Genomic DNA, 114447 nt, shown 5'->3' with positions numbered 1-114447 from the left:
CTGCGCGGCGAGGCCGGTGCGCGCCAGGTGCAGGGCGCGCGCCATGCGATCCAGGAAAACGGCGGCGGCCTGCAGGGCATCGAGGAAGCGGCGCTGGCGATTCACATTCTCAGCCGGGATTGACGGAGGCGGACATGGGCGACGCATATGGTGTGACGATGGCCGGACACACAGGACCGGCGGAACGGCAGGCGGCGGAGCGCGCCGCGGGCGGCGTCGGCGCGGCCGCGTCGATGCAGGCGGCCGGGATGGAGGCGGCCGGCCCGCTCGCGCGCTGGGGCGAGGCAATCCGCGCGGACGCCGCGTTGCAGAAGTATCGTCCGATCGGTGGCTGGATCGAAGCGCCGGATCACGCGCAGCCGCCGCTCGAAGGCGACGTGCACGCGGACGTGATCGTAGTCGGCGCCGGCTTCGCCGGCCTGTCGACGGCGCTGGAGCTGGCCTCGCGCGGCGCGAGCGTCGTCGTGCTCGAGCGCGAGTTCGCGGGCTTCGGCGCGAGCGGGCGCAACGCCGGCTATCTCGCGGGCGGCCAGGGGCTCGAGTACGAACTGTTCGTCAAGCGCGTCGGGCACGAGCAGGCGAAGCGGATCGTCGGCTTCTACGACGAAGGCGTCGCCTATGTCGAACGCAAGCTCGCCGACTACGCGATCGATTGCGACTACCGCGCGTCGGGCATCATCCGCGCGGGCGTGCATCCGTCGCAGGAGAAGCGCTTGCGCGAGAGCATGGCAACCGGCATCGCGCTCGGCTCGCCCGCGCAGTTCCTCGACGGCGCAGCGATGCGCGCGCGCGGCATTCCGCCGGCTTTCCTGTTCGGTGCGTACGTGCCGGGCGGCGGCACGCTCGATCCCGGCAAGTACGTGACGGGGTTGCGGCGCGCGGCGCTCGCGGCCGGCGTGAAGCTGTATGAGAACACCGCGCTGCTCGGCTTCGACGAAGGCGAGACGGTGCGCGTGCGCACCGCGCGCGGCAGCGCGAGCGCGCCGGTTCTGGTGCTCGCGACCAACGCGTACACGCCGCAACTCGGGCTGCTCGGCGACAAGGTGATGCCGTTGCGCGTGTCGGCGCTCGAAACCGAGCCGCTGTCCGATGCGCAGCTCGATGCGCTGGGCTGGCCGAACCGCGAGGGCATCGTGACGCCGCACCTGACGATGGAAAGCCATCGCCTCACCGCGCGCAACACGCTGCTGCTGACGACCAAGCGGCTGCACTACGTGTACGGTTCGCAGACGCCGAACGTGGCGGACGACGACGCGTATCGCTCGCTCGCGAAGACGCTGCACGCACGCTTTCCGCAACTGGGCAACGTGCCGGTGCGTGCCTGCTGGAGCGGCTACATCTCGTTCGCCGGCGACGCGTTGCCGGTGGTCGGCGCGGCCGGCGCGCACCGCAACGTGTTCTACACGGCCGGCTGCTCGGGGCACGGTGTCGGCACGCAGTCGCTGATCGGGCGCGTGCTGGCAGAGCGCATACACGACGGGCAATCGCCGCTGCTCGACACGCTGACCCACAAGACGCCGTCGGTGCCGCCGGAGCCGCTGCGCTGGTGTGCGGTCAACGCGATGCTCGGCGTCGCGAACCTGCTCGACGAGCGCGTGAACCGCAAGGTGCGCCCGATGTAGCCCCGCACACGCTCGTTGCGACGCGGGAACGCGGATCCGGCCGGACCGCCCGGCGAAGGGGCGGCTCGATGGAAAATGAGGCTCGCATCGGGTATAGTCGTTTGCGCTCCGTAAGGTACGGAGCGTCCATTCGACGAAGCCGAACGCCATCTTCACGACGAACACGATGACAGTGTCCAACGAGCAGCGCAGCACCCGAAAGCGGCGCACTTCGACTGCTACCGCAGCAGCGGGCAACCCCGACGGTTTGCGGGCGCAAGGCCTGCGCACGCGCAACACGATCATTCGCGTTGCGCGCAAGCTGCTGCTGGAAGGCGGCCCGCTGGAATTCTCGCAGCGCGCGGTCGCCGCTGCGGCCGGGATCAGCGTCAGCAATCTGCAGTACTACTTCCCGACCCGGATCGCCGTGTTGCGGGCCGTCATCGAGCCGGTCATCGATACCTATCTCGAAGACATGAAGCGCGCGATCAGCAGCGACGCGTCGCCACGCGACGTGTTCGAAGAGATCATCCTGCGCTCGATCTCCGATGCGAAGGATGCCAAGTACAACGCACTGTTCCGGCATTTCCTGTCGTTCGCGGCCACCGACGACGAGTGCTTCAAGCTCTATGACGAGTGGTACGCGACGCTGACGCGCGACCTCGCGCAACTGCTGCGCGCGGTCAATCCGGCGTTCAGCGCGGCCGACAGCCGGCACGCGGCGACGATGCTGATCGCGCTTGCGGACGGCTTTGCGATGCAGTATGGCACCGGGCGGCATACGCAGGCGCTCGATGCATATTTCACCGCGACGTCGCGCGCGATCGCCTACGGCACGCTGACGGCGCCCGCGGGCAAATAGCCGCGCGAACCGCACAGCGGTGAATCAGGAAGAGACAGGGGAATACCCTGTCTTTTTTTTGCTTCCTGCGTTTGTCATTATGACCTATGTTTGGTATTTGTTACTAAATTTGGGATGGCCGGGTGCAGCTGCTGCCTGGTCGACATGACTGGAGTCCAGGAGGAGAACGGAGATGATTCGTCTGAACAAGTCTGCGGCGCTGCCGCTGGTCGGCTTGACCGGCTTCGAGACGCCGCTGAGCGAAGAGGAAAACGCGATCCAGCACACGGTTCACCGCTTTGCGCGCGACGTGCTGCGGCCGATCGGCCGCGAGCTCGACCGGATGACGCCGGAGGAAGTGATCGCCCCCGGCTCGCCGTACTGGGCCGCGATCGTCGAGAGCGCGAAGCTCGGGCTCGATCCGCAACTGATCGCGCAGTTTCCGCCTGAAACGGCGGTGCGCATCGAGTCGCTGATCGGCGAGGAGCTCGGCTGGGGCGATTCGGGCCTGGCCGTGTCGATCGGCGCCGCGACGATGCCGCTGATGATGGCGCATTCGGTCGGCAGCCCGGAGCTGGTCGAGATGTGCGCGGGCAAGGTCGGCTGCTGGATGAACACCCAGCCCGATCGCGGCTCCGACGCGGCGATCCTGTATCGGCAGGAACTCGGCGCGAACGGCCGGCAGCCGGTCGGCAACGTGACCGCGAAGGTCGGCGCCGACGAGATCGTGATCAACGGGCAGAGCTCCGCGTGGATCTCGAACGGATCGGTCGCGCAGGTCGCGCTCGCATACATGGCGGCCGACTACGGCGACGGGTTCTATGGCGAAGGCGAGCGCAGCATGTTCACCAACGGCATCGCGATGATCCTGCCGCTCGATCTGCCGGGCGTGTCGCGCGGCAAGCCGCTCGACAAGATCGGCCAGCGCTCGCTGCCGCAGGGCGAGATCTATTTCGACAACGTGAAGGTGCCGAAGCGCTTCGCGATCGCGTTGAAGGACGACTACCTCGGCAACCTCGCGTCGACGTGGTCATACGCGGGCACGCACATGTGCCAGGTGTTCGTCGGCGTCGCGCGTGCGGCGTTCGAGCTTGCGCTTGCGTATTGCCACGAGCGCAAGCAGGGCGGCGTGCTGCTGATGGATCACCAGATGACGCACCTGCGCATCGGCGAGATGCTGCGCCGGCTGGAGATGGCGCGCGCGATCGCGCGGCGCAGCCTCGCGTTCTCGCGGATGTCGCCGCAGAGCCATCCGTACGCGACCGCGCAGGCCAAGGTGAGCGTGACCGAGGAAGCGATGAAGGTGACGCACGAGGCGTTTCAGCTGTTCGGCGGCAACGGCACCACGCGCGAGTTTCCGATCGAGAAGCTGTTCCGCGACGTGCGCTCGGCGCTGATCGAGGACGGCGAGAACTACATCCTCGCGTCGCGTCTCGGCGTGCTGGCCGGCGAGCTCTATCAGAACGGGTGGACGCGGGAGTAAGCGGCGCAGTGCCGACCTGCGGCACGCCGCGCCCCGGCAGAACGCCTGCCGGGGCGCGGCGTGCGCGACGTCAGTTCCCCACTTCCTTCAGCAGTGCGGCGGCCGCGAGCTTGCCGATGCCGTTGGACGCGAGCGGACTGTCGCCCGTGATCAGCTTGCGGTCCTGATGGCAGCGGCCGGTCATGTCCTTGTTCAGCACGCGCGCGCCGAGCTTTTCAAGGCTCTGCGCGACGAGCCACGGCAGCGGGCCCGGCATGTAGCCGATGTCGAGGTTCGGCCCGGTGTCGAGCGCGTCGGGAAATACGCACATCTCGTAGTCCTTGAACGGGTAGTCCTGCGGCGCCTCGCCGACCGCCGCGGACAACAGGCACGCGGGCCCGTGACACAGCGTGATGATGTGCCGGTCGTTGTCGAGCGCCCACTGGAGGGTTCGCTTGACTTCCTTGCTGTGCGGGATGGCGGCGAGGACGCCGTGGCCACCGGGAATGAACACCGCGATATACGGCGAATCGGCGCCGAGATCCTGCTCGAGCACGTCGGACAGCTTGAGCGGCGTCTTGAGCTTCGACAGGTATTTCTGGTACGTGCCCTGCACGGCTTCGTCGTCCTGCGGCATCGCCCACAGTTCGAGCTTGGCCGGGTTGCCCGACAGCGTCGCGACATCGATCTCGAAGCCCGCCTTGTCCATGTGATGCATCGGCAGCAGCATCTCGACCGGATGGTTGCCGGTCGAGAACATCTTGCCGTTCGTCATCAGGATGTAGCGCTCGTCGGTCGCGATCATCAGGACTTTCCATTTGCCGCCCGTGTACGGATTCGGGTAATCCGCGCCGTCGAAATCGGTCTTCGACGACGTGTACTGCGACAGCGAATACGGCGACGGAAAGTACGCGTTGTTCTCCGCGTGATCGGGCGCGGGTGCCCGGTCCATCTGCGTCGTTTCGGAAGTCATGGCTGCTCCTTGCTCGGGGATGGGTTCAGGGGGGCATGGGCCAGCCGGCGTGCGGTCCCGATACGCAATCCGGAACCGGCGGCGCCGGCCCTCCGTTCGTGCCGGGTCGTGCGGACGGGTACCCCACAGGGAGGCTACGCACTGCGATGAATCCTACAACGCCGTCTTGCGGCGCAGGCCCCCCCGAACAGGTGGGTGGCGCGCCGCGGCCGTCGTGCCGCCAGTACCAGGGATCGACAGCCCGGCCGTTCCCCCGGCAGCCCTCCCCCTGACAGGGGGGGGCGCGAAACCCGACCCGTCCGGTATCGTGGCCGCAATCGCGACGACCGGCCCGGTCGCTTATGGAGACAGTCATGAATTCGTCATACCCCTGCCCGGACGACGGCGCGGCCCCGGCCGCGCATGCGTACCCGCTGCTGATCAAGCAACTGCTTCATGCGCCGCTGGCGACGCGGCCCGAGCAGGAGATCGTGTACGGCGACCGGGTCAGGCACGACTACTGGACGTTCCGGCACCGCATCGGCCAGCTCGCGAGCGGACTGTCGTCGATCGGTGTCGGCGCGGGCGATGTCGTTGCCGTGATGGACTGGGACAGCCATCGCTACCTGGAGTGCTACCACGCGATTCCGATGATGGGCGCGGTGCTGATGACGGCCAATGTCCGGTTGTCGCCCGACCAGCTGCTGTACACGCTCAACCATTCGGGCGCGCGCGTCGTGCTGGTTCACCGCGACTTCCTGCCGCTGCTGGCGGGCCTGCGCGACCGGCTGGAGACGGCGCGGCACTTCGTGCTGATCGCCGACGGCGACGCAGGCGGCCTGCCGGACGGTTTCGCCGACGAATACGAGCGGCTCGTCGCGGCCGGCTCGCCCGACTTCGCGTTTCCCGATTTCGACGAGCAGACCCGCGCGACGACGTTCTATACGACCGGCACCACCGGGTTGCCGAAGGCCGTCGCGTTCACCCATCGCCAGCTCGTGCTGCACACGCTCGCCGGCATGGCCGCGTTGTCGAGCCCGCGCGAGCGCGGGCGCGTGCATCGCGACGACGTGTACATGCCGATCACGCCGATGTTCCACGTGCACGCGTGGGGCATGCCTTACATTGCGACCGCGCTCGGACTCAAGCAGGTGTATCCGGGGCGCTACGCACCGGACGGCTTGCTGGCGCTGATCGCGCGCGAGTCTGTGACGTTCTCGCACTGCGTGCCGACGCTGCTCGGCATGATCCTCGACAGCCCGGCGTCGGCCGCGGCCGATCTGTCGTCGTGGAAGGTCATCGTCGGCGGCTCGCCGCTGCCCGAAGGGCTGGCGCGGGCGGCGCTTGCGCGCGGCATCGAGGTGTACACCGGTTACGGGATGTCGGAAACGTGCCCGCTGATGACGATCGCGCAGGTCGATGCGCCGCTCGCGGCCGGCGACGCGCCGGACGACGATATCGCGCGCCGGACCAAGGCGGGGGTGCCGCTGCCGCTCGTCGACCTGCGCATCGTCGACGCGCAGTTTCGCGACGTGCCGCACGACGGCCGGTCGGCGGGCGAAGTCGTCGTGCGGATGCCGTGGGCGACGCAAGGCTACCTCGGCGACGCGTCGGCGTCGGCGGCGCTGTGGGCCGGCGGCTACCTGCACACGAACGACATCGGCGTCATCGATCCCGATGGCCGGCTGCAGATCACCGACCGGATCAAGGACGTGATCAAGACGGGCGGCGAATGGGTGTCGTCGCTCGAGCTCGAGGACATCCTGTCGCGCCATCCGGCCGTGCGGGAATCGGCCGTGATCGGCGTGAAGGACGCGCGCTGGGGCGAGCGGCCGCTCGCGCTCGTCGTGCTGGCCGACGACCATGTCGGGCGCGTCGAACCGGCGGAGCTGCAAGCCCATGTGAAACAGGTGGCCGACCGCGGGCTGATCTCGCGATATGCGGTGCCGGAACGCCTGCTGATCGTCGACGCCATCGAGAAGACGAGCGTCGGGAAGATCAACAAGCGCGCGCTGCGCGAGCGCTACCAGCCCGACTGAGCGGCGCGCCGGCCGCCGCGTCCATTCATCGCCAGGCCTTGCGGGAAGCCGCGGCGTCGCCGGCGGCGCGGGCCGCCCGCTGCCGTCCAGTCAGGATGAAGCCACTTTTCCGCCCGAGGTAGCCCCCCGAATGGGGGGCTGAACATCGCGCGTCCGTTCAAGAACAATGCGGGTCCTTTGCCGTCGACCGTGACGCGCCGCCGCGAGCGCGCGCGCCGGTGCGGACATCACCTATTTTGACGGCCGGCGCCGAATCGCTATGCTGTTTCGGCGCGCGGCGCAACCCGGCCCGGGCATCCGGCCGGGCCGCCGGCTGCGCTTTCCGGGCGGGCGGACACGCGCACAGCGCGAGGAGAACGGGAACAGCATGACGCCGAGGGACAGCAGACAGCCGGCCGGCCCGGCGGACGCCGACACGATCGAAGTGCTGGTGCGCACCAAGCTCGCGCCGGCGTCGACCCGCGGGATCGTGTCGCGCATGGCCCGGCTCGGGCGGCTCAGGCGCGGCCTCGACCGCCGGCTGACGCTCGTCTGCGCGCCGGCCGGTTACGGCAAGACGACGCTGCTGGCGGAGTGGCGCAACGCGCTGGTCGAGTCGGACGTGAAGGTCGCATGGGTGAGCCTCGACCAGGACGACGACAACGCGTCGATTTTTGCGTCCTACGTGGTCGCGGCGATCGTCGCGGCGACCGGCGGGGTCGGCACGCGCGCGCAGCAGCTGCTGCGCGACCGCGCGTTGATTCCGCTGCAGATCGTGTTCGACGAACTGCTCAACGAGCTGGAGAGTTCGGGCGTCGAACTGTTCCTGATGCTCGACGACTTCGATCGCCTCGCGTCGCCGGTCATCCACGGCGCGATGTTCGAGCTGCTGCGCTATGCGCCGTCGAACCTGCATGTCGTGCTGTCGTGCCGTTCGGTACCGGCATTGCCGCTCAGCTACTTCGAGTCGCGCGACCAGCTCGTGCGGGTGGACGAGAACGACTTGCGCTTCGACGACGCGGAGACGCACATGTTCTTCGAGCGGGTCGCCGGCAAGCCGCTCAATCCGGACAGCGTCGGGCGCCTGCGCACGGCGACCGAAGGCTGGGTGTCGGGCCTGCAACTGGCGGCCCTTGCGCTGCACGACGACAGCGACGCGGCGCGCGTCGCCGAACAGGTCAGTCACGCCCGCGCCGGCATCGCGGCGTACCTGAACGAGAACGTGATGACGCAGGTGCCGGACCCGATCCGTCAGTTCCTGCTGCACACGGCGGTGCTGGACCGGATGACCCCGGCGCTGTGCGACGCGCTGACCGGCCGGGACGATGCGCTCGACTGCCTCGAGTGGCTGAGCGCGCACAACCTGTTCATCCGGTCGATCGACGGAGACCGCCGGCGCTATCGTTACCACGCACTGTTTCTGCAATACCTGCGCGAGGAACTGGCACTGCGCGAGCCCGGTGTGGTCGCCGGGCTGCAGCGCCGCGCGAGCGAATGGTATGCGGCCGAGCGGCAATGGCCGGACGCCGTCCGGCACGCGCTCGCGGCCGGCGATTTCGACGCGGCCGCCGGCTGGGTCGAGGCGTGTGCGATGAAGCTGATCGCGTCGAGCGACGTGCGCACCGTGCTCGACTGGGTATCGCGCCTGCCCGGGCAGGCGCTGGCCGGCCGCCTGCGGCTGCGCATCGCGCATGCGTGGGCGCTGGCGCTGTCGATGCAGATGGTCGACGCGCGCCGCGCGCTGGAGGCGCTCGAAGCCGACATCGAGGCCGGCTGGCTCGACACCGATGCCGTCACGGCGACCGAACTGCTGGCCGTCCGCTCGCTGATCGCCGCGCTGTCGGATCGCAGCATCGAGTCCCTGCACCTCGGCGAGCGCGTGCTCGCGGCCGGGCCGCCCGCCGGTTCGTGGATCGAGCAGATCGGGCAGACGACGCTGAGTTTCGGGCTCGGCTACGCGGGCCGCCTCGACGACGCGCGGGATCTCCGGGCGCGGGCGGAGCGCGCGGCGTCCGGCCACGAACCGCTGTTCGCGCACGTGTACCGCCAGAACATGTCCGGCCTCGCGGAGTTCGTCGCAGGGCGCCTGCACGACGCGTCGAAGACCTTCGAGACGGCGCTGCGCGGCGCCGAGCGGGCGGCGGGGCGCCTGTCGGCGGCAACGGCGCTGTCGGCCGGCTACCTGTCGGCGATCTACTACGAATGGAACGACTGGCCGAAGGTGCGCGACGCGCAGGCCGACCGCTTCGACATCGCGATGCAGGCGTGCTCGCTCGGGCCGCTGCTGAGGTTCGTGCAGACCGCCGCGCAGCTGCAGTTCCAGTCGGGGAACGACGCGCGTGCGCACGAACTGCTCGACGAGGCCGACCACGTCGCGTGCAGCCGGCAATGGCTGCGGCTGCGCGTCGCGTGCATGGCGACCGGCATCCGGTTTCACCTGACTGCCGGACAGCCGACGCAGGCGCATCGCGTGGGGCGGGCGCTCGCGTCGCTGGTGACGGCCGCACCGCCGGAGCAAACCTCGAGCGAGGTCGAGACGTGGCAGATGGCGCAATCCGCGCATGCGCGGCTCCTGCTCGCCGACGCGCGCGCGGACGAGGCCGCGCAGGTCATGGCGACCGTGCACGAGGTGCTTGCCGCGCGCGGGTTCGACTGGCTCGCCGCGCAGGCGGCCGTGTTGCGCGCGGTGGCGTGCGAACAGGCGGGCGACGAGGATGCGGCGCTCGAGGTGCTCGCCCGCGCGCTCGAATACGGCCAGGGCAACGGGCTCGTGCGCACCTTCGTCGACGAGGGGGCGGTGGTCGAGCGGATGCTGGCGCGCGTGCAGAAGCAGGTCGAGCGGTTTCCTGCACTCGGCGGCGCATGGTATCCGCGCGAGCTGGTGCGCGCGTTCGACGCGCAGCGGGCCGCGAGCGCGACGCCGGCCGCGCGGCCCGGCGTGGCCGGCAACCTGAGCGCGCGGGAAGTCGAAATCCTCGACTACGTCGCGCGCGGGCTATCGAACAAGGAGATCGCCCGTGCGCTGCGCGTCGCGCCGGAGACGATCAAGTGGCATCTGAAGAATATCTTCGAGAAACTCAATGTCACGTCGCGCATCCAGGCGGTGCGCAGCGGCCTGGCGCTCGATGCGTCGCGCACGCGACCCGGTGACGAATGAACGGCGGCCGTCCGCCGGCGATCGGCGTCACCGATGCGCGGCAAACGCAGCCGTGATCTCGTCGATCATCGCGCGAATCCGCGCGGTGTGCCGCAGGTCACGGTGCGTCACGAGCCACACTTCGTACGGCGACTCACGGACGCGTTCCGGCCACACCCGCGCGAGTCCGTCGCGCTCGCCCATGTGGACGGGAATCTCGCCGATCCCGAGGCCCGCGCGTAGCGCGGCACGCATCATCAGGTTCGAGTTCGTGCGCGTGACGATGCGGCCGTCGCCGATCGGCTCGCCGGCGAGCGTCGGCGTACGGCTCGCGTCGATGTACGGCTGGTAGACGACCAGGTCGTGTCCCGCGAACGCGTGGCCGCGCTCGGGCTCGCCGTGCCGGTGCAGGTAGTCGTGCGATGCGAACAGGCCCGCGTCCCAGCGCGCAAGACGGCGTGCGACGAGATCGGGATTGTCGGGCCGCACCGTGCGGACCGCGATATCGGCTTCGCGCTTCGCGAGACTCAGGATTTGCGTCGACGTGTTCAAGGCGACCGAGACGTCGGGATGCTTGGCATGCAGCCGCGCGATCGACGGCATCACGAATTCGAGCGCGAGCGCATCGGTCGTCGTGATCTTCACCTCACCGGCGAGCCGCCGGTCGACCCCTTGCGTCAGCCGCACCAGCTCGTGTGCGTGCTGCTCCATCGCCTCGGCGGCGCGGAGCGCCAGTTCGCCGACCGGCGTCGGCAGATAGCCTTTCGACGAACGCAGGAACAGCGTGGCGCCGAGCATGTGCTCGAGCGTCGCGAGCCGGCGCCCGACCGTTGCCTGATCGACGCCGAGCGTCTGTGCCGCGCGGCGCAGCGTGCGCTCGCGATGAATCGCAAGGAAGACACGTGCGTCGTCCCAGTTCATCGTTGGTCCGGACTGATGCATTTTTGCATTCCCCGATCGGCAATTCGCTGCGTGCCTGCAAGCGGCATCGCCCCTAGACTGGCTTCACACACATTGCGATGCCGCGATTCCGGGATGGCCCGCGAATCGGCTGCACAGCGACGAACGTTGAGGATCATATCGTGAATGATGACGTGAAACCCCTTCCTGCCGACATGACCGCGATCGAGATCGTGCATCCCGGCGGCCCCGAAGTGCTCGTGCCGACCACGCGTGCGGTGCCGTCGCCGGGCCCCGGCGAAGTGCTGATCCGCATTCACGCGGCCGGCGTCAACGGCCCCGACGTGTTCCAGCGCAAGGGGCTGTACGATCCGCCTCCCGGCGCGTCCGATATTCCCGGTCTCGAGGTCGCGGGTGAAGTCGTCGCGATCGGGCATGACGTCACGCGGTTCGTGATCGGCGATCGTGTCTGCGCGCTGATTCCGGGCGGTGGATACGCGGAATACGCGGTCGCGAACGAGAGCAATACGCTCGCGATTCCGGACGGCCTCGGCATGGCGGAGGCGGCGGCAATGCCGGAAACCTTCATGACGGTCTGGCTGAACCTGTTCCAGCGCGGCCGGCTCGCGGCCGGCGAAAGCGTGCTGATCCACGGCGGCGCGTCCGGTATCGGCACGACGGCGACGATGCTGGCGAAGGCGTTCGGCGCGTCGAAGATCATCACGACGGTCGGCTCGGACGCGCAGCGCGATGCGAGCGTGCGTCTCGGCGCCGATCATGCGATCGACTACCGCAACGAGGACTTCGTCGACGCGGTCGCGCGCTTCACGGACGGCAAGGGCGTCGACGTGATCGTCGACATCATCGCCGGCGACTACGTCGCGCGCAATTTCGCGGCGGCCGGGATGAACGGCCGCATCGTGCAGATCGGCGTGATCAACGGGCCGGCCAAGGAACTCGATTTGTTCCCGATGCTGACGAAACGCCTGACGCATATCGGCTCGACGCTGCGCTCGCGCACCTACGCGGAGAAGGCGCAGATCATTCGCGAGCTGGAGGAGGCCGTGTGGCCGCTGATCCGGCAAGGGAGCGTCAAGCCGCAGGTGTACCGGATGTTCGAGCTTCGCGATGCACGCGCCGCGCACGAGCTGATGGATTCCGGTCGTCATATCGGCAAGATCGTGCTGGTGACGCCGGCGGCGGATCGATCGCTGCAGGCCGCCGTCGACGCAAACGCCAAGCATTCCACATGAACGGTCGGCATTTCAGCCCCCCGGTCGGGGGGCTGAAGCTGCGTCGGCGAATGCCGGACAATCGGTAGCACTGAACGCATCGCCGTGCCCGGCCGGCGCGCGGCGCGGATGCCGCGATGGACGAAGAGTCGAAATGGACATGCTCGAGAACATGCAGACGTTCGTGCGCGTCGTGCAGGCCGGCAGCTTCACCGCCGTCGCGAAACAGACCGACGTCGCCACCGCGCAGGTGTCGAGAGCCGTCGCGAGCCTGGAAGCGTATGCGCAGATTCGCCTGCTGGACCGGACCACCCGGAAGATCGCGCTGACCGACAACGGGCGTCGCTACTTCGAACGCCTGCTGTCGATCCTCGGCGACGTCGATCAGGCCAATGCCGAGGCCAGGAACGCACTGGTGCGCCCGTACGGGCGCTTGCGCGTGCACACCATGCCCGGACTCGGGCAGAGTCACGTGACCGCGTCAGCGGTCGCCTATCAGGCGAGTTTCCCCGACGTCGCCATCGAGATGACCTATTCGCAGCGGATGCCGAATCTCGTCGAAGAGGGCTACGACGTGTCGATCGTCACCGCGTCGAGCCTGCCCGATTCCGGTTACATCGCGCATTCGTGCGGCAGGTCCTACAGCGTGCTGGTCGCGTCGCGCGCCTATCTCGATCGCTGCGGCGTGCCGTCGACGCCCGCCGATCTCGCGAACCATACCTGCCTGCGCCTCGATACGCCCGCGGAAGCGAGCGGCGAATGGCTGCTGCACGGCGCCGGCGGCGAAACCGTGTCGCACGCCGTGCTGGCCGCGCCGTTCCAGGCGAATGCGCCGGAAGCGCTGTCGATCGCGCTGCGCGCCGGGCTGGGCATCGGTTCGCTCGCGATCTATTCGGTCGTCGACGACCTGCGCAGCGGACGGCTCGTCCGCGTGCTGCCAGACTACCGGCTGACGATGCTCGAGGTGTACGCGATGTACGCGTCGCGCCGCTTCCTGGATGCCAAGGTCCGTACCTTCGTCGACCACTTGCGCGCCACGCTGGCCCCCGCGCTGAAAGCCGACGAGCACGCACTCGCCGCGCTCGCGGTGCCGTGCGGCCGCGAGCGCACACGCACGTGGTCCGTCGCCGCGGCCTGATGGTCGGCGATGCGCCGTTGCCCCGTTTCCCGTTCAGGGCGCGTACCGAGCCTCTCCCCCTCCTGGAAGTGTTCGACACACCGTGGCTGCTCCTGCAATTCTTGTGCCGCTGCGTGCGGGGGCCGGCGAACGCACCCCGTCCAGATACCCGAAATTCATGAAATGAATACCGACTGATTCAGAAAATAAATTTCAAAAATGCAGGCCCGGTCGCTATGCTGGGCCTTCGGTATCACACTGACTCTGGCGGGCATGCAATGGCTGAACTCTTTCTGGTACGGCACGGGCAGGCGTCGTTCGGCACGGACGACTACGACCGGCTGTCCGCGGCAGGCGAGCAGCAGGGCGTCTGGCTCGGCGAGTACTTCGCCGCGCAGGGCCTGACATTCGACCGCGTGATCTGCGGCACGATGAACCGGCATGCGCAGACGGTCGACGCGATCCTGCGCGGGATGAATCGCGAGGGCGTGCCGGTCGACCGCCATCCGGGCCTGAACGAATACGACTTCCACGGGCTGTTCGCGGCGGCGGCCGGCGACTATCCGGAGATCGCGCGACTCGCGGCCGGTTCGATGAAGGAGTACTTTCGCGCTCTGCGGCAGGTGCTGCACCTGTGGGCCGACGACCAGCTCGGCGACACGGCGCCCGAGACCTGGACGCATTTCCAGCAGCGCGTCGCCGACGCCCGCGCCGCGATCCGGCACGGCGGCAACCAGCGCGTGCTCGCGGTGAGTTCCGGTGGCCCGATCGCGGTGACCGTTCAGCAGGTGCTCGCCGCGCCGCCGTCGAGCGCGATCGCGCTGAACCTGCAGATCCGCAACAGCAGCCTTTCGCAGTTTTTCTTCAACGCCGAAGCGTTCCACCTGGCGTCGTTCAACGGCATCCCGCATCTCGAGGATCCCGCACGGCGCACGTGGCGCACCTACGGCTGACCCTACGAACGATCGCGACGATGACGAATCCTTCCCAGCCCCTCGACGTAGCCCGCCTCACGCGCTATCTGGAAGCGCACGTGCCGGGTTTCGAAGGCCCGCTCGACCTCGAGAAGTTTGCCGGCGGCCAGTCGAACCCGACCTTCCTGCTGCACGCGAAGAGCGGCCGCTACGTGCTGCGCCGCCAGCCGCCCGGCGAACTGCTGAAATCCGCGCATGCGGTCGATCGCGAATTCCGCGTGCTGAGCGCGCTGTCGGGCACCGCGGTGCCGGTCGCGCATCCGTATCACCTCTGCGAAGACCGCGACGTGATCGGCAGCATGTTCTACGTGATGAGCTTCGAGGACGGCCGGATCTTCTGGGATCCGGCGCTGCCGGAACTGCCGAAAGACGAACGCGCGACTTGCTACGACGCGCTGCTGCGCACGATGGCCGCGCTGCACGACGTGGACGTCGACGCGGTGGGCCTCGCCGACTACGGCCGCCCCGGCAACTACTTCGAGCGCCAGATCGGCGTGTGGACGAAGCAGTATCGCGCGGCGGAAACGGAGCGCCTCGACGCGATGGAGACGCTGATCGACTGGCTGCCGAAGGCGTGTCCGGAAGACACGGGCCGGCCCGCGCTGGTGCACGGCGATTTCCGGATCGACAACCTGATGTTCGCGCGCGACGGCTTTCGCGTGCAGGCCGTGCTCGACTGGGAACTGTCGACGCTCGGCAACCCGCTCGCCGATCTCGCGTATTTCTGCATGTGCCTGCGGCTGCCGTCGGGCGGCCAGGTACGCGGGCTCGCGGGCCAGGATCGTGCCGAACTTGGCATTCCTGACGAAGCCGCGATCGTCGCGCGCTATTGCGAACTGCGCGGGATCGAGCCGATCCGCGACTGGCATTTCTATCTCGCGTTCAGTTTCTTCCGGCTCGCCGCGATCGCGCAAGGCGTGAAGGCGCGCGCGCTGCAAGGCAATGCGTCGAGCGAGCAGGCGCTGCGCGTCGGCGAAATGGCCGGCCGGCTGGCCGAGCTGGCGGTCGGCGTGATCGACGCACACCGCTGAGCCGCGACACGACAACACATCAATGGAGGAGCACAGCAACATGGCAACGAATCTGTTCGACCTGACGGGCAAGATCGCCCTGGTGACGGGCGCGAGCCGCGGCATCGGCGAGGAAATCGCGAAGCTGCTCGCGGAGCAGGGCGCGCACGTGATCGTGTCGAGCCGCAAGCTCGATGACTGCCAGGCGGTCGCGGACGCGATCGTCGCGGCGGGCGGCAGCGCCGAAGCGCTGGCCTGCCACGTCGGCCGGCTGGAAGACATCGCCGCGACGTTCGAGACCATCCGCGGCAAGCACGGCCGGCTCGACATCCTCGTGAACAACGCGGCCGCGAACCCGTATTTCGGGCACATCCTCGATACCGATCTCGCCGCGTACGACAAGACCGTCGACGTGAACATCCGCGGCTACTTCTTCATGTCGGTCGAGGCCGGCAAGCTGATGAAGGCGAACGGCGGCGGCGCGATCGTCAACACGGCGTCGGTGAACGCGCTGCAGCCGGGCGACCGGCAGGGCATCTACTCGATCACGAAGGCTGCGGTCGTCAACATGACGAAGGCGTTCGCGAAGGAGTGCGGGCCGTTCGGCATTCGCGTGAACGCGCTGCTGCCGGGCCTGACGAAGACGAAGTTCGCGGGCGCGCTGTTCGCCGACAAGGACATCTACGAAACCTGGACGGCGAAGATCCCGCTGCGCCGCCACGCGGAGCCGCGCGAGATGGCCGGCACGGTGCTGTACCTCGTGTCGGATGCGTCGAGCTACACGAACGGCGAATGTATCGTCGTCGACGGCGGCCTGACCATCTGAGCGCGCGATGAAAATCGACAGCTACGCCGGGCAGGCCGTGATGATCACCGGCGCCGCGAGCGGCTTCGGTGCGCTGCTGGCGAGCGAGCTGGCCGCGATGGGCGCGCGGCTCGCGCTCGGCGACCTGAACGACGCGGCGCTCGAACGCGTGGCCGCGCCGCTGCGTGCAGCCGGCGCCGACGTGATCGTGCAGCGCTGCGACGTGCGCATCGAAGCGGACGTCGCGGCGCTGGTCCATGCGGCGGTCGCGCGCTTCGGACGGCTCGACCTCGGCATCAACAACGCGGGCATCGCGCCGCCGCTGAAGGCGCTGGTCGATACCGACGAAGCCGATCTCGACCTGAGCTTCGCGGTGAACACGAAGGGCGTGTTCTTCGGGATGAAGCACCAGATCCGCCAGATGCTCGCGCAGCGCGAAGGCGTGATCCTGAACGTCGCGTCGATGGCCGGGCTCGGCGGCGCGCCGAAGCTGGCCGCCTATGCGGCGTCGAAGCACGCGGTGGTCGGGCTCACCAAGACGGCCGCGCTCGAATATGCGCGCCACGGCATCCGCGTGAACGCGGTGTGCCCGTTCTACAGCATGACGCCGATGGTCACCGACAGCGACATCGGCGAGCGCCAGGACTTTCTCGCCCAGGGCTCGCCGATGAAGCGGCTCGGCCGCCCCGACGAGATCGTTGCGACGATGCTCACGCTGTGCGCGAAGGAAAACACCTATCTGACCGGGCAGGCCGTCGCCGTCGACGGCGGTATCTCGGCCTTCTGAACGAACGGAAAACGGAATCTCGAGGAGTCGATCATGGATTTTGGCTACACCCCGAAAGTGGAAGAACTGTGCGAACGCGTGCGCGCGTTCATGGACGCGCACATCGTGCCGCGCATTCGTCAGTGGAACGAGGAAGTGCATGCGGGGCAGTATCCCGTGTCGTTCATGGAGGAACTGAAGGCGCGCGCGAAGGACGAGGGCCTGTGGAACCTGTTCCTGCCGCACCTGAAGGACGACGAGCCCGGCATGGGCCTGACGAACCTCGAATACGCGCCGCTCGCGGAGATCATGGGGCGCGTGAGCTGGGCGTCGGAAGTGTTCAACTGCAACGCGCCGGACACCGGCAACATGGAGCTGCTGCACCTGTTCGCGACGCCCGAGCAGCGCGAACAGTGGCTGCTGCCGCTGCTGCGCGGCGAGATCCGCTCGGCGTTCGCGATGACGGAGCCCGACGTCGCGTCGTCGGACGCGACCAACATCACGACGCGCATCGAGCGCGTGGGCGACGAGTACGTGATCAACGGCCGCAAGTGGTTCATCACGAACGCCGCGCACCCGAACTGCAAGATCTTCATCGTGATGGGCAAGACCGATCCCGATGCGGAATCGCACCAGCAGCAGAGCATGATCCTCGTGCCGCGCGACACGCCGGGCCTGACGATCCTGCGCAACATCACGGTGGTCAATCACTACGCGCCGGAAGGGCACTGCGAGATCACGTTCGACAACGTGCGCGTGCCGGCGCGCAACCTGCTCGGCGAGGAAGGCAGCGGCTTCGCGCTCGCGCAGGCCCGCCTCGGGCCGGGCCGCATCCATCACTGCATGCGTTCGATCGGCGCGGCCGAGCTCGCGCTGGAACTGATGATCGACCGCGCGCAGTCGCGCGAAGCGTTCGGCAAGCCGCTGAACCGGCACGGCACGATCGGCGAATGGATCGCGCGCTCGCGCATCGAGATCGACCAGGCGCGCCTGCTGGTGCTGAAGGCCGCGTGGATGATCGACAAGGTCGGCGCGAAGGCCGCCCGCAAGGAAATCTCGATGATCAAGGCGCTCGTGCCGACCGTGTACACGAACGTGTGCGACCGCGCGATGCAGGTGTTCGGCGCGGCGGGCCTGAGCCCCGACACGCCGCTCGCCGACCTGTGGACCTGGGGCCGTGCGCTGCGCTTCGCCGACGGTCCGGACGAGGTGCACCTGCAGGCGATCGCGCGGATGGAGATCAAGGACGCCGTGCGCGGTTCGACCGAACCGTACCTGACGCGGCCGCCGCGCGGTTGAGCCGCGCGCCGCGCGAGGGAGCGTCATGGACGAACGGGAGGCGCGCGCCGTAAGATGCCGGCAAGGAGATCCGGCGATGCGCCTTTCGAAGATTGATCTGAACCTGTTCGTCGTATTCGAGGCGATCTACAACAAGCGCAACCTGACGCGCGCGGCCGAGGTGCTGAACCTCACCCAGCCGGCCGTCAGCAACGCGCTGGCGCGGCTGCGCAAGACGCTGAACGACCCGCTGTTCGTCAGTACGCCGGCCGGGATGATGCCGACCCCGATGGCCGAGAACATCGTCGGCCGCGTGCGCGAGGCGCTGCAACTGCTCGATTCGAGCGCACATGAAGGCGACGTGTTCGATCCGGCTTCGTCCGAGCGCGTGTTCCGGCTCAGCATGAGCGACCTGACCGAGGCGCTGCTGCTGCCCGCGCTCGGCGAATTGCTGCAGACGCATGCGCCCGGTATGCACGTGCGCAGCTATACGATGGACCGCCGCGAAGTGGCGACCGCGCTCGCGAACGGCTCCGTCGACATCGCGATCGATGCGCCGCTGATCGGCGATCCGCACCTGCACCAGACGCTGCTCGTTCGCGACCGCTACGCATGCATGATCCGCGACGATCACCCGTTCAAGGGCGATACGCTGACCATGGACGACTACCTGTCGATGGGGCACATCCACGTGTCGAGCCGCCGCAAGGGCAGCGGGCACGTCGATGCGGAACTGACGCGGCTCGGGCTGCGCCGCAACATCCAGATGCGCGTGCAGCACTACATGGTCGCGCCGCTGATCGCGATGCGCGGCGATCTCGCGCTGACGGCGCCGCTCCGGCTGCTGCAACGCTATCCGGCGCGGATTCTCGAACTGCCGTTCGAGATGCCGGGCCTCGAATACTTCTGCTACTGGCATCGCAGCGCCGATCAGGATCAGGGGAGTCGGTGGCTGCGGGAGCAGTTGATGATGATGATGGGCGGGATGGGCGAGCCGCAGTGACGCGCGCAGGCCGTGCCCATTACGCGTTCGCGGCCAGTGTCGTCGTGGCCTGAAACGCCGGTCGGGCGGGGAGCGCCCGCGCGCGCTCAGAACGAATCGTCGTCGAAGCGGGAAGATGCCGGCCGGCGCTTCATATCCTTCAGCCAGTCCCTGACCTTTGCCGGATCGTCGAACTCGCGCAGCGCGACCGTCAGGTCCTGGTTGCTGCGCTGCATGCCGGCAATGTCGCGCGTGAGCATGCGGACGACGGTATCGGGCGCAAGCTTGGTGGACGACGCGATGCCGTAAGTCCGCCGGAAATCGCCCTCGACGTGCACGATCTCCTGATCCAGCTCGCGGATCTGCTCCTCCAGGATGCCGTTGTAGCGCGTCAGCCGCGCTTCGCTCAGCCCGTCGATCGCACGCCGGTCGATCTGTTCGATCTCCAGTTGCAGTTCCAGCAACTGCAGGAGATTACCCTTCGCATAGGCATGGTTGACCCGCTGCATCAGCACGGTCTTGCGTTCCTGTTCGCCGGGATCGGTTTCGCGATCGGGATGCAGCGCGCTGGCGAGCTTGCGATAGATCTCGCGAATCGACTTGCTCGATTCGGCCTGTTCGGCTTCGCGCCTGGCCTGCTCGGCCGATTGCTTCGGTGCTTTCTTGCGCTTCGCGCGCTGGGCCTCGCGGGCCGCGTGAGCGGCCATGTCGCGCTCGAACTGTGCGTCCAGTTCGGCCTGCATCCGCTCGGCGAGTTCGTCGGGCGACAGCGAGTCGAGATCGTCTGCCGGCCCCGTGTCGGGCGCCGGCTCCGGTTCCCGCTTCATCGGTGCGGGAGCGGCAGCGGCGTTGCCGACATCGCTGGCTGCGTGATGCCGGCTGTAGATGACCTTCAGCGCTGCGTCGTCGCTGACGTTCAGCAGGTCGCGCGCCATACCGGCGATCAGGTCGGAAAGCGTGCGTTGTTCGGCCTTGCTCAGGCCCTTCTGCAGGAACGCGTCGTCGAGCAGATGGATCAACCTGATCCGCAGCGCCGTCGATTCCTGTTCGAGCGGCAACAGCCCGTCGACGAATTTCTTGTGGAAGACCGGCATGACGGCTTCCCACGCACCGAGACGTTCGCGCCGCTTTTCGATGTGCTTGACGAGCGTATTGAAGGTTTTCTGGGCTTTCGACAGGCTGGCTGTCTCGTGGCCGGGCGCGATGGCGACCGCGGCACCGCGTCGTGCGGTCATGATGAATGTCCTCCGGCCGCGGCAGGAGGCGCGGCAGGGCGGTATTTTAGCCGGACCGGCGCGTGCGCGTGCCGGCCTGCGGCGTGCCGACGGCGAAGCCCGTGCGTTACAGCACGGCCATCGATTCCGTCATGTTCTGCTTCATGTAGTCGAGGAAGCGCTTCTGGAACAGCATCGTATGCTCGTGCGCGGCACGCTCGGCCGCATCGGCATCGCGCCGCACGATCGCGTCGATCAGTTCGTCGTGGTCGCGGCCGAGCTTGGCCGCCGTCGGCGAACTCACGGTGAAGTCGAAATGCAGATGGAGCAGGCGCTGCCCTTCGCCGAGCAGCCGCTCGTAGTAGCCGACGAAGTACGGGTTGTTCGCGGCGTGCGCGATCGCCATGTGGAGCGCCTTGTTGGTCTCCGACATCGCCTGGAAGTCGCCGCTCGCGACGGCCGCCATGTAGACGTCGTCGGCCTTGCGGATTTTCGCGAGGTCGGCTTCGGAGCGCTGCGTGGCCGCGAGCCGCGTGACCGCGCGCTGGATCAGGTCGAGCGCCGAGATGTATTTCGGGAATTCCTCGATCTCGAACGGCGTGACGAGCGTCGTGCGGTTCGGCAGGATCGTGACGAGCCCCTCGCTGCTCAGCCGGGCAATGGCGTCGCGCACCGGCGAGCGCGACAGCCCGAACTGCGCGGGCCGGCCGCCGCCCGTCACGAGCCGCACGCGACCGTGGTCAGACCCTTGTCGTACTGCCCGCGGCTGACCGGCGCGCCGACGTCCGCGCCGCGGCCCGTCACGACGTTCAGTACGCCGGCCGGCAGCCCGGCAGCGGCGGCGATGCCTGCCGGCGCCAGCGCGGTGAGCGGCGTGAGTTCGGACGGCTTGAGCACCATCGTGCAGCCGGCCGCGAGCGTGGGCGCGACCTTCCACGCGCCCATCAGCAGCGGAAAATTCCACCGGACGATCGCGCCGGCCACACCGATCGGCTCCTTCCGGACGACCGTGCCGAGGCGTTCGTCCGCGAGCGGCACTGGCGTTTCAGCGCCGTCCTCGGGCCGGCCACCGACGGCATCGCAGTGTCGGGCGGCGAGAGTCCGGCTCGGGAAGCCGTCCTCGCCGCGCCGAGCGGCGGCGTGTTACTGCTTCACTGCCGCAGCCACGGGCGCGCCCGAGAACGTGCCCGGCGCGCCGGTCGAGCCGTATGCGGCTTCGCTGCTCTTGTGTTCGGCGAGCCGCTTCGCGGCCAGGCGCTCCTGCGCGGCGACGATATCGTCCGGATAGTTGTCGCCGTCGCCGGTCGACGGGTTGTAGCCGACCGATTCGAGGTCGAGCAGTTCCTGGCGAACCTGCGCACGCGTGAGCGTCGAGTGCGACGACTGCGCGTAAGACACGGTCGGTGCGGCGAGGAGAACGGTGGCGGTAGCGGCGACGGTGGCGATGGTAACGATGATGGATTTCACAATTTCCTCAGACGGTTTCGTTGGGGTTGGGCGCGAATGCGATGCGCTGAACCGATGCGACAAGTTTAGGAACCCGGATCGAGCGGATATACGGCGAATCCTGGCGAGCTGTGTTCCAGAATCAGTGAGAGTGGCGGTGCACGACGACGCGCTTCACGCATCGGCAGCCGCCGCGACGGCGACCCGCGGGTTGATCGCGCTGACCGCGCGCGGTTGGGTGATCGACGGCAGCCTGAACCGGTCGGCGGCGAGATCGACGAACGCGCGCACCTTGCCGGGCAGGAATTCGCGGCCCGGGTACACGAGCGACACGGCCACGCCGTCGTTCACGATCCGGTAGTCGCCGAGCACGCGCGTCAGCGTGCCGATGCGCAGGTCGTTCGCGACCGCGTATTCGGGCAGCAGCGCGATGCCGCTGCCGGCCAGCGCGAGCTGACGCTGCATCAGTGCGCTGTTCACCGTGACCGGCGCATCGAGCGGGATCGCGTCGAGCGTGCCGCTCGGGCCGGCCCACCGGTAGGTTTTCGCCCCTGCCGCCAAGCCGACGATCCGGTGGCCGTCGAGGTCGGCCGGCCGCCGCGGCGGCGCCGCTTCGAGCAGGTAGCCGGGCGATGCGACCGCGACGAGCGGCGCATGCACCAGCGTGCGCGAGACGACGGACACCGACGTGATCATCGTGTCGGCGACGATGCCGGCATCGAACCCGCCGCCGAGCAGGTCGACTTCCGATTCGCTCAGCGTGATGTGCAGCGACACGTCCGGATGGCGCGACTGGTAGTCGGCGAACAGCCCGGCCAGTTCCGTCGACATCAGGCTGTGCAGCACGACGACGTTCAGGTCGCCGCAGATCCGGCTCGACTCCTGCGTCGCGCGCGATTCGATCTCGGCGAGATCCATCAGCAGCGCGCGGCACCCGTCCGCATAGCGGACGCCGACTTCGGTCAGCACCGTCTTGCGCGTCGAGCGTTGCAGCAGCTTCACGCCCAGGTGCGATTCGAGATCGCCGACGTAGCGTGTGACCAGCGACGGCGATAGATTCAGCTGGTTGGCGGCATGGGAGAAATGATGCGTGTCTGCAACCTTGAGAAAGACCCGCATCGCACTGAACAGATGGTTCACGACGGTTCCTGTAGCAGGGGTGTTGGAGACGGCGCTATCAGCTGCCGAAGTAGACGTTGCAGAAGCTCACCGGGCCGACGCAGTCGGCGTCCGGGGTGGCCGGCGCGGTCGGGGTGAGGGCCGGCGTTTGGCGAAGCGGCACGACGAGCTTCGGCGCGGCGGCGCGCACGCCGCTGTCGTCGTTCGAGCGTGCGGCGAGTTGCGTGGTGCCGGCCTGATCGGCAGCGTGCGATCGCTGCTGGACGGCGGGCACTGCCGGCTGTTGTTGTGCGTATGCGCTTGCGGTTGCGGTGACGCTGGAGAACGCGATGAGGGCGACTGCGACAGGGGCAAGGATCGACTTTGACATTTAGGATTCCGATCAGATGAATGTGGATTTTTACCAATTCGATTCGGTATCTCGGCGTGGTCGAGTCGTCTTGTCGATGGCCGGGGGGCGTGTCGGATTCTTCTTGTCGAGTCTGGTCGGCGTGCTGCGGAAGGATCGTGCGACATGGGCACCGGGGCCCTCGACGCCGGGATTCGGCGCGACCGATTCACCTGGAATCGATGACGAAAGGATGAAGGAAAACCCTGATCGTGTCCAAGGCGTATTTCCGATCCGGTCGATAAGGCAAATCGATCGTTAACCGGTCAATCAAGCGCGCATGCGATAACCGGTTGATTATGGAATCCGAAATGAAATGTGCGACATGTGCGCGGCTAAACGCACAAGCGCCGCATCCGTCGCGCGGATGCGGCATTGGCTCGACACGACGGGTTGTGCGACGCGCGCCGCCGGTCGGGCGGCGGCGCAGGTGTCACGGCTGATCGCGCACCGTGAGCGTGCGCAGCGACGACAGGCTGCCGTGTTCGAGCATCTCGCGCACCATCTCCGCGAACGCCGTCGCCGCGACGGTCCGATAGGCGCCCTTGCGGCGCAGCAGCGCGACCGTGCGCACGGGAAACGGCGGATCGAGCGGCACGTACTGCAGGTCGCGATGCTCGAACTCGATCGTGCCGGGCAGGATCGTCGCGATCTTGCCGCGGCTCACGATCTTCAGCACTGCGCTGATCGAATTCGCTTGCAACGCGACGTCGGGCTGCATGGCGTACGTCTGGAAATAGCTGTCGACATAGAAGCGCGACACGAAGCTCGTCGTCAGCAGCGCGAGCGGCGTCTCGGCAAGCTGGGTCGGCGTGACGGGCTCATGCTGCGCAGTCAGCGGATGCGTGCGGCCGACCACCAGCATCAGTTGCTCGGGAAACAGCGCCTCGGCCTCGATTTCGTCGGAGCGCACGTCGACGAAGCCGAACGCGAGGTCGACCTGGTCGTCGCCGAGCGCGGTCTCCACCGCATCGAGCGACATCTCGGTGATCTCGACGACGATGCCCGGATAGCGTTCGTGAAACTGCTCGATCACGGGCGCGACGAGGTATTCGGTGAAGGTCGGCGTGAAGCCGACCCGCAGTTGCCCGCGCGACAGGTCGTGCACGTCGTGCAACGCGCGTTGCGCGGTGAGCAGGTCGTTGTACGCGCGGCGCGCATAGTCGAGGTAGACGCTGCCGAAATCGGTGAGCTGGACCATGCGGCCGCTGCGGTCGAACAGTTGCGCGCCGAGCTCGTCTTCGAGCTGGCGAACCTTCTGCGACAGAGCGGATTGCGACACGCTGAGCGCTTCGGCGGCCCGCGTGAAATTGCGGTGCTCGTCGATCGCCAGCAGATAGCTGATGTTGCGAAGCAGGGGGCTGCGTTGGGTGAACTTCATCTTCCGCGGAATGAGTCGCTGGTCGCGTGGGTCGGGCATCGCGCCATTATGCGCCGGTTGCGTCGTGGCGGTTCGGGGTCGTGCATGGCGCGGCGTGGTGCGCTCGCGCACCACGATGCCGGGGCCGGGCGCGCCGGCCGCGATCGGCGCGCCTGCTGCGTCGTCGTGCAGCAGGCTGGCGGCGGCACCGGCGTGCCGGCCCGCATCGGTGGGCGCCGCGGGTTCGATCGCGATGTCGTCGGGCGTGCTCATTGCCAGCCGCCTCCCAGTGCCAGGAACGTCGCGATCTGGTCGTTGTTCACATCCTGACGCGCGGCCGCGACGGCCGTTTCCGCGGCGACCCACGTGCGCTCGGCGTCGAGCGCCGCGAGCCCGCCGACCCGGCCGCCGCGCCGCAGTTCCGCGGTCCGGTCCATCACGTCGCGTGCGGCGTCGCGCGACGCCTCGAGGTGCTGCAGCCGGTCGAGCGCACCCGCATAGGTGTCGAGCGACGTCTCGGTTTCGCGCAGCGCGGTGAGCACCGTCGAGTCGAAGTGAGCGAGGCTCGCGCGGCTGTCGGCCCGGGCGGCTTCGATGCGGTCGCGGATTGCGCTGCGATGCAGGTCCCACGTCACCATCGGGCCGACCGCGAAGCGGTTCGTCAGCGGCGTGAAGAACGCGGCGGCGCCGCCGGTCGAGCCGATGCTCGCGCCGAGCTTGATGTCCGGATACAACGCGGCGGTTTCGACGCCGATGCGCGCCGTCGACGCGGCGAGCCGGCGCTCGGCCGCGCGCACGTCAGGGCGGCGCTTCAGCAGCGCGCGCCCGTCGCCGCTTGGAATCGGCTTCGACAGCGCGAGCGGCGTGCGGCACGCGAGCAGCGCGCGATCGTAGTTTTCCGGCGGCTGCCCGGTCAGCGTCGCGAGTCGGAATGCCGAGTTGAGCCGGCGCGCTTGCAGTGGCGCGAGCTGCGCGCGGCTGCTGTCGATGCCGCCCTGGTCGCGCTGCTGCTCGAACGTCGGCGTGCGGCCGTTCGCGATCAGCTGGCGGGTGAGCGCGAGCCGCTGCTGCTGAATCGTGATCGCGCGCTGCAGTACGTCGATCTGGTTGCCGGCATTGCACAGGTCCGAATACGCGCGCGTGACCTCCGCGGCGACGTTCACGCGCACGAGGTCGCGCGCCGCGGTGACGGCCTCGTTGTCGGCGGACGCCGCCTCGATCCCGCGCCGGATCCCGCCGAACAGGTCGAGGTCGTAGCTCATCGTGAGCCCGATGTTGTAGATCTCGTGCCGCGGCGGTTCGACATGCGACAGCACCGCGGCCGCGGACTGCTGCGTGTAGTTGGTCGACGCGTCGACGCCAATGCTCGGCTCGCGCGCCGTACGCGTCGCCGCCAGCAGCGCATGACTGCGTTCGAGGTTCGCCTGCGCGGCGCGCAGGTCGACGTTGCTGGCCAGCGCCTTTGCGACGAGACCGTCGAGCACCGGATCGTTGTAGAGGCGCCACCAGTGATCGGGCAGCGGATCGGTCGACGCGACCGATGCGCCCGCAACGAAAGCGCCGTTGGCGGCCGGTGCGTTCACGAGCGCATTCGACGGCACGCGGTAGTCGGGGCCCACCTCCGCACAGGCGGCGAGCGCGATGCACAGCACGGCGATGGCGGTCCTGCGCAGGCTCACCATGGCAGGCTCCTGCGCACCGTGACGTCGCCGGCGCGCGCATGGATCTGGACCGACGCGGTCTGCCCCGGTACGAGCCGCACGCCGGGCGGCGCCGAATCGATCACGACCCGCACCGGGATGCGCTGCGCGAGCCGCACCCACGTGAACGCGGGGTTCACGTTCGCGAGCTGCGCGTCGCCGCCCGCACGTTCGCGGTCCTCGACGCCGCCGGCGATGCTCTGCACATGGCCGCGAATCTCGCTCGCGACGCCCATCAGGTAGATGCTGGCCGGATCGCCGACATGAATCGCCGGCAGCTTGGTTTCCTCGAAATAGCCCTCGACGCGCAGCGACGTGTCGTTCACCAGCGCCATCGCGCCCTTGCCGGCGTTCAGGTAGACGCCGGGCAGCAGCCCGACGTTGGTCACCGTGCCGTCGATCGGCGCGCGCACGAGCGTGCGCTCGAGGTTCAGCGCGGCGAGGTTGCGCGCGGAGCGGGCCTGTGCGAGCGCGGCACGCAGCTTCTCGACGCGCGTCGTGCCCTGCTGGGTCGACTCCTCGGCGACCACGTCCGGCATCGCGCGGTTGCGGCGGTCCTCGCGAATCGCTTCGTCGAGTTCGGCCTGCTCGCTCGCGATGTTCGCGTCGGCCTGCTCGAGCGCGATCCGGTAGCGCGACGGGTCGATCACGAGCAGCACCTGGCCCTTCGTCACCTTCTGGTTGTCGTGGACGCGCACGTCGGTGACGAGGCCGCTGACGTCGGGTGCGATCGGCACCACGTCGGCGCGGACCTTGCCATCGCGCGTGAGCGGCTCGATCTGGTAGCGGACCCACAGTCCGTAGATCGCGCCGAGGATGCCGAGGATGATGGCGGCCGTCAGCACCGTACGCAACAAGGGGATGATTCGTTTCATGATCAGGAGAGCAGGCGATACGGGAAATAGGCGTCGGCGAGACGGGCGATGCCCCACCACAGCAGGAAGAAGGCCGCCAGTTCGAGCAGCGCGGGTTGCCACAGCAGCACGCGCAGCGGCAGGCGCAGCAGCACGCCGCGCAACAGGAACGTGACGGCCAGCGCCACGACGGCCCATGCGAGCGCGGACGGCATGTAGATGCCGAAAATATGGATCTCTTCGATCATCGCGTCGTTCCTTCGACGAGTTGCACATGCGGGAACAGGTTGCAGCGCATGCCGACCAGCGCGAGCAGCGTGGCATCGTCGCGGCCGGTGGAATTGCGCGCGGCCGCGCCGATCGCGCGAGTAAGCGCGCGCATCAGCGGCGCCGTGGCCGGAATCGGGTGGTGCGCGTCGGCGCGGGCGCGATACAGGTTCGACACCTCCTCGAGCGCGGCCTCGATTGCGTCGCGCGTGTGCGCGTCGCCCTTGTCGAGCCTCTCGCGCACCTGGATGATGTTGCGGCCGATGCGCAGGTCGCTCAGGCCGTCGACTGCATGCAGCGCATCGTCCGGATTCGCGAATGCCATGCGCGCGGCCACCTGGCCGAGCCGATCGACCGCGCGCGCGGTCCATGCGGGCGCATCGAGCGGCCGGTGCGGATCGGCCATCTGCGCGAGATCGGCCCAGTTCTGGCGCACGATCCGGTAGGCCGTCCAGCGCGTGCTGGCCGAGCGGAACAGTCTGGTCACGACGAGCGTCGTGACGATGCCGCCGACCTGTGCGAGCCCCGTGTTGAGGAACAGCGCGAAGTCGGCCTGGAAACGATCGAGAAAGCCCATGGCGACGATGAAGCAGGAGAACATCGGGAGTGCGCGTGCGGTGCGCGCGGGATCGGCCTGGATGTAGCCCATCCAGATGAAGGCCGGTGCGAGCGTCAGGATCAGCATCCCGGCGCCGTCGACACGCGGCAGGATCACGAATAGGTACAGCGCGGCGAGCGGGAAGGTGACGAGCGTCGCTACGAGGTAGCGGCCGATCACGGGCGCGGGATCGTCCTGCGCCGCGAACGAGCAGGTGACGAGCGCGGCGAATGCGGCGGTCGCCGAGCCGTTCGGCCAGGCGAGCAGGATCCACACCGCGCAGTAGATGATGATCGCGGTGGTCGTCGCGGCGCCGGCGAGTAGCGCAAGACCGTGATCGCGCGCGAGCTTGAAGCGGCGCGCGCCGTCGACGGGCGGCAGGTGGCGCGCGAGCTCGGCGTCGCTTTCCGCGAAGGTGCGCACCAGCCCACGCGCCGCGTGCAGCGTGTCGATGAAATCGGCGGTGCGGTCGAACAGGTTCGCGGCAAGCAGCGACGTCCAGGTCGGATCGAGCAGGCGCTCGGCCGCCAGCGCGCGGCAACGCGCGGCGAGCCCGACGTCGAGCGCTTCGCCGACTTCCTGCGACGCGTGCAGGTCGTCGATGACTGCGTCGACCAGCGCGGTGGTTTCCGCATCGACTGCGTTCAGCGAGCGCAACTGGTCGAGCCGGTTCGCGGCGGCCGACGCGATCGACAGCAGCGCGGCGAGACGGTGCTGCAGCGCGGTGACTGTGTCGCGCGTCGCGAGCGCGAAGCGCTGGTCGAACGGCAGCGTCGTCGCGATCATCCCGAGTTCGGTGACGTCGGCCGCGAGCTTGCGGCGATGCTCGTGTTCGAGCCGCGTGTGATGCGTGCCGAATGCCTCGGCTGTCCAGCGGCACGCATCGCCGAGAAACGACAGCGCGCGCTCGTGAATCACGGGCCGGCTGTTCGCGGGCTTCAGCAGCATGTGTGTGATCGTCACGCACAGGATCGCCACCGTCATTTCCTCGACGCGCGACACCGCGGTGATGAAGATGTTGGTCGGATCGTCGAGATACGGGAAGCAGATCACGGCCGAACTGAACGCGGCCATCTGGAACAGGAACGCACGCGGCGTGCGGTCGAGCACTGCGAGATAGATGCAGAGGCCGATCCACAGCGCGAGGCACAGCACCAGCAGCACCGGCGAATTCTGCAGATTGGGAGCGACCACCACCGAGACGACCGCGCCCGCGGCGATGCCTGCGAGCCGATAGATCGTCTTGGGCCGGAAGGCGCCGGCCATCGGCTGCGCGGTCACGTAGACCGTCAGCAGCGCCCACCACGGACGCGGAAAGCTGACGGCAAACGAGATCAGCAGCACGAGCGCGGCGGCGATAAAAGTGCTGATCGAGAAAAGGAGCTTTCTCGGATCGATGGAGAATGGATCGCGCAACCGTAGCGGCGCGACGGTGGCTTTCGACACGTCGGTTTCCTTGGGCGAGACAGGCGGAGTGTGTTGCTGCGGCTGCGCTACGGCGTCGGAGGCGGCGTGCCGCACGTCATGTCGTGCAGCGCCGGTTTGCGGCATGCGCCGCGGCGGAGGGAGGCGGGGTGTGCGGGACCAGGAGACCGCACGGAAAGGAGGTTTGTTGCAGGCATTTCAAGCACGGCGTGCACGCCTTTTCCTTGTTGTTCAAGCGCATGGCGACACACATCGGTGACGGCGGATGCCACGAAAACTCGGGGACGAAGGATCAGGGTTTCGTTCGATTGCGATGGACGAAATTGTGCGCTGCGGCGCGCGCGGCGTCCAAGTCGGATTTCCGACCGGGTCGATCGGTTTTACTTATCGCTCGACGTGCAGGCCCGCCTGAATGCCGATCGGTGCGGGTGGGTGGTCTGAAGAGAACGGGGCGCGAAGCGGTTGCGTGTGCAACCGTGTGACCGGATGGGCGAACGCGGTGTCGCCGCTCCGTCAGTCGCCGAACAATTGCCCCTGCCCCGAAATCACGCGTTCGAAATCGTCCCGCAGAAACGGCAGGATCGCATCGGCGACCGGCTGCAGCTGGCGGCTCACGTAGAACGCGTAGTCGATCGGCGAGCGCATCGTCTCGAGCGGCTCCGGGCCGGCCGTCGTCATCACGTAGCTGATCCAGCCGCCGCGCTGGTACTGCAGCGGCCGGCCGCGCGCGTGGTTGAATTCGTCGGCGATCCGCGCGGCGCGCACGTGCGGCGGCACGTTGCGTTGATATTCGCTCAACGGCCGGCGCACGCGCTTGCGATAGATCAGTTGCGCGTCGTATTCGCCGGCGAGCGTGCGGCGCACGTAATCGCGAATGAAGTCCTGGTACGGCTCGCGCTTGAACACGCGCCGGTAGAGTTCGCGCTGGAACGCCTGCGCGAGCGGCGTCCAGTCCGTGCGCACCGTTTCGAGCCCCTTGAACACGAGGTCTTCGCCGCCGTCCGCCGCCCGTGCGAGACCCGCGTAGCGCTTCTTGCTGCCTTCCTCCGCACCGCGAATGGTCGGCATCAGGAAGCGCCGGTAATGGCGCTCGTACTGCAGTTCGAGTGCGCTTTCCAGCCCGAAGCGATCGCGCAGGTGCGCCTGCCACCAGCGGTTCACGTGGTCGACGAGCGCGCGGCCCTTGGCGGCGGCTTGCTCGTCGTCGTGCTCGCGCCCGAGCCAGACGAACGTCGAATCGGTATCGCCGTAGATGACTTCGTAGCCTTGTGCTTCGATCAGCTCGCGCGTGCGATGCATGATCTCGTGGCCGCGCATCGTGATCGACGACGCGAGGCGCGGATCGAAGAACCGGCAGCCGGTCGAGCCGAGCACGCCGTAAAACGAATTCATGATGATCTTCAGCGCCTGCGACAGCGGCGCGTTGCGCTGGCGTTTCGCTTCGTCGCGACCTTCCGACACGCGCCGCACGATGTCGGGCAGGCAATGCGCGGTACGCGAGAAGCGCGCGCCGAGGAAGCCGGGCACCGACGTGTCGTCGCCCGGATGCGCGAGCCCTTCGATCAGCCCGGCCGGGTCGATCAGGAAGGTGCGGATGATCGACGGATAGAGGCTCTTGTAGTCGAACACGAGCACCGAGTCGTACAGGCCGGGCCGCGAGTCCATCACGAAGCCGCCGGGGCTGTTCTGTCCCGTCACGTCGCCGAGGTTCGGCGCGACGTAGCCGAGCCGGTGCATGCGCGGCAGGTACAGGTGCGTGAACGCGGCGACCGAGCCGCCGGTGCGATCGGCCGCGAGGCCCGTGACGGTCGCGCGTTCGAGCGCGAAGGACAGCAGGTCGGCCTTGTCGAAGATGCGCGTGACGAGCTCGCAGTCCTTCAGGTTGTAGCGCGCGAGCGCCGGCTTGTCGTGATCGAAGCGGCGCTGGATCTCGTCCATCCGCTGGTACGGATTGTCGATCGATTTGCCTTCGCCGAGCAGCGACTGCGACACGTATTCGAGGCTGAACGACGGGAACGTCCACGTCGCCGATTTCAGCATGTCGATGCCGTCGAGGATCAGGCGGCCGGCCGCGCCCGCAAAGAAGTGGTCGGGCTGCTGGCCGTGCGCGCGCCAGTCGAGCACGCTGCCGCCGCGGCCGAGCTTCAGCGGCACGCCGTATTGTTCCGCGTGCGCGTGCAGGATGCGCAGGTCGAACTGCACGAGGTTCCAGCCGATCACCGCATCGGGATCGTGCGCGGCGAACCAGTCGTTGAGCCGCGCGAGCATCTCGGCCCGGCTGTCGCAGTAGTCGAGGCGGAAGTCGACGGCCGGCGCGTCGCCGTTCGGCGGGCCGAGCATGTAGACCTGCCGCTGCCCGCAGCCTTCGAGCGCGATCGAATACAGCTCGCCGTGGACGCTGGTCTCGATGTCGAGCGACACGCAGCGCAGCGCCGGTCGGTAGCCGGTCGCCGGTTTCAGTTCGCCGTCGGTCAGCGTGCCGTCGCGGCCGGCCGTGCCGCGAAACAGCACGGGCGCGGTGATGAAGCGCTCCATCGTGTAGCGGTCGGGCGGCTGCACGTCGGCTTCGTAGACGTCGACGCCGGCCGCGGCAAGGCGTTTCTGCAGCGCGGAAAGATGGCGGTAGCGCCGGCAGTAGAGCCCGGCTACGGTGCGCTGGCGGAAATCGCGCAGCGCAAGCGGGCGCAGTTCGGTATCGCGTTCGCCGGCCAGTGCGCGTTCGGCGAGCGGCTGCTGCTCGGCCGGCACGAACGCGACGGCTTCCTGCGGACGCAGCCGCACGCGGCGCGGACCGTGTTCGGTTGCCAGCCAGAACTCGATCTCGATGCCGGTCGCGGTGTCCCGCCAGTGGCGGGTGAGGATGAAGCCCTGCTCGAACGCCGTCAAAACGCTTGCTCGTCGTGGATGCTCAGGCGGCGGATTTTAGCGCCTGCGCGCGGTTCCCGCGCGTCGATCGATGCGACACGGGGGCGGAGCGACGCGCGCACGCACGCGCTCGGTATCGCGCTGCGGGGGCGTCGAACGTCCGGTGCCGGCCGCGGCCTACGCCGGCATCGCTGCGAATTCCTGCTTCAGCTGTTCCGGTCGCTGCGGCCGCTGGTACAGGTAGCCTTGCGCATACTGAATCCCGACCGCGTGCAGCGCGCGATGCTGTTCTTCGGTTTCCACGCCCTCGGCAATGATCTTCAGGTCGTAGTGGCGCGCGACGGCCGCGATCCCCTCGATCAGTTTCGCGTTGCCCGTCGTCAGCTGCGAGATGAACTGCCGATCGATCTTCACATAGTCGAACGGAAAGCGCGACAGCAGGTCGAGATTGCTGTGATGCGTGCCGAAATCGTCGATTGCGAACTTCGCGCCTTTCGAGCGCAGCGCGGCAAACATCGCGGTGGTGCGCGCGTTCTTTTCGAGCAGGATCCGCTCGGTCACTTCGAGCACCAGCGTGAAGCCCGGCGGAAGCCGGCGGATCGTGTCTTCGATGACGGCCACGAAACGCGCGCGTTCGAGATCCTTCGGTGCGACGTTGATCGCGATGTGCAGCGGCATCGACGGCGCGAGTTCGGTCAGTTCCGACGCAGCCGTTCGAAGCACGAATTCAGTCACCTTCGGCAGAAGCGTGCTCGATTCCACTTGCGGCACGAACACGGCCGGGCTGATCGCCCCCCATTTCGGATGGTGCCAGCGCAGCAGCGCCTCGACGCCTACGGTCCTGCGCGTTTCGATGTCGACGATCGGCTGGTACACGACGTGGAACTCGTCGCGCTTCAGTGCATTGCGAACCGCCTTCAGCAACAGCCGCCGCGGCGCCATCGCGAGCAGGTACGCGGCCCCGATGAGCCCGTTCAGCAGCAGCGCGATCGTGATGGAGATCAGTTGATAGTGCCGCTGCACCCGCGAAACGTAGGAGCCGGACGCGGTGACGGATACCGTGAACGGCCAGCGGGACGATGCAATCGTGCTGCCGGGCGCCGGCGCCGCGCCGGATTCCGGCACGAAGATGCCACGCTGATCGAGGCTGCCCGCGCCCTTGATCGACAGCATCGCGGTTTCCACGCCGTAGCGGGCGCCGTGAGCCAGCATGTCGGCGACGTAGTCACCCTCGACCAGGTACAGGATGCCCGAACCGTGCACGGTCGAGCGAAACACCGCCAGCACCGGCACGCGATGCTGAAACGGCGTCTGCGGCAGCAGGGTGGTGACCGTGGCGCCCGGTTCCGGCGTGCGCACGTACGCGTCGAGCGGGACGTCGATCGCGCCCAGCGCCGACGAGCAGGTGAGGCGACCGTCGTTGACCAGCGCGACCGCGCGCAGGTAGCGCAGGTGAGTGCCCACTTCGGCCAGCGTCCTGAAGACCGCCGCGCACGGCCGCCCGACCAGTGCAAGCAGCTCGTCCGTGTGGCGCGAGTGAACGCCGTCCAGGATGCGGTCGACCGAACTCACGATGTCGTTCGCGACGACACGCTCGTGCCGGGCAACCGATTCGCGCACGAGACGCTCGGCCACGATGAGCGCCACGACGAGCACGAGCATGCAGACGATCGCGGTAATGGAGAAGACGATGTGCGGCCACGCCCCGCTGCGCTGGAATACGGGCTTCGGGCCCGGCATGGGCGTGGTGGTTCCTCGGGTCGCGTTTGTTGTTGTGCGCATGGGAATGCAGGTCGAACCGGTCGAAGGACAGACGCAGAGCATTCGCCATGCCTGGACCGGAGCACGGCGGCTCGTGCCGATATCGGGACGCTGATCGATTCTACGCTCGCGACCGCTTGAAGCGGCAAGGCGGCGGAATCGCCGGTGTCGGCGCGCTTCTCGGTAACCAATAACATACATCGGGTTTGAATGTATGTTGGCTTGGCGCATCGAAAAAAACCCCGGCCGCATCGGAGTGCGGCCGGGATGGAAGACACCGTCTCTTGGCACGAGGTTGGTGCGCCGCAAGTATAAGATGCAGCGCACGATTAAGAAATATCGGTATTCAACAAATGGTTAATATTTCCGATTGATGCTTAAAAGGAAATATTTGCGTAACGCGTCACCTTGGGCGGGGCGGCCGCGTTTCAGAAATCGTCGCGCATCTTGTGGAGCAGGTCGCGCGGCGACTGATGCGTGTCCACCGCGGTGAGTACGTCGGTCAGAAACCAGGGCAGGTTCAGTTGCGTGTCGGAGTCGCCGACGCATACGCGGATCGGCGGGGCCTTTGTCGTCGAGCGGGAACCTGGCTGGGTGCCGGATGACGTGGAGGACGGCACGCAATTCTTCGCTTGCTGCGGAATCGGTGCGGCGGCACCGGCCGGCACGCTGGCAGCGAGAAGCAGGATCAGGATGGCGACAGGCGCGGCGCGTTTCATGTGAGTCTCCGGCGATGCTCGTTCGACACCGTTCGCGAACGCGAGTTCGGTGGCGCGAGGGTGGCGGCGGTCGCGATCCGCGCCAGACTGGCGCGCCAATCATCAAGAATCGTTCGGCTCACCGGTTGGACGCATTGCGATGCCGAATGCACTCATCTATTGTGCCGCCACGACGACGCCGGCATCGGGCGTCGACACCGAAGCGCAAGGAGCACCCGTCATTACCGCATTCAATCGTCGCACGCATGGTCGTGCGTTTCTCGTGGCGTCGGTCGCCTATTTCAATCTGTCGAATCCTGCATCGGCGGCATACACGGAGGCGTGGATGAGCGATCACGACGTCAACGCGTACGCGCAGCAGGCCAAGCATCCGCGGGTGGCGGCCAACACGCCGACGGCCGTCAAGCAGGCACCGAAAGCCGCGCGTCCGCCATCGAAGGCACCGGCCGCAGCGCACCCCGGCGCGACCCATGCAGCGAAGCCGCATGCGGCTCCCGCGCAGGCCCGCACATCTCACCACGTGGGTAGCGCGGATTCGAAGTTGCAGGTCGCGGCGCATCCGAAGGGTCCGCGGGCGGCACACACGGGCACGGCGACGCTGCATTGACGAAGCACGCAATCCACGACGCGCGCCGTACGCGTCACGGATACCCGTCACAGCGCTTCAACCCCGCGTGGTCGTAGAAGCGACTCCCCGGCGCGATCTTCGTCTTGCCGTCGCCCTTCCGCGTATTGGTGAACTTGCTGTCCGACGACGTGAACGCGCAGGTTCCCGCGTTCGCGAACGTATAGCCGTCCGTGCCGAGCCTCGCGATGAACGCCGGTGACACGAGCGCGGCCGAGAAGCAGGTCGAACTGTCGACCGCGCGGTCCTGCCTCGAGTTGACGACGACGATCTGCCGGCTACCCGACGCGAACGGCGTCGGCAGCCGCTGCGCGAGACGCGTGGCGAGCTGCTGGTGTTCGCGGATGCCGGTTTGCGTGAGATGTCAGGTTTCGGTCGGGCAATCGTCGGCATGCCGCCGGATCGCGACCGGCCGGCGAGTGCCGGCCCGTGTGCAGGCGCTCAGTTCAGTGCACGCCTGCCGATGCGATCGATCGCACCGTGTCGGTGATGCGCACGCAACGCGACAGGCCGAACGTCTCGGCTTCGCGGCGTTCCGGTTCGCTGCTCGCGACGGCCACCGCGCGCTCGGGCGGCACGCCGAGTGCCTGCAGCGCGACGTCGAACGGATGCTGGTTTGATACGGAATCCTGCTGATTGGCGTCGGTCACGACGACCGAGAAGCGGTCGAGGTTCGCGCGGCCGAACTGGCCTTCGAACATGTCGCTGAGCCGGGCGGCCGGCAGCGTCGTGACGAGACCGAGTCGATATCCTTGCTCCGACGCGCTGTCGAGCCACTGGATGATCGCATCGCGCTGGTTGCGCGACTCGTGCGAGTCCGGCGTTGCTTCGATCTGCGCGAATGCTGCGTCGAGACGGGTGACGATGGCTTCGATGACCACGGTGTTTCCTCTCCAGTGACGTAACGATCCGTTCGCGGACGGGAATGCCACACACCTTAGCGTCGATCCGGAATATGCGACCAATTAATATTTATATCCGACTCATAGGATTAGACTAATGAATCGGGTCGCCAGCCAGAGCTGGCGCGGGAGGCGCGCAGCACGGCGTTTTCGCATGATTTGCATTGCATCGACGGCCTTCGATGTGATGCACCAAACGTGCACACGATGCGAATGCACCGGATGGGTGCAGACAAGCAAACGGCGTATCGGGCGATGCACGCCCGATACGCCGTCTTGCGATGCCGCGTGCGGGCCGGCGATCAGTGCAGCTTGATCGACGGCTGGTTGCGGCCTTGCAGCCAGTGGCTCAGCGACTGGAACAGCGCGCGCTTCAGTCCGACCACGCTGAACAGGTGCTTGCGGTACAGGAACTTGTACAGGCCGATCGCGGCGAGCCCGTCGACGATCAGCGAGCGCGAGCGCACGCCGAGGTCGCCCTGGTACACGGCGCCGGCCGAACCAAGCGACACGACGGTGCCTGCGTCGCGGAACGTGAAGCCCGCCACCGGCTTGCCGGCGAGGCGCCGCGCGAGCGCCTCGCCCAGGTACACGGCCTGCTGGTGCGCGACCTGCGCGCGCGGCGGCAGGATGCCGCTCGCATCGGCCGACGGGCACGCGGCGCAGTCGCCGAACGCATACACGTGCGGATCGTCGGGCGTCTGCAGCGTATCGGTCACGATCACCTGGTTCGACCGGTTCAGCGCGATGTCGCCGAGTTCCCGCAGGATCGCGGGGCCCGCGACGCCCGCGGCCCAGATCGTGATGTCGCTCGCGAGCGGCTCGCCGGTCGCCGTCGTGACCGCGTCCGCACCGACTTCCGCGACGCGCGTATCCGTCAGCACGTCGACGTTCAGCGTGCGCAGTTGCGCGTGCATCTTGGTGGACAGCCTTTCATCGAGTGCCGGCAGGATGCGCGGGCCGCCTTCGATCAGCCGGATGTGCACGTCGCGCGCCGACACCAACGCCTTGAAGCGATACGTCGTCAGCTGCTGGATCGCGTGCCGCAGGGCGGCGGCCAGCTCGACGCCCGTCGCGCCTGCGCCGATCACGTTGATGCAGATCGGCGCAGCGCGCCGTGCGGGCTGCTGCTCGGCCTGATGGTTCGCCTTCGTGCACGCCGCAAGGAACTTGCGGCGGAAGTCCTCCGCCTGGTCGAGGTTTTCGAGCGGCAAAGCGTGGCGCGCGGCGCCCGGCACGTTGAAGAAGTTCGTCACGCTGCCCACGGCCAGCACGAGATCGTCGTAGTCGAGCGCGCGCTGCGGCAGGATTTCCGTGCCGTCCGCGTCCTGCACGGCGGCGATCGTCGCCGTGCGTGCCGCGCGGTCGACCCGTTGCAGCGCGCCCTGCACGAAGCGGAAGCCGTGGCGCTTCGCTTGCGCCGCGTATTCGATCGTGTGCGATGCCGGATCGCGATGGCCCGACGCGGCTTCGTGCAGCAGCGGCTTCCAGAAGTGCGTCGGGTAGCGGTCGACGAGCACGACGTCGGCTTGCCCGCGGCGCCCGACGGTGTCGCCGAGGCGCGTGGCGAGCTGCAGGCCGCCGGCGCCGCCGCCGACGATCACGATGCGCGGCACGCGCGGTGCGCGATCCGTTGCAAGGGTAGGCGTGATGTTGTCCATGTTGTGGCTCCCGCTGATGACGATTCGGATGACATTGCTCAAGAACCGACGATATAGTTTTGAACCTGCACGAACAATTTAATGTTTATAAGCGACTCATATGTATTCACTTATAGGAAAGACCGCGACGTTCCGGCAGCTGAAGGCGCTGGACATGATTGCGCGGCTCGGCAGCGTGTCGCGTGCGGCCGAGGAGCTGAACCTGACGCAGCCGGCCGTATCGCTGCAGGTTCGCCTGCTCGAGGAGGCGGTGGGCGCCGCGTTGCTGCAGCGGGTGGGGCGCGGCGTGCAGTTGACCGCGGCCGGCGAGATCGTGTCGCGCTATGCGCGCGAGATCCTGCATCTGTGGAGCGAGGCCGGCGACGAAGTGGCCGCGCTGACGGGCGATCTCGGCGGCACGCTGCGGATCGGCGCGATCACGACGGCCGAGTACCTGATCCCGCCGCTGCTGGTGAAGTTCACCGCGACGCGTCCGCACGTGAAGACATATTTCAAGGTCGGTAACCGCGACGACATCATCCGCATGCTCGCGACGCATGAAATCGATCTCGCGGTGATGGGCAGCGCGCCGAAGGAGCTGCGCACGCACGCGGTCGAGTTCGCGAAGCATCCGATGGTGTTCGTCGCGGCGCCCGGGCATCCGCTGATGCAGCGCAAGCGCGTTGCGCTGAAGGATCTCGAATCCGCGCACCTGCTCGTGCGCGAACGCGGCGCGGGCACGCGCTCCACGGTCGAGAGCCTGTTCAAGACGGCCGGCTACCGGTTCCATGTGGGCTCCGAACTGTCGAGTAATGAGGCGATCAAGCAGATGGCTGAAGCCGGGCTCGGCATCGCGTTCCTGTCGTTGCACGCGTGTGCACTCGAGCTGCGCGCAGGGTTGCTCGGGCAGCTGCCGTTTCCGGGCAACCCGATCGAGCGCGAATGGTACGTGGTCACGCTTGCCGACCGGCGGATCTCGCAGGTGACGGGATTGTTTCGCGACTTCCTGATCAAGCAGGGCGCGCCGGTGATCGACGGCGCGACCGTGGCGCCGCACGAGCGGCGGCGCAAGTAGGCGGATGAGGTCGGCGCGCGAGCGCCGTGCGGGCCGACCGTCAGACGATCCCGAAGTCGTCGTTGCTGTCGGGAATCGATGCGAGCAGCCGTTCGAGCCGGTACCAGCCGATCATGCGCAGGCATCGCATGGCGAGGGCGGTCCGGTCGTGGCGGGAGGCGGGGCGGCGGGCGGCGCGGGACGGCGAAGAGGCGGCGAACGCCGCGCGTTGCGGGCAGTAATGGGGCATGGCGGGCTCCGTAGGTGTCGGATGAGGCGATCGTAAGCGTCGCGACGCCTGCTGGCGCGCACGCAAGGATCGGCCGGAGCAGAAACGGATGATCTTTTTCTGCTCGGTGCGGGAATGGCCGCGCGGGCCCGGCAGGCAGCCGCAAAAGGCGTCACAATGCGCGTTCGACACCCGATCTGGTGGAGGGCAACCATGAGCGATCCGATTCTCGCCGCGCCGGCCGACAACGGCGTGCCGGTCAGTCTGCGCTCCAGCCGCGGGCTCGGCTGGCGGGGCTTCGGCGCGTCGCTGCTGGAGATTCGCGCGGGCACGTACCGGATTCCGGCCGCCGACCATCACCGCATCGGCGTGCATATCGGCTCGCCCGTGCGCGCGGACTGCGTGTGCGACGGCGAACGCGTGTCGCGCATCCAGGCGCACGGCGACGTCGACGTGATTCCCGCCGGCCTGCCGGGCCAGTGGACCGACAGCGCCGACTGCCGGATCCTGCACATTGCGCTCAGCGACACGTTCGTGCAGCGTACGTTCGAGCAACTGGAGCTGAAGCCGTCGCAGGCGCAGATCCGCCGGCGGCTGCAGGTGCGCGATCCGCGCCTGCAGCACATCGCCTGGGCGATGGCCGCCGAGCTCGAAGCGGAAGATGCGTCCGATCCGCTCTATGCGGAGAGCCTGTGCACGGCACTCATCGCGCGGCTGGTCGACAGTCAGCCGGTGTTCCGCGAGCGCCGACGTACGCTTGCGCCGAAAGCGGCCGCGCGCGTGATCGACTATGTCGAGGCCAACCTCGAACGCCGCATGACGCTCGCCGAACTCGCGGCGCTCGTGTCGATCAGCGTGCCGCATTTCAAGGTGCTGTTTCGCGAGACGCTCGGGATGCCGGTGCATCAGTACGTGGTGCGGCGCCGCGTCGAGCGTGCGAAGGTGCTGCTGCTCGAAGGCCGGCTCAGTATCAGCCAGGTTGCGCTGGAAGCCGGGTTTGCGCACCAGAGCCATATGGCGAACTGGATGAATCGCGTGCTGGGGGCGACCCCGACGGAGATTGTGCGGTCGGGGGCGCGGGGCGGGCTCAGGCTCGCTTATGACGGCGAGGACCGTTGATCGACCGCCGCACCAGACGGGTTCCGCGCGCGGGCCGACGATGGGCGACTCCGCTGTCTGCTGGTGCAGGTAATGCGTTGTTCCGCCTGCTTCGGTGTGGCAGCAACACCAGGTCAGGCTCCATGGCAATGGTTCAACCGCCTGCTGGACCATTGCCGCGTCCGGCCACGCAGCGGACGAACCCGGCAACCGCGTAATCCGTCATCTGTTCCTGTCCGGGTCATCCGTCTGTGCGCGTCACGCTGGCGGTGAGCGCCGACAATCACCACACCCTTTTCCCAGGAGCGGATCGTGTTCGTGATTTTCGGTGCATCAGGCAACGTCGGCCTGTCGACAGTAACGACCCTGCGCGACGCAGGCCATCCCGTGCGAGCGGTGTTGCGCGACGCGCGCCATCGCGAACGCTTCGCGCAGCTCGGCTGCGACGTGGCGATTGCCGACCTGACGGACGCACGCGCGGCCGCCGCGGCGATCGACGGCGCGCAAGCCGTGCAGATGCTGTGTCCGGTGCCCGTCGCCGACAGCGACCCGGCCGCGACGATGGAGCGGACGATCGACATCGTGACTGGCGCGCTCGCCGCGAACCCGCCGCCGGTACTGCTCGCGCTGTCGGACTATGGCGCGGAGCGCGACGGCAACACGGGCATCACGCGGCTCTTTCATCGTCTGGAAGAAAAGCTGAAGACGGTTCCGACGCGGCTCACGCTGCTGCGCTCGGCCGAACACCTGCAGAACTGGACGCGCGTGCTGCCGGTCGCGCTCGCAACCGGCGTGCTGCCGAGCTTTCATCATCCGGTCGACAAGGTGTTTCCGACGGTGTGGGCACCCGATGTAGGTGTCGCGGCGGCGCGGCTACTGCTTGATCCGGCCGAACCGGGTAACGGACCGCGCATCGTCAGCATGGAAGGACCGCAGCGCGTGAGCGTGCGGGACATCGCGGACAGGCTCGGTGCGGCGGCTGATCGCCAGATCGTCGCGCGTGAACTGCCGCGTGACGCCTGGACCGCGACGCTATTGCGCGCGGGGCTCAGCGAGCGCCATGCGCAACTGATCGTCGATCTGTACGACGTGCACAACGCGGGGCAGATCGATGTCGAGTCTGGCGTGTCGGGGCGGGTGTATGGCACGACGACACCGGCGGACGCACTCGCGACGCTGGTGCGCAAGCGTGCGCAGTGAGCGACGGCTGAAAATACGCCTGATGTGGCATGGCGCAACGATGTGCTCCATGTGATCGCTAAAGTCGCCTTGCAAAGGCAATCCGCTCGGCGGTCACTTCATTACCTTTTGCTGAGGATATGTTGACCTGAACCGGTCAGGTCTCGCGTGGTTGAAATCTTCGCCTCGAATCGCCGACTCCTCACTGGATATCGAAGTTCGCCGACGCGTGTGGTCGCCTGGGGGCAGCGGGTTATGCGGTAGTGGGCCATTGGATTCATGGCAAGCCGGCTACGATGACCTCCTCGCTTGACGTCGTGGCGGAGCAGCTCCGCTTGAGCCGGCGTGATGAGATGGCTGCCGGTAACGTCGAGCTGCATCGGGATACGGCGGCGAACGCACTGACGCTCCGGTTCAACGGCATGTACGGGTCGGGTGACGTGACGGTCGCGCCGTGGTGGGCCATCCATGATGGCTACGGTCGGTCGGACCGTTGTCGCGTCGGCACCCGCTGCGCCCGTACGAGTCGCTGGTTACACCGACAACGTGCCGGCTGGCGCGACATCACGGGACAACAATCAGGCGCTTTCCGAATCCCGCGCCCGACAGGTCGCGCAGATTCTCGCGGCGGCGGGGGGGCCGATGCAAAACATCTCCGCGACCGGACAGAGCGATGCCGATCCGCTCGCCGACAACGGCACGGCACCGGGCAGGTCAAGGAATCGCCGTGTCGAAGTGACCGTATCGAACTGCACGGCGAGTCGATGTGCGTTGCGATTCACCGATACAAGGGACGTGCGTTTTGCAGGAGGCATTCCGAGCCTGCCTAAACGCCCCGACGCCCCCGCACCCTGCTCAACACCGCATACGCGACCGATCCGATCACGATCCCCCAGAACGCGGAGCCGAGCCCGAGCCATGTCATCCCCGAAGCGGTCGCGAGAAACGTGATCACCGATGCTTCGCGATGATCCTCGTCCTCGAAGATTCCGTGCACGTTCGCGCCGATCGCGCCGATCAGCGCGAGCCCCGCGAGGATCGCGACGAAGGCCTTCGGCAGCGCGAAGAACAGCGTGACGATCGTTCCCGCGAAGAGCCCGCCGATCAGGTAGATCACGCCGTTCGCAATACCGGCTATATAGCGCCGGTCCGGATCCTCGTGCGAGTCCTTGCCCGTGCACAGCGCCGCGGTGATCGCCGCGACGACGATCGTGATCCCGCCGAAGCACGCGACGACGAGCGACATCACGCTGGTCGCGGTGATGATCGGCCGCGCCGGCGTGTGATAGCCCGATACGCGCAGGATCGTCATCCCCGGCAGGAACTGGCCGGTGAGGCTGACGACGACGAGCGGCAGCGCAAGGCTGAGCGTGGTGCCGAGCGTCCATTCAGGCGCGATGAAGACCGGCCGCGCGATGCTCGGCGACACGTTGCCGAGGTGCGTCATCCCGAGCAGCGTCGCGAGCGCGGCGCCCGTCAGCAGTACCAGCACGATGCTGTAGCGCGGCAGCAGGCGCTTGAAGATCACGTACGCCGCGATCATCCCGAAGCCGAGCACCGGCTGCGCGGTCGCGGCGGAGAACGCGTGCATGCCGAACGGCAGCAGGATGCCGGCCATCATCCCGCACGCGATACCGCGCGGAATGTGGCGGACGAGCCGATCGAAATAGCCGCTGATGCCGATCACCAGGATGATCAGCGCGGCCGTGATGTACGCGCCGACGGCCTGGTTCAGCGTCAGCTGCGGAAAGAGGCCCACCAGCAGCGCGGTGCCGGGCGCCGACCACGCGGTCACGATCGGCACCTTCAGTTTCCAGCTGGCGAACAGGCCCGACACGCCCGCGCCGATCGAGATCGCCCAGACCCACGAAGCCACCATCTCGTTGGACGCATGCGCAGCCTGCGACGCCTGGAAGAAGATCGCGAGCGGGCCCGCGTAGGAAATCAGCACCGCGAGAAAGCCCGCGGTGATCGCGGAGATGGACCAGTCGTTGCCGATCGAGCGGATCGCGCCGGGCGAGGTGTTCGGTTGCATCGTCGTAGGGGTAACGTGCGCGGCCGGGGCCGGATCCGCAGCGGAGGGTTGTCTGGTAGCCAGGAGGTGCCGACATTTTCGGCGTTGTCGGTGGAATTGACAATTCATCGCTGGATATCAACACTGTTTACTTTCGATAAACAGTCCGGGCGAACAAGATGGACAGACTGGTGGCGATGCGGCTCTTCACGTGCATCGTCGATTCCGGCAGCTTCACGCGCGCCGCGCAGCAGCTCGGCATGCAGCGCGCGTCGGCGACGCAGATCATGAAGCAGCTTGAGTCGCACCTCGGCGCGCGGCTGCTGGTGCGCACGACGCGGCACGTGAGCGCGACGGTCGACGGTGCCGCATACTATCGGCGCTGCGTGGCGATCCTGGACGGGATCGACGAGGCCGAAGCGTCGTTCTCGCATGCGGCGCGCCATCCACAGGGCGCGCTGAAGGTCGATCTCGCGAGTTCGTTTGCGCGGCTCGTCGTGATTCCGGCGCTACCCGAATTCTTCGCGCGCTATCCGCAGGTCACGCTCGACCTCAGCGTCGGCGACCGTCGCGTCGACCTCGCGCGGGAAAGCGTCGACTGCGTCGTGCGAATCGGCGAGCTGACGGATTCGTCGCTGGTCGCGCGCCGCGTCGGCCTGCTCGAGCAGGTCACGTGCGCGAGCCCCGGTTATCTGGCCGCGCATGGCCGGCCGCGCAATTTCGCCGATCTCGCGAAGCATCGCGAGGTTGCCTATGTGTCGGCGTCGAGCGGCAAGCGCGTACCGCTCGTGTTCGGTATGGACGGCAAGACGGAGACGACGGAGCTGCCGGCATCGGTGTCGGTCAACAACGGCGACGCGTACGTGACGGCGTGCGAGGCCGGGCTCGGGATCATTCAGGTACCGCGCTATCACGTCGTGGAGAAGCTGCGCGGCGGCACACTGACGGAGATTCTCACGCGACTGCGTCCGCCGCCGTTGCCGTTGTCGGTGCTGTATCCGCATCGCGGCCACCTGTCGCCGCGGCTGAGGGTGTTCATCGACTGGATCGGCGAGCTGGTGCGCGAGCGCGCGCGGTGACGTGGGCGATGCGGGCTCGGCGAGCCGTCACGTACTGATCTGAAGATAGCCGCCGACCGTGGCCACCTTCGCGCCACTCCCCGTCGACAGCGATGCCGTGCCCTGGTCGAACGGATGCACGGGCGTGTCGGTCGGCGTCCATGCATGACGCGCCAGCAACTCGCGATACCCGCCGCGAATCACGAAGCCGCCGCATTTCTCCGCATACGCGTCGCGCCGCACCCGGTATGCGCGTGGCAGGTCGTACCACGGCAGCTTCGGCAGGTCGTGATGGACGAGGTGATAGTTGTTGTTCAGGTACAGCAGCCGCATCGCGAAGCCGGCTTCGTTGATCACGATGCGCGCCTTCGGATGCGGGGCGGCGCGGTGCTCGTACAGCGAGCGGATCATGGCGAGCGACAGCGCGGGCCACGTGACCGCCAGCAGGTAGTACCACCACGGCACGCCGATCGCCCACTGCAGCCACGCGAGCAGCGCGACCGCGCAGGCGGCGTGCGTTCCCCACATCGGCAGATAGCGAAAATCGCCGTGCCGGAACGCACGGAACGCGTCGGCGAACATCGCGGCGATACTCGTCGTCGGTCCGAACACCAGGCGCCCGATGAAGGTTGTGCGCGCAACCGTCAGCGCGCGAAGCCAGCGTGGCAACCGCGCCCACTGATCATGCGATACGTAGTTCGATTCGGGGTCGACGCCCGGTACGGTCAGGTCCTCGTCGCGGTGATGATCCAGGTGCGTGTCGCGATACAGCGTGTACGGATACCAGATCGTCAACGGCGGATAGCCGAGCAGCCGGTTCACGAACGCGGAGCGCGTCGGATGGCCGTGCAGCAGTTCATGCTGCAGCGACATATGCCACGCGCCGAGCAGGATCAACGGCGGCGTCGCGGCCGCGAGCGACAGGTGCTCCGCACGCACGAGCAGCAGCACGGCGAGCCAGCCGCCGTAGATCGCGGCGACCAGCAGCCAGGTCGGCCACTCGGTGCGGGCGGTGAAGCGGGCGTCGAGCGCGGCGATCGCGCGTGCGTGGTCGACGTCGAAGTATTCGGCCATGGTGCTGGGGCGGGATGAAACAGGCGATACGGGTGATACGGTAGCGGACGGTCACGCTCCGGTGCGGGACGCGATGCGGTTGGCCGACAGGCGTCGCGGCTTGCCAAAAAGGATCGCGACACTGGAACGCTAATCGGGATGCATCGTCAGGCTAACCAAGCAATTCGCATTTGCTTATCGCTGCGAGGCCGATAAGCATTGGCTACCCCCGCACCCCGCACCCCGCACCCCGCAGCCCACAGCCCACGGCCCACAGCTCGCCACCCGCCACCCGCCACCTGCCAAGGCACCAAGGCGCGATAGAACCAGCTTCCTCCGAGGCACCACCGCTGAGTAGAATGCCCGCATGAGCCCATGGATCGCCGGACTGCCGATGTACAACGTGACGCCGCGCCACGCCGCACTGTGGCGCGCGTTGCTGCATGACACGGTCGATGCGTTCGCGCGCACCGGCGGGCCTGCCGGCGTCGCGCTGCTCGACGAGCCGTTCGGCGATCTGCACACGCTGTGGCGGCGCGACGACCTGCTGCTGTCACAGACGTGCGGCTATCCGTACCGGATGCTTGGCTTGCGCGATACCGTGCAATTGATCGCGACGCCGGCCTTCGATGCGTCCGGTTGCGACGGTGCGCACTACCGCAGCGTGCTAGTCGTATCGGCACGCGTCCATGCGGGCGGTGCGACGACGCTGGCCGCCTGTCGCGGGCTGCGCGCCGCGTTCAACAGCGACGATTCGCACAGCGGGATGAACGCGTTCCGGCATGCGGCCGCGCCGCATGCGCATGACGGACGATTCTTCCGTTCGGTCGTGCCGTTCGGCTCGCACCTGAACGTGCTGCGTGCGCTCGCGGCCGGCGACGCCGATTGCGCGGCGATCGACTGCGTGACGTTCGCGTACGTGCGCGATGCGCTACCCGAGCTGTTGAACGACATCCGGACCATCGGCATGACGGCGTCGGCGCCGGGGTTGCCGTTGATTGCGTCGAAGGCGCTCGACAGCAGGCTGGTGGGCGCGTTGCAGGATGCGCTCGAGCACGCGCTGGCAGCCGATGCGCAACGGGCGATCGCACTGCGGCTGAAGGGGTTCGAGCGGCTGCCGCCGGGCGCGTACGACACGATCGCCCGCTTCGCGCGAGACGCGGCCGCACACGGGTATCCCGAACTGGCGTGAGCGCACCGTTGCGCTAGAACGGCAACGTGCCGGGCGGCGCATTGCGCACCACGGCGAGCGTCGCGCCGATATGGTCTTCGAGTGCGAGCGCGGCGCGCGCATCGGCGCGGCGCATCGCGGCCTCGAACAGGCACGTGTGTTCCGCATGCACGTCGCGCTTCGAATCGCTGAGCCCGATGCACACGCGCCGGTAGCGTTCGCTTTGCTGCGACAGCATGCGCAGGATCAGATAGGTCCACGGTGTCGCGGCGGCCGAGATCAGTGCTTCGTGAAAGCGCCGGTTGCACGCTTCCCACGCGGCCCGGTTCTCGATGGACACCGGCCGCTCCCAGGCCGACAACTGGTCGAAGCTCTGGCGCACGCGCTGCGCCCACGCGTCGTCGCCGCGCCGCACGGACTCGCGCAGCGCATCGACCTCGATATGGATGCGCAGCCGCGTGATCGCTTCCAGGTCGTCGACCGACATCGGCGTGACGCGGAATCCGCGCTGCCCTTCGGCCACGACCAGCGCGTCGCTGACGAGCCGCGTGAGCGCCTCGCGCAACGTGCCCGCGCCGACGCCGTACACGTCCTTCAGGTGCTCGACGCGCAGTTTCGCGCCTGGCGGGTAATGCCCCTCGATGATGTGTTGCCTGAGCTGGTGATACGCGTGCTCACTGAGCGTGCGGGCATGCGGTTCGGCCGCATCGTCGGCGGCCGGCTCGTGCGCCGGCAGCGGGTCGTCGAACGGATGCGCGGGCAGGATGGTGTTCATGTCACGCGTCCTCCTGATCCTGTTTGCGATTGAGGCGATAGCTGAGCTGCGCGCGCGTCAGGCCGAGCAGGCGCGCGGCGGCCGACAGGTTGCCGTTCGCGCGGTCGACGGCTTCGTGCAGCAGCGCACGCTCGAGGCCGTCGAGCCCGCCGCCGCCCTGCAGCTGGTCGAGGAGGGTCCCGCAGTCGATCGACATCGCGGCCGCCGGCCGGATCAGTCCGGCCCGGTCGACCGTTGCGCCGCCGGGCGAGCCGACACCGGGGAACAGATCCTTCGCGTCGACGGGTCGGTTCGGGCGCGACAGGATCACCGCGCGCTCGATCAGGTTCTCGAGCTCGCGCACGTTGCCGGGCCAGCGGTAGCAGCGCAGCGCGTCGTAGGCGTAGTCGGTGAGCGTCGGCGCCGGCTTGCCGTGCAGCGCCGCGAAGCGTTCGAGCATCGCGTCGGCGAGCGGCGCGATATCGTCCTGCCGGTCGCGCAGCGGCGGAATCAGCACCGGGTAGACGTTGATCCGGTAATAGAGGTCTGCGCGAAACGTGCCGTCGCGCACGGCCTGTTCGAGATCGCGGTTGGTCGCCGCGACGACCCGGACGTCCACCTTCCGGCCGTCGGTCGCGCCGAGCCGCTCGACCTCGCCCTCCTGCAGCACGCGCAGCAGCTTCGCCTGGACGTCGAGCGGTAACTCGCCGATCTCGTCGAGAAACAGCGTGCCGCCGTCTGCGCGCTCGAAGCGCCCGGCGCGCGCGGCCTGCGAGCCCGTGAACGCACCTTTCTCCGCACCGAACAGTTCGGACTCGATCAACGCATGCGGAATGGCCGCGCAGTTGATCGCGACGAACGGCTTCGCCGCGCGCGGGCTGAGGCTATGCAGCGCACGTGCGAAGCGTTCCTTGCCGACCCCCGTTTCTCCGGTGAGCAGGACCGCGACCTTGGTCGGTGCGGCCGTCTCCAGCAACGCATAGGCCGTGCGAAACGCATCGGAGCGTCCGACGAGCCGGGTTCGGCCGTCGTCGGGCGTCATCTCGAAGCGCAGCGATTCGACTTCGGTCTGCAGATCGCGGATCGTGTTGATCAGCGAGTCGGCCTTGAACCACGACGAGATTTCTTCCGCGTCGGGCCATTCGTCCGCCGGCTTGCCGACGATCGTGCAGTGCGCGTCGTGCATGCCCGCGCAGGCCGTTTCCTTGAACAGGATCGTCCGGCCGATGAAGGCGCTGGTGTAGCCGGTCGCATAACCGATCAGCATCCAGCACACGGGTTCGGGCTGCGGCCCGAACGTGCGGTGGTGCACGTCGGCTTCCCATGAATGTTCCCAGCGGTATTCGCAATAGAACGCGCCGGTCGCGGGATCGGCTTCGAAACGCAACGGGATGACCTGCGCGGCGCCTTCGAGCATGTGCAGTTGCGGGCCGACATGAAACATGTCGAACAGCGATGCGCCGCTGCGGATCTCGCGGGCCAGCGCCGCGTCTCGTTCGCCGGCGGCGAAGCCGACCCGCGTGAAGAAACGCCGCGTCTGCGCCGGTCCGACGCTTTCCATCAGCTCCTGGCGCAGCGTCGCCAGCGCGCCGGCATGCAGCAGCACCATTCGCTGTCCGGCCAGCCAGATGCGACCGTCGCGCGCCGAAAAATGGATCAGCTTGCGCAGGTCGGTGTCCGGCGGCAAAGGGGGCAGGCTGGGCCGCGTCATGTCTCCTCCATCGAGATTTCTCGTGATTTTCAAATTTTTCGCCGTCGGGGTGCCGGCGGGTCGATCGGTTTGCTCATTTCATCAAATGCGCTCGAGTGGGTTGCTCAAATGATGAAAAGGTCCGCCGGTTATGGGGTTTAGCGTGCTCGCCGGCGTGCGTTTTCCGTTCTGGTTAACCGCCATTGTGGATCGCGAATTTGAACTTCGCGTCAGGGCTTTCCCTGAATTATCGAGATTTTTTGCGTGCCCAGCCGAACGTGGCACGGATGCTGCATTGAAGGTCGGCATGGAGGCGACACCGATCATGAATCAGCACCCGACCGATCTTCCCCCGCTCGACCCCGGCCGCAAGTGCGTCCGCGTGACCGGCACGAACGTGCGCGGCTTCGTCGAATTCGAGTTTTCGCTCGGCGGCGCGCCGGACCTGTTCGTCGAGCTGACGTTGTCTCCTGCCGCCTTCGATGCGTTCTGCCGCGAACAGCAGGTCACGCGGCTGGACGTCGAAGCGAACCCATGACCTTGAGGAGCAAGAAGTGACCATCGAGCTGAAGACAGTCGACATCAAGCCGCTCCGGCACACCTTTGCGCATGTCGCGCAGAACATCGGCGGCGACAAGACGGCGACGCGCTACCAGGAAGGCATGATGGGCGCGCAGCCCCAGGCGAACTTCCATTACCGCCCGACCTGGGATCCGGACCACGAGATCTTCGATCCGTCGCGCTCGGCGATCCGGATGGCGAACTGGTACGCATTGAAGGACCCGCGCCAGTTCTACTACGCGTCGTGGGCGACGACGCGGGCGCGCCAGCAGGATGCGATGGAGTCGAACTTCGAGTTCGTCGAATCGCGCCGGATGATCGGCCTGATGCGCGACGACGTGGTCGCGCAGGCGCTCGACGTGCTGGTGCCGCTGCGCCATGTCGCGTGGGGCGCGAACATGAACAACGCGCAGATCTGCGCGCTCGGCTACGGCACCGCGTTCACGGCGCCCGCGATGTTCCATGCGATGGACAACCTCGGCGTCGCGCAGTACCTGACGCGTCTCGCGCTCGCGATGGCCGAGCCCGACGTGCTCGACGCGGCCAAGGCGACCTGGACCGGCGACGCCGCATGGCAGCCGCTGCGCCGCTACGTCGAGGACACGCTGGTCGTGACCGACCCGGTCGAGCTGTTCGTCGCGCAGAACCTCGCGCTCGACGGCTTGCTGTATCCGCTCGTCTACGACCGCTTCGTCGACGAACGGATCGCGCTCGCGGGCGGCTCGGCGGTCGCGATGCTGACCGCGTTCATGCCGGAATGGCACGCCGAATCGAACCGCTGGATCGACGCGGTGGTGAAGACCATGGCCGCCGAATCCGACGACAACCGCGCGCTGCTCGCACGCTGGACCCGCGACTGGTCCGCGCGGGCCGACGCGGCGCTCGCACCGGTCGCGGCGCACGCGCTGCAGGACGCGGGCCGGGCTGCGCTCGACGAAGTGCGCGAGCAATTCCATGCGCGCGTCGTCAAGCTCGGCATCGCACTCTGACGACGGGCAGTCACCTCACAACCCAAGGAAAGCCAGCAATGTCCAACGTATTCATCGCCTTTCAGGCCAATGAGGAGTCCAGACCGATCGTCGACGCGATCGTCGCCGACAACCCGCGCGCGGTGGTGGTCGAATCGCCCGGGATGGTCAAGATCGACGCGCCCGACCGGCTGACGATCCGCCGCGAAACGATCGAGGAACTGACCGGCACGCGCTTCGACCTGCAGCAGCTTCAGGTGAACCTGATCACGCTGTCCGGCCGCATCGACGAGGACGACGACCAGTTCACGCTGAGCTGGTCGCACTGAACGCCGCGCAACGCGCACCGACAACACCGGAGACACGCATGGACACGCCAACGCTCAAGAAAAAGCTCGGCCTGAAGGATCGCTACGCGGCAATGACGCGCGGCCTCGGCTGGGAGACGACCTACCAGCCGATGGACAAGGTCTTCCCGTACGACCGCTACGAGGGCATCAAGATCCACGACTGGGACAAGTGGGTCGACCCGTTTCGCCTGACGATGGATGCGTACTGGAAATACCAGGGCGAGAAGGAAAAGAAGCTGTACGCGGTGATCGACGCGTTCACGCAGAACAACGCATTCCTCGGCGTGACCGACGCTCGCTACATCAACGCGCTGAAGCTGTTCATCCAGGGCGTGACGCCGCTCGAATATCTCGCGCATCGCGGCTTCGCGCACGTCGGCCGGCACTTCACCGGCGAGGGCGCGCGCATCGCGTGCCAGATGCAGTCGATCGACGAGCTGCGGCACTACCAGACCGAAACGCACGCGATGTCGACGTACAACAAGTTCTTCAACGGGTTCCATCACTCGAACCACTGGTTCGACCGCGTCTGGTACCTGTCGGTGCCGAAGTCGTTCTTCGAGGATGCCTATTCGTCGGGGCCGTTCGAGTTCCTGACCGCGGTCAGCTTCTCGTTCGAATACGTGCTGACGAACCTGCTGTTCGTGCCGTTCATGTCGGGCGCCGCCTACAACGGCGACATGTCGACCGTCACGTTCGGGTTCTCCGCGCAGTCGGACGAATCGCGCCACATGACGCTCGGCATCGAGTGCATCAAGTTCCTGCTCGAACAGGATCCGGACAACGTGCCGATCGTGCAGCGCTGGATCGACAAGTGGTTCTGGCGCGGCTACCGGCTGCTCACGCTGGTCGCGATGATGATGGACTACATGCAGCCGAAGCGCGTGATGAGCTGGCGCGAATCGTGGGAGATGTACGCGGAGCAGAACGGCGGCGCGCTGTTCAAGGACCTCGCGCGCTACGGCATTCGCGAGCCGAAGGGCTGGCAGGACGCGTGCGAAGGCAAGGACCACATCAGCCACCAGGCCTGGTCGACGTTCTACGGCTTCAACGCGGCTTCGGCATTCCACACGTGGGTGCCGACCGAAGACGAGCTGGCGTGGCTGTCCGCGAAGTATCCCGATTCGTTCGACCGCCACTACCGTCCGCGCTTCGACTACTGGGGCGAGCAGGCGACGGCCGGCAACCGCTTCTACATGAAGACGCTGCCGATGCTGTGCCAGACCTGTCAGATCCCGATGCTGTTCACCGAGCCCGGCAACCCGACGAAGATCGGCGCGCGCGAGTCGAACTACCTCGGCAACAGGTTCCATTTCTGCAGCGATCACTGCAAGGAAATCTTCGATCACGAGCCGCAGAAATACGTGCAGGCGTGGCTGCCGGTACACCAGATCCATCAGGGCAACTGCTTCCCGCCGGATGCGGACCCGAGCGCGGAAGGCTTCGATCCGCTCGCCGCGGTGCTCGACTACTACGCGGTGCAGATGGGCCGCGACAACCTCGATTTCGACGGCTCCGAAGACCAGAAGAACTTCGCGGCATGGCGAGGCCAGGCCACGAGCAACTGACAAGCAACCGATACGCAACCTTGAAGAGGGCCCGCGCGCGCCACTGCGCGAACGCGGGCCGACAGGAGACAAACATGGCCGTCATCGCGCTCAAATCCTACGACTTCCCGATGAAGGATGCCGTCGAGAAGTTTCCGGCGCCGCTGCTCTACGTGTGCTGGGAAGACCACCTGATGTTCCCGGCGCCGTTCTGCCTGCCGCTGCCGCCCGATATGCCGTTCGGCGCGCTGGCCGACACGGTGCTGCCGCCCATCTATGGCTATCACCCCGACTTCGCGAAGATCGACTGGGATCGCGTCGAGTGGTTTCGCTCCGGCGAACCGTGGACGCCCGATGCAGCGAAGAGCCTGGCCGACAACGGCCTCGGGCACAAGGACCTGATCAGCTTCCGCACGCCGGGCCTCGACGGTCTCGGCGGCGCGAGCTTCTGACCGCCACGCGGACGAGCGAACCATCATGAGCCACCAACTTACCATCGAACCGCTGGGCGTCACGATCGAGGTCGAGGAAGGACAGACGATGCTCGACGCCGCGCTGCGCCAGGGCATCTACATTCCGCATGCGTGCTGTCACGGGCTGTGCGGCACCTGCAAGGTCGCGGTGCTCGACGGCGAGACCGACCTCGGCGACGCGAACCCGTTCGCGCTGATGGATTTCGAGCGCGAGGAAGGCAAGGCGCTCGCGTGCTGCGCGACGCTGCAGGCCGACACCGTGATCGAGGCCGACGTCGACGAGGAGCCGGACGCGGAGATCATCCCGGTCAGGGACTTCGCGGCCGACGTGACGCGCATCGAGCCGCTCACGCCGACCATCAAGTCGATCCGCCTGAAACTGTCGCAGCCGATCCATTTCCAGGCCGGCCAGTACGTGCAGCTCGAGATCCCCGGCCTCGGGCAGAGCCGCGCGTTCTCGATCGCGAATGCGCCGGCCGACGTCGCCGCCACCGGCGAGATCGAGCTGAACGTGCGGCAGGTGCCGGGCGGGCTCGGCACCGGCTACCTGCACGAGCAGTTGGCGACGGGCGACCGCGTGCGCCTGTCGGGCCCGTACGGCCGCTTCTTCGTGCGCCGCTCGGCCGCTCGGCCGATGATCTTCATGGCCGGCGGGTCGGGGCTGTCGAGCCCGCGCTCGATGATCGCGGACCTGCTCGCCAGCGGCGTCACCGCGCCGATCACGCTGGTCTACGGCCAGCGCAGCGCGAAGGAACTGTATTACCACGACGAATTCCGCGCACTCGCCGAACGCCATCCGAACTTCACGTACGTGCCGGCGCTGTCCGAAGGCGGGCCGGACGGGAACGGCGGCGTCGCGCAAGGCTTCGTGCACGACGTCGCGAAGGCGCATTTCGATGGCGACTTCTCGGGGCACCAGGCGTACCTGTGCGGACCGCCCGCGATGATCGACGCATGCATCACCACGCTGATGCAGGGCCGCCTGTTCGAACGCGACATCTATCACGAGAAGTTCATCTCGGCGGCCGACGCGCAACAGACGCGCAGCCCGCTGTTCCGGCGGGTGTGACATGGACGCGGGCCGCGTATGCGGGACGGTCAGGATCGCACAGACCGACGAGCGCTATGCGTGCAGGTCCGGCGAGTCGTTGCTGGCCGGCATGGCGAAGCTCGGCCGGCGCGGCATTCCGGTCGGCTGCCTGAACGGCGGATGCGGCGTGTGCAAGGTGCGCGTGCTGCGCGGCGCGGTGCGCAAGCTCGGGCCGGTCAGCCGCGCACACGTCAGCGCGGAGGAAGAGAACGACGGCTATGCGCTCGCGTGCCGCGTCGTGCCGGACGGCGACGTCGAACTCGAAGTGGCCGGCCGGCTGAAAAAACCGTTCTTCTGCGGCGCGGCCTGTGCGGGCGCGCCGGCGATCAACAAGTAACCAGGAGGAGACTCACCATGGGTGTGATGCGTATTGGTCATGTCAGTCTGAAGGTGATGGACATGGAAGCGGCGCTGCGTCATTACATACGCGTGCTCGGCATGCAGGAAACGATGCGCGACGCGGCAGGCAACGTCTACCTGAAATGCTGGGACGAATGGGACAGGTATTCGCTGATTCTGTCGCCGTCCGACCAGGCGGGGCTCAAGCATGCCGCGTACAAGGTCGAGCACGACGCCGATCTGGATACGCTGCAGCGGCGCATCGAAGCGTACGGGATCGCGACCGAGATGCTGCCCGAAGGCGCGCTGCCGGCGGTCGGCCGTCAATTGCGGTTCCTGCTGCCGAGCGGGCACGAGCTGCGACTGTTCGCGAAGAAGGAACTGGTGGGCACCGCGGTCGGCTCGCTGAACCCCGATCCGTGGCCCGACGACATTCCGGGCTCGGCCGTGCACTGGCTCGACCACTGCCTGCTGATGTGCGAACTGAACCCGGAGGCCGGCGTGAACCGCGTCGAGGAGAACACGCGCTTCATGGCCGAGTGTCTCGACTTCCATCTGGCGGAACAGGTGATGGTCGGCCCGGGCAACACGATCCAGGCCGCGACCTGGATGTTCCGCAGCACCACGCCGCACGACATCGCGTTCGTCGGCGGCCCGCGCAACGGCCTGCATCACATCGCGTTCTTCCTCGACGACTGGGCCGACGTGCTGAAGTCGGCCGACGTGATGGCGAAGAACAAGGTGAAGATCGACGTCGCGCCGACGCGGCACGGGATCACGCGCGGCACCACCATCTATTTCTTCGATCCGAGCGGCAACCGCAACGAGACGTTCGCGGGGCTCGGCTACCTCGCGCAGCCCGATCGCCCGGTCACGACGTGGACCGAGGAGGAACTCGGGCGCGGGATCTTCTTCCACTCCGGCGAGTTGAACGAAGCGTTCACGACGGTCTACACCTGACCCGGGAAGGAGCCCAGCGCCATGGAACGAAACGATACGAACCGGAGCATCGACCTGCGCACGATCGACTGGCCAGCCGCGTCGCGCGCGGCGCAGGCGGCGGCCGGGGCCGCCGAGCGGCTCGGCGTGCGCGTGAACGTCGCGGTCGTCGATGCGGCCGGGCTGCTCGCGGCCTTCGTGCGCATGCCCGGCGCACCGCTGCATTCGATCGACATCGCGATCGACAAGGCGTACACGGCCGCCAGCTTCGGCTTGCCGACCGGCGCGTGGCACGACGCGCTGGCGTCGCACTCGGACGCGGTGCGGCAGGGCCTCGTGCTGCGGCCGCGCTTCGTCGCGTTCGGCGGCGGGCTGCCGATCGTCGACGGCGGCGCGTTGATCGGCGCCATCGGCGTGTCGGGCGGCAGCGAGGCGCAGGACGAGCAATGCGCGCATGCGGGCCTCGCCGCGGCCGGCTTCGGCGGGCCATGACACACGGCACGCGAACGCGCTTCACAAACCCACGGATCACGGATTCACGACTATCGGCACACACATCATGTACGACACCGAACCCATTGCCGCGACACGCGGCCCCGCCGGCGGGCAGCCGGACCTGCGGCTCGTCCGCAACTTCATCGACGGCGACTATCGCGCGGGCGAACGCTGGTTCGACAAGCATTCGCCGCTCGACAACGCGCTGATCGCCCGGGTGGCCGAAGCGAGCCGCGCCGATGTCGACGCGGCGGTACAGGCGGCCCGCGCGGCGCTGGCGGGGCCGTGGGGCGGCCTGACCGTCGCGCAGCGCGTCGAGCTTCTGTATGCCGTGGCCGACGGCATCACGCGCCGCTTCGACGATTTCCTCGAAGCGGAGGTGGCCGACACCGGCAAGCCGGTGAGCCTCGCGAGCCATATCGACATCCCGCGCGGCGCCGCGAACTTCAAGGTGTTCGCCGACGTGGTGAAGAACGTGCCGGGCGAAACCTTCGAAATGGCGACGCCGGACGGCGCGGGCGCGCTCAACTACGCCATCCGTCGGCCGGTCGGCGTGGTCGGCGTGATCTGCCCGTGGAACCTGCCGCTGCTGTTGATGACCTGGAAGGTCGGGCCCGCGCTCGCGTGCGGCAACACGGTGGTCGTGAAGCCGTCGGAGGAGACGCCGCAGACGGCCGCGCTGCTCGGCGAAGTGATGAACGCGGCGGGCGTGCCGCGCGGCGTCTACAACGTCGTGCACGGCTTCGGGCCGGGCTCGGCCGGCGAATTCCTGACGACGCATCCGGGCGTGAACGCGATCACGTTCACCGGCGAGACGCGCACCGGCGCGGCCATCATGAAGGCCGCGGCCGACGGTGCGCGCCCCGTCAGTCTCGAGATGGGCGGCAAGAACGCGGCGATCGTGTTCGCCGATTGTGATTTCGACGCAGCCGTCGAGAGCACGTTGCGCTCGTGCTTCGCGAACGCGGGGCAGGTTTGCCTCGGCACCGAGCGCGTGTATGTCGAGCGGCCGCTGTTCGAGCGCTTCGTCGCCGCACTGAAGGCCGGCGCCGAGCAGCTGCGGCCCGGCCGCCCGGAGGCCGAGTCGACCGGCCTGGGCCCGCTGATCAGCCAGGCGCATCGCGACAAGGTGCTGTCGTACTACCGCAAGGCGGCCGAGCTCGGCGCGACGGTCGTGACGGGTGGCGGCGTGCCCGACATGCCGGACGACCTGCGCGGCGGCGCGTGGGTGCAGCCGACGATCTGGACCGGCCTCGGCGACGATTCGCCGATCGCGCGCGACGAGATCTTCGGGCCGTGCACGCTCGTGATGCCGTTCGATTCCGAAGCCGAGGTGATCGGCCGCGCGAACGCGAATGCGTACGGGCTGTCGACCGCGATCTGGACGACCAACCTGTCGCGCGCGCATCGCGTCGCGGCGTCGATCGACGTCGGCATCGCGTGGGTCAACTCATGGTTCCTGCGCGACCTGCGTACCGCGTTCGGCGGCGCGAAGCAATCGGGCATCGGCCGCGAAGGCGGCGTGCATTCGCTCGAGTTCTACACGGAACTCCGCAACGTCTGCATCAAGCTCTGACCCACCCGTTACTGACCGGAACATTCTTATGGAATCCACGTTGATTACCACGCTGGGCGACCGGCTGTACGACGCGATGACATCGCGCGTGCCCGTCGCGCCGCTGACGTCGCAGCATGAGGACCTGTCGGTCGACGACGCGTACCGGATCCAGCAGCGCTTCGTGCAGCGCCGCCTGGACGCCGGCGAGACCGTCATCGGCAAGAAGATCGGCGTCACGTCGAAGGCGGTGATGGACATGCTCGGCGTCTACCAGCCCGACTTCGGCTACCTGCTGTCCGGCATGGTGCACGGCGAGGGCGCGTGCATCGCGCTCGACACGCTGATCCAGCCGAAGGCCGAAGGCGAGATCGCGTTCGTGCTGAAACGCGACCTGCTCGGCCCGGGCGTGACGAACGCGATGGTGCTGGCGGCGACCGAATGCGTGATGCCGTGCTTCGAGATCGTCGATTCGCGCATCCGCGACTGGAAGATCCGGATCGGCGACACGGTGGCCGACAACGCGTCGTGCGGCGTGTTCGTGCTCGGCGACCGCGCGGTGAGCATGCACAGCGTCGATCTGTCGACCTGCGGGATGGTGCTCGAGAAAAACGGCGACGTGATCGGCACCGGTGCCGGCGCGGCCGCGCTCGGCTCGCCGGTGAACGCGGTCGCGTGGCTCGCCAATACGCTCGGCCGCCTCGGCATTCCGCTGAAGGCCGGCGAAGTGATCCTGTCCGGCGCGCTCGCCGCGATGGCGCCGGTCGGACCCGGCGACAACTTCCGCGTGTCGATCGGCGGGATCGGCGCGTGTTCGGTGCGGTTCGCGTGAGCGCCGTCCGTTCCCATTTCCACGCAAACGAGGAATACCCCATGACCCGAAAGATCCGTTGCGCGCTGATCGGCCCTGGCAACATCGGTACCGACCTGCTCGCCAAGCTGATGCGCAGCCCCGTGCTCGAACCCGTGTGGATGGTCGGCATCGATGCCGATTCCGACGGCCTGAAGCGCGCCCGAGAACTCGGCCTCAAGACCACCGCCGACGGCGTCGACGGCCTGCTGCCGCACGTGCAGGCCGACGGCGTGCAGATTGCGTTCGACGCGACGAGCGCGTATGTCCACGCGGAGAACAGCCGCAAGCTCAACGCGCTCGGCGTGCTGATGATCGACCTGACGCCGGCCGCGATCGGCCCGTACTGCGTGCCGCCCGTCAATCTGAAGGACCACATCGGCTCCGGCGAGATGAACGTGAACATGGTCACGTGCGGCGGCCAGGCGACGATTCCGATGGTGCGCGCGATTTCGCGCGTGCAGCCGGTCGCATACGGCGAGATCGTCGCGACCGTGTCGTCGCGCTCGGTCGGCCCCGGCACCCGCAAGAACATCGACGAATTCACGCGCACGACGGCCGCGGCCGTTGCGCAGGTCGGCGGCGCGAAAGAGGGCAAGGCGATCATCGTGATCAACCCGGCCGATCCGCCGCTGATCATGCGCGACACCGTGCATTGCCTGACGGAGAGCACGCCCGACGAAGGGCGCATCGTCGAATCGGTGCACGCGATGATCACCGACGTGCAGCGCTACGTGCCGGGCTACCGGCTCGTCAACGGGCCGGTGTTCGACGGCAACCGCGTGTCGGTCTATCTCGAGGTCGAGGGCCTCGGCGACTACCTGCCGAAATATGCCGGCAACCTCGACATCATGACGGCCGCCGCCGCGCGCACGGCCGAGATGTTCGCCGAGGAACTGCTGGCCGGCCGCCTCACGCTGGCGTCGGCCGCGCAGGCAGCAGCCTGATGCCCGTCGACGCGACCTCCACGACCGCACGAAAAGGAATGGCAATGAATCTCAAAGGCAAACGAATCACCGTCCACGACATGACGCTGCGTGACGGCATGCACCCGAAGCGTCACCAGATGACGCTCGACCAGATGCGCTCGATCGCGAGCGGGCTCGACGCGGCCGGCGTGCCGCTGATCGAAGTCACGCACGGGGACGGCCTCGGCGGCTCGTCGGTGAACTACGGCTTTCCCGCGCATACCGACGCGGAATACCTCGGCGCGGTGATCCCGCTGCTGAAGCGGGCGAAGGTGTCGGCGCTGCTGCTGCCGGGCATCGGCACCGTCGACCACCTGAAGGAAGCGCACGCGCTCGGCGTGCATACGATCCGCGTCGCGACGCACTGTACCGAGGCGGACGTGTCCGAGCAGCACATCACGATGGCGCGCAAGCTCGACATGGATACCGTCGGCTTCCTGATGATGAGCCACATGAACAGCCCGGAAGGACTCGTGAAGCAGGCGAAGCTGATGGAGTCGTACGGCGCGAACTGCATCTACATCACCGATTCGGCCGGCTACATGCTGCCCGACGACGTGAAGGCGCGCCTGGGCGCGGTGCGCGACGCGCTGCAGCCGGCGACCGAACTCGGCTTTCACGGTCACCACAACCTCGCGATGGGCGTCGCGAACTCGATCGCCGCGATCGAGGCCGGTGCGAACCGGATCGACGGTGCGGCGGCCGGGCTCGGCGCCGGCGCGGGCAACACGCCGCTTGAAGTGTTCGTCGCCGTCTGCGAGCGAATGGGCATCGAGACCGGCGTCGACGTGTGGAAGATCCAGGACGTCGCGGAGGATCTCGTCGTGCCGATGATGGACTTCCCGATCCGCATCGACCGCGACGCGCTGACGCTCGGCTATGCGGGCGTGTACGGCTCGTTCCTGCTGTTCGCGAAGCGCGCGGGCGAAAAGTACGGGATTCCGGCCCGTGACATCCTCGTCGAGCTCGGTCGGCGCGGCATGGTTGGCGGGCAGGAGGACATGATCGAGGACACCGCGCTGACGCTCGCGAAGGCGCGCGCGGCGCAAGCGAAGCGGGAGGCCGCATGAACCTGTCGACCGAAACGATAGAGTCGCTTGCCGCGCATCTCGACGACTGCATGCGCGAGGCGCGCGACACGCCGAAGATCACCGACCGTCATCCGGAGATGGACTGGGACGACGCGTACGCGGTTCAGGACACGATGCGCCGCCGGCAGCTCGCGCGCGGCGCGCGGATCGTCGGCTACAAGGCCGGCCTGACGTCGCACGCGAAGATGCGGCAGATGGGCGTCGACACACCCGTGTTCGGCTTTCTGACTGACATTTACGACCTGCCCGACGGCGGCGAATGCGACACGGCCGCGCTGATCCATCCGAAGGTGGAACCGGAGATCGCGTTCGTGACGAAGGCCGAACTGACGGGGCCCGGCTGCCATATCGGCGCGGTGCTTGCGGCGACCGACTTCGTCGTCGCCGGGATCGAGGTGATCGACAGCCGCTATCGCGATTTCAAGTTCGACCTGAAGAGCGTGGTGGCCGACAACACGTCGGCCGCGCGCTTCGTCGTCGGCGGCCGCCCGCTGGCGGTCGAGGGCGTCGACCTGCGCACGCTCGGCATCGTGCTCGAGAAGAACGGGCTACCGGTCGCGTTCGGTGCCGGCGCGGCGGTGCTCGGGCATCCGGCCGCCGCGATCGCGATGCTCGCGAATCACCTGGGCGCGCGCGGCGAATCGATTCCGGCGGGCAGCCTGATCCTGTCGGGCGGCATCACGGAAGCCGTGGCCGTCGAAGCCGGCGACAGCGTGACGCTGCGCGTGCAGGACATCGGCTCGGTCGGCCTGCGATTCATCTGAACGTTCCGAACGTAACGGGAGGCCATCGTGCCGGTAGCACATCTGTACATCCTGGAAGGCCGTGACGACGACAAGAAGGAACGCCTGATCGCCGAGGTCACCGAAGCCATCCATCGCTCGCTCGACGCACCGGTCGAATCGGTGCGCGTGATCATCACCGAGATGCCGAAAGCGCATTTCGGGATCGGCGGGCAGAGCGCGAAAAAGCGCGGGCGCTGACGCGCCGCGCGTCATCGATATCGACTGGAGGAGCGTCATGTCAACCAATCCTGAACTGGGCCGCCGGATCATCGCCGGGGGGCTCGACACCAACTATCACGACCTTGGCGACGGGCCGCCCGTGCTGCTGATCCACGGCTCGGGGCCGGGCGTCACGGCCTACGCGAACTGGCGGCTCACGATGCCCGCGCTCGCCACGCAGTTTCGCGTGATCGCGCCGGACATGGCCGGATTCGGCGAAACCGAACGGCCGCGCGGCTACGCGTATTCGATGGACAACTGGGTCGATCACGCGCTCGGCCTGCTCGATGCGCTCGGCGTCGAACGCGCGCACGTGATCGGCAATTCGTTCGGCGGCGCACTGGCGCTCGCGCTGGCGATCCGCGCACCCGATCGGGTCGGGCGGCTGGTGCTGATGGGCGCGGCGGGCACGCGCTTCACGCTGACCGAAGGGCTCGACGCCGTGTGGGGCTACACGCCGTCGATCGCGAACATGCGCGGCCTGCTGGACATCTTCGCGTTCGATCGCACGCTCGTGAACGACGATCTCGCGAAGCTGCGCTACGACGCGAGCGTGCGGCCCGGCTACCAGGAGGCGTTCGCGAACATGTTTCCCGCGCCGCGCCAGCGCTGGGTCGACGCGCTCGCGAGCGACGACGCGAAACTGCGCGCGCTGACGCACGACACGCTGATCGTCCACGGGCGCGAGGATCGCGTGATTCCGCTCGAAAGCTCGACGAAGCTGCTCGAGCTGCTGCCGAACGCGCAGCTGCACGTGTTCGGCCGCTGCGGGCACTGGACGCAGATCGAGCATGCGGCCCGCTTCAATCGGCTCGTGATCGAGCACTTCAACGAGTAACGTATCGGCAGGACAGGCAGCGCAGGACAACCACAAGAAATCAAATCAGTAGAACAAAGATTGGAGACATCGATGAAACGAAAGGCTGCATTCGGAGTGGTCTCGCTCGCCGCGTGCGCGGGCATGGCGTTGAGCACCGGTGCATGGGCGACGGAGGGCGGCGGCGACACGATCGGCGAGGGCGCGGAAGCGTTCTTCGCCGGTGCGCTGCCGCCAGCCGGGCTGTACGCGTTGCTGTACTACACGCATTACCATGCGCCGCGCTTCAACGATTCGCACGGTAATGGCGCGGTGCCGGGTTTCAAGCTCGATGCCGACGTGCTGATTCCGCGCGTGGTCTGGATGTCGAACCTGTCGGTGCTCGGCGGGCGCTACGGCGCGTATGCGGTGCTGCCGATGGAGCATTTGGCGCTGGATGCGGGCGGCGCGTCGTTCGACCGCACCAATCTCGGCGACCTGATCGTCAGCCCCGCGCTGATCGCCTGGGGCTCGGGCGCGCTGCGCACCGTCGCGGCGATCGAGTTCGTGTTTCCGACCGGGCAGTACGACGCGCATGCTGCGCTGAACACCGGCAAGAACTACTACACCGCGCGGCCGGTGTTCGGCGTGTCGTGGCTGCCGAACGACAAGGTCGAGCTGTCCGCGAAGATGACCTACAGCTTCAATTCGCCGAACAACGACACCCATTACCACTCGGGGAACCTGTTCCACATCGACTACTCGGCGAGCTATGCGGTCACGCCCAAGGCGCGTGTCGGGCTGTCGGGCTACTTCGTCAAGCAGACCACCGACGACATGCAGAACGGGCAGCCGGCCGCGGGCGACGGTTTTCGCGGACAGGTGTTCGCGATCGGGCCCGGTTTCCGTTACCAGTTCGGCAAGGTCAGTCTGGAGGCGCGCGTCGTGAAGGAGTTCTTCGTGCGCAACCGGCCGGCCGGCGAGGCCGTGTGGGCGAAGGCCGTCATCCCGTTCTGAAGGCGCGGCGCAGCGCGGATGGCCGACGGCCGGTTGCGCGCGTGACGCCGTCGTCGCGGGGCGTCACGCGGCACTTCATCGTGCGTTACCGCGCGAGTGCGGCGAGCCGCGGGAACAGCGGCAGTGCGTTCGAACGGTTGAGTGCGGTGTGGCGGCCGGCGTCCAGCGCGGCATACGCATCCTGCGCCGCGGTGAACGACGTGCTGACCGACGGCGGCGCGTACGGGAAGTCGCTGCCGTACAGCACGCGGTCGGATTGCGCGAACGCCGTGAGGCTCGGCAGCGCCGACGGCGACGACAGCGCGGTATCGAAGTAGAACGTGCGCAGCAGGTCGAGCAGCCCGTCGCGATCCGGCACGTCGTTGCGCACGCCCGGCGCGAGTTCGGCAAAGCGGTACGCGGTGTACGGCAGGAAGCCGCCGGCGTGCGACAGGATGATGCGCACGTTCGGGTGGCGCGCGACCACGCCGTTGAGCACGAGCTGCAACGCGGTGCGCGTCGTATCGAACGGGTAGTCGAGCAGTGGGCCGGGCATCCCCGGCAATACGTCGATCGCGGGCTTGGCCGGATGAATGAACACCACCGCGTGGCGGCGATCGAGTGCGTCCCAGACGGGTTCGAATGCCGCATCGCCGAGATAGACGCCGCCGTAGTTGCTGAGCAGCACGACACCGTCGGCGTTCAGCGCGTCGAACGCATGGTCGATTTCGGCGAGCGCGCCGTCGACGTCAGGCAGCGGCAGCGTCGCGAAGTTGCCGAAGCGGGTCGGCCATTGCGCGACGAGGCCGGCCACGTATTCGTTCACCTGACGCGCCATGTCGCGCTTCGCCTGGCCGTTCCAGCCCTGCACGCCCGGCGCGGTCAGCGACAGCACGCCGGTCTGGATCTCCAGCGAATCCATGAACGCGAGCGCGGCTTCCGGGCTCCAGGTGGGGCTACCCCAGCCGGACGGATCGCCGCCGTGCGCGGGCAGGGCGTCGGCCCAGAACGGCGGGACGACATGCTGGTGGACATCGATGCGGTTGCGGCCGGACATGATCGGGCTCCTGTGAAAGTTCGCTGCGTCGCAGCGGATGTCCATCAGGATGCGCGTGGTTGATTTTTCATTCCAATAGATTAAATTTCAGGATTAATCGTTTGTGGTGATCAATCGACCGTATGGACCTTCGTCATTTGCGTTACTTCCTCGCGGTTGCCGAAGAGGGGCATTTCGGCCGGGCGGCGGAGCGGCTGCATATCGTGCAGCCCGCGCTGAGCGCGCAGATCCGCGCGCTCGAGGACGAACTGGGAACCGCGCTGTTCGAGCGCAGCACGCGCAAGGTGGCGCTGACCGACGCCGGCCGGCTGCTCGTGACCGAAGCACGGCGCACGCTCGAACAGGCCGAGCGCACGAAGACGGTGGTGCAGCGCGCGGCGCGCGGCGAGACGGGCGTGGTGCGGATCGGCTTCGTCGGCAATGCGGTCGCGACCGGGCGGCTGTCCGACGACTTGATCGCGTTTCACGCGGCCTGGCCGAACGTGGCGCTCGACCTGCACGAAATGGCGCCGGCCGCGCAGCAGGACGCGATCCTCGCCGGCCGGCTCGACATTGGCTATTGCCCGGCCTTCGGCACGGACGTCGAGGCGAAGCTGGCCGTGCGGACGGTCGGTAGCTGGGCGTGGGACGTGATGATGAGCGACCGGCATCCGCTCGCGAAGCGGCGCTCGGTGAGCGTCGCGGCGCTCGCGGACGAGCCGTTCATTTTCTATGCCGCCGACGGCGACGACGAAGGGCAGCTGGCGATCCTGCGGCGGGTGCTCGGCAAGACGCCGCACATCGCGCACAAGGTGAGCAGCACGCTGTCCGTGCTGGCGTTGACGGGGGCCGGTCTCGGCGTGGCGCTGGTGCCGGCGCCGCTCAGCCGGATCGCGGCGCCGAACATCGTCTACCGGAAACTCACCGGCAGCGTGCCGGGTTCCGAACTCGTCGTGCTCAGCCGGATCGGCGGGGAATGGGGAGCGGTACAGCAGTATCTGGCGATGCTGGGCGGGCGCGCTGTGTAAGCGTTGCGGCGCGCCCGTCCGGCATCACGGCGTTACTCTTCGTCCATCAACCGGACCTTGACCCGCTTGCCCTTGATCTTGCCCGCATTGAGCTTGCGCAGCGCGTCGTGTGCGACGCCGCGCTCGATCGCGACATAGGTCGAGAACTCGGTCACGTTGATCTTGCCGATCTGCTTGCCGTCGAACCCGGCGTCGCCGGTGAGCGCGCCGAGCACGTCGCCCGGGCGGATCTTGTCCTTGCGCCCGCCGAGGATCTGCAGCGTTTCCATCGGCGGCAGCAGCGTGTCGTTGCCGGCCGGCGTCAGCTCGGCGAGCGGATGCCATTCGACTTCGCGCTTCTGCGCCTGTTCGATCCCGCCGACGCGGCCCATCTCGTCCATGCTCGCGAGGCTCAGCGCCCAGCCGTCCTGGTCCGCGCGGCCGGTGCGGCCGATGCGGTGCACGTGCACTTCCGGGTCGGGCGTCACGTCGACGTTGATCACGGCTTCGAGCTGCGCGATGTCGAGCCCGCGCGCGGCGACGTCGGTCGCCACCAGCACCGAGCAGCTGCGGTTCGCGAACTGGATCAGGACCTGGTCGCGTTCGCGCTGGTCGAGCTCGCCGTGCAGCGCGAGCGCATGGAAGCCCTGCGCATGCAGCACGTCGAGCAGGTCGCGGCACTGCTGCTTCGTGTTGCAGAACGCGATCGTGCTCACCGGCCGGAAGTGGTTCAGCAACTGGCCGACTGCGTGCAGCCGCTCGTTCTCGGTCACTTCATAGAAGCGCTGGCGGATCTTGCTGTCGTCGTGGCGCTCCTGAAGCTTGATTTCCTTCGGGTTGCGCAGGAACTGCTGGCTCAGCTTCGCGATGCCGTCGGGATAGGTCGCGGAGAACAGCAGCGTCTGGCGCGTCGTCGGGCACATCCGCGCGACCTTCGCGATGTCGTCGAAGAAGCCCATGTCGAGCATCCGGTCGGCTTCGTCGAGCACCAGCGTGTTCAGCGTGTCGAGCTTCAGGTTACCTCGGTCGAGGTGATCCATGATGCGGCCCGGCGTGCCGACGACGATGTGCGCGCCGTGTTCGAGGCTCTGCGCCTGCGGGCGCATCGGCGTGCCGCCGCACAGCGTCAGTACCTTCACGTTCTCCTCGGCACGCGCGAGGCGGCGCACTTCCTGCGCGACCTGGTCGGCAAGCTCGCGCGTCGGGCACAGGATCATCGCCTGCACGTCGAAGCTGCGTGTGTCGAGGCGCGCCAGCAGCGCGAGCGAGAACGCGGCGGTCTTGCCGCTGCCCGTCTTCGCCTGCGCGATCAGGTCCTGGCCGGCCAGCGCGATCGGCAGGCTCGCGGCCTGGATCGGCGTCATGTCGACATAGCCGAGCTGCGCGAGGTTGGCGAGCGTGGCGGGCGTCAGCGGCAGCGCGCTGAAGGGCGTGGTGGTCGGTTGGGTCATGTCAGGAGAGGTCTCCGAGGTAAGGCTTGCCTTCCATCTGTTCATAGACGACGTTGCCTTCATCGTCCTCGAAGCGCTCGAGGTAGTTGCGCGCGCCGCACAGCGGGCAGCGGAACAGCAGCCCCTGGCCTTCGTCCTTGATGACGACGTCGGACTGCTCCCACTGCGTGCCGCAGCTCTGGTTTCGGCAAGTAAACACGGTCTTTCTCCAGCTGAATTCGGTTGATGGCGCGCCCGGGCGGGCGCAGCAACGAGGTGCGGCGCTCGCGCGGCTCGGGCGCGGGCCGCACCGGCGGTCGCGTGGACCGCGTCGATGCGGATGGTGGATCGGGTGGCGACAGCGTCGCGCGTGCCCGCAATTCTAGCGGATGCGGGGGCGGCAGCGGAGGACCGGTGGCGGGTAGCCGGCTGGGGACGACCGGCAGAGCGCGGCCGACAGCGGACAACCCGCAGCGGGCGAGCGGCCGGTGCGATCGGCTGCGGTGCGACGACATCGGTGCGACCGGCTACGGGACGGCCGGTAGCAGGTGGCTGGTAGCGTAGGACCGGTAGCGGGGAGCCTGCTGGGGACGACCGGCAGAGCGCGGCCGACAGCGGACAACCCGCAGCGGGCGAGCGGCCGGGGCGATCGGCTGCGGTGCGATGGCATCGGTCCGACCGGCAACGGGACAACCGGTAGCGAAGGACCGGCATCGCTGCGACCGGCAGCGCAGCAGCCTGCGACGCCGCCCACCGGACGACGCACACGGCGCCCCCCGCATCCGCGATGAAAAACGGCCGCCCCGGAGGGCGGCCGTGCGATGCGGCGAAGCGGGGCCGGACGCGTTACAGCGCCATGTCGGCCGACGCCTTCGCGGGGCGTGCCGGGGCCGGGCTGGTGGCCTGCGCCGGCGTCGCCATGTCGATCTTCGGCGGCGGCGACAACTGCAGCACGTCGCTCGTGTAGGTCCATTCTTCAACGACCTTCGCCGGGCTGTCGTTCAGCTTCGTGCCGTAGCTCGGCACGATCTGGCGGATTTTCTGCTGCCACTCGGGCGTCGCGACCTTGTCCTTGAACACCTTCTGCATCAGGTTCAGCATGATCGGCGCGGCCGTCGACGCACCCGGCGATGCGCCGAGCAGGCCCGCGATGCTGCCGTCCTGCGAGCTGACGATTTCGGTGCCGAGCTTCAGTACGCCACCCTTCTTCGGGTCGCGCTTGATGATCTGCACGCGCTGGCCAGCCTGCCACAGGCGCCAGTCTTCCTTCTTCGCGTCCGGGAAATATTCCTTCAGCGCGTTGAAGCGGTCGTCGTCGGACAGCATCAGCTGGCCGGCCAGGTACTGGACCAGCGGGAATTCGTCGACGCCCACGCGCATCATCGGCGCGACGTTGTGCAGGTTGGTGCTCTTCGCGAGGTCGAAGTAGGAACCGTTCTTCAGGAACTTGGTCGAGAACGTCGCGAACGGCCCGAACAGGATGATCTTCTTGCCGTCGATGATGCGCGTGTCGAGGTGCGGCACCGACATCGGCGGCGAGCCGACCGACGCCTTGCCGTACGCCTTCGCGAGATGCCGCTTCACGACCTCGGGGTTGTCGGTCACGAGGAACGAGCCGCCGACCGGGAACGCGCCGTAGTCCTTCGCCTCGGGGATACCCGACGCCTGCAGCAGGTGCAGCGCACCGCCGCCCGCGCCGATGAACACGAACTTCGCGTCGACGGCCTGCGGCGGTTCATCCGAATGCAGTTTGACCCACGACACGTGCCACGTGCCGTCCGCATTGCGCGAGATCTCGCGCACTTCGCTCGACAGCGACAGCGTGAAGTTCGGCTGGGTCTTCAGGTAGCCGACGAACTGGCGCGTGATCTCGCCGAAGTTCACGTCGGTGCCGATCGGCGTCCACGTTGCCGCCACCTTCTGGTTGCGGTCGCGGCCTTCCATCATCAGCGGCACCCACTGCTTGATCTGGTCGTAGTCTTGCGAATACTGCATCCCGCGGAACAGCGGGCTCGCCTGCAGCGCGTCGTAGCGCTTCTTCAGGAAGCGGACGTTGTCGTCGCCCCACACGAAGCTCATGTGCGGCGTCGAGTTGATGAAGGAGTGCGGGTTCTTCAGCACGCCCTGCCTGACCTGCCAGGCCCAGAACTGGCGCGAGATCTGGAACGACTCGTTGATCTCGATCGCCTTCGAGATGTCGATCTTGCCGTCCGCCTTCTCCGGCGTGTAATTCAGTTCGGCGAGCGCCGAGTGGCCGGTGCCCGCGTTGTTCCAGCCGTTCGAGCTTTCCAGCGCGACGCCGTCGAGGCGCTCGACCATCGTCATCGACCAGTCAGGCTGAAGCTCGTGCAGCCAGACGCCGAGCGTCGAGCTCATGATGCCGCCGCCCACCAGCACGACGTCGACCTTTTTCGTGTCGGCGGCGTGCGCGGACGACGCGGCGACGCACAGCGCGAGCGCCGACAGTATTACCCGTAACGTTTTGATCACAGCAGATCCCTTTTTCAACTTGGATGCATCGGTTTGCCATCCCGCCCGGCCGATGCGAAATCGCACTCGGCGTGTGTATCCGGAGATCCGGACCGCGAATCCGGAATTCCGGATCGACCGCGTTCGCCGTTGCATGTGCGCACGCGAAGCCGTTGCGAAGGACACCTTCGGATCGGCTTCATGCACTCATGCAATCGCAGGCTTCACGGTCGTGCGACGAGCGCGCAGGCCCTTGCCGCAGGCCAAGCCGGACGGCGCGTCGGACCGCGTCGAAAGCGGCCGCGCGCAATGCGTTCCGTGGGGGCGGGATGGCAAGGGGCGCGTAATATAACCGAACTCGATTGCGGTGTCGCTCGCTCGGAATATCCTTGTTTTCGTGGGGTTTTTTGCGTGTCCGGGTTTCCGGAATGACGGTGTGCGAAACGGGAAAAACGGCCGGCATCAGCGGGGCGAAACGCGCGCGACGGGCATGTCGCCCGTCGTGCTTGCACTTCATCGAGCCGCGGCGTTGCACCGCGACCCGGTCACATCACTTCACTTCGCTGCGCCGTTCCGGCAGAACTGCTCGTACCCCTGCGCCGAATTCGCGAAGCCACGCGCCTTCGCGAGTTCCCACGGACGCTCGCATTGCTGCGTCTGCTCGCACCATGCGTAGCCCGCCGAGCCGATGCAGCCGTGCGCGTCGCGATCGCCGCCGACCATCGGCGGGGCGGCCTGGGCAGTCTGTGCGCCCTGCGTGTCCTGCCCGGCGACATCGGGCGGGAGCGGGGTAGGCGGTTGCGTCGCGCACGCGCCCAATGCAAATACGAGAGCGATCGCGGCGGCAAGCGACGCGGAAGGAATGAAATGTTTCATACGGTAGCGCTCCATGGGATGAAGGTCGACAGTGGGTGTCCGTGCGTGGGCGCATGAACGATCACGCATCCGACACCGGCACGCGCGACGAGAACTTGACCTCGCGCAGCGCGAGGCTCGACTGGATCGACGACACGCCGGCCTGCTTGCGCAGCACGCGTTCGACGAATTCCGCATACGCATCGAGATCTGTGGCGACGACCTGCAGGATGTAGTCGGCCGCGCCGGTGATCTTGTGGCACGACGTCACTTCGTCGTGGCGCCGCATCACGTCCTCGAAGTGATCCGAATCCTGGTCCGAGTGCATGTTGAACGTGACCTGCACGAACGCGAACACGTTCATCCCGAGCGCGCGGCGGTCGAGGTTCGCCTGGTAGCCGGTGATCACGCCTTCGTCCTCGAGCCGCTTGCGCCGCCGCCAGCACGGCGTGACGCTCAGCGACAGCCGTTCGCCGAGCGTCGCGTTGGACAGCGCGCCGTCTTCCTGCAGCAGGCGGAGCATCGCGCGATCGACGCCGTCCAGTTCCGCCGAAGCGCGATTTTTGCTCATTCCAGGGTCTCCGTAGACGGTTTTCTCAAAATTGTATGAAACGAAGAGGTGAAAAGCAAAGTTATTGCCGGCCGGCCTCAATAGACTGTTGCCACCCCTCACAGCCTTCACTGCAACGGTCAACCATGCTCACGGTCTACAGCAGCGATCACCATCTGCATCGCGGCGTCGAACTGAAGGACGGCGCGATCACTGATTCGTTCGAGAACCCCCTTCGCGCCGAAACGGTGCTCGCGCAGGTCCGCGCGGCCGGCCTCGGCGACGTAATCGCGCCGCGCGCGTTCGACCGCGCGAGCTATGCCGGCGCGCACAGCGCGCGCTATGTCGACTTCCTTGCCGGCGCATGGGACGAATGGACCGCGACCGGCCGTACCTGCCAGGCGCTGCCGCTCGTGTGGCCGGTGCGCGCGATGCCGTCGGCGGCGACGCTGCCCGACTTCATCGACGGCAAGCTCGGCTTCTTCGCGATGGACGCCGGTGCGCCGATCAACGCCGGCACGTGGGACGCGGTGAGTGCGAGCGCGAACTCGGCGCTCACCGGCGCCGACTTGCTGTCGAACGGCGGCGCGCGCGCGGCGTTCGCGCTGTGCCGCCCGCCCGGCCACCACGCGGGCCGCGAGTACATGGGCGGCTACTGCTACCTGAACAATGCGGCGATCGCCGCGCAGCACGGCATCGCGAGCGGTGCCGCGCGTGTCGCGGTGCTCGACGTCGACTTCCACCACGGCAACGGCACGCAGGACATCTTCTACGACCGCTCGGACGTGCTGTTCGCGTCGCTGCACGGCGAGCCGGCGGTGTCGTATCCGTACTTCTCCGGCTACGCGGACGAGCGCGGCACGGGCGCGGGCGAGGGCTTCAACCTGAACCTGCCGCTGCCGAAGGGTACGCAGTGGGACACCTACTCGGCGGCGCTCGGCCACGCCACGGCCGCGATCGCGAAGCACGCGCCCGACCTGCTCGTCGTGTCGCTCGGCGTCGACACGTTCGAGCACGACCCGATCAGCCATTTCAAGCTGCGCTCGCCCGACTACCTGCGGATCGGCGAAGCGCTCGCGCGCCTGAACCTGCCGACGCTGTTCGTGATGGAAGGCGGCTACATGGTCGAGGAAATCGGTATCAACGCGGTGAACGTGCTGCTCGGCTTCGAAGGGCGCGCGTGACCGCATCGCTTTGCCAGCAATCAACGACGGTCCTGATCACGAACCAAGAGCGACAAGGAAGGAGACGAACATGAATCGACATCAGAAGAAGACGGCAGGCGCGACCGCGGTGGCGCTTGCGTGCGCACTATTCGCGCTGTCCGCGCACGCGGACGAGGTCGTGCGCATCGGGCACGTCGCGCCGCTGACCGGCGCGATCGCGCACCTCGGCAAGGACAGCGAGAACGGCGCGCGGCTCGCGGTCGAGGAGATCAACGCGAAGGGGCTCGTGATCGGCGGCAAGAAGGTCACGCTGCAACTCGACGCGCAGGACGACGCGGGCGATCCGCGCACCGCGACGCAGGTCGCGCAGCGGCTCGTCGACGACAAGGTGGTCGGCGTCGTCGGCCATCACAACTCGGGCACGTCGATTCCGGCGTCGCGCGTCTATCGTGACGGCGGCGTCGTGCAGATCTCGCAGGCTGCGACCAACCCGATGTACACGCAGCAGGGTTTCAAGACGACCTACCGCGTGGTTGCGACCGATGCGCAGCAGGGGCCCGCGCTGGCGTCCTACGCGGCGAAGAACATGGGCGTGAAGACGGTTGCCGTGATCGACGATTCGACCGCGTACGGGCAGGGCCTCGCGACCGAATTCGAGAAGGCGGCGAAGGCGTCCGGGATGAAGGTCATCTCGCGCGACGCGACCAACGACAAGGCGATCGACTTCCGCGCGATCCTCACCAAGATCAAGGGCGAGAACCCCGACGCGATCATGTACGGCGGGATGGACGCTACCGGCGGCCCGCTCGCGAAGCAGGCGCGCCAGCTCGGCATGCGCGCGAAGATCCTCGCCGGCGACGGCGTGTGCTCGACCGACCTGCCGAAGCTCGCGGGCCCGGCGTCGGACAACGTCGTGTGCTCGGAAGCCGGCATCGCGCTCGAGAAGATGCCGGGCGGCGGGGCGTTCGTGAAGCGTTACGAGGCGCGCTACCACCAGCCGATGCAGGTGTATGCGCCGTTCTCGTACGACGCGGTGCACATCATCGTCGACGCGATGAAGCGCGCGAACTCGACGGACCCGGCGAAGGTGCTGGCCGCGATGCCGGCGACCGAATATCGCGGCGTGATCGGCGAAACCAGCTTCACGCCGCAGGGCGATCTGAAGCACGGCGCGATCTCGGTGTTCACGTACAAGGGCGGCAAGAAGGCGCTGCTCGACATCGTCAGGATGTGACGCAGGCGGGGCGCGCCGCGCGGCTCGCGCTGTTGCGTGCTCCGAGGTTTTACGACGCGCTTTGCGACGCCTGCACGCGGCGCGGTTCGGCTTGCCGCAGCGGCTGTTCGGCGTCGTGCACGATGTGCAGCTCGCGGGTGCGGATCGGCAGCGCGCAGTCCGCATCGGCGAGCGTCTTGCGCACCTGGCGCGCGAGGCGCCAGCGCATCGCCCAGAACTTGTCCGTGTGCGTCCACACGCGCATGTTCGCGATCGCGGTGCTGTCGTCGAAGCGCATCACCATCACGTCCGGCGCGGGATCCTGCAGCACGTCGGGATCGGCCACTGCCAGTGCGCGCAGCGCGTCGAGCGCACGGTCGATGTCGTCGTGCACGGACACTTCCACTTCGAGATCGAGGCGGCGCGTCGGATTACGCGTGTAGTTGCGGATCGCGCTGCCCCACAGCGCGCTGTTCGGCACGTATTCGCAGATGCCGTCCGGCTTCGTCAGCCGCGTCATGAAGAGCCCGACCTCGTCCACCGTCCCCGCGACACCCGTGCCGCCGTCGATGTAGTCGCCCACCTTGAACGGCCGCAGCAGCAACAGCATGATGCCGGCCGCGATGTTCTGCATCGTGCCTTGCAGCGCGAGCCCGATCGCGAGGCCGGCGGCGCCCAGCACCGCGACGATGCTGGCAGTTTCGATGCCGAGCTGCGACAGCGCGCCGACGATCGCGACGATGCGCACGCTCCACACGGCGACGTCGCAGAGAATCGGCCGCAGCGTGTCGTCGACGCGCTCCTTGTTCGAGAGCACCCGGTTCAGCCAGTTGCCGATGCGTTTCGACAGCCACCAGCCGCCGACGAGCAGCACGAGGGCCGCGCAGAGCTTGACGGAGAGTGTGGACAGCGCGTTCCACAGGAACGTCCAGCGTTCCGGATGAAGATGATCGAGCAACATGGCGGGGTTCCGGTTTGAAGACACAGGGCGCGGCGCGCAGCGTGTCCGTCATCGTCGGACCGGCGTGCGCTCGCGCGTCGGCAGCCCTCGACTGTACACGGCATGCATGGTTTCGCGCGAACGCAACGGGGCGGATTACCGGGCGTTCTTGCGGTGAAAGCGTGATTTCGTTCTCGTACTAAGCGGATCGTTTGACAAACAGGATTGGTCCTATTCAGCCATTTCGATCCCGTCGATACACTCGATTCCGAGTTGCCGGATCGTGACGATCGTTCCTCCGCGACATCCGGTTCTTTCCCGATTTTTCATTGATAGCGAGTGACGACGTCATGCGGTCATACCTGCGTTTCCGTCTCGCACGCGAACAAGGTCGATCCGCGCAAAGCGGGGCCATCCGCGCTCCGATTCGCCGCATGCTGCTGAGCGGTGTCGCCGCGGCGGCATGGCTTGCCGGCACGCAGGGCGCAGTGGCGCTGGTGTCTTCCGGCGCCGCGCCGTTCACACCCGTGACGGCGCAAGCGGCCGACCTTGTCGACGTGCCTTTCTTCAGTGCCTCCCGCACCATCTGGGGCGGCTTGCTGGCATCGACCACGGTGCCGCGTGTCGCGCTGGAACCGCGCGCGGCGAACGCCCGCGCGCACGCCGCTTCCGGCAGGTTCGCGATGCGTGCCGGCGCATGTACGCCGTACGTCGTCCTCTGCGATGCGGCGCGCGGTGCGATCGAGCGCAATTACGCGGCCCGCTTCGACTACGGCTTTGCATCACCGCTGCCGGCCATCGGCGTGCCGCCGGCATTCGAGCCGCATCGCGCCGAGCTGGCATCCGCCGAGTCGTTCGTGTTCGCTGGGCAGGAGAGCGGCACGCGCGCCGGCGCGATCACCGGCAGCCTGCGTGCGTCGCTGGCGCGGGCCGATCTGCCGGCCGGTGTCGCGGCACAGATCAACCGCTTGCTGGCCGGGCGTACCGATCCGAAGCAGCGCGGCGCGCGCGGCGATACCTTCCGCGTCGCCTTCGCCCCTGACGACAGCGCGACGCTGGCGGGCGGCGTGCGCGTGACGGCGCTCGATGTCCGCTTTCGCGGCCAGCGCGTCACCGCTGTGTGGTTCGCACCGCAGGCAGGCTCGCCGGGCGCCTACTACGATCTCGACGGCATGCCGCTCGCCGGCTCGCGGTTCGAGATGCCGGTCAGCGCGACGCGGATCAGTTCGCGGTTCGGCGCGCGCGTGCATCCGGTGACCGGCGCGCGTCACGTGCATTCCGGCGTCGATCTCGCCGCGCCGACGGGCCGTGCGGTCCGTGCATCCGAGCGCGGCGTCGTGACGTTCATCGGCACCGAGCCGGGCGGCTATGGCAAGTATGTGGTGATCCGTCATGCCGGCGGTTATATGTCGTACTACGCGCACCTGTCCGCGTTCGAGCCGACGCTGCGAACCGGCGCGCGGGTACTGCGTGGCCAGCGCGTCGGCGCCGTCGGTAGCACCGGGACCGCGACCGGCCCTCATCTGCACTTCGAAGTCCGGCGACATGCCCGTCTCGTCGATCCGATCGAACTGGTGCAGGCGGCAAGGGCGGCGAAACTGAAGGGCGAGCAGCGTGTGGCGTTCAAGAGCGTGGCTCGCGCCGCGCGTACGCAACTGGCCGCGGCCACGTGGACGCAGCCGCTCGTGATGTCGCAGCGTCGCGCGCCGCGTGACGGCTGACCATCGAGCGGACGCCGGCCGGCGCGGCCGGCAGCGTTGCGCACGAACGTTGATGCGCACCGTGGTGCAGTGCCGTGGATAGTCGTCAGGATCGAGCGTGAGGGCGCGCCGATCGGTGCCGACAACTCACGCGGAATGCTCGACAGGCAGCCATATTTCAAGCTCGCCGGCGCCCGTCACCGGATCGTAGTCGCCGCTGTAGCGCTCGAACTCGGGCGCGTCCACCGCTTTGAACCCCGACGTCGGCAGCCAGCCGTTCCAGATGCTGTACCGGACATAGCGCATCACCGGCCAACCGGTATTCATCGAGAACAGGCGCGAAAAGCCGAAGCGCGTCATGTTGCAATCGGCGGTAATCCTGTCGAGCCAAATCGCCACGCCGGATGGCGTGGCGAAGATCGACCGGATTCTGCCGCTTAGCCGAGCGGCCAGTTCAGAATGGCGATCCCGTCGTTGTAGTCACCATCCGTCCCGTCTTCCGACCCGACGAGCCCGAAGTAGGTCTTCTTGAAGATGTCGACCTGACGCGAGCCGATCTTCGACGGCTTGCCGTTTGCCGTCACCACCACGCGCACCTTCCCCTTGCCCGAGTTCACGATCTGCGTGTTCAGGTTCGCGTCCTGTGTGCCGGCGCCCTGGAACGTCGCGGCCGGTTTTGCGTTGTCGTCGACGTACACCTCGATCGTCTGCTGCGCGGCCGAATTGACCAGTGCCGTCACGCCGAACGCGATGTTCGGCGGCAGGTTGAAGATGCCGTCGCGTTCGCCGCCGCCGGTCGTCGTGGTATCCGGATGCGTGGGCTCGGGTTGCGGCGTCGCTTTCGAGAAGTAATTGACCACTGCGCCGACGCCGAACTTCGCCGCCGCCCCGGGCAGCACGCCTGGCGCGCCGGCCCACGTCACCGTGCACGCGACCACTTGCCCCGCAGCATCGGTCTTCACCTTGTTCTGCCAACTGCCGACGTCGAAGCTGTACGGGATGGTCGCGATGTCGACGAACACGTCGTACTGCGGCAGTTTCTCCACCAGCTGCGCGGTCATGAACTGACGCATCCGGTCGAGCACCGCCTGGTCGCCGTTCGCCTGCACGGCGGTCGCGTCGTTGCCCGCGACTTGCAGGAGTGCGTACAGATCGTCATGGGTAAAGGGTTGTGACATGTCGTCCTCGTCTTAATGGAAGGTTGCGCGTCGCACGTCCGGTGAGCGGATCTCGCCGTTGTCGCGCACGGAGCGCAGCGTGGGAATGCAAATGACTGCTCGAGTGATTCGATGCGCAATGCGTGGTTGACCCCGTCGCCATTGCGCGCGGCAGCGGCGCGCAACGCATGCCGCGCGCTGCCGCGCCCGATTCAGCCCAGCGGCCAGTTCAGGAACACGATCCCGTCGGTGTAGTCGCCGGCCGGCATGAATCGGTCGTCAAGCGGGCGTCAGGTCAGCCGATCGGCCATTGCAGCACGACGATGCCGTCGTTGTAGTCGCTGTCGTGACCGTCTTCCGATACGACGATCCCGAAGTTGACCGTGAACGGCGAGCCGTCGGACTTCTTGCCGTTGATCGGTGCGAGGCGCGCGTCGGTGGCCGAGGTCTTGCCGTTTACCGTCACTTCGAAGCGGAGCTTGCCGTTGCCGGAATTCAGCGTGGCTTCGCGCGGGCCGTCGCGCGTGGTCAGCTTGTGATAAGCGGCGGGTTCGTTGCTGTCGCCGATGAACAGCTTGATGTGCTGCTGCTCGGCGGCATTCGCGAAGAAGATCGCGCGAAAGTCGGTGTTCGGCGGAATCGAAAACTCGCCGGCGCGATTCGAGGACGTTTGAGAGTCGGCCATGCTTTCCTCCTGAAGGTCGGTGGATAAGGCGCTTTGCTGCGTCGCGCAAACGTTTGCTTTTTCAAGCGCGACGTGGCCAGCATGGCGAAAAATAAATAAAAAAATATTCGGCCTGGAATGGAAATTGTTCAGTAAATCGCAAACCGAAACAGTTCGATTTACTGAAGCGAATTCAATGGAAAATAATTCGATATATTCAGGAAACTATATCGAGGTGTGTCGCATTTTCATGAACAATGGACGGGCGCGCAGGTGTGAGTGGAGGGGAATCGGGGAAATCGGGAGAGTCGGGCGTCGGAGCAGGCGCTCCGCGTTCGCATATGGCAGCGTATTGTTTCAACATCGTGGTTCTCTGTCGTGGCCGCGCCCACCGGCCACCATCGAACGCCTGCACCGAAGCCGGATCGCAAGGGAGAGGGGTGCGGTGACCGACGAAGATCGTTGATTGACATCATCCCGATGTAGACAGGATTCCGCCGGCACCGCACTCGACAAGCATATCGACAGCGCGCGTTGCCGCCTATCGGACTGGACTGATTTTGCGTGTTTCGCGCATGGTACGAATGGCCGGGCACTGATAGTGCTGACAGGCGTTGAATTCGTGCAATGCGCGTATCGTTCAATCGGCGCGGGCGGGCCCGTGCCCGCGCGCGCTATCGCGTAGCCTTGCCCGCGCGCCACGCCGGCGTGCGTCACCGGCATGTCGTTCGCGGCCGCCTCCCGCATCACGCGTGAACCTCGCCCGTTGCGGGCGCTTGGTTCTCCGGCGGTCATTGTCACGGAACCGGCCCGTCGCCGGCCCCTCATGAGGAATGCGTGATGACGAAACCCGATGCGCTGAAAGGCGAGATCAAGGAACGGGCCCAGGAAGCAGACCGTCACAACCTGGCGAGGCCCGCCGTGAACGGCGCGTTGTGGGCGCGCGGGCTGACGACGCAGCGCGTGGCCGACCTGTTCAGAACGCTGCCCGGATTGCCGGGGCACTGGATGCAGCTGCAGAACGAGGTCAACGCCGGGAATCGCTATTTCTACGGCATCCAGCACGGCCATCAGACGACCGACGAGGGCAAGGAACTGATCCGCTGGATCGCCGATGCGGTGGTCAGCGCCGCGCAGAAGGCGGGATTCGATTTTCCGCTGCAGCAGTTGAAGTTCACCGCCGACACAGGGTGGCTCAAGCTTCAGCGCGTGTCGGGGCGCGTGATGGTGTTGTCACGGCCGTAGGCGTAGCCGGCGGTTGTCGATGAGGCGGTGTGTCGCCGGTCGAGTCAGGCGCGGCAGCGAGAACGCGCGCTGCTACCGATGATCGATAGCGGCCCCGACCACGCTGCCGACGGCATCACTGACCAAAGCGCTCCGCGACGGCGTCCTTCAACCGCGCGGCGGTCAACTCCCCCATGTGCGATTCGACGAGCTCGCCCTTCGCGTTGAAGAACAGCGTCGTGGGCAAGCCGCGCGACCCGTACGCATGCATCGCGTGCAGCGCAGGATCGAGCAGCACGTGATCGAAGCGCAGCCCCTGCTGTTCGAGGAACGCGCGCACAGCTTGCGCGTTTTCCCCCTGGTTGAGCATCAGCACCGTGATGCCGGGGTGATCGCGCTGCGCCTGTTCGAGGATCGGCATCTCGCGCCGGCAAGGCGCGCACCACGTCGCCCACAGGTTCACGACGACCGGCTTGCCGACGAAACGCTGCGGCAATACGGGCGTCGCGTCGAGCGCTTCGAGCTGCATCGACGCGAACGGCGGCGCGGTGCGTTGCAGTGTCGCCAGCGTGCCCTGCGCGATGCCCCATGCGGCGAGACCCGCGACGATGCCGGCTGTCACCGGGCGGCGCAGCGCGGGCAGCCGGCGCAGCCGCCAGACGGTGAACACGAGCGCGGCGGCCATACCGATGCGCCAGTCGAAGCCGCCGTCACCGAGTGCAATGATCGAGCGCGGCGCGGCGGCGTAGTCGCGCCACCATTGCGCGACGTAGCCGATCCGTGCGGCGATCAGCCCGAGCAGCAGCACGTCGAGGATCAGGCTCGACGCGGTCTTGTGCTGACCGTCCGGCGGACGGCGCTGGATGAAACGGGCGACGAGCCACGCCAGCAGCGCGGCGGCGGCTACCGCGACGACGCGGATCGAGAAGGGACCGATGCTCAACATGGGAAGAAAGGAGTGCGGGGAGGGTGGAGCGACCGGTGACGGCGACGCCGTCGACGGTCATGATGCGTTTCGACCCTACGGGACGCACACGGGTTCCCGTCGTGCCCGCGCGATGCGGATCGTCTGACGAATGCGGATCGCATGCGGGCGCGGGCATTCAGTACGACGTCGCTTTCATGCAGGCCTCCCGAGCATCAGGCTGACTGACCATCCGAATGTTCGGCAATTACTGCCGGTTTCCACCCGAGCCGGAAGGCGCGCCGCCGAGCCGGTATGCGGTGAAGAATTCGGCCCACGGCGAACCGTCCGGCACCGGTATGTGCAATGCCGACGTCCGCTGCTTCAACGCCGTGAACACATCGTTGATGCGCGCGGTCTGTGCGGCATCGGTGAAGGGACGAGGCCGCGCCCGGCCGGCCGCGAACGCGCCATACGCGATCGCCAGCAGGCGCGCGCTGTCGTCGATCGAGACGATCGATCCGTTGATCGCTTCGACGAAGCGCGGCCGGTCCTCTTCACGCGACGCGGCGATGCACTGATACACGATCGCCGACACTTCGTGCAGGTCGTTCGCGCGCAGCAAGGCCGGCAGGCGCGCGGCGATCCGCTCGGCCGGTTCTTCATGAAGCGCGACGCCGAAGTCGAGCACGGCGGCCATCGGATTGCCGTCCTGCTGCACGCGATCGAGCGCCGCTGCCGGCGAAGCGGCGGCCGCTTGCGGAGCGTCGCCGGCAGCGGATCGCAGCACGTCCGCCACCGGCTGCTTCCACTCGGGAAAGATCATCCGCACGTTGCCGAACCGCTCGCCGCCTTGCGCCGCCGGATGCCACCGATAAATGATCGTGCCGCCCTGGATGAACGGCGAATACAGATGCTCGGGCGTTTGCGGCAGCGGCCGCTGGTTGATCGGCAGCCACGCGAGCGTCAGCCAGTCGTAGCGGCCTGTCGCGGGCACCGACGGGCTCGAACTGGCAACGACCTGCCACGTGCCGCGGTTCGCATAACGCCGGCGTGCATCGGGCACCGCGACGGTTTGCTGTTTCGCGGTATCGAAGTAGGTGGTGCCGGTCACGTTCGTGCCACTGTCCCTGGCTGGCGTGATGGTCGCGATGACCCACGACGCACCGTCCGCCGAACGGTATTCGGCCGGCTGCAGCGTGGCAACGTCGTGCACCATGCGGGTTTCCGCGGCGACGGGGCTCGGCGGAAGACCGGCGGGACCGGCGACGATACTCGGCATCGACTTTCCTCGGAATCGGGTGCGTATCGTCGAGCGGGGACGATACGCGGCCGCGCGGGTTGTTTCTCGTAACTGTAGAACGCCGCCGCCGGAAACGGAAACCGACCGAAGCGACCCGGACAACCCGGACAACCCCGACAACCCGGGCAGCGCAAGGCCGTGCGCACGCGCGCCGCCGCTTCGGCTTGCCATGCGCATCCTGGGCCGGAACGACGAACCGCGATCGGGAGCACATATGACCGACACGAAAGCCATTGCAAGACACTGGACGCACGTCGCCGGCCAATGGATCGACCGGGCCGGCAGGCCCGGCCGCTGGATTGAAGCCGTCGCGGCCGCGCCGCGTACGACCTGCCGCGCGCGGCGTGATCAGCGCGGCAATACCTTCCGGTAGATCACGAATCCCGTCTTTTCCGCGACGGTGTCGTAGAGCCGCATCGCCGTGTGATTCGTTTCATGCGTCTGCCAGTACACGCGTTCGGCGCGATGCTGCTGCGCGGCGTCGTAGACGGCTTCGATCAACGCGCGGCCCACGCCTTTGCCGCGCTCGCTGTCGAGCGTGAAGAGATCCTGCAGATAGCAGGTCGGCCCGACCAGCGTCGTGCTCCGGTGATACAGGAAATGCACGAGCCCGACGAGCCGGCCGCCGCGTTCCGCGACGCGCGCATGCACGGGCTCGTCGCCGTCGAAGAAGCGCGACCACGTGAGCTGCGTGATCTCGCGCGGTAGCGCGGTGTCGCCGAACCGGCCGTAGAAGCGGTTGTAGCTGTCCCACAGCGGCAGCCAGTGGTCGTAGTCGTCTTCCCGCACAGGGCGTACGGTCAGGCCGGCGTCGGTAGCGTTCATGTTCGCGAATCTCTCGAGGATGGAATGAAGCGTTGCCGGCGCGGCCGGAAACGGGAGCAGGCATCTACGATAGAAAGTTCGTGGCACCATGTGTAGACCCATGACATACCCAATTTCTGGAGCCACGATGGATTACGCCGTCCTGCTGTCGACCTTCGAGCGCGAAGCGGGGCCGCACGCGGCCGCGCGGATGTCGCAGCAGCAGCGGCTGTACGCGTGCCTGCGCGACGCGATCCTGAACGGCCGGGTTGCCGAAGGCGCGCGGCTTGCCGCGTCGCGCACGCTGGCCGACGAACTCGGCATCGCACGCAACTCGGTGCTCTACGCGTACGAGCGGCTCGCGTCGGAAGGCTTCGTGATCGGCACGCGGCAGGGCACGGTGGTCGCGCAGATGGGCTTGCGCGGGCCGCAGGTTGCCGCTGCGGCGCCCGTCGCCGATAGGGCGGTGCTGTCGCGGCGCGTCGTGCAGGCCGAGCGCGCGACGAGCGGCCTCGACGAATCGCTGCCGTTCATGCCGGGCGTGCCGGCCGTCGACGAATTCCCGCTCGCGGCATGGCGACGCTGTATCGAGCGCGCATGGCGCGCAGCCGGGCCGGCGCAGCTCGGCTACCAGTCGGCGGAAGGCGATGCGATGCTGCGCGACGCGATCGCCGGCTATTTGCGTGCGTCACGCGGCGTGCGCTGCGACGCTGCGCAGGTGATCGTCACCGACGGCACGCAGGGCGCGCTCGACCTGTGCGCCCGCGCGCTGGCCGACGCGGGCGACGTCGCGTGGATCGAGAACCCCGGCTACCACGGCGCGCGCAATGCGTTTCTCGCGGCCGACCTGCGCGTCGAGCCGATCGGCGTCGACGCGCAGGGGCTGGCGCCGCATCCGCACGACTGGCGCGATCGTCCGCCGAAGCTCGTCTACATCACGCCGTCGCACCAGTATCCGCTCGGCGCGGTGATGAGCCTCGAACGGCGGCTCGCGCTCGTCGCGCACGCGCGGGCGGCCGGCGCATGGATCGTGGAGGACGACTACGACAGCGAGTTCCGGCACCACGGCACGCCGCACGCGGCCGTGCAGGGGCTCGCCGACGATGCGCCGGTGATCTATCTCGGCACCTTCAGCAAGGTGATGTTTCCCGCGTTGCGGCTCGGCTTCATGGTCGTGCCGCCCGCGCTCGCCCAGCCGCTGCGCGACGCGGCGGGCGCGCTGCTGCTGCAGGGCCGCGCGGTCGAGCAGCGCGCGCTTGCGGAGTTCATCGACGCCGGGCATTTCACGCGGCATCTGCGGCGTATGCGCCGCGTGTACGCGGAGCGGCGCGATGCGTTGCACGACGCACTGGAGCGGCGCCTGGGCACGCGCCTGACGGTGTCGGGCGGCGCGGGCGGCATGCATCTGTCCGCGCGGCTCGACGTGCCCGTCGCCGACACGGAACTGAGCCGCGTCGCGCAGGCGCACGGGCTGATCCTGCGGCCACTGTCGTCGTTCTGCCTGCCGGGCACCGCGCACGGCTACAACGGGCTCGTGCTCGGCTACGGCAGCGTGCCGGCCGAGCGGATGGACGCGCTCGCGCTGTGGATCGGCGAGCTGATCGACCGCGTGCTCGCCGCGCGGTGACGACCGTCGCGTCGCGTTGGGGCGCGACGGCCCGCAGATCCGCTTACCCGCGCATCGGCGGATTGATCGCACCGGATCGCGCCACGCTCGACGCGGCTCGGTGCCAGCCATCGATGCGATGACGTCGAATCCGGTGCAGTAGCGGACGAGGCCGATTCCAGCACGACGGCGAGCGCAAAAAACCCCGCCAACCCGGTTGTCCACGTTTCGTCATTTAGCTAATATTCAAAACGTTAAACGAGACCGAACCCATGGACGACGTCACCCGCATCAGCGCACTGGCCAACGAAAGCCGTCTGGCCGTGATGCGCTGGCTCAAGCAGCCGCGCAGGCATTTCCCGCCGCAGCCGCACGGCGACTTCGACGAACTCGGCGTGTGCTGCACCTATATCACCGAGAAGCTCGGCATCGCGCCGGCCACGACCACGCGCCACATGCGCATCCTCGCGGATGCCGGGCTCGTGCAGGCGACGCGCGTCGGCAAGTTCACGTACTACAAGCGGATCGACGATGCGCTGCATCAGTTGGGCCGCGATCTCCTGCAACTCTGATCTCCCCCGAGGCAACCGAATGGACGAACTCGCCCTGCTGGCCGACGCCGACCGGCGCGCGCATGCCTACCTCGCCGCCACGAACGACCGGCGCGCGTACCCTGACGCGGCCGCGCTTGCGGGCCTCGCCGCGTTCGACGAGCCGCTGCCTGACGAGGGCCGCCCTGCCGACGACGTGCTGCGCCTGCTCGACGAGCAGGGCACGCCCGCGACCGTCGCGTCGAACGGCCCGAACTACTTCGGCTTCGTGATCGGCGCGACGCTGCCGGCGGCGGCCGCGGCCGAGCGGCTGATGCTCGCGTGGGACCAGTGCGCGTCGTCGTTCGCGAATTCGCCGGTGGCGGCGACGATCGAGCGGCAGGCCGCGCGCTGGGTCGTCGAGGTGCTCGGGCTGCCCGCAGGCAGCGCGGTCGGCTTCGGCACGAGCGCGACGGCCTGCACGCTGGTCGCGCTGGTCGCCGCGCGGCGCGCGCTGCTCGCGCGCAAGGGCTGGGACGTCGACGAGGACGGCCTGATCGGCGCGCCCGAGGTGAAGGTCGTGATCTCCGAGTTCGCACACATCACGGTGAAGAAGGCGCTGCGCGTGCTCGGCTTCGGGATGAAGCGTCTCGTCGTCGCGCCGGTCGACGCGCACGGCCGCATCGACCCCGCGGAATTGCCGCCGCTCGACGACCTGACGATCCTCTGCGTGCAGGCCGGCGAAGTCAACACCGGCGAGTTCGATCCGTTCGCTGCGTTGATTCCGCCGGCGAAGGCCGCCGGCGCATGGGTGCACGTGGACGGCGCGTTCGGGTTGTGGGCGCGCGCGTCGGCAAAGCGGGCGCTGACCGACGGCATCGACGGCGCGGACAGCTGGACGACCGACGGCCACAAGTGGCTCAACACGCCGTACGACGGCGCGATGGTGATCTGCCGCGACGCGGCCGCGCTCGCGACCGCGATGAACAGCGACGCGGTCTACCTGAGCGGCGCGCAGGATGCGCAGAAGAACCTGAACCTGGAATTCTCGCGGCGGGCGCGCGGCATTCCCGTGTGGGCCGCGCTGCGTGCGCTCGGCCGCGCGGGCGTGGCGACGATGATCGAGCGGCATTGCGCGCAGGCACAGCGCGTCGCGGACGGCCTGCGCGCTGCCGGCTACGACGTGCTGAACCGTGTCGTGCTGAACCAGGTGCTGGTGCGCGCCGGCACCGACGACGAGACGATCGCGATCCTTCAGGCCGCGCAGGATTCGGGCGACGTATGGTTCGGGCAGACCGTGTGGCAGGGGCGGCCGGCGTTCCGGATCAGCGTGTCGTCGTGGCGCACGGAGGACGAACACATCGATCGTCTCGTCGCGTTGCTGACGAAGCTGCGCGGCGTGCACGTGGGCTGAACGGCGGCGCGTGCGAGCGTTTCGGGCGCGGTGCTTGCGTCTTGCTTGCGTCGCGCTTCGTCGATTACGTGCCGTCGTCATCCTTCGCCAGCACGTTCGCCGAGGCCGCCTTCAGGCATTCGATCAGATGCAGCGCGGCCGGCGTCAGCAGGGCATGCCGCCGCATCACGATCACGACGGTCAACGCCGGCAGCGGCTCGGCGAGATCGAGCACGACGATCCCGCGCGACTTGCGTTCGACGTCCGCGAGCGGCCGCGCGAACACGCCGAGCGCGTCCGTCTGCGACACGAGCCCGAGCGTCGCGGCAAACGACGGACAGTGCAGCACCCGCTTCGGTATCTCGAGACCGGACGGCGTGAAGATCGAATGCACCAGATCGTTACCACCCTCCCCATAACGCGGCACACACCATTGCGCGTCGCCTAGCTCGCGCAGCGAGCGCGCACGCGCGAGCCGATGCCGGCGTCTCGCGACGACCACGAACGCCGTGCGGAACAGCGCGATGCTCGCGAATTCGTCGGGGTCGGGCAGCGCGTTCGACAATTGGTGCGTGACGATGAAATCGAGCGAACCGTCGCGCAGCCGCGCGAGATCGGTCGCGGTCAGCGCATCGTCGACGTTCACGGTCGCGCCGGGCAGCTTGCGCGTGAACGCATCGAATGCACGCGGCAGGATCGTGAGCGCGACGGTCGGGCTGACCGCGATCGACACCGATCCGCTCGTGCCGAGCCGCAACTGCTCGATTTCGTCGCGCGTGCGCTGGAGTTCCTCGACGATCAGCCGCGCGCGAATCGCGAACGCGCTGCCGTAGTCGGTCAGCGCGACGCCCTTGACGCTGCGCATCACGAGCGGCACGCCCAGCTCGGCTTCGAGCTCGCGCACGATGCTGCTGACGGCCGGCTGCGTGACGCCGAGCGCGCGGGCCGCACCGCGGATGGTGCGGTGCTCGGCGACCGCGAGAAACGCATTGAGCTGCTTGAGCTTCATGGGTGACAAGGAAAAGTTATCGCACGAATCGAAATCTTGGATTTTTCTTATCGGATCGAGTGTATATGCTCGGAGCTTTTCAGGAGCTGCCGCAATGATTCTGGTCAACCAGCAACGGCTGTGGGATTCGCTGATGGAGATGGCGACGATCGGCGCGACCGCGCGCGGCGGCAGCTGCCGGCTTGCACTGAGTGCCGACGAGGTGCTCGGCCGGCAACGTTTCATCCGCTGGTGCGAGGACGCCGGCTGCGAGGTACGCATCGATCCGATCGGTAACGTGTTCGCGCGCCGGCCCGGCACGCAGCCCGACGCGCCGGCCGTGATGTGCGGCAGCCATCTCGACACGCAGCCGCTCGGCGGCCGCTTCGACGGCGTCTACGGCGTGCTCGCCGGCCTCGAGGCGATTCGCGCGCTGAACGAGCACGGTGTCGTCACGCGCCATCCGATCGACGTCGTCGCGTGGACCAACGAAGAGGGCTCGCGCTTCACGCCCGGCATGATGGGCTCGGCCGTCTATGCGGGCACGCTGGATCTCGACTACGCGCTGGTCCGGCCGTGCATGCAGACGGGCGTGCGGCTCGGCGACGAGCTCGAGCGCACCGGCTTCGCCGGCCGCGAGCGCGAGCGACAGATGCCGAAAGCCTATTTCGAAGCGCATATCGAGCAAGGCCCGGTGCTGGAGAACGCCGGTCTGCCGATCGGCGTGGTGACCGGCGTGCAGGGCATCTACGAACTCGACGTCACGGTGACCGGCTTCGAGTCGCACGCGGGCACGACGCCGATGAGCGTGCGCAAGGATGCGATGGGCGTGGCCGCCGCGATGATCGCCGCGATCGTCGACCATGGGCATGCGTTCGATGCCGATGCGCGCGTGACCGTCGGCCATGTCGCGTGCCAGCCGAATTCGCCGAGCACGATCCCCGGCCTGGTCCGCTTCAGCGTGGACGTGCGTCACCCGTCGCGGCCGGCGCTGCAGCGGCTCGTCGCCGATATCGAAGCGATCTGCGTGCAGCGCATCCCGCTGCGCGGCACGCAGGTGCAGGTGCAGACCATCGCCGAGTACGAGCCGGTGGTGTTCGATGCCGAATGCGTCGCGCGCGTGCGGCAGGTGACGGCTGCCGCCGGCTATCCGTATCTGGAGATGTGCAGCGGCGCCGGGCACGACGCGGTGAACCTGTCGTACGTCGCGCCGAGTGCGATGGTGTTCGTCCCGTGCAAGGCCGGACTGAGCCACAACGAGGCCGAGGATGCCGATCCGCAGCACCTCGCGCAAGGTGCGTCGGTGCTCGCGAACCTGCTGGCCGATTGCGCGCGATAGTGCTGCGCGGCGGCGCGTGCGCGCCGCGTCCTCGCCTGCGTGGAAATGTTGGACAATAGCGTGGCATGCGCGCCGCGCCGGCCCGGGCGGCTCGTTCAACCGATCCATTCACGCTGACGAAATCCCCATGTCCACGACATCTCCCCGGGAACTGCTGAAGGCCGCCGATATCGCAAAGATGGAGCCGACGCGCGCGGTGCATTCGCTGAATCCCAACGCCGTTCGCCTCAAACGGCAGCTCAGCGACCTGACCGGCCTCACGCAAATCGGCGCCCATTTGCTCACGCTGATGCCCGGTCACGAATCGGCCGAGTATCACCGTCACCTGTACGAGGAAGAATGCGTGTACGTGCTGTCTGGTACCGGCACGGCCACGATCGGTGAACGCACGTGGGAAATCGGGCCGGGCGATTTCCTCGGCTTTCCGCGCGGCGGCGATGCGCACACGTTGCAGAACACCGGCGAGGCGCCGTTGCAGCTGTTCATCGTCGGCCAGCGTCTCGAACACGATGTGTGTGAATACCCGAGAATCGGCAAGCGGCTTTACGTCGCCGGAGAACTCGAGGATTTCGTCGACCTGCCGAAGCAGCCGTAACCGGCCGGTCGGCGCATCACTCGGCGGTGTCGGTCACGACGGCGAGGCCGGCCGCCTTCCACTCCGGAAAGCCGTCCTCCAGCCGCGCGGCCTTGAGGCCGCGCGCGCGCAATGCGGCGACGGCTTCGAACGCGAGCACGCAGTACGGGCCGCGACAGTACGCGACGATTTCGGTGTCGACCGGCAATTCGCCGAGGCGCGCTTCAAGGCTCGCGAGCGGAATGTTCCGTGCGCCCGGCAGATGCCCGAGCGCGATCGCGAGCCGCTACGGGCTGCGGCCGACGCCGATCTACGTCGGCGTGTTCTACGCGGTCGCGGGCCTGCTGCCGTCGCTCCTCGTCGTGCGCGATACGCGCGATCTCGGCTATGCGATCGGCGCATTGTCGGCCGGCCTGATGGCCGACCGCTTCGGGTTTGCCGACGCGATTCTGGTGGTGGCGGCCGTCACGTTCGCGTCCGGGTGCGTCGTCGCGCTTATGATGCGGGAACGCCACTGACAGGATTCCACGCCATGGACACGCCGCACCCGCCGATGAATGTCCCGACTGCCGAAACGGAGCCTGAAACCGAAACCGTCGCCGAGCCGCGTGCGGCGCGCATGCATCGGCCCGTCGCGCTCGTCACCGGATCGACGTCGGGCATCGGCGCGGCCATCGCACGACGCCTGGCGGCGGACGGCTACGCGGTGATCCTGCATTCGCGCAGCTCCGCCGACACGGGCCGCGCGATGGCACGCGAACTCGGCGCGGTCTACGTGCAGGCCGATCTCGCGGACGATGCGGAGCGCGCGCGGCTGATCCGCGACGCGCTCGCCGTGCACGGGCGGCTCGACGTGCTGGTCAATAATGCGGGCGTCAGTCGCGTGATTCCGCACGACGATCTCGCCGCCGCGACGCCCGACGTGTGGCGCGAGATGCACGAGATCAACGTGATCGCGCCGTTCCGGCTGGTCGCCGAAGCGCAGCCCGCGCTGCTCGAAGCCGCGTCGAGCGGGCGCGCCGGTTGCGTCATCAACGTCAGCTCGCACGCGGGCGCACGGCCGAAGGGTGCGTCGATTCCGTATGCGGCGGCGAAGGCCGCGCTCAATCACACCACGCGTTTGCTCGCGCGCACGCTCGCGCCGGCGATTCGCGTCAATGCGGTGGCGCCGGGGCTGGTCGATACGCCGCTGACCGCCGACTGGAGCGACGCGCAGCAGCTCTGGCGCGAGCGCGCGCCGATGCGCCGTGCGGCGACGCCGGACGACGTCGCGCAGACGGTCGCGATGCTCGTCGCGTCCGATTACGTGACGGGCGAGATCGTGATGCTCGACGGGGGATTGAACCTGACGTGACGGGGGCCGCCGATGAGGGCGGCGCTGCGGAACGTCACGGCAGCCCCGTGCCGGCGTCATGCGCCGGCGGCGAAGCTGCCTGCCGATCCCGCCGGTCAGCCGAGGTTCGACCGCAGCTGCGCGAGCGCGTCGTCGTGCGTGCGTTCGAACTTCAGCGGCGTGACCGCGATGTAGCCTTCGCCGAGCGCGACCGTTTCCGAATCCGCATCGTCGTCGCGCGGCGCGCGCGCCAGTTTCAGCCAGTGGTATTCGATGTCGCGCGGATCGCGCCCCGACACGATTTCCACGCCTTGCAGCGTGCCGGCGCCCTGGTTCGTTGCCTTCAGCCCGCGCACGTCGTCGGCCGGGCGCGGCGGGAAATTCACGTTGAGGCACGCGTCGCTGTCCCAGCCGGCCGCGACGAGCCGGCGAATCACGTCCGGCGCGTGCGTGAGCGCCGTATTCCACGGCACCGCGTTGCGGTCGCTGAACGCCTGGCTCAGCGCGATCGCCGGCACGCCGACCAGCATGCTCGTCATCGCGGCGCCGACGGTGCCGGAGAACACCGTCTCCGTGCCGAGGTTGGCACCGCGGTTCACGCCCGACAGCACGATATCGGGCCGCGCGTCCTTCATCAGGTGGCTGACCGCGATCGCGACGCAATCGCCCGGCGTGCCGCGCACGGCGAAGCGGCGCTCGCCCTTGCGATGCACGCGCAGCGGCTCGTGCAGGCTCAGCGAATGCGACGTGCCGCTCTGGTCTTCCGCCGGCGCGACGATCCACACTTCGCGCGCCAGTTGGGTGGCGACCTGTTCGAGCACTTCAAGGCCGGGGGCGTCGAATCCGTCGTCGTTGGTGAGCAGGACGCGGTCGAACAGCGGGCGGGTTTCTTGCATCGGGACGATCCTCGCAGGTAGGCAATGACAGGGGAAGGCATCGCGGGTACAGCCGCAAGGCTAGCATCCCGTCGCGACGCATGTCGTGCCACGCAGTGCCGCGCGCAACGTGTAGATGCAAAAACGGGCGCATGGCGCGCCCGTTCTCCGGTTGACGTGCCGCCCGCGCAGCGGACCGGATTCGCGTTACCCGAGCAGGTGCCGCAGCAGGCCGGCCGACGCGACGCCGACGATGACGGTCGGCAGGATCGACAGGCGGGTCGCCGCGATCAGCGTGACGGCGAGCGCGAGCAGGTCGGCCGGACGCGTCGACACGAAGGCCGGCGCGATCACCGAGATCAGCACGCAACCGGGCACGTTCTCCATCACCGACGCCATCCGCGGGCTGAGCGTGCGGTTGCGCAGCAGCACATAGCCGAGCACGCGCGACAGGTAGGTCGTCGATGCCATCAGCACGATGGTCGCGACCGTCGCGAAATCAGGCAGCATCGCGCGGCTCCCACAGCAGCGCGGCGATCAGCCCCGCGCATGCGCCGGCCGCGACGTACCACGCGCCGGGCACGGCCAGATGCGTGGCCGCCGCGACGACGAGGCTCACGAACCACGGGCGGCTCGCACGCATGCCCTTCCACATCCCGCGCAACAGCACCAGAAACACGGCCGTGAAGGCCATGTCGAAGCCGTATTGCTCCACGTTGCCGATAATCGGGCCGACCGCCGCGCCGAGCGTGGTCATCGAGATCCACGTCAGGTAGAGCCCGGAGCACACGCCCGCGTAATAGGGGACGCTGATGTGCTTGGCCGAGCGCGAACGCGCGTCGGCAAGCGACATCGCCCAGCTCTCGTCGCACATGAAGAACAGCGCGGCGAACGCGTGGCGGCGCGGCAGGCGCCGGATGTACGGCTCGAACGTTGCGCCCATCAGGATGTGGCGCGAATTCACGAGGAACGACATCGCGACGATCAGCGCGATGTGCGGCGGCGATGTCCACAGATGGATCGCCGCGAATTCGGAGCCGCCGCCGAAATTCAGGGCCGTCATCATCGGAACCTCGAACAGGCTCAGCCCTTTTTGCGCGGCCTGTGCGCCAAGCACCAGCGCGAACGGCACGAAACCCAGCATGACGGGCAGCGCCGCGCGCAATCCGCGACCCATCTCGGCGATATAGGCGGGCTTGTCGCGAAGCCCGGACGACGTTGAAACGCTACTGCTCATTACTCCTCCTTCGGGACGAGGATTGTCTGCTTTTTTGACTCGAATCGGGTTGCGTTGCGGCCCGATCTTCCGGAGAATTTGGCATTGAACGAGCAATTTGCGATTTTTTTGGAATTCGATGCCAATGAAACTGGATGCTATCGACCGGCGGATCCTGAGCGCGCTGCAGCGCGACGGCCGCATGCAGAACGTGGAGCTCGCGCAGGAAGTCGGGCTGTCGCCGTCGCCGTGCCTGCGGCGCGTGCGGCTGCTCGAGGAAGCGGGCGTGATCGAGAAATACGTGGCGGTGCTGAACCCGGCGAAGGTCGGCAAGGGGCTGACGATCTTCACGCGCGTGTGGCTGAAGGGGCAGGACGCGGAATCCGTGAACCGCTTCGCCGAAGCCGTCCAGCAGATGCCGGAAGTCGTCGAGTGCCACCTGATGGCCGGCGACTGCGATTTCCTGCTGCGCGTGGTGGCGGCCGACATCGACGACTACCGGCGCTTCCAGATGGAAACCCTGACGCGCATTCCGGGCGTGCTGAGCGTGAAGACCGACATCCCGATGCAGAAGGTCAAGCTCACGTCGGCGCTGCCGACGTAACGCTGAACGGGCAGGCGAGGCCGAATGGAACGACGGTCATCGGCCGGTGACAATGGCCCGATAAACTGGCGGGACAAGCCGCTTCGCCGCACACCGGATGCACCGCCATCCGGGATTCGATGCGCAAGCAACTAACGGTCAACCGTGAAGCGACCGGACGGGCACGCGCGGATGCGCGCAGCGCCCGGCGCCGGACGGTGCGTCTTTCTTGTCGGGTCATTCATGCAGCCATTCAACACGCCGTGGAATTCGCTGGAAATCGTCAAGCTCGTGCTCGGCGTGCTGACGCCGCTGTCGGTCGCGTGCCTCGGCTGGCTCGTCGCGCGCCGGCTGAAGCGGCTCGAGCTCGTGCAGTGGACCAACCAGCGGCTGATCGAGAAGCGGCTCACGCTGTATGACACGGTCGCGCCGCAGCTCAATGCGCTGCTGTGCTTCTACACGTGGATCGGCTACTGGAAGGACATCTCGCCGGACGACGTGATCCGCGCGAAGCGCGAACTGGACCGCACGTTCCACATCTACCGCTACCTGTTCGACGAGGACGTGTACGCCGCGTATCACACGTTCATCCACGCGCTGTTCGAGGTGCATACGGGGCCCGGCCGCGATGCGCGGATCCGTTCGCTGATCCACGCGCCCGACGGCGACCGCAGCGTGCACGGCACGTACGAATGGAAGCCGGCCTGGGGCGAGCGGTTCTCGACCGCGAACGTGACGGACAAGGCCGACGTGCTGCAGCACTACACGCGGCTGATGGAGCGGCTGCGCGTGGCGCTGGGCGCGAATCGCTGAAGGTTGCGCGGGCTCGCCGCCGGGTATCGAAATTCGCTAACCGGCGGCGCGGATCGGGCCTCTGACGCACGAGGCGGATGCGTGATGTGGCCGAGGCTGACATGCTGGCAACCATGTCCACTCGCGCGAGGTCCGCATGCTTGTCGACACGGGGGGCCGGCCACCGATCACCCGCCGGCCGGGCGGACGCCGGCGGCGTCCAGGCTTCGTCGGCGCGGCCGATCCGAACCAGCTGCCGTTGCCGGTCGAACCCGAGATCGGCGACATCGTGTTCATCCGCGTGACGGTGCGGCCGTTTCTCGAAGTGGCGCGTGCGACGCGAGCGTGGACCAATCACGTCGGGATCGTCGTCGGCGAGCGCGGCGGCGAGCCGCTCGTCGCGGAGAGCACGTTTCCGCTGTCGCGCGTGACGACGATGTCGCGATTTCTCGCGCGCTCGGATCGCGGCGCGTGCGTGATCGCGCGGCTGAAGCAGCCGCTCGACGCCGCGCAGCGGCGCCGGCTCGTCGACGCGGCGATGCGCCGGATCGGCGTGGTCTACGACACGGGTTTCAATCTCGCATCGCGCCGGCAGTTCTGCTCGCGCTTCGTGCGCGAAGTGGTGCGCGATGCGACGCGGATCGTGCTCGGCGACGTCGAAACCTTCGACACGTTGCTGCGGCGGAACCCCGATCATCCGCTCGGCTTCTGGAAGATCTGGTATTTCGGCCGGATTCCGTGGCAGCGCCGCACGGTGACGCCGGCGAGCTTGTTCGAGAGCAGCGAGTTGCGCGTGGTCGCGGATACCCGCGACGCTGCCGCCGGTCGCGTCGATTGATGCGCGGACGACGCCTTTCCCCAGCCCTCAATGCCGGCCCGCGACCGCAAGCCGCGCGGCCAACCCCACGAACACCGTGCCGAGCAGATACTGCGGCAGCTTCGACGGCCGGCGGCGCGCGCCGATCCGCTGGCTCAGCCGGCTGGCGGACAGGATCACCGCGCCGTTGACGACGAGCCCGATCAGGTTGAGCACCGTCGCGAGCACGAGAATCTGTACGGCGATCGAGCCGTGCCCGGGGCGCACGAACTGCGGAAACAGCGCGAGTACGAACAGCGCCATCTTCGGATTCAGCAGGTTCGTCGTCAGGCCCTGGCGGAAGATCGCGGCGCTCGAGTGGCGGCGCTGCGACGCGACGGGCGATCGCGCGGTCGCATCCGAGCGGAACGTCTTCCACGCGAGATAGAGCAGATACGCGGCGCCGGCGAAGCGCACGGCATCGTAAGCGACCGGTACCGCGACGAAGAGCTGCGACAGCCCGAGCGCGGCCGCGAGCGCATGACAGTAAGTGCCGGACTGAATGCCCGCGAGCGTGGCGAACCCCGCGCGCCGGCCCTGGCTCACGCTGCGCGACGCGATCAGCAGCATGTCGGGGCCGGGCGTGGCGGTCAGCGCAAGACACGCGCCGGAGAACAGCGCGAGCGTGGAGAGGTCGATCATGGAAGTCCCTTTTTGCCGGAGAGGCGTGAAAGGGAGGTCAGTGTAGGAAGGCCGCCGCGGGCGGTCAACTCGCGAGTCCGCGAGGTGGCCCGGACGGCGGCTCCGCGGTCGCGACTGAACCGGCCGCTACGACACGACCGCTTCGGCGCTCATCCGCCGCAGCTCGGGCACGCACGAGCCGCACTGCGTGCCGCATTTGAGCTGGGCCTGCAAGCCTGCGAACCGCTCTGCCGGTGTCGCGGTCGCGGGACATGCCGACAGGACCGCACGAATCTCGTGCTCGCTGACCCCCACGCAATTGCAGACCGCGCGGCCGCGTGCGGGCGCCGCCTGCAACGGCACGCGCCCCGCGAACAACAGCATCCGGCCGATCGCGCCGACGCCGGCCCCGCTGTCGACGTAGTCGCGCAGCACGGCGGCACTGTCCTCGGTTGCGCCCGCTGCGCCCGACACCGAGAACGCGGTCAACACGCCGTCGACCACGCGCACGCGGCGGGCGGTGCCGCGCCGCGCATCGCCGTAGCTCATCACGTCGATCGCATGTTCGGGCAAGCCGAGCAGCGCCTCGATCTCGCGGTGCAGCGCGACCGGCACCGGCTCATACGCCGCCGCGCGCCATGCGAGCCCGCCGCCGGCGTCGGTGCCGAACGGCACGCAACTCGCGTACGGGAAGCGCGCAAACAGCGCGCGCACCTCGCGCTGCCGCGCCAGCAGCTCGTCGGCGGGCAAGCGCGCGGCGATCAGCCAGCGCCACGGCAGGTCGGCCTTCAGCAGCTTGATCGCGGCGTGCTTCAGTTCCGGCTGACGCGAGTGCGGGTCCAGCGCGGCGGAGGTCACCGTATTGACGCCGGCGCCGATGCGATTGCCGGCCACGCCAGACACGAACTCGTCGCCCCAGTGCATCGGCGTGAACGCCTGGCCGGGCGCGATCGCGTCGTCGGCGCGCGCGGGCAGCAGCATGCTGCCGCGGCGCGACGTCAGGTGCACGAAGTCGTGCGGGCCGATGCCGAGGCGTGCGCAGTCCGCGGCGTTCAGGTCGACGCTCGGCGCCGGTGCGTGCGAGAAGAGTTTCGGCACGCTGCCCGTGCGGCTGCAGCCGTGCCACTGGTCGCGCAACCGGCCGGTCGTCAGCGCGAAGCGGAAGCGCGAATCGACGGGTTCCGCCACCGGCTGATACGGGGTCACGATGAAGCGGGCGCGACCGTCGGCGGTCGGGAACCGCCCGTCGGCGTACAGCCGGACGGCACCGTGCGCGGCGCCCGGCGGAAACGGCCATTGCTGCGGGCCGGCAGATTCGAGCTGCGGCCACGACAGTCCGCCGATGTCGCAATCGCGCCCGGCCGTCGTCGCGCGATGCTCGTTCCACACCGCTTCCGTGTCCGCATACGGGAACAGCGTGGCGCGGCCCGGCGTGAGCCGTGCCTCCAGCCGCCGGCCGACCTCGGCGGCGATCCGCCAGTCCGCGCGCGCGTCGCCGTACGGTTCGACGGCCGCCCGCACGCGCGAGATCCGCCGCTCGGAATTGGTGACGGTGCCCTCCTTCTCACCCCAGGTTGCGGCGGGCAGCAGCACGTCGGCGTACGGCGCGGTACCGGTATGCGCATACGCATCCTGCAGCACGACGAATTCCGCGCGGGCGAGCCCCGCGCGCACGGCCGCCTGGTTCGGCAGCGAGTGCGCCGGGTTCGTGCAGACGATCCACACGGCCTTGAGCTCGCCTTCGGCGAGCCGGTCGAACATCTCGACCGCGGTCAGGCCGGGCTGCGCCGGTATCTCGTCGACGCCCCACAGCCGCGCGATCTCGGCGCGGTCGGCGGGGTTCGCGAGATCGCGGTGCGCGGAGGCGAGCGTCGCCATCCCGCCCACTTCGCGGCCGCCCATCGCGTTCGGCTGGCCGGTCAGCGAGAACGGCCCCGCGCCCGGCGTGCCGATCTGGCCGCTAGCCAGATGCAGGTTGATCAGCGCGACGTTCTTGTGCGAGCCGTCCGCCGACTGGTTCAGCCCCTGGCAGTACAGCGACAGCGACGGACCGTCCGCGAACCAGCGCGCGGCCGTCACGATGTCGTCCGCGCGCAGCCCGCAGACCTGTGCCGCGACGGCGGGCGACCATTCGCGCACGCTGTCGCGTACCGCGTCGAAGCCGTTCGTGTGCGCGTCGATGAACGCGCGGTCGAGCGAGCCGTCCCATACCAGCACGTGCAGCATCGCGTTGAACAGCGCGACGTCGGTGCCGGGCTGCAGCGCGAGGTGCAGCGTCGCGTCGCTCGCGGAATCGGTGCGGCGCGGATCGGCGACGATCACCTTCATCGCCGGATTGCGTTCGCGCGCGGCTTCGAGCCGGCGGTACAGGATCGGATGCGCGAACGCCGGGTTCGCGCCGGCGATCAGCACGGTGCCCGCATGATCGAGATCGTCGTAGCTGCACGGCGGCGCGTCCGCGCCGAGCGATTTCTTGTAGCCGACCACGGCCGAGCTCATGCACAGCCGCGAATTCGAATCGATGTTGTTGGTGCCGATCAGCGCTTTCGCGAGCTTGTTGAAGACGTAATAGTCCTCGGTCAGCAACTGCCCGGACACATAAAAGCCGACCGCGTCGCGGCCATGCTGCTCGACGATCCGCGCGAAGCGCGCGGCGACATGGTCGAGCGCGTCGTCCCACGATACGCGCGTGCGCGCCGCGTCGCGCGTGTGCCGCAGTTCGGGATGCGTCGCACGGGTCTGCGCATAGCGTTCGGGCGCGGCGGTCAGGTGCAGCGTGCTGCCCTTCGAGCACAGCCGGCCGAAATTCGCCGGATGATCGGGGTCGCCGCGCACGCCGACGATCTTGCGCTGCCCGTCGCCATCACTGCTCGTCTGGATGATCACGCCGCAGCCGACGCCGCAGTAGCAGCAGGTCGAATGCGTTTCGCGCAGGTCAGCGTCGGAGCGAGCGTCGCGCTCGAGTACGGCGGCCATTCCCGTCATGCAGCGTGTCCCGGTGCGGCGCACGCGGGTGCGCCGGATGCGTCGTCGCCGATCGCGAGCGACGTGAGTTCGCTGCGCCTGAGCAGCACCGCGTCGCCGTCGCACGCGACGCTGAACATGGGCGTGCAGCCGTCGTCGGGCGGCAGCGCGCAGCCGTTGCCGAACGCGACGTTGAAGCCGTGCAGCGGGCACGTGACCTGTTCGCCGTGCACGATGCCCTGGGACAGCGGGCCGCCGCGATGCGGACAGCGGTCGAGCAGCGCGAACACGCGGTCGCCCGCGGTGCGAAACAGCGCGACGGGCGCGCCTGCGGGCCGCTTGACGACGCGTGCGCCGAGCGGGGGAATGTCGTCGATCCGGCAGACCGCGATCCAGTCGGGTTCGAAAGTAGGCATCGTAGGGTTTCCTGGCGGTGGCAGTGGCGGCGGCATCAGCGGCCGGCCGTCTCGACGGCGATCGGGGTGAACTGGCGCAGGTCGACCTGCGCGTCGTCGGTGTCGTGCCACGGATCGGGCTCGTCCTTCAGCGCGAACTGCAGGCGTTCCCACAGCGCCGCGCGGTTGGCGGCATCGTCGAGCACGCGCGCCTTCACATGGTCGAGCCCGACGCGTTCGAGGTAGTGCACGGTGCGCTCCAGATACCAGCCCTCCTCGCGATAGAGCTGCAGGAACGCGCCCGCGTACTCGAGCACTTCCTCGTGGGTCTTCACCTTGCAGAAGAATTGCGCGACCTCGGTCTTGATGCCGCCGTTGCCGCCGACGTAGATTTCCCAGCCGGAATCGACGCCGATCACGCCGACGTCCTTGATCCCCGATTCCGCGCAGTTGCGCGGGCAACCCGACACCGCGAGCTTGACCTTGTGCGGCGCGTACATCCGCCACAGCGCGCGTTCGAGCTGCTGGCCCATCAGCGTCGAATCCTGCGTGCCGAAGCGGCACCATTCGGAGCCGACGCAGGTCTTCACGGTGCGCAGCGCCTTCGCGTATGCGTGCCCGCTCGGCATCCCGAGGTCGTGCCATACGCCCGGCAGGTCTTCCTTCTTCACGCCGAGCAGGTCGATGCGCTGCCCGCCCGTGACCTTGACGGTCGGAATCGCATACTTGTCGACGACATCGGCGATGCGGCGCAGCTCGTCGGCGGTCGTCACGCCGCCCCACATGCGCGGCACGACCGAATAGCTGCCGTCTTTCTGGATGTTCGCGTGCGCGCGTTCGTTGATGAAGCGCGATTGCGGATCGTCCTTCGCATCGTGCGGCCAGGTGCTGATGCAGTAATAGTTGAGCGCCGGCCGGCAGCTCGAGCAGCCGTTCGGCGTGCGCCATTCGAGGAAGTGCATCGCGGCCGGCACCGACAGCAGCTTGTGCTCGCGAATCGCAGTGCGCACTTCCGCGTGCGTGCGGTCCGTGCAGCCGCAGACCGGCTTCGCCTTCGGCGACGCCGAATAGTCGCCGCCGAGCGTCGACATCAGGATCTGCTCGACGAGGCCCGTGCACGAACCGCACGACGCGGATGCCTTGGTGTGCTTGCGCACGTCTTCCAGCGTGAAGAGCCCCTTCTCCTTGATCGCGCCGACGATCGTGCCCTTGCAGACGCCGTTGCAGCCGCACACCTCGGCCGTGTCCGGCATCGCCGCCGCGTGCGTGACGCCGCTGTGCCCTGTGTCGCCGAGGCTCGTCTCGCCGAACATCAGCGTCTCGCGGATGTCAGCGATGTTGCGGCCCTCGCGCAGCAGCTTGAAATACCACGCGCCGTCGGCGGTGTCGCCGTACAGGCACGCGCCGACGATCCGGTCTTCCTTGACGACGATTTTCTTGTAGACGCCCGCGAGCGGATCGGACAGCGTGATGTCCTCGGTGCCTTCGCCGCCGAGGAAGTCGCCCGCGGAATAGAGATCGATGCCGGTCACCTTCAGCTTCGTCGACGTGACCGAGCCGACGTAGCGGCCGATGCCGAATTCCGCGAGGTGGTTCGCCGCGACCTTGGCCTGCTCGAACAGCGGCGCGACGAGCCCGTACGCGATGCCGCGATGGTTCGCGCATTCGCCGACCGCGTAGATGCGCGGGTCGTAAGTCTGCATCGTGTCGCTCACGACGACACCGCGATTGCAGTACAGGCCGGTGCTTTCCGCGAGTTCGGTGTTCGGGCGGATGCCGATCGCCATGACGACGAGATCGGTGTCGAGCGAGTCGCCGTCGGCGAAGCGGATCGCGCGCACCCGCGTGCCGTCCGGGCCGTCGCTTTCCAGCGCGGCGGTCTGCTTCGACATCAGGAACTTGAGGCCGCGTGCTTCCAGCGACTTGCGCAGTAATTCGCCCGCGGTCGCGTCGAGCTGCCGCTCGAGCAGCGTCGGCGCGAGGTGGACGACCGTCACGTCCATGCCGCGCAGCTTCAGGCCGTTCGCGGCTTCGAGGCCCAGCAGCCCGCCGCCGATCACGACCGCACGGCGATAGTGCGACGACGCGTCGATCATCGCCTGCGTGTCGGCAATGTCGCGATAGCCGAGCACGCCGTCGAGTCCGATCCCGGGGATCGGCAGCATGAACGGATTCGAGCCGGTCGCGAGCAGCAGGCGGTCGTACGGCGCTTCGGTGCCGTCGTCGGCCACCGCGACCCGGCGCACGCGGTCGATCTTCACGACCTTGCGGCCGGTCAGCAGCTTCACGCCATGCTGCTCGTACCACGCGTAATCGTTCAGGACGATCTGCTCGAGCGTCTGCTCGCCGGCCAGCACCGGCGACAGCAGGATCCGGTTGTAGTTCGGATGCGGTTCCGCGCCGAACACCGTGACGTCGTACAGATCCGGGGCCAGCTTGAACAGTTCCTCGAGCGTGCGTACGCCCGCCATCCCGTTGCCGACCATCACCAGCTTCATCTTCCGCATTCCGACGTCTCCTAGGCGTTGAGCGTGCAGGTCGCCCCGCGTGTCAAGGAGACAAAAAGCAAGCGACATGCCAATGGCGTCGGGCCGCGCCCCGGTGCGATGCACGCAGGCGGGTGCGCACCGCGTGCATGCGCGGCACGGCCTACGTTGGTGCATCGCAATGCAAGTCGGTGCACGGGCGCCGACGCGATCGATTCGTCAGCGGATTACCGTCACGCGCGGGTCGCGACGCGTGCCGTGCGAGCCGCCCCCGGTTCGACATTTCGCTCGCGGCACGGGCCGCTCCGGTTGCGCGGGCCGTGGTTCCGGCCCGCGGCGGCGGTCACTCGGCAAGGTGCGTGATGCCGTGCGCCGGCAGCGCCGGTATGCCGGCGGCGCGCGCGTCGCCGGGCATGGCCCAGCCAAGCCATTGCGCACGCAGCAAAACGAGTGCGCCGCATGCACAGGCGGCGAGGGCGCCGAACGTCACGAAGCCGAGCTGATAGCTGCCGGTGCTTTCCTTCGCGATGCCCATCACGACGGGCAGATAGAAGCCGCCGATGCCGCCCGCGGCGCCGACGATGCCGGACAGCAGGCCGGTCTTGCCTTGCCAGCGGTGCGGCACGAGCTGGAAGGTCGCGCCGTTGCCGAGCCCGAAGGCGACGTACAGGCAGATCAGCAACGCGATGCCGCCTGCCAGCGGCGGCATCCAGGCGGCGAACGCGAAGTCGGCGACGGCAATCGCGGCGAGCAGCACGATCAGCGTGCGCACGCCGGTGACGCGATCCGCGATGAAGCCGCCGAGCGGCCGCACGATGGCGCCAAGGAAGGCGAGCAGCGACATGAACAGGCCGGCGTCGATCTTCGGCATCTGGTACAGCGACGTCAGCAGCAGCGTCACGTATGACGACATGCCGACGAAGCCGCCGAACGTGATGCTGTAGATCAGCATGATGACCCACGTATCGCGCTCGGCGAGCACCGCGCGGTAGCGCGCGGGCAGGATCGCGATCGCGAGCAGCGCGCCCATCACCGGCAGCAGCAGCACGCCGGTCTTGCCGGCCCCGAACAGCCCGCCGTGCACGGCCAGGACGAGCGCGACGAGGCCCGCGAGCGTGATGGCGAACGCGCCGAGCGCGCGCGGCACGCTGCCGGATTTTTCGCCGCGGTCGTCGGCCCACGCGATGATCGCGAAGCCGGCAATCGCGAGCAGCGGCAGCGCGGCGGCGGTCGAGAGCTTCCAGCCGACCGCGGCCGCGATGTGCGGAAACATGAAGCCGTCGAGCACCGCGCCGATGTTGCCGGCCGCGGCGAGGCCGAGCACGAGCCCCTGCACTTTCGGCGGATAGCTGCTGCCTGCCATCGGCAGCGCCACCGCGAAACTCGCACCGCCCATGCCGAGGAACACGCCGAGGACGAGCAGCAGTGCATACGACGGCGTGCCGGGCACGCACGGCAGCACGATGGCCGGCAGCGCGGACAACACGACGCCCATCAGCGCGATCGTGCGCCCGTTCGCGGATTGGTACAGGTTGCCGAGCGTCACGCGCAGGATCGCCGCGGCGAGCACCGGCACCGCGACGAGAAAGCCCTGTTGCGCGGCGGACATCGCGATGTCCTTGCCGATGAACGGCGCGAGCGGGCCGTACAGCACCCAGACGGTGAAGCCGGTGTCGAAATACAGGAAGCACGCGAGCAGCGAGCGCCAGTTGCCGCTCTGCAGGGAGGTGCGCAAACGCGTCATGGTGGTGACCTCTGCGGATTGCCGGTCGGACGCCGGCGGGATCGGTCCGAACATCGCAAGGCGCCGGTACGCGGCGTCAGATCGTTGTTGGCAATATGTATGCCAGCAACCGCGGATATCGACGGATGCGGCGACGGGCCTGGTTCGCAGCGGGAGAGGGGGGCGTCACGACGATCGGTGCGACGTGGCGGGGCAGCACTGTCAGCGTGCGCGCGGCGCAGCGGCGGTGCGGCGATGCACTGGGATGATTCGGGATGCTGTCGATGATCGGGCGAGGCTGCCGGGATGGGACAGGCGGTCGCTGGCCTGGCCGCGCGGGCAACGCATCGCATGGCGCGCGTGAGGTGCGGCGCGGTTGTGTCGATACGTGTTGGCGAGTTGCGCCGATTCGTTCACCGCGGATGGCGCGCGGCAATCCCGCGGAGGTGGACGAGCGCGGAAGTGACGTGCGGCCGGCGAGCGCGTGGCGATCGGACCACGTGCGTCTGCAGCCGCCGCAGCGCGACGGCTGCGACGGCTCGCCGGCCATCCGGCGCGTCGCTCAGTCCTTCGCGACCACGTCGATGCGCAGCGCTTCGCCGCCGGCGACGATCGCCAGCAGACGATCGACGTTCGGGTGCGCGCCCGGGCGGTTGCGTGCGTCGGCGGTGTGCTCCGCGAACACGGCGAGACCATGCTCGGCCGCCTTCGCATCGAGCGTGCCGAATGCCTGCTTCAGGTAGTTGTACACCGCGAGCGAGCCTTGTTTGCCCGGCTGGTTCTCGATGCTGGCGACCACGTCGCCGTTCGCGCCGACGAGATCGATGCGGGCGATGCCGTCGATGGCCGGCAGTTGCGCGAGGTTGTCCTTGAATACTGGGGTCGGTTGAATCACTGAAAATACTCCGTCGGTTCGGTCATGGGCCAATCGGCGTGGCCGGCCGTATCTTATCCGATCGGCCTGGGTGCGCCGGCCCGCGCGGTCAGCCGAACGCGCGGCAATGCCATTCGTGTGACGATTGCGGAGGCGAGCGCGATGCGGCGATGCAGCTTCGGGCACCCGCGCATTGCGTAACGCGGCATCATGAAATACCGTGGACGACAACCATCGACAACGTCGAACTCCTGACTAATGCGCGTAACAGGCGCGAAGCGATTCGCGTGGCTGCTGCGGGCGCAGGGCGTGATCGAGCCCGGCTGCACCCGCTGCGACTGGTCTGCAAGAACCCGGAGGGCGCGCGCGTGCGGCGGAACCGAACCGGGCCATCGGTGACAGGGAGGCGTGCGATGACGCTGCCGGATGATGCGACCGTACTGGAGCGCTTTATCGCGTGGGAGTCGGAGCGTCGCCACCACACCTATCTGACGCAGCCCGGTCCCGACGGTTCGGTCGTCGATTACTCGTGGGGCGAGGTCGGCGACCAGGCGCGTCGCGCGGCTGCGTATCTCGTCTCGCTTGGTTTGCCGAGGGGAAGCCGCATCGCGCTGCTGGGCCGCAACAGCGCGCACTGGATCGTCGCCGATCTGGCCATCATGATGGCCGGCATGGTCAGCGTGCCGCTCTATCCGGCATTCAGCGCCGAGTCGGTGCGCTACGTGCTCGGGCACAGCGAAGCGAAACTGCTGCTGCTCGGCAAGCTCGACGGCATCAACGACAACTGGGCCAACATTCGCGAGAGCCTGCCGGCGGATTTGCAGCAGGCGGCGCTGCCGCTGTCACCGCGTCGGGACCTCCTCCAGTGGAGCGAGATCCTGGCCGCGCATGCGCCGCTCGCCGACGTGCAGTTGCCGGCGCTCGACGAGCCGGCCACGATCGTCTATACGTCGGGCACGACCGGGCAGCCCAAGGGCGTGGTGCTGTCGCACGGCAGTCTCGCTGCCGCGTACCTCTCGATGCTGCGCAGCGGTCACTGGGACACCCGGCAGACCGCGCGCGGCTTTTCGTATCTGCCGCTCGCCCACGCGGCCGAGCGCGCGGCGGTGGAAGTCGCGTCGCTCGCGTTCGGTTACCGCGTGTTTTTCGCCGACTCGCTGGCGACCTTCGTCGACGACCTCAAGCGCGCGCGCCCGACCGTCTTCTTCTCGGTGCCGCGGCTCTGGACGAAGTTCCATCTCGGCATCAACGAGAAGCTCGCCCCGCGCACGCAGCGCTGGCTGTTCGCGGTGCCGGTGGTGGGACGGATCGTCAAACGAAGGATCCTGCGCGAACTCGGGCTCGACCAGGTGCGTCTTGCCTTCACGTCGTCCGCGCCATTGCCGGACAGTCTGATGCGCTGGTATCGCGACCTCGGTCTCGAACTGCTCGATGTCTACGGGATGACCGAAAACTTCGCGATCTCGCATGCCAATCTTCCCGGCTGCCCGCGTCTGGGCAGCGTCGGCCGGCCGCAGGTCGGGGTCGCCGCCCGCATCGGCGCGGGCGGCGAGATCGAGGTGAAAAGCCCGACCCAGATGCTGGGGTACTACAAGGAACCCGAGCTGACCGCGCGGCTGACGACGGCAGACGGCTATTTCCGGACGGGGGACTGCGGCGAAATCGATGCGGACGGTTTCCTCAGGATCACCGGGCGCATCAAGGATGCGTTCAAGACGCTCAAGGGCGAATATGTCGCGCCTGCGCCGATCGAGCAACAGCTCGCGACGCATCCGCTGCTCGAAGCCGTCTGCGTCGCTGGCGCGGGGCTGGCCATGCCGTTCGCGCTGCTGATGCCGTCGGCCGACACGCGCATGGCAGTCGCGGCCGGCCGGCTCGACCGGGCGGTGTTGACACGCGAGTTCGCGGTGCTGCGCGAGCGCGTCAACGCCGGCGCGTCCGCGCACGAGCGGTTGCAGTTCCTCGTCATCGTCAAGGACACCTGGACGGCCGAGAATGCGCTGCTGACGCCGACGCTGAAGATCCGGCGGGGTGCGATCGAGGGGCGTTACGCACAGTGCGCGGGTGAGTGGGCCGCGCTCGGGCAGCCGGTCGTCTGGGAAACCTGACAGTCGCGCGAGCGATCGTCGAGAGCGGATGTTGGTTCGGTGACGCGATGCGGAGCGTTGATGGTCGGGCCTTCGTTGCGGGGATCCGTGTGCATGCTGATCCCGTCGCGACCGTGCGGCGCCCCGCATCTTGTCGTGTCATTCGAATGAAGCGGGGCGGGCCGCCGGCCTGGCGGCCATCGGCATCGCGCGGCCTTTTCCGCTACAGTGGGAGATTGCAGGCCACGCACGCCGCCCACGCCGGCACGACGCGGCCGTCGCGCAATCGCACACGAGGGCCCCGATGGACACTGAGCAACGCTACACCGCCAACGCGCCGACACGCGCGGAAGTCGACGCACTGGCCGGTACCACCGTCATCGAGTTCGGCGCGAACTGGTGCGGGATTTGCGCGGGTGCGCAGCCCGCGATCGTCGCGTCGTTCTCCGCGCATCCGGCCGTGCGGCATCTGAAGATCGAGGACGGCCCGGGCCGGCCGCTCGGTCGCTCGTTCGGCGTGAAGCTGTGGCCGACGCTGGTGTTCCTGCGCGACGGCGTCGAAGTCGCGCGCGTCGTGCGCCCCGCCGATGCGAAGCAGATCGAAGCCGACGGCTTCGCCGCGCTCGCCTGAGGTCGTCATCATGCAACAGGCCATCACGCACATCGGCGTCGACGCGCACGGGAGCGGCCTCGTCGAGTTCACGCCGCAGGTACGGGCATTCGTCGACCAGCAGGCGATCCGTACCGGCCTGCTGACCGTGTTCTGCCGCCACACGTCTGCGTCGCTGCTGATCCAGGAGAACGCCGACCCGTCGGTGCAGCGCGATCTCGAACGCTACTTCGCGGCGCTCGCGCCCGAGGACGACACGCGCTACGAACACGACACCGAAGGGTCCGACGACATGCCGGCGCACCTGCGCACCGCGCTCACGCAAGTGCAGCTGTCGATTCCGGTCGAGCACGGACGCATGGTGCTCGGCACCTGGCAGGGCATCTACCTGTTCGAGCATCGTCGCGCGGCGCACCGCCGCGATATCGTGCTGCACCTGATCGGCGAGTAAGCGAGTAAGCGAGTAAGCGAGTAAGCGAGTAAGCGAGTAAGCGAGTAAGCGAGTAAGCGAGTAAGCGAGTAAGCGAGGGTACGCGATGGAAAGCGCGGGAACGCAAGCACGCGAGCCCGTGACGGATGGCCGCCGCGTTCAGCCGAGCAGCTTCTCGACGAGCGCGCCGAGTTCGCGCAGGTGAACGGGCTTCGGCAGGAATTCGTCGAACACCTGCTGGTTCTCGCGCAACTCGGCCGATTCGTACGCGCTGACGCCGAGGATCGACGGGAACCGGCCGTCGTCGTCCGGTTGCGCGACCATCCGGATGCGGTGCGCGACTTCGAAGCCGCTCAGGTCCGGCAGCTCGAGATCGAGCACGACGAGGTCGTAATGCGCGTCGCCGAAGCGCGCAACGCCTTCGTGCCCGGTGCCGCACAGATCGGCGTCGAGACCGAGCGCCGACAGCATCGCGCCGAGCGTTTCGCGCGCGTTGTCGTTGTCGTCGACCACGAGCGCGCGGCGGTTGCGTTGCGCGGCGGCGGCTAGCCACGCGGGCGCGTCGCCGGCCGTTTCGCCGGTATCGGGTACCTCGGCCGGCAGCGTGACGACGAACTCGCTGCCTTCGCCGACGACGCTGCGCACGTCCACATGGCCGCGCAGCGTCGTGACGATTTCGCGCACGACGGCGAGCCCCATGCCGATCCCGTCCACATGCAGGCCGACGGCGTCGTTCGCGCGGTAGAACGGCTCGAAGATCTTCGACAGATGCGGCTTCGCGATGCCGGCGCCCGTGTCGCGCACGGCGAGCTTCAGCTGCCGGCCGGCCGGCGCGTCGACGAGCGTGATCGCGATGTCGATCGATCCGTCGGCCGTGTACTTCACCGAGTTTTCGATCAGGTTCGACAGCACCTGCCGCAACAGCTTGCGATCGGAGCGGATCGCGAGATCGTGCGGCTCGACCTGTTGCGCGACGTCGATCCGCTTGGCCGTGATTTTCGCACGCAGCGGATCGAGCACCTCGGCGAGCAGCGACGCCATGCCGACGGTCTCGGATTCGGCGAGGCGCTTGGTCGAGCGCAGCTTGATGTAGTCGGTCAGGTCCTTGACCAGCGCTTCGAGCGACGACGCGGAGTTCTGCAGCCGCCGGATCGTCTTCAGGTTCGCGTCGGACTGCGGCCGCGCGAGCAGGATCTCGATCGACCCGCAGATGGCCTGCAGCGGTGTGCGCAGTTCATGGCTGACCATCCCGAGGAACGCGTTCTTCGCCTCGATCATCTCGAACGCGCGGTCGGACGCCTTGCGTTCCGCGTCGAGCGCCGCGTCCTGCCGCTCGAGCAGGTCGTCGCGCGTGCGCATCGTATAGAACAGCAGCAGGAACAGCGCGCACAGGATCACGCCGAGAATGATGCCGAGCGCTAGGATCGCCCGCTGTTTTTCCTTCAGCTGATGGAACGTGAAATCGCGCTGCGCCATCTCGATCGCGCGGAAGTCGTTCGCGAGGCCGTTGACCTTCGGCCAGTACGTATTGACCTCGTCGATCACGCGCGGCGCGTCCTTCGGTGCGGCGCGCAGCAACGGCACGTCCTGCTTCAGGCGCGCCATGAATTCGCCGAGCGCCGCGATCTGGGCGCGTGCGCGCGGGATGCGCAGCCAGTATTCGGACACCTCGGACGGCCGCTGCAGGAACCCGAACGACACCGACAGGCTGTCGAGCTGCGTCTGCACGTGATCGTAGTCGTCGTCCACGTGGGTCGCGTAGAGAATCAGCTGGCGGTCGAAGCGCGTATAGGCATTGCGATATTGCGCGGCGGTCCAGAACACGCCTTCACGCGGCCCTTCGAGCACGCCCTCGTTGACCGACGTCGCGAGCAGGTCCCACAGCAGGAACGCCCACGCGGCGAATCCCAGGATCCACAGCGATCCCAGGACCACGATGACTTTTCGGTTCTTCCATCGGCCACGTGTCATGTCGCCTGCTTACTTCACCGTCAGGCCGATGATCTGCCATGCGAACTTGGCTTCGCCGAGCGGCGTCTTCAGTTCGTCGGGATACTGGTCGCGCGGATACATGACCCACAGCGGGCCGTAGTTGTCGTTGCCGAGCACCTTGCCGTTCATCGTGCGCGCGAGGATCACGCCGTACTTGTCGGCATCCGACACCGGGATCGTGAACGTATATTCGTCGATGCAGCGGAACTCGATCTGCGTGCCGTGCGCATCGACGGTCTTCAGCACGTCGGACAGGCGCGGGCCGGTGAAGGTCGCCTTCGGCGTCCAGCTCGTCGACGTGACGATCGTGTGCTGCGGCAGCGCCATCAGCGCCTGCTCGGAAAAGACGAACATCGTCTTGCCGGGCTGGTTGCCGCGGCCGATCTTGCCGTCGACGGTAAACGTGAACGACGCGGCCCAGCACGCGGCGGCCGTGCCGAGCAGGCCGGCCGTGAGCAGGCTCTTGATCCAGATGGTTGAAACTCGCATGTCTTTCCCCTTGGTCGTGTTCGTGTGCAGGTCGGTTGTCGGCGTGGTCTCAACTCGCGGCGGCGGCGACGGCCGGCAGCGCGACCTTCAGTTCGCGCGCGACTTCGGCGAACAGGATCGGCAGGCGCACGGGCTTTTCCTCGCAGCGCGCGTTGTAGTGCGACACGATGTGCGCGATCTCGTCCTCGCTCGCTTCGCCGGTCGAGATCTTGCCGGTCAGCAGGAAGATCGGCGCGCCGCCGTTCTCGCTCGACCGGATGCCGCGCACGAGCTCGGCGGCCGTCTGGTCGCCGAGCATCCAGTCGAGGATGTAGCCGTCGAAATCCTCGACTTCCAGCGCCTTGCGGAACGACGCGCCGTCGTAGTAAGGGATCGCGTTCACCCCTTTTTCGATGAAATATTCACATACCGTCTCGGCGACGTCGTGCGAGTCGTCGACCACGGCGATCCGCGCCGCGTACACGTTCGGCTGGCTCGAGCGCAGTTCGACGACGTCGACCGGATACGTGCGCCCCTCGCGCGCGTGCTGGCGTTCGGTGACGATCCATTCGCCTTGCCATTGCAGCGCGACGAAATCCGTTTCGCTCTGGCTGCTGGCCTTCGCCGAGATCGCGGCGCGGCAGCGGAAGCGGCGCGACTCGATCACGAGCGTCGCGTCGATCATCTCGGCGGCGGCCGGCTGCGTGCCCTTGTCGTCGAGCAGGATCGCGGGCGGCACGCCGAAGTGCGTCGCGATGTCCTGCAACTGCGACAGGTTCCACGGGATCAGGCCTTTCATCTTGCGCGTGACGACCGAGAAGCTGAGACCCAGCACGTTCGCGATCGTCGTGTTGTGACTGCGCGGCGGAATGCCGTTGCGCGTCAGCAGATCGCGCACCTTGGTGGCGGTGATGAGATCGACGTTGGCCTGCTCGCTATTGGACATCTCGACGGGGTCTCCTGGGTTTTAGCGACGAAGAGCATATTCAAAAGTGACGCGATATGCAAACTTTGAAATCGCGAATCACCTTGACATGCCATATTTCTCCATTATTATTGCTCACCACGTCACTATTGTTTGTTGCGTCAGGTTTGGAGGCCGGTGTCGACAGCAGTCGACCCAGCGAAAGGCGGCAGCCAGCGCGTGACTGAACGATTCGAAGAGAGCCTGAGAGAGCCTTGGACTGCGTGTCGGCGTGGGTGAATTGTATTCGCCTCGCCGCACGCAAGCCGGGTACGTGCTCGCGGGGGGATGGCGCGAAGCAGTGCGGCGCAAATAAAACGCAGGGAAAGCGCAAATGGTTCGCCGTTTGCTGGCACCGGGGTTGCTGTTGCTGGTGGCCGCGTGCGCGCGGGATCCGTCCGTCACCGGCAACACGGTGCGGATCTGCGACGATACAGGTTGTTCTGGCCACCCAAAAAGATCAGGTTTCCTATCAAAATAAGGGCGATGCGGACGACCGTTGGGATCCGCGCATCGTGTCGCTGAAGCAGGCCGCGAAGACCCAGCCGAAGGCCGCGTACGACCTCGGCCTGCGTTGTTTCCGCGGCGACGGCGTGCGCCAGGACAGCTACCAGGCACTGAAGTGGATGCGCGACGCCGCCGAGCGCGGCGACCTGAACGCGCAGAAGGCGCTCGGCAGTTTCTACCTGTTCGGCCTCGAGGAGACGGGTTCCGATCCGCGCGAAGCGGACAAGTGGCTGTCGATCGCGGCGAGCCGCGGCGACAAGGAATCGAAAAAGCTGCTCGAGCTCGCGCGCAAGGCGAAGAAGGAAGACGAGGAAGACTGGAAATGGCGCACGCAATGGCGTGATGTCTATTACGACTACTGGTACTCGGGCTATCCGTACTACGGCGTCAGGCATCAGACGTACTGGTACGACTGACCGGACCGAAAGCAACGGGGGCTGCCGCGGGGAGACCACCATCGCGCGCCGTGCCGGGGAGTTTATCGAAGTTCGCACGAACACATAAACCGAACAGCGACTCGATCGATCGATAACGACATGAAGACCATCCTTTCCCAACGTCTCACTCAAGGTGCGCTGGGTGCAGGGTTTTGCGCGTCCGTCGCCGGTTGCGGCGGCATGGTGACGCCCGGCGCGAATCGAACGCGGCTTGTCCGGTGGGATGGGTCCCTCGTGCCGCGATTTCGCGACGACTTCTCGTTCGAGTTCAAAATCCCCAATCATATAAGTCGTACGTGTACTAAAAAGATAATGCATGACTGATTTTCGCAGTGTCGTTTGGCATGATCGGGCTACCACTATCCCGAGTGTTTTCATCGTGACGTCCGGCCCGGCAGGGAATCTGCCGCTGGTCCGCACCCCGGGCGCCGTCACGCCAGGTCATGCCATACAGCACGCTTCAGTCCATCCGCCGCTACCAGAGCATCTCGATGTTCGGGGGCGGCATCGTCGTCACGATCCTGATTCTGATCGCCTGCGGGCTCGGGATCACGTCGATCGTCTACGGCTATCTGGACGGCGAGCGGCGCAATTTCCTGAGCGGTGTCGAGGAAACCGTCGGCGTGGTGCAGGTGGCCGAGACATCGTTCCGTAACGGTGTCACGAATACGCAACTCATCTGGCGCGAGCTTGGCCCGGCGCCGGCCGACGTCACGAAGGCGTTCTTCGACCACGGCCAGCAGCTTGCGATCAAGCCGTATCCGTCGCTGGTGGTCGGCGTGCCGGGGCAAACCGCGCAGCGCGACGACGTCTCGCGCTATCTTGCGCTGTCGTTCCTGCTGTCGCGCATCGGTGCGGCGAGTTCGATCAATCGTGGGCGCACGCTCGAGGGCTATCACTACAGCACGCGCACGGGGGTGTTCGGCTTCGTGCCGCATCTGTCGCGCGACAATCCCGCACTCGCATCGGCCGATGCGCGCGCGCAGGTCCTCGCGGCGCTGCGCGTCGATTTCGACGGCCCGGCACCGGCGTCGAATGACGGTCGGCCACGGGTCCGCTGGTTGCCGCCCTACCTCAATCCCGTGACCGGGCAGGCTCGCATCCGGATTGCCGCCGAGGCGCGCGCCGGCGGCCAGCCGTTCGCGGTGCTGGTCACCGAGTATGCGCCGGAATACCTGTTGTCCTGGCTGCCCGGGCACGGCACGGCCGGCGTGTTCTTCATCACGTCGGCGGACAACCGGGTGATCGCGATCGATCCGGATGTCGAGCGCACCAACGCGCTGACCGAGCGCCTGTTGAAACTCGACGTCGCGCGGGACGGCCACGCGCCCGGCGAGCCGCGCTTTCGCGACGGCGTGATCGTGTTCGACAGCAAGCTCGCGGCAACCGGCTGGACGATCGCCTATGCGCTGTCGTGGGCCGACGTGGCGGCCGGCATCGGCGTGCAGGCCGGCGCGCTCGCGGGCGCAACGCTCGTCGCGATTGTCGTGATGTGGCTGCTGCTCGTGCGCTTCCACCGGCGCGTGCTCACGCCGGTCTACGCACGCTCGGCGCGCGTGTTCGACAGCGAGGCGCTGTGCCGCAGCGTGATCGCGATGGCGCCGGTCGGCATCAGCCTCGTGTCGCTGTCCGACCGGCGCGTGATGCTCGCGAGCGACGCGCTGACGCAAATGCTGTTGCCGCACGGCGGCGATCACCGCGCGCTGTCCGTGCAGGTGCTCGAGAAGTACGATGCGTTCGTCGCGAATGGCGGGGCCGGCCAGGCGATGATGACCGAGCTCGTGCTCGATGCACGCGGCGATGCGCCGCTGCATCTGGAGATCATCGCGCAGGGTGCGCGTTACGAGGGCGAGGACGTGCTGATCGCGATCTTTGCCGATACGACCGCGCAGCGCCGGCTCGTGCATCAGCTCGAGGAGGCGGTGCGCGCGGCCGATTCGGCGAATGCGGCCAAGTCGTCGTTTCTCGCCGCGACGAGCCACGAGATCCGCACGCCGCTGAACGTGATTCTCGGCAATCTCGAGCTGCTCGAACGCACGGCGCTAGATGCATCGCAGCAGAGCCGGGTACAGACGCTGCGCGCGTCGGCCACGGGGCTGCTCGCGATCGTCAGCGACATCCTCGATTTCTCGAAGATCGAAGCCGGCGCGATGTCGGTCGAGTCGATCGAGTTCGACGTGATCACCGTGATCGAACGCGAGCTCGCGGCCTTCGCGTCGGTCGCGAAGGCGAAAGGGCTGGCGCTGTTCGCCGATATCGATGCGGACGGCGCGCAGCGGATGCGCGGTGACCCGACGCGACTCGTGCAGGTGGTCGGCAACCTGTTGGGCAACGCGATCAAGTTCACGAGCGAAGGGCGCATCGTCGTGCGCGTGTCGGTCGGGCGGAATGCGCACGGCGCAGCGGAGCTCGCGATCGGCGTCGAGGATACCGGCATCGGGATCGATCGCGCGCAACAGGCGAGGCTGTTCAAGCCGTTCTCGCAGGTCGACGCGTCGATCACGCGGCGCTACGGCGGCACGGGGCTCGGGCTCGCGCTCTGCGATCGGCTGGTTGCGGCGATGGGCGGGACGATTGCAGTCGACAGTGCGCCGGGCATCGGCAGCCTGTTTACCGTGCGCCTGCCGCTGTGCATGGGGATTGCGCCGAAATCCCCGGTCGGTGCGGTTGCGTGCGCCGGCCAGACGCTGATCGTCGTGTCGCAGGAGGACGCGTGGCGCGCGTTCGCGTTCCCGCATCTGCGTGCATGGGGTTTCGACGTCGCGATGCATCCGAGTCCGATCGGGATTGCCGCAGGGTGCCTCGCGCGTGCACACGCGATCGTGCTTTTCGGCGACTCCGACCATTGGCGGCGCGAGGAGCTCGACAGCCTCGGCGGCGGCACGCCGATCGTGCTGGCGACGCCGGACGGCCCGCTGCAGCCGAACGTCGCGGGCCGCACGATCCGCGTGTCGAGCTATTCGCTGAACGGGCTGCGCACGGCGATCGAGCAGGCCCGCGTCGCCACGGTCGAATTGCCGCGCAGGCCGGGCTGCGCGGCCGATGCCGCCCGGCCGGCGGTGCCGGTTGCCAGCGCGCGTGTGCCGCGCGTGCTGGTTGCCGACGACGCGTCGGTCAACGGGTCGATTTTCCGCGAGCAACTGGACGTGCTCGGCTGCGTGGTCCGGTGCGTGTCGTCCGGCGGCGCGGCGCTCGACACGCTCGCCGGTGGCGCGTGGGACGTGCTGCTGCTCGGTGCCGACCTGCACGACATGTCGGCATGCGAACTGGCGGAGACGGTCCATGCACGCGCGCTGCCGTGCGACATGATCGTCGTGGCATCGCATCTCGCGCCTGACGACGCCCGGCGTTACGCGGCATCGAACGTCGAATGCGTGCTGATCAAGCCGGTGACGCTGGCCGACCTGCGTCGCGGTCTGGCACGTATCGCGCGGCGGCGCGGGATCGCGTTTCACGCTGGCGCGGCGGACGAGCGGCCCGCGTCGAGCGTCATGGCGGTCGCGGCGGCGCACTGGCCGGGACGATAAGAAAAAGCGACGTCAGGGTGACGTAGATCGCCTGCGTCAGAACGGGGAAGGCAGACACGCCGCATCGGTTCGGTGTCGCGTGATTTCGACTGAAGAAGGAAGGGTAAGGCCGTGCGCTATATGGGAAAGGTGTTCGGGCTGCTGCTTGGATTTGCGACGCTACCGGAGAAATCCAGACGGGATTTCCTCACGAAGCTGAACGAATTCATGATGATGTCGCCATCGCAGAAGCGGCGGATCATCACCGAGTGGCAACACGCCGCGGATGATGGGTCGGTCGAACCCGACAAATCCGTGGTCAAACGTTAGGCGGCGGCTCCGGCCGCCCTGCGGGACGCGACCGATCGGCAGCGTCGGGGGCGCTGCCGATCGGTCGCGTGTGGGCGTCGGATCAATGCAGGTTCATGCGGCAACGCCGTGCCGGGCGCGTCGCCCGGCGAGGCTGCGGTTGCATCGGATCGGTGCGGGCGCAAGCCGCCATGCCCGATCGCGTCGCCGCGACGCAGAACCCGTCTATTATCTTAAAATTGCGCTGCGCACCGCCCGGTTCGCCGAACGTTGCAACGCGACCGTGTT

Annotated in this window: 104 protein-coding genes and 6 pseudogenes (1 of these 110 running past the window's edge); 60 read left to right on the top strand and 50 right to left on the bottom strand. The window is 67.7% G+C overall.

Features of this window, described 5'->3' with window-relative positions; genetic code table 11:
• The 4 genes from GEM_RS26965 to GEM_RS26950 all read left to right on the top strand — a co-directional run.
• On the top strand, positions 1-123 hold the end of the coding sequence (locus tag GEM_RS26965; RefSeq protein WP_014900596.1) for a thiolase family protein. Its footprint begins 1119 nt before the window's first position; only the last 123 of its 1242 coding nucleotides appear in the window; the start codon falls outside the window, past its left edge; the stop codon is at positions 121-123.
• 11 nt (positions 124-134) lie between these two features.
• The gene (locus GEM_RS26960; protein WP_014900595.1) at positions 135-1622 is read left to right on the top strand and encodes an NAD(P)/FAD-dependent oxidoreductase; all 1488 of its coding nucleotides are present in this window, start codon (positions 135-137) and stop codon (positions 1620-1622) included.
• A gap of 166 nt (positions 1623-1788) precedes the next feature.
• Positions 1789-2463 carry a TetR/AcrR family transcriptional regulator gene (locus tag GEM_RS26955; RefSeq protein WP_014900594.1) on the top strand — a complete coding sequence of 225 codons (675 nt, stop codon included), beginning with the start codon at positions 1789-1791 and terminating at the stop codon, positions 2461-2463.
• A 172-nt stretch (positions 2464-2635) separates the two neighbouring features.
• A complete protein-coding gene (locus tag GEM_RS26950; protein WP_014900593.1) occupies positions 2636-3925 on the top strand; it encodes an acyl-CoA dehydrogenase family protein in 1290 nt (429 codons plus the stop codon).
• Between the two features lie 70 nt (positions 3926-3995).
• Here the strand turns inward: GEM_RS26950 and hchA are convergent, their stop codons facing one another.
• A complete protein-coding gene (hchA, locus tag GEM_RS26945) occupies positions 3996-4877 on the bottom strand; it encodes a glyoxalase III HchA (protein ID WP_014900592.1) in 882 nt (293 codons plus the stop codon).
• A gap of 353 nt (positions 4878-5230) precedes the next feature.
• Between hchA and GEM_RS26940 the strand changes: the two genes are divergently transcribed.
• A complete protein-coding gene (locus GEM_RS26940; protein ID WP_014900591.1) occupies positions 5231-6895 on the top strand; it encodes a fatty acid--CoA ligase in 1665 nt (554 codons plus the stop codon).
• Between the two features lie 367 nt (positions 6896-7262).
• Complete coding sequence (locus GEM_RS26935; protein ID WP_041491035.1) at positions 7263-10031, top strand: LuxR C-terminal-related transcriptional regulator; 2769 nt, start codon at positions 7263-7265, stop codon at positions 10029-10031.
• 27 nt (positions 10032-10058) lie between these two features.
• Here GEM_RS26935 and GEM_RS26930 read toward each other — a convergent pair whose 3' ends face one another.
• Positions 10059-10931 (bottom strand): LysR family transcriptional regulator, encoded by an 873-nt coding sequence (locus tag GEM_RS26930; RefSeq protein WP_014900589.1) that lies wholly within the window; start codon positions 10929-10931, stop codon positions 10059-10061.
• A gap of 194 nt (positions 10932-11125) precedes the next feature.
• Between GEM_RS26930 and GEM_RS26925 the strand changes: the two genes are divergently transcribed.
• From GEM_RS26925 to GEM_RS26890, 8 genes are all read left to right on the top strand, one after another.
• A complete protein-coding gene (locus GEM_RS26925) occupies positions 11126-12163 on the top strand; it encodes an NAD(P)H-quinone oxidoreductase (protein ID WP_041490847.1) in 1038 nt (345 codons plus the stop codon).
• A 133-nt stretch (positions 12164-12296) separates the two neighbouring features.
• The gene (locus GEM_RS26920; RefSeq protein ID WP_014900587.1) at positions 12297-13280 is read left to right on the top strand and encodes a LysR family transcriptional regulator; all 984 of its coding nucleotides are present in this window, start codon (positions 12297-12299) and stop codon (positions 13278-13280) included.
• 257 nt (positions 13281-13537) lie between these two features.
• Positions 13538-14212 carry a histidine phosphatase family protein gene (locus GEM_RS26915; protein WP_041490846.1) on the top strand — a complete coding sequence of 225 codons (675 nt, stop codon included), beginning with the start codon at positions 13538-13540 and terminating at the stop codon, positions 14210-14212.
• Positions 14213-14232: 20 nt separating this feature from the next.
• The gene (locus GEM_RS26910; protein ID WP_014900585.1) at positions 14233-15264 is read left to right on the top strand and encodes a phosphotransferase; all 1032 of its coding nucleotides are present in this window, start codon (positions 14233-14235) and stop codon (positions 15262-15264) included.
• Between the two features lie 40 nt (positions 15265-15304).
• The gene (locus tag GEM_RS26905; protein ID WP_014900584.1) at positions 15305-16069 is read left to right on the top strand and encodes an SDR family oxidoreductase; all 765 of its coding nucleotides are present in this window, start codon (positions 15305-15307) and stop codon (positions 16067-16069) included.
• Positions 16070-16076: 7 nt separating this feature from the next.
• On the top strand, positions 16077-16835 hold the full coding sequence (locus tag GEM_RS26900; protein WP_014900583.1) for an SDR family NAD(P)-dependent oxidoreductase: 759 nt from the start codon (positions 16077-16079) through the stop codon (positions 16833-16835).
• 33 nt (positions 16836-16868) lie between these two features.
• Entirely contained in the window at positions 16869-18113 is a 1245-nt protein-coding gene (locus tag GEM_RS26895; protein ID WP_014900582.1) for an acyl-CoA dehydrogenase family protein, read from the top strand.
• Positions 18114-18189: 76 nt separating this feature from the next.
• A complete protein-coding gene (locus tag GEM_RS26890) occupies positions 18190-19095 on the top strand; it encodes a LysR family transcriptional regulator (RefSeq protein ID WP_014900581.1) in 906 nt (301 codons plus the stop codon).
• An 86-nt stretch (positions 19096-19181) separates the two neighbouring features.
• Here GEM_RS26890 and GEM_RS26885 read toward each other — a convergent pair whose 3' ends face one another.
• From GEM_RS26885 to GEM_RS26825, 13 genes and pseudogenes are all read right to left on the bottom strand, one after another.
• Positions 19182-20309 carry a J domain-containing protein gene (locus GEM_RS26885; RefSeq protein WP_014900580.1) on the bottom strand — a complete coding sequence of 376 codons (1128 nt, stop codon included), beginning with the start codon at positions 20307-20309 and terminating at the stop codon, positions 19182-19184.
• A 106-nt stretch (positions 20310-20415) separates the two neighbouring features.
• Positions 20416-21018, bottom strand: coding sequence for a GntR family transcriptional regulator (locus tag GEM_RS26880; protein ID WP_272148417.1), 603 nt, complete (start codon positions 21016-21018; stop codon positions 20416-20418).
• A gap of 35 nt (positions 21019-21053) precedes the next feature.
• Positions 21054-21365: pseudogene (locus GEM_RS26875) on the bottom strand (aldehyde dehydrogenase family protein); the annotation flags it as partial.
• Positions 21366-21431: 66 nt separating this feature from the next.
• The gene (locus tag GEM_RS26870; protein WP_014900577.1) at positions 21432-21755 is read right to left on the bottom strand and encodes a DUF4148 domain-containing protein; all 324 of its coding nucleotides are present in this window, start codon (positions 21753-21755) and stop codon (positions 21432-21434) included.
• A gap of 153 nt (positions 21756-21908) precedes the next feature.
• Positions 21909-22874 (bottom strand): LysR family transcriptional regulator, encoded by a 966-nt coding sequence (locus tag GEM_RS26865; RefSeq protein WP_014900576.1) that lies wholly within the window; start codon positions 22872-22874, stop codon positions 21909-21911.
• 37 nt (positions 22875-22911) lie between these two features.
• On the bottom strand, positions 22912-23223 hold the full coding sequence (locus GEM_RS26860; protein ID WP_014900575.1) for a hypothetical protein: 312 nt from the start codon (positions 23221-23223) through the stop codon (positions 22912-22914).
• 451 nt (positions 23224-23674) lie between these two features.
• Positions 23675-24622, bottom strand: a complete 948-nt coding sequence (gene cynR, locus GEM_RS26855) for a transcriptional regulator CynR (RefSeq protein ID WP_039323046.1) — start codon at positions 24620-24622, stop codon at positions 23675-23677.
• 248 nt (positions 24623-24870) lie between these two features.
• Positions 24871-26283, bottom strand: a complete 1413-nt coding sequence (locus GEM_RS26850) for an efflux transporter outer membrane subunit (RefSeq protein ID WP_014900573.1) — start codon at positions 26281-26283, stop codon at positions 24871-24873.
• Positions 26277-27176 (bottom strand): efflux RND transporter periplasmic adaptor subunit, encoded by a 900-nt coding sequence (locus GEM_RS26845; protein WP_014900572.1) that lies wholly within the window; start codon positions 27174-27176, stop codon positions 26277-26279. The genes GEM_RS26850 and GEM_RS26845 overlap by 7 nt, the downstream gene beginning before the upstream one ends.
• A gap of 2 nt (positions 27177-27178) precedes the next feature.
• Positions 27179-27403 carry a DUF1656 domain-containing protein gene (locus GEM_RS26840; protein WP_014900571.1) on the bottom strand — a complete coding sequence of 75 codons (225 nt, stop codon included), beginning with the start codon at positions 27401-27403 and terminating at the stop codon, positions 27179-27181.
• On the bottom strand, positions 27400-29466 hold the full coding sequence (locus GEM_RS26835; RefSeq protein ID WP_014900570.1) for an FUSC family protein: 2067 nt from the start codon (positions 29464-29466) through the stop codon (positions 27400-27402). The genes GEM_RS26840 and GEM_RS26835 overlap by 4 nt, the downstream gene beginning before the upstream one ends.
• Positions 29467-29958: 492 nt before the next feature.
• Entirely contained in the window at positions 29959-32331 is a 2373-nt protein-coding gene (locus tag GEM_RS26830; RefSeq protein WP_014900569.1) for a DNA polymerase II, read from the bottom strand.
• A 156-nt stretch (positions 32332-32487) separates the two neighbouring features.
• On the bottom strand, positions 32488-34050 hold the full coding sequence (locus GEM_RS26825) for an EAL domain-containing protein (RefSeq protein WP_014900568.1): 1563 nt from the start codon (positions 34048-34050) through the stop codon (positions 32488-32490).
• Here GEM_RS26825 and GEM_RS32395 point away from each other — a divergent pair.
• Positions 33971-34186 (top strand): hypothetical protein, encoded by a 216-nt coding sequence (locus GEM_RS32395; RefSeq protein WP_272148415.1) that lies wholly within the window; start codon positions 33971-33973, stop codon positions 34184-34186. The genes GEM_RS26825 and GEM_RS32395 overlap by 80 nt on opposite strands.
• Positions 34187-34499: 313 nt before the next feature.
• On the opposite strand, the gene GEM_RS26820 is transcribed toward GEM_RS32395, so the two are convergent.
• Positions 34500-34790 (bottom strand): hypothetical protein, encoded by a 291-nt coding sequence (locus GEM_RS26820; RefSeq protein WP_014900567.1) that lies wholly within the window; start codon positions 34788-34790, stop codon positions 34500-34502.
• Between the two features lie 139 nt (positions 34791-34929).
• On the opposite strand from GEM_RS26820, the gene GEM_RS32390 reads away from it, so the two are divergent.
• Complete coding sequence (locus tag GEM_RS32390; RefSeq protein ID WP_014900566.1) at positions 34930-35397, top strand: hypothetical protein; 468 nt, start codon at positions 34930-34932, stop codon at positions 35395-35397.
• Between the two features lie 91 nt (positions 35398-35488).
• On the opposite strand, the pseudogene GEM_RS30630 reads toward GEM_RS32390, so the two are convergent.
• From GEM_RS30630 to GEM_RS26800, 3 genes and pseudogenes are all read right to left on the bottom strand, one after another.
• Positions 35489-35779, bottom strand: a pseudogene (locus tag GEM_RS30630) (histidine-type phosphatase); the annotation flags it as partial.
• 82 nt (positions 35780-35861) lie between these two features.
• Positions 35862-36296 carry a hypothetical protein gene (locus tag GEM_RS26805; protein ID WP_014900564.1) on the bottom strand — a complete coding sequence of 145 codons (435 nt, stop codon included), beginning with the start codon at positions 36294-36296 and terminating at the stop codon, positions 35862-35864.
• 323 nt (positions 36297-36619) lie between these two features.
• Positions 36620-37978 (bottom strand): NAD(P)/FAD-dependent oxidoreductase, encoded by a 1359-nt coding sequence (locus tag GEM_RS26800; RefSeq protein WP_014900563.1) that lies wholly within the window; start codon positions 37976-37978, stop codon positions 36620-36622.
• A 100-nt stretch (positions 37979-38078) separates the two neighbouring features.
• Between GEM_RS26800 and GEM_RS26795 the strand changes: the two genes are divergently transcribed.
• The 4 genes and pseudogenes from GEM_RS26795 to GEM_RS32385 form a co-directional block, all read left to right on the top strand.
• Entirely contained in the window at positions 38079-39032 is a 954-nt protein-coding gene (locus GEM_RS26795) for a LysR family transcriptional regulator (protein WP_014900562.1), read from the top strand.
• A gap of 421 nt (positions 39033-39453) precedes the next feature.
• Complete coding sequence (locus GEM_RS26785) at positions 39454-40359, top strand: AraC family transcriptional regulator (protein WP_014900560.1); 906 nt, start codon at positions 39454-39456, stop codon at positions 40357-40359.
• A 291-nt stretch (positions 40360-40650) separates the two neighbouring features.
• Positions 40651-41538 (top strand): NAD(P)H-binding protein, encoded by an 888-nt coding sequence (locus GEM_RS26780; RefSeq protein ID WP_014900559.1) that lies wholly within the window; start codon positions 40651-40653, stop codon positions 41536-41538.
• A gap of 447 nt (positions 41539-41985) precedes the next feature.
• Positions 41986-42183 (top strand): annotated as a pseudogene (locus tag GEM_RS32385) (OmpA family protein); the annotation flags it as partial.
• 160 nt (positions 42184-42343) lie between these two features.
• On the opposite strand, the gene GEM_RS26775 reads toward GEM_RS32385, so the two are convergent.
• A complete protein-coding gene (locus GEM_RS26775; RefSeq protein ID WP_014900558.1) occupies positions 42344-43552 on the bottom strand; it encodes a benzoate/H(+) symporter BenE family transporter in 1209 nt (402 codons plus the stop codon).
• Positions 43553-43710: 158 nt separating this feature from the next.
• Between GEM_RS26775 and GEM_RS26770 the strand changes: the two genes are divergently transcribed.
• Positions 43711-44610, top strand: coding sequence for a LysR family transcriptional regulator (locus GEM_RS26770; RefSeq protein WP_014900557.1), 900 nt, complete (start codon positions 43711-43713; stop codon positions 44608-44610).
• A gap of 27 nt (positions 44611-44637) precedes the next feature.
• On the opposite strand, the gene GEM_RS26765 is transcribed toward GEM_RS26770, so the two are convergent.
• On the bottom strand, positions 44638-45663 hold the full coding sequence (locus tag GEM_RS26765; protein WP_014900556.1) for a fatty acid desaturase: 1026 nt from the start codon (positions 45661-45663) through the stop codon (positions 44638-44640).
• Positions 45664-46009: 346 nt separating this feature from the next.
• Between GEM_RS26765 and GEM_RS26760 the strand changes: the two genes are divergently transcribed.
• Positions 46010-46834: a phosphate/phosphite/phosphonate ABC transporter substrate-binding protein gene (locus GEM_RS26760; protein ID WP_041490844.1), complete on the top strand. Its 825-nt coding sequence runs from the start codon at positions 46010-46012 to the stop codon at positions 46832-46834.
• 13 nt (positions 46835-46847) lie between these two features.
• Here GEM_RS26760 and GEM_RS26755 read toward each other — a convergent pair whose 3' ends face one another.
• Together GEM_RS26755 and GEM_RS26750 are read right to left on the bottom strand one after the other, a co-directional pair.
• A complete protein-coding gene (locus GEM_RS26755; protein ID WP_014900554.1) occupies positions 46848-47588 on the bottom strand; it encodes a GntR family transcriptional regulator in 741 nt (246 codons plus the stop codon).
• A gap of 1 nt (position 47589) precedes the next feature.
• A complete protein-coding gene (locus GEM_RS26750) occupies positions 47590-49278 on the bottom strand; it encodes a sigma-54-dependent Fis family transcriptional regulator (RefSeq protein WP_014900553.1) in 1689 nt (562 codons plus the stop codon).
• Positions 49279-49420: 142 nt separating this feature from the next.
• On the opposite strand from GEM_RS26750, the gene GEM_RS32380 reads away from it, so the two are divergent.
• From GEM_RS32380 to GEM_RS26665, 17 genes are all read left to right on the top strand, one after another.
• Positions 49421-49795, top strand: a complete 375-nt coding sequence (locus GEM_RS32380) for a phenol hydroxylase subunit (RefSeq protein WP_272148414.1) — start codon at positions 49421-49423, stop codon at positions 49793-49795.
• A 16-nt stretch (positions 49796-49811) separates the two neighbouring features.
• On the top strand, positions 49812-50807 hold the full coding sequence (locus tag GEM_RS26740; protein ID WP_014900551.1) for a phenol hydroxylase: 996 nt from the start codon (positions 49812-49814) through the stop codon (positions 50805-50807).
• Between the two features lie 38 nt (positions 50808-50845).
• Positions 50846-51115, top strand: coding sequence for an MmoB/DmpM family protein (locus tag GEM_RS26735; protein WP_014900550.1), 270 nt, complete (start codon positions 50846-50848; stop codon positions 51113-51115).
• A gap of 38 nt (positions 51116-51153) precedes the next feature.
• On the top strand, positions 51154-52704 hold the full coding sequence (locus tag GEM_RS26730; RefSeq protein WP_014900549.1) for an aromatic/alkene/methane monooxygenase hydroxylase/oxygenase subunit alpha: 1551 nt from the start codon (positions 51154-51156) through the stop codon (positions 52702-52704).
• 74 nt (positions 52705-52778) lie between these two features.
• The gene (locus tag GEM_RS26725; RefSeq protein ID WP_014900548.1) at positions 52779-53135 is read left to right on the top strand and encodes a phenol hydroxylase subunit P4; all 357 of its coding nucleotides are present in this window, start codon (positions 52779-52781) and stop codon (positions 53133-53135) included.
• Between the two features lie 25 nt (positions 53136-53160).
• A complete protein-coding gene (locus GEM_RS26720) occupies positions 53161-54225 on the top strand; it encodes an NADH:ubiquinone reductase (Na(+)-transporting) subunit F (RefSeq protein ID WP_014900547.1) in 1065 nt (354 codons plus the stop codon).
• Between the two features lies 1 nt (position 54226).
• Positions 54227-54583 (top strand): 2Fe-2S iron-sulfur cluster-binding protein, encoded by a 357-nt coding sequence (locus tag GEM_RS26715; RefSeq protein ID WP_014900546.1) that lies wholly within the window; start codon positions 54227-54229, stop codon positions 54581-54583.
• A gap of 17 nt (positions 54584-54600) precedes the next feature.
• A complete protein-coding gene (locus GEM_RS26710; RefSeq protein ID WP_014900545.1) occupies positions 54601-55545 on the top strand; it encodes a catechol 2,3-dioxygenase in 945 nt (314 codons plus the stop codon).
• A gap of 21 nt (positions 55546-55566) precedes the next feature.
• A complete protein-coding gene (locus GEM_RS26705) occupies positions 55567-56016 on the top strand; it encodes a GlcG/HbpS family heme-binding protein (protein WP_014900544.1) in 450 nt (149 codons plus the stop codon).
• Positions 56017-56083: 67 nt separating this feature from the next.
• Positions 56084-57595 (top strand): 2-hydroxymuconic semialdehyde dehydrogenase, encoded by a 1512-nt coding sequence (locus GEM_RS26700; RefSeq protein WP_014900543.1) that lies wholly within the window; start codon positions 56084-56086, stop codon positions 57593-57595.
• Between the two features lie 28 nt (positions 57596-57623).
• Positions 57624-58406, top strand: a complete 783-nt coding sequence (dmpE, locus tag GEM_RS26695) for a 2-oxopent-4-enoate hydratase (RefSeq protein ID WP_014900542.1) — start codon at positions 57624-57626, stop codon at positions 58404-58406.
• A gap of 41 nt (positions 58407-58447) precedes the next feature.
• The gene (locus tag GEM_RS26690; RefSeq protein ID WP_014900541.1) at positions 58448-59371 is read left to right on the top strand and encodes an acetaldehyde dehydrogenase (acetylating); all 924 of its coding nucleotides are present in this window, start codon (positions 58448-58450) and stop codon (positions 59369-59371) included.
• 44 nt (positions 59372-59415) lie between these two features.
• The gene (gene dmpG, locus GEM_RS26685; protein ID WP_014900540.1) at positions 59416-60462 is read left to right on the top strand and encodes a 4-hydroxy-2-oxovalerate aldolase; all 1047 of its coding nucleotides are present in this window, start codon (positions 59416-59418) and stop codon (positions 60460-60462) included.
• The gene (gene dmpH / locus GEM_RS26680; RefSeq protein WP_014900539.1) at positions 60459-61247 is read left to right on the top strand and encodes a 2-oxo-3-hexenedioate decarboxylase; all 789 of its coding nucleotides are present in this window, start codon (positions 60459-60461) and stop codon (positions 61245-61247) included. The genes dmpG and dmpH overlap by 4 nt, the downstream gene beginning before the upstream one ends.
• A 27-nt stretch (positions 61248-61274) precedes the next feature.
• Positions 61275-61466, top strand: a complete 192-nt coding sequence (locus GEM_RS26675) for a 2-hydroxymuconate tautomerase (protein ID WP_014900538.1) — start codon at positions 61275-61277, stop codon at positions 61464-61466.
• Positions 61467-61503: 37 nt separating this feature from the next.
• Positions 61504-62325 carry an alpha/beta fold hydrolase gene (locus tag GEM_RS26670; RefSeq protein ID WP_014900537.1) on the top strand — a complete coding sequence of 274 codons (822 nt, stop codon included), beginning with the start codon at positions 61504-61506 and terminating at the stop codon, positions 62323-62325.
• Positions 62326-62397: 72 nt separating this feature from the next.
• Positions 62398-63300 (top strand): SphA family protein, encoded by a 903-nt coding sequence (locus GEM_RS26665; protein ID WP_014900536.1) that lies wholly within the window; start codon positions 62398-62400, stop codon positions 63298-63300.
• Positions 63301-63385: 85 nt separating this feature from the next.
• On the opposite strand, the gene hndA is transcribed toward GEM_RS26665, so the two are convergent.
• Entirely contained in the window at positions 63386-64336 is a 951-nt protein-coding gene (gene hndA / locus GEM_RS26660; protein ID WP_014900535.1) for a 2-hydroxy-1-naphthoic acid nonoxidative decarboxylase, read from the bottom strand.
• 122 nt (positions 64337-64458) lie between these two features.
• Here hndA and GEM_RS26655 point away from each other — a divergent pair, with 122 nt between their 5' ends.
• Positions 64459-65343: a LysR substrate-binding domain-containing protein gene (locus GEM_RS26655; protein WP_014900534.1), complete on the top strand. Its 885-nt coding sequence runs from the start codon at positions 64459-64461 to the stop codon at positions 65341-65343.
• 32 nt (positions 65344-65375) lie between these two features.
• On the opposite strand, the gene dbpA is transcribed toward GEM_RS26655, so the two are convergent.
• From dbpA to GEM_RS26630, 5 genes are all read right to left on the bottom strand, one after another.
• Entirely contained in the window at positions 65376-66773 is a 1398-nt protein-coding gene (gene dbpA / locus GEM_RS26650; protein WP_014900533.1) for an ATP-dependent RNA helicase DbpA, read from the bottom strand.
• Between the two features lies 1 nt (position 66774).
• Positions 66775-66972: a hypothetical protein gene (locus GEM_RS26645; protein WP_014900532.1), complete on the bottom strand. Its 198-nt coding sequence runs from the start codon at positions 66970-66972 to the stop codon at positions 66775-66777.
• A gap of 626 nt (positions 66973-67598) precedes the next feature.
• On the bottom strand, positions 67599-69260 hold the full coding sequence (gene mqo / locus GEM_RS26640; RefSeq protein WP_187293260.1) for a malate dehydrogenase (quinone): 1662 nt from the start codon (positions 69258-69260) through the stop codon (positions 67599-67601).
• 516 nt (positions 69261-69776) lie between these two features.
• Positions 69777-70097 (bottom strand): hypothetical protein, encoded by a 321-nt coding sequence (locus GEM_RS26635; RefSeq protein WP_014900530.1) that lies wholly within the window; start codon positions 70095-70097, stop codon positions 69777-69779.
• A 61-nt stretch (positions 70098-70158) separates the two neighbouring features.
• Positions 70159-70647 carry an Lrp/AsnC family transcriptional regulator gene (locus tag GEM_RS26630; protein WP_014900529.1) on the bottom strand — a complete coding sequence of 163 codons (489 nt, stop codon included), beginning with the start codon at positions 70645-70647 and terminating at the stop codon, positions 70159-70161.
• Positions 70648-70772: 125 nt separating this feature from the next.
• Here GEM_RS26630 and GEM_RS26625 point away from each other — a divergent pair, with 125 nt between their 5' ends.
• Positions 70773-71810 (top strand): histone deacetylase family protein, encoded by a 1038-nt coding sequence (locus GEM_RS26625; protein WP_014900528.1) that lies wholly within the window; start codon positions 70773-70775, stop codon positions 71808-71810.
• Positions 71811-71880: 70 nt separating this feature from the next.
• A complete protein-coding gene (locus GEM_RS26620; RefSeq protein WP_014900527.1) occupies positions 71881-73026 on the top strand; it encodes a branched-chain amino acid ABC transporter substrate-binding protein in 1146 nt (381 codons plus the stop codon).
• Positions 73027-73075: 49 nt separating this feature from the next.
• On the opposite strand, the gene GEM_RS26615 is transcribed toward GEM_RS26620, so the two are convergent.
• Positions 73076-73966, bottom strand: coding sequence for a mechanosensitive ion channel family protein (locus tag GEM_RS26615; RefSeq protein WP_014900526.1), 891 nt, complete (start codon positions 73964-73966; stop codon positions 73076-73078).
• Between the two features lie 329 nt (positions 73967-74295).
• On the opposite strand from GEM_RS26615, the gene GEM_RS26610 reads away from it, so the two are divergent.
• Positions 74296-75666 (top strand): M23 family metallopeptidase, encoded by a 1371-nt coding sequence (locus GEM_RS26610; RefSeq protein ID WP_014900525.1) that lies wholly within the window; start codon positions 74296-74298, stop codon positions 75664-75666.
• 126 nt (positions 75667-75792) lie between these two features.
• Here the strand turns inward: GEM_RS26610 and GEM_RS30620 are convergent, their stop codons facing one another.
• From GEM_RS30620 to GEM_RS26595, 3 genes are all read right to left on the bottom strand, one after another.
• Positions 75793-76005, bottom strand: a complete 213-nt coding sequence (locus GEM_RS30620; RefSeq protein WP_014900524.1) for a GyrI-like domain-containing protein — start codon at positions 76003-76005, stop codon at positions 75793-75795.
• A 77-nt stretch (positions 76006-76082) separates the two neighbouring features.
• Entirely contained in the window at positions 76083-76823 is a 741-nt protein-coding gene (locus GEM_RS26600; RefSeq protein WP_014900523.1) for a fucose-binding lectin II, read from the bottom strand.
• A 274-nt stretch (positions 76824-77097) separates the two neighbouring features.
• On the bottom strand, positions 77098-77487 hold the full coding sequence (locus GEM_RS26595; RefSeq protein ID WP_014900522.1) for a fucose-binding lectin II: 390 nt from the start codon (positions 77485-77487) through the stop codon (positions 77098-77100).
• Positions 77488-78306: 819 nt separating this feature from the next.
• Here GEM_RS26595 and GEM_RS26590 point away from each other — a divergent pair.
• Positions 78307-78711: a hypothetical protein gene (locus GEM_RS26590; RefSeq protein ID WP_014900521.1), complete on the top strand. Its 405-nt coding sequence runs from the start codon at positions 78307-78309 to the stop codon at positions 78709-78711.
• Positions 78712-78826: 115 nt separating this feature from the next.
• Here GEM_RS26590 and GEM_RS26585 read toward each other — a convergent pair whose 3' ends face one another.
• The 3 genes from GEM_RS26585 to GEM_RS26575 form a co-directional block, all read right to left on the bottom strand.
• Positions 78827-79636, bottom strand: coding sequence for a TlpA family protein disulfide reductase (locus tag GEM_RS26585; RefSeq protein ID WP_014900520.1), 810 nt, complete (start codon positions 79634-79636; stop codon positions 78827-78829).
• Between the two features lie 226 nt (positions 79637-79862).
• Positions 79863-80876 (bottom strand): hypothetical protein, encoded by a 1014-nt coding sequence (locus tag GEM_RS26580; protein WP_014900519.1) that lies wholly within the window; start codon positions 80874-80876, stop codon positions 79863-79865.
• Positions 80877-81245: 369 nt separating this feature from the next.
• Positions 81246-81722 (bottom strand): GNAT family N-acetyltransferase, encoded by a 477-nt coding sequence (locus GEM_RS26575; RefSeq protein WP_014900518.1) that lies wholly within the window; start codon positions 81720-81722, stop codon positions 81246-81248.
• 127 nt (positions 81723-81849) lie between these two features.
• On the opposite strand from GEM_RS26575, the gene GEM_RS26570 reads away from it, so the two are divergent.
• The 3 genes from GEM_RS26570 (at position 81850) to GEM_RS26560 (ending at position 85251) form a co-directional block, all read left to right on the top strand.
• On the top strand, positions 81850-83328 hold the full coding sequence (locus tag GEM_RS26570) for a PLP-dependent aminotransferase family protein (RefSeq protein WP_014900517.1): 1479 nt from the start codon (positions 81850-81852) through the stop codon (positions 83326-83328).
• Between the two features lie 251 nt (positions 83329-83579).
• Entirely contained in the window at positions 83580-83879 is a 300-nt protein-coding gene (locus tag GEM_RS26565) for an ArsR/SmtB family transcription factor (protein WP_014900516.1), read from the top strand.
• A gap of 19 nt (positions 83880-83898) precedes the next feature.
• On the top strand, positions 83899-85251 hold the full coding sequence (locus GEM_RS26560) for a pyridoxal phosphate-dependent decarboxylase family protein (protein ID WP_014900515.1): 1353 nt from the start codon (positions 83899-83901) through the stop codon (positions 85249-85251).
• A 64-nt stretch (positions 85252-85315) separates the two neighbouring features.
• Here the strand turns inward: GEM_RS26560 and GEM_RS26555 are convergent, their stop codons facing one another.
• Entirely contained in the window at positions 85316-86239 is a 924-nt protein-coding gene (locus GEM_RS26555) for a LysR family transcriptional regulator (protein ID WP_014900514.1), read from the bottom strand.
• A 94-nt stretch (positions 86240-86333) separates the two neighbouring features.
• Between GEM_RS26555 and GEM_RS26550 the strand changes: the two genes are divergently transcribed.
• The gene (locus GEM_RS26550; RefSeq protein ID WP_014900513.1) at positions 86334-87557 is read left to right on the top strand and encodes a Zn-dependent hydrolase; all 1224 of its coding nucleotides are present in this window, start codon (positions 86334-86336) and stop codon (positions 87555-87557) included.
• Positions 87558-87684: 127 nt separating this feature from the next.
• Entirely contained in the window at positions 87685-88152 is a 468-nt protein-coding gene (locus tag GEM_RS26545) for a cupin domain-containing protein (RefSeq protein WP_014900512.1), read from the top strand.
• 16 nt (positions 88153-88168) lie between these two features.
• Here the strand turns inward: GEM_RS26545 and GEM_RS26540 are convergent.
• Positions 88169-88405, bottom strand: a pseudogene (locus GEM_RS26540) (rhodanese-like domain-containing protein); the annotation flags it as partial.
• Between the two features lie 76 nt (positions 88406-88481).
• Between GEM_RS26540 and GEM_RS31610 the strand changes: the two are divergent.
• Positions 88482-88649 (top strand): annotated as a pseudogene (locus GEM_RS31610) (MFS transporter); the annotation flags it as partial.
• A 14-nt stretch (positions 88650-88663) separates the two neighbouring features.
• Positions 88664-89485 carry an SDR family NAD(P)-dependent oxidoreductase gene (locus GEM_RS26530; protein ID WP_014900509.1) on the top strand — a complete coding sequence of 274 codons (822 nt, stop codon included), beginning with the start codon at positions 88664-88666 and terminating at the stop codon, positions 89483-89485.
• A gap of 95 nt (positions 89486-89580) precedes the next feature.
• Here GEM_RS26530 and surE read toward each other — a convergent pair whose 3' ends face one another.
• The 3 genes from surE to GEM_RS26515 form a co-directional block, all read right to left on the bottom strand.
• Positions 89581-90360: a 5'/3'-nucleotidase SurE gene (gene surE / locus GEM_RS26525; protein ID WP_014900508.1), complete on the bottom strand. Its 780-nt coding sequence runs from the start codon at positions 90358-90360 to the stop codon at positions 89581-89583.
• A 186-nt stretch (positions 90361-90546) separates the two neighbouring features.
• Entirely contained in the window at positions 90547-90849 is a 303-nt protein-coding gene (locus GEM_RS26520; protein WP_014900507.1) for an AzlD family protein, read from the bottom strand.
• On the bottom strand, positions 90839-91576 hold the full coding sequence (locus tag GEM_RS26515) for an AzlC family ABC transporter permease (protein WP_014900506.1): 738 nt from the start codon (positions 91574-91576) through the stop codon (positions 90839-90841). The genes GEM_RS26520 and GEM_RS26515 overlap by 11 nt, the downstream gene beginning before the upstream one ends.
• A gap of 124 nt (positions 91577-91700) precedes the next feature.
• On the opposite strand from GEM_RS26515, the gene GEM_RS26510 reads away from it, so the two are divergent.
• The 3 genes from GEM_RS26510 (at position 91701) to GEM_RS26500 (ending at position 93768) form a co-directional block, all read left to right on the top strand.
• Entirely contained in the window at positions 91701-92159 is a 459-nt protein-coding gene (locus tag GEM_RS26510; protein ID WP_041490842.1) for an Lrp/AsnC family transcriptional regulator, read from the top strand.
• 222 nt (positions 92160-92381) lie between these two features.
• The gene (locus GEM_RS26505; protein ID WP_014900504.1) at positions 92382-92951 is read left to right on the top strand and encodes a hypothetical protein; all 570 of its coding nucleotides are present in this window, start codon (positions 92382-92384) and stop codon (positions 92949-92951) included.
• Between the two features lie 136 nt (positions 92952-93087).
• Positions 93088-93768 carry a YebB family permuted papain-like enzyme gene (locus tag GEM_RS26500; RefSeq protein ID WP_014900503.1) on the top strand — a complete coding sequence of 227 codons (681 nt, stop codon included), beginning with the start codon at positions 93088-93090 and terminating at the stop codon, positions 93766-93768.
• A gap of 27 nt (positions 93769-93795) precedes the next feature.
• On the opposite strand, the gene GEM_RS26495 is transcribed toward GEM_RS26500, so the two are convergent.
• From GEM_RS26495 to GEM_RS26470, 6 genes are all read right to left on the bottom strand, one after another.
• Positions 93796-94428, bottom strand: coding sequence for a LysE family translocator (locus tag GEM_RS26495; protein WP_014900502.1), 633 nt, complete (start codon positions 94426-94428; stop codon positions 93796-93798).
• A gap of 126 nt (positions 94429-94554) precedes the next feature.
• A complete protein-coding gene (locus GEM_RS26490; protein WP_014900501.1) occupies positions 94555-97392 on the bottom strand; it encodes a nitrate reductase in 2838 nt (945 codons plus the stop codon).
• On the bottom strand, positions 97389-97787 hold the full coding sequence (locus GEM_RS26485) for a nitrite reductase (NAD(P)H) small subunit (protein WP_014900500.1): 399 nt from the start codon (positions 97785-97787) through the stop codon (positions 97389-97391). The genes GEM_RS26490 and GEM_RS26485 overlap by 4 nt, the downstream gene beginning before the upstream one ends.
• A gap of 35 nt (positions 97788-97822) precedes the next feature.
• On the bottom strand, positions 97823-100273 hold the full coding sequence (gene nirB / locus GEM_RS26480) for a nitrite reductase large subunit NirB (RefSeq protein WP_014900499.1): 2451 nt from the start codon (positions 100271-100273) through the stop codon (positions 97823-97825).
• Between the two features lie 322 nt (positions 100274-100595).
• On the bottom strand, positions 100596-101996 hold the full coding sequence (locus GEM_RS26475) for an MFS transporter (RefSeq protein ID WP_014900498.1): 1401 nt from the start codon (positions 101994-101996) through the stop codon (positions 100596-100598).
• Between the two features lie 541 nt (positions 101997-102537).
• On the bottom strand, positions 102538-102870 hold the full coding sequence (locus GEM_RS26470; protein WP_014900497.1) for a DUF2322 family protein: 333 nt from the start codon (positions 102868-102870) through the stop codon (positions 102538-102540).
• A 149-nt stretch (positions 102871-103019) separates the two neighbouring features.
• Between GEM_RS26470 and GEM_RS26465 the strand changes: the two genes are divergently transcribed.
• From GEM_RS26465 to GEM_RS26455, 3 genes are all read left to right on the top strand, one after another.
• Positions 103020-104957: an AMP-binding protein gene (locus tag GEM_RS26465; RefSeq protein WP_272148413.1), complete on the top strand. Its 1938-nt coding sequence runs from the start codon at positions 103020-103022 to the stop codon at positions 104955-104957.
• A gap of 283 nt (positions 104958-105240) precedes the next feature.
• On the top strand, positions 105241-105567 hold the full coding sequence (locus tag GEM_RS26460) for a thioredoxin family protein (RefSeq protein ID WP_014900495.1): 327 nt from the start codon (positions 105241-105243) through the stop codon (positions 105565-105567).
• Positions 105568-105577: 10 nt separating this feature from the next.
• Entirely contained in the window at positions 105578-105997 is a 420-nt protein-coding gene (locus GEM_RS26455) for a secondary thiamine-phosphate synthase enzyme YjbQ (RefSeq protein WP_014900494.1), read from the top strand.
• A 138-nt stretch (positions 105998-106135) separates the two neighbouring features.
• On the opposite strand, the gene atsR is transcribed toward GEM_RS26455, so the two are convergent.
• From atsR to GEM_RS26440, 3 genes are read right to left on the bottom strand one after another with little or no spacing between them, the layout of a single operon-like run.
• Complete coding sequence (gene atsR, locus GEM_RS26450) at positions 106136-107947, bottom strand: hybrid sensor histidine kinase/response regulator AtsR (protein ID WP_014900493.1); 1812 nt, start codon at positions 107945-107947, stop codon at positions 106136-106138.
• A gap of 9 nt (positions 107948-107956) precedes the next feature.
• Positions 107957-108457, bottom strand: a complete 501-nt coding sequence (locus tag GEM_RS26445) for a molybdopterin-dependent oxidoreductase (RefSeq protein ID WP_014900492.1) — start codon at positions 108455-108457, stop codon at positions 107957-107959.
• A 49-nt stretch (positions 108458-108506) separates the two neighbouring features.
• Positions 108507-109382 (bottom strand): response regulator, encoded by an 876-nt coding sequence (locus GEM_RS26440; RefSeq protein ID WP_014900491.1) that lies wholly within the window; start codon positions 109380-109382, stop codon positions 108507-108509.
• Positions 109383-109734: 352 nt separating this feature from the next.
• On the opposite strand from GEM_RS26440, the pseudogene GEM_RS26435 reads away from it, so the two are divergent.
• From GEM_RS26435 to GEM_RS26425, 3 genes and pseudogenes are all read left to right on the top strand, one after another.
• Positions 109735-110323, top strand: a pseudogene (locus GEM_RS26435) (tetratricopeptide repeat protein).
• A 464-nt stretch (positions 110324-110787) separates the two neighbouring features.
• Positions 110788-113871, top strand: coding sequence for an ATP-binding protein (locus GEM_RS26430; RefSeq protein WP_041490841.1), 3084 nt, complete (start codon positions 110788-110790; stop codon positions 113869-113871).
• Positions 113872-113991: 120 nt separating this feature from the next.
• Positions 113992-114180 (top strand): hypothetical protein, encoded by a 189-nt coding sequence (locus GEM_RS26425; RefSeq protein ID WP_014900488.1) that lies wholly within the window; start codon positions 113992-113994, stop codon positions 114178-114180.
• The last annotated feature ends 267 nt before the right edge of the window (positions 114181-114447 follow it).

It is taken from the genome of Burkholderia cepacia GG4 (genome assembly GCF_000292915.1).
Classification (GTDB): domain Bacteria; phylum Pseudomonadota; class Gammaproteobacteria; order Burkholderiales; family Burkholderiaceae; genus Burkholderia; species Burkholderia cepacia_D.
Note: the sequence above shows the minus strand (reverse complement) of the source record. Positions and strands in the feature narration are given on the sequence as shown.

Bases quoted from the DNA above. Each gene is read 5' to 3' on its own strand.
- GEM_RS26770 (WP_014900557.1), top strand. From the start codon at position 43,711: ATGGACAGACTGGTGGCGATGCGGCTCTTCACGTGCATCGTCGATTCC.
- GEM_RS32390 (WP_014900566.1), top strand. From the start codon at position 34,930: ATGCCGAATGCACTCATCTATTGTGCCGCCACGACGACGCCGGCATCG.
- GEM_RS26625 (WP_014900528.1), top strand. From the start codon at position 70,773: ATGCTCACGGTCTACAGCAGCGATCACCATCTGCATCGCGGCGTCGAA.
- GEM_RS26795 (WP_014900562.1), top strand. From the start codon at position 38,079: ATGTATTCACTTATAGGAAAGACCGCGACGTTCCGGCAGCTGAAGGCG.
- GEM_RS26735 (WP_014900550.1), top strand. From the start codon at position 50,846: ATGTCCAACGTATTCATCGCCTTTCAGGCCAATGAGGAGTCCAGACCG.
- GEM_RS26900 (WP_014900583.1), top strand. From the start codon at position 16,077: ATGAAAATCGACAGCTACGCCGGGCAGGCCGTGATGATCACCGGCGCC.
- GEM_RS26940 (WP_014900591.1), top strand. From the start codon at position 5,231: ATGAATTCGTCATACCCCTGCCCGGACGACGGCGCGGCCCCGGCCGCG.
- GEM_RS26665 (WP_014900536.1), top strand. From the start codon at position 62,398: ATGAAACGAAAGGCTGCATTCGGAGTGGTCTCGCTCGCCGCGTGCGCG.
- GEM_RS26580 (WP_014900519.1), bottom strand. From the start codon at position 80,876: ATGCCGAGTATCGTCGCCGGTCCCGCCGGTCTTCCGCCGAGCCCCGTC.
- dmpG (WP_014900540.1), top strand. From the start codon at position 59,416: ATGAATCTCAAAGGCAAACGAATCACCGTCCACGACATGACGCTGCGT.
- GEM_RS26885 (WP_014900580.1), bottom strand. From the start codon at position 20,309: ATGACCGCACGACGCGGTGCCGCGGTCGCCATCGCGCCCGGCCACGAG.
- GEM_RS26915 (WP_041490846.1), top strand. From the start codon at position 13,538: ATGGCTGAACTCTTTCTGGTACGGCACGGGCAGGCGTCGTTCGGCACG.
- GEM_RS26500 (WP_014900503.1), top strand. From the start codon at position 93,088: ATGCTTGTCGACACGGGGGGCCGGCCACCGATCACCCGCCGGCCGGGC.
- GEM_RS26635 (WP_014900530.1), bottom strand. From the start codon at position 70,097: ATGAAACATTTCATTCCTTCCGCGTCGCTTGCCGCCGCGATCGCTCTC.
- dbpA (WP_014900533.1), bottom strand. From the start codon at position 66,773: ATGACCCAACCGACCACCACGCCCTTCAGCGCGCTGCCGCTGACGCCC.
- hchA (WP_014900592.1), bottom strand. From the start codon at position 4,877: ATGACTTCCGAAACGACGCAGATGGACCGGGCACCCGCGCCCGATCAC.
- GEM_RS26700 (WP_014900543.1), top strand. From the start codon at position 56,084: ATGTACGACACCGAACCCATTGCCGCGACACGCGGCCCCGCCGGCGGG.
- GEM_RS26555 (WP_014900514.1), bottom strand. From the start codon at position 86,239: ATGAAGCTCAAGCAGCTCAATGCGTTTCTCGCGGTCGCCGAGCACCGC.
- GEM_RS26690 (WP_014900541.1), top strand. From the start codon at position 58,448: ATGACCCGAAAGATCCGTTGCGCGCTGATCGGCCCTGGCAACATCGGT.
- GEM_RS26655 (WP_014900534.1), top strand. From the start codon at position 64,459: ATGGACCTTCGTCATTTGCGTTACTTCCTCGCGGTTGCCGAAGAGGGG.
- GEM_RS26565 (WP_014900516.1), top strand. From the start codon at position 83,580: ATGGACGACGTCACCCGCATCAGCGCACTGGCCAACGAAAGCCGTCTG.
- GEM_RS26670 (WP_014900537.1), top strand. From the start codon at position 61,504: ATGTCAACCAATCCTGAACTGGGCCGCCGGATCATCGCCGGGGGGCTC.
- GEM_RS26505 (WP_014900504.1), top strand. From the start codon at position 92,382: ATGCAGCCATTCAACACGCCGTGGAATTCGCTGGAAATCGTCAAGCTC.
- GEM_RS26845 (WP_014900572.1), bottom strand. From the start codon at position 27,176: ATGAAACGAATCATCCCCTTGTTGCGTACGGTGCTGACGGCCGCCATC.
- GEM_RS26705 (WP_014900544.1), top strand. From the start codon at position 55,567: ATGGAACGAAACGATACGAACCGGAGCATCGACCTGCGCACGATCGAC.
- hndA (WP_014900535.1), bottom strand. From the start codon at position 64,336: ATGTCCGGCCGCAACCGCATCGATGTCCACCAGCATGTCGTCCCGCCG.
- GEM_RS26920 (WP_014900587.1), top strand. From the start codon at position 12,297: ATGGACATGCTCGAGAACATGCAGACGTTCGTGCGCGTCGTGCAGGCC.
- GEM_RS26755 (WP_014900554.1), bottom strand. From the start codon at position 47,588: ATGAACACCATCCTGCCCGCGCATCCGTTCGACGACCCGCTGCCGGCG.
- GEM_RS26775 (WP_014900558.1), bottom strand. From the start codon at position 43,552: ATGCAACCGAACACCTCGCCCGGCGCGATCCGCTCGATCGGCAACGAC.
- GEM_RS26960 (WP_014900595.1), top strand. From the start codon at position 135: ATGGGCGACGCATATGGTGTGACGATGGCCGGACACACAGGACCGGCG.
- GEM_RS26550 (WP_014900513.1), top strand. From the start codon at position 86,334: ATGATTCTGGTCAACCAGCAACGGCTGTGGGATTCGCTGATGGAGATG.
- GEM_RS26495 (WP_014900502.1), bottom strand. From the start codon at position 94,428: ATGATCGACCTCTCCACGCTCGCGCTGTTCTCCGGCGCGTGTCTTGCG.
- GEM_RS26860 (WP_014900575.1), bottom strand. From the start codon at position 23,223: ATGTCAAAGTCGATCCTTGCCCCTGTCGCAGTCGCCCTCATCGCGTTC.
- GEM_RS26575 (WP_014900518.1), bottom strand. From the start codon at position 81,722: ATGAACGCTACCGACGCCGGCCTGACCGTACGCCCTGTGCGGGAAGAC.
- dmpE (WP_014900542.1), top strand. From the start codon at position 57,624: ATGGAATCCACGTTGATTACCACGCTGGGCGACCGGCTGTACGACGCG.
- GEM_RS26935 (WP_041491035.1), top strand. From the start codon at position 7,263: ATGACGCCGAGGGACAGCAGACAGCCGGCCGGCCCGGCGGACGCCGAC.
- GEM_RS26620 (WP_014900527.1), top strand. From the start codon at position 71,881: ATGAATCGACATCAGAAGAAGACGGCAGGCGCGACCGCGGTGGCGCTT.
- GEM_RS26715 (WP_014900546.1), top strand. From the start codon at position 54,227: ATGGACGCGGGCCGCGTATGCGGGACGGTCAGGATCGCACAGACCGAC.
- GEM_RS26905 (WP_014900584.1), top strand. From the start codon at position 15,305: ATGGCAACGAATCTGTTCGACCTGACGGGCAAGATCGCCCTGGTGACG.
- GEM_RS32395 (WP_272148415.1), top strand. From the start codon at position 33,971: ATGCAGACGATCGCGGTAATGGAGAAGACGATGTGCGGCCACGCCCCG.
- GEM_RS26925 (WP_041490847.1), top strand. From the start codon at position 11,126: ATGACCGCGATCGAGATCGTGCATCCCGGCGGCCCCGAAGTGCTCGTG.
- GEM_RS30620 (WP_014900524.1), bottom strand. From the start codon at position 76,005: ATGACGCGCTTCGGCTTTTCGCGCCTGTTCTCGATGAATACCGGTTGG.
- GEM_RS26610 (WP_014900525.1), top strand. From the start codon at position 74,296: ATGCGGTCATACCTGCGTTTCCGTCTCGCACGCGAACAAGGTCGATCC.
- GEM_RS26615 (WP_014900526.1), bottom strand. From the start codon at position 73,966: ATGTTGCTCGATCATCTTCATCCGGAACGCTGGACGTTCCTGTGGAAC.
- GEM_RS26510 (WP_041490842.1), top strand. From the start codon at position 91,701: ATGAAACTGGATGCTATCGACCGGCGGATCCTGAGCGCGCTGCAGCGC.
- GEM_RS26530 (WP_014900509.1), top strand. From the start codon at position 88,664: ATGGACACGCCGCACCCGCCGATGAATGTCCCGACTGCCGAAACGGAG.
- dmpH (WP_014900539.1), top strand. From the start codon at position 60,459: ATGAACCTGTCGACCGAAACGATAGAGTCGCTTGCCGCGCATCTCGAC.
- GEM_RS26765 (WP_014900556.1), bottom strand. From the start codon at position 45,663: ATGGCCGAATACTTCGACGTCGACCACGCACGCGCGATCGCCGCGCTC.
- cynR (WP_039323046.1), bottom strand. From the start codon at position 24,622: ATGAAGTTCACCCAACGCAGCCCCCTGCTTCGCAACATCAGCTATCTG.
- GEM_RS26425 (WP_014900488.1), top strand. From the start codon at position 113,992: ATGGGAAAGGTGTTCGGGCTGCTGCTTGGATTTGCGACGCTACCGGAG.
- GEM_RS26485 (WP_014900500.1), bottom strand. From the start codon at position 97,787: ATGCCTACTTTCGAACCCGACTGGATCGCGGTCTGCCGGATCGACGAC.
- GEM_RS26440 (WP_014900491.1), bottom strand. From the start codon at position 109,382: ATGTCCAATAGCGAGCAGGCCAACGTCGATCTCATCACCGCCACCAAG.
- GEM_RS26840 (WP_014900571.1), bottom strand. From the start codon at position 27,403: ATGATCGAAGAGATCCATATTTTCGGCATCTACATGCCGTCCGCGCTC.
- GEM_RS26730 (WP_014900549.1), top strand. From the start codon at position 51,154: ATGGACACGCCAACGCTCAAGAAAAAGCTCGGCCTGAAGGATCGCTAC.
- GEM_RS26490 (WP_014900501.1), bottom strand. From the start codon at position 97,392: ATGACGGGAATGGCCGCCGTACTCGAGCGCGACGCTCGCTCCGACGCT.
- GEM_RS26910 (WP_014900585.1), top strand. From the start codon at position 14,233: ATGACGAATCCTTCCCAGCCCCTCGACGTAGCCCGCCTCACGCGCTAT.
- GEM_RS26825 (WP_014900568.1), bottom strand. From the start codon at position 34,050: ATGCCGGGCCCGAAGCCCGTATTCCAGCGCAGCGGGGCGTGGCCGCAC.
- GEM_RS26545 (WP_014900512.1), top strand. From the start codon at position 87,685: ATGTCCACGACATCTCCCCGGGAACTGCTGAAGGCCGCCGATATCGCA.
- GEM_RS26820 (WP_014900567.1), bottom strand. From the start codon at position 34,790: ATGAAACGCGCCGCGCCTGTCGCCATCCTGATCCTGCTTCTCGCTGCC.
- GEM_RS26750 (WP_014900553.1), bottom strand. From the start codon at position 49,278: ATGACGCGGCCCAGCCTGCCCCCTTTGCCGCCGGACACCGACCTGCGC.
- GEM_RS26460 (WP_014900495.1), top strand. From the start codon at position 105,241: ATGGACACTGAGCAACGCTACACCGCCAACGCGCCGACACGCGCGGAA.
- GEM_RS26760 (WP_041490844.1), top strand. From the start codon at position 46,010: ATGAGCCCATGGATCGCCGGACTGCCGATGTACAACGTGACGCCGCGC.
- atsR (WP_014900493.1), bottom strand. From the start codon at position 107,947: ATGACACGTGGCCGATGGAAGAACCGAAAAGTCATCGTGGTCCTGGGA.
- GEM_RS26560 (WP_014900515.1), top strand. From the start codon at position 83,899: ATGGACGAACTCGCCCTGCTGGCCGACGCCGACCGGCGCGCGCATGCC.
- GEM_RS26630 (WP_014900529.1), bottom strand. From the start codon at position 70,647: ATGAGCAAAAATCGCGCTTCGGCGGAACTGGACGGCGTCGATCGCGCG.
- GEM_RS26895 (WP_014900582.1), top strand. From the start codon at position 16,869: ATGGATTTTGGCTACACCCCGAAAGTGGAAGAACTGTGCGAACGCGTG.
- nirB (WP_014900499.1), bottom strand. From the start codon at position 100,273: ATGCGGAAGATGAAGCTGGTGATGGTCGGCAACGGGATGGCGGGCGTA.
- GEM_RS26585 (WP_014900520.1), bottom strand. From the start codon at position 79,636: ATGTTGAGCATCGGTCCCTTCTCGATCCGCGTCGTCGCGGTAGCCGCC.
- GEM_RS26950 (WP_014900593.1), top strand. From the start codon at position 2,636: ATGATTCGTCTGAACAAGTCTGCGGCGCTGCCGCTGGTCGGCTTGACC.
- GEM_RS26955 (WP_014900594.1), top strand. From the start codon at position 1,789: ATGACAGTGTCCAACGAGCAGCGCAGCACCCGAAAGCGGCGCACTTCG.
- GEM_RS26930 (WP_014900589.1), bottom strand. From the start codon at position 10,931: ATGAACTGGGACGACGCACGTGTCTTCCTTGCGATTCATCGCGAGCGC.
- GEM_RS26720 (WP_014900547.1), top strand. From the start codon at position 53,161: ATGAGCCACCAACTTACCATCGAACCGCTGGGCGTCACGATCGAGGTC.
- GEM_RS26430 (WP_041490841.1), top strand. From the start codon at position 110,788: ATGCCATACAGCACGCTTCAGTCCATCCGCCGCTACCAGAGCATCTCG.
- GEM_RS26515 (WP_014900506.1), bottom strand. From the start codon at position 91,576: ATGAGCAGTAGCGTTTCAACGTCGTCCGGGCTTCGCGACAAGCCCGCC.
- GEM_RS26595 (WP_014900522.1), bottom strand. From the start codon at position 77,487: ATGGCCGACTCTCAAACGTCCTCGAATCGCGCCGGCGAGTTTTCGATT.
- GEM_RS26710 (WP_014900545.1), top strand. From the start codon at position 54,601: ATGGGTGTGATGCGTATTGGTCATGTCAGTCTGAAGGTGATGGACATG.
- GEM_RS26600 (WP_014900523.1), bottom strand. From the start codon at position 76,823: ATGTCACAACCCTTTACCCATGACGATCTGTACGCACTCCTGCAAGTC.
- GEM_RS26850 (WP_014900573.1), bottom strand. From the start codon at position 26,283: ATGGTGAGCCTGCGCAGGACCGCCATCGCCGTGCTGTGCATCGCGCTC.
- GEM_RS26785 (WP_014900560.1), top strand. From the start codon at position 39,454: ATGAGCGATCCGATTCTCGCCGCGCCGGCCGACAACGGCGTGCCGGTC.
- GEM_RS26475 (WP_014900498.1), bottom strand. From the start codon at position 101,996: ATGACGCGTTTGCGCACCTCCCTGCAGAGCGGCAACTGGCGCTCGCTG.
- GEM_RS26590 (WP_014900521.1), top strand. From the start codon at position 78,307: ATGACGAAACCCGATGCGCTGAAAGGCGAGATCAAGGAACGGGCCCAG.
- GEM_RS26800 (WP_014900563.1), bottom strand. From the start codon at position 37,978: ATGGACAACATCACGCCTACCCTTGCAACGGATCGCGCACCGCGCGTG.
- GEM_RS26455 (WP_014900494.1), top strand. From the start codon at position 105,578: ATGCAACAGGCCATCACGCACATCGGCGTCGACGCGCACGGGAGCGGC.
- GEM_RS26445 (WP_014900492.1), bottom strand. From the start codon at position 108,457: ATGCGAGTTTCAACCATCTGGATCAAGAGCCTGCTCACGGCCGGCCTG.
- surE (WP_014900508.1), bottom strand. From the start codon at position 90,360: ATGCAAGAAACCCGCCCGCTGTTCGACCGCGTCCTGCTCACCAACGAC.
- GEM_RS26465 (WP_272148413.1), top strand. From the start codon at position 103,020: ATGCAGCTTCGGGCACCCGCGCATTGCGTAACGCGGCATCATGAAATA.
- GEM_RS26890 (WP_014900581.1), top strand. From the start codon at position 18,190: ATGCGCCTTTCGAAGATTGATCTGAACCTGTTCGTCGTATTCGAGGCG.
- GEM_RS26520 (WP_014900507.1), bottom strand. From the start codon at position 90,849: ATGCTGCCTGATTTCGCGACGGTCGCGACCATCGTGCTGATGGCATCG.
- GEM_RS26570 (WP_014900517.1), top strand. From the start codon at position 81,850: ATGGATTACGCCGTCCTGCTGTCGACCTTCGAGCGCGAAGCGGGGCCG.
- GEM_RS26725 (WP_014900548.1), top strand. From the start codon at position 52,779: ATGGCCGTCATCGCGCTCAAATCCTACGACTTCCCGATGAAGGATGCC.